A 115343-nucleotide genomic window follows, 5' to 3' on the forward strand; every position below is an offset into this window, starting at 1 on the left:
ATGGGCCACCAACAGTGAGGGGCCTGATGCGCGTCCAATCGGATGGCGTCCAACGATGCAGGCATCTGGTGGAACATGCTGAGGATCTGACTACCCGTCGTTTTCCCCTTCATCGATTGCGATGGGGAGGCACGCTGAAGCGGTCTGTCGGTCGCCTGCGCTCGCCGTGGCGGCCGGCGCAGACCGCGCCGGTGAAACGCTCAGGCGGACCATCGCCTTGCCCAGTTGCTTCGCATCGAGCAAGGCGGCATCGGCACGCTCCAATACCTGCCCCAGCGATTCCGCGGCATGAAGCTCGGCGACCCCCGCAGAGAACCGCAGCGGCAGGGCGCCACCGGGCACTGACAGGGGTGATCCGGCGAGTGCCTGCTGCAGGCGTTCCAGCAGCAGGCACACATCGTCGCCGCTGCAGTTCATCAGGATCAGGGCGAACTCGTCGCCGCCCAGCCGCGCGATGGTGTCGGCGGGACGCACATGCCGGCGCAGCGTTGCGGCGAAGTGAACCAGCGCGGCGTCGCCGACCGGATGGCCGTGCCGGTCGTTGATGGCCTTGAAGCCATCCAGGTCGATCATCACGCAGCAGGCCGCCATGGCCATCGGGCCGTTGCCCGCCCACCGGTCGCAGGCGCGTCGGAATCCGCGACGGTTCAGGAGTGGCGTGAGATCGTCCTGGTGGAGCAGGTGCTGCGCCTGTTCCAGCGCCCGCTCCAGACCCGCGATGCGCTGCATGACGGCCGAGCGCCGATGTCGCCGCTGGGAATTGGAATGCATGAAGGCCTGTGCGGGGTGAGGAAGAGGGCCTCAGCGTAGTGGTCGGCGGCAGGGGCGCCCAGCAGGAACGGCTGGTTTGGCGCCACCATTTCGAGATCAGGCGCGACCCCCGCGAGCCGATGGATCGAGGAGAATGCCATTCGACTTACATTGGCTCTGCCGTCCGTGTTTGCGCATCACTTCTGGCAGCAACGCCCGGAGGCTTGAAGAGTGGGGTTCGGATGAGATTCTGAACCCATGGACATGTCCCTCGGCATGCCTCCTTCAACCGTTCAGGAGCCCTCCGTATGAAATTCACGAAAGCCGAAATCGACGCCATCATCGAAGCGTCGCCCCGTACCTTCGTTCCCTTCAACAAGCTGGTCCTCTCGCAGAACTATCAGGCGCGCGCCGGTGGCAGCACCCCGAAAATGAGCATCACCGAACTCGCGGCCTCCATCAAGGAATGCGGCGTGTTGCAGAACCTGATCGTCGTCGAGGGCGCGCGCGGCCGCTACGAGGTCTGCGCGGGTGGTCGTCGGCTCGACGCGCTGGCCCTGTTGGCGGGCAACGGCGACCTCGCCGACAACTACCCCGTGCCCGTGCTGATCGTGCCGGCCGACCGGGCGCTGATCGCCAGCCTGTCGGAGAACTGCTTTCACATCCCGATGCATCCCGCCGACGAGTACATGGCCTTCGCCAAGCTGATCGGGCAAGGCAAGTCGGTCGAGGACGTGGCTGCCGCCTTCGGCGTCACGCCGCTGGTGGTCAAGCGCCGCATGAAGCTCGCCACCGTCTCGCCCAAGCTGATGGCCCTTTTTCGCGAAGACCAGATCGGCTTGGACTGCCTGATGGTGCTGGCCGCGGTGGACGATCACCAGAAGCAGGAGCAGACATGGGCCGCGCTGCCGTCGTGGAACCGCCGTCCCGACTACCTGCGCCAACTGCTGACTCAGGGCGAGATCGAGTCCGACCGCGATGCCGTCGCCAAGTACGTGACCCTCAAGGCCTATGAGCAGGCCGGCGGTGCCCTGCGGCGCGACCTGTTCAGCGACGACGACAAGAAGGTCTACCTGCTCGATGTGCCCCTGCTGGAAAAGTTGGCGACCGACAAACTGCAAAAGCGAGCCAAGCAGATCGCGGCCGAAGGCTGGAAATGGGTCGATGTCCGGGTCCGCTATGCCTTCGACGAGTACGTCAAGTACGGCGAACTGCGCAAGACGAAGCGTCAACCGGATGCCGAGGAGGCGGCTGCCCTGGAGGATCTGGATGGTCGCATCGCGGCGCTGCACGCGCAGATGAAAACGCTGGCCGACGAAGACGGCGACGAGGACACCTTCTATCAGCTCGAAAGCGAAACCGAAGGACTGGAGGAACAACGCAAGGCGCTCGACGAAACGCTCAGCGTGTGGCCGGCCGACCTGATCGCCCAGGCCGGCTGCGTGGTCCATGTCGGCCACAACGGCGCCGTCGCGGTGAAGTACGGCCTGATCCGCCCCGAGGATCGCAGCGACATGGTCCAGGCCGCCCGACAGGCCTCTGAAAACGGTACCAACGAGCCACTGGTGTCGCTGCCGTCGCCCAAGACCCGCCCGGTGCATTCCGAGAAGCTGGTGCGTTGCCTTACCGCCCACCGGGTCGCCGCCGTCCAGGCCGAATTGCTCGACCGCCCCGACGTGGCCCTGGCCGCGATCACTGCACATCTGGCGCAGAAGACTTTCCGGGGCAATGACCTCTACTATTGCCGCTCGGAGAACGTCTTCGCCATTAGCGCGACCGACAGCCAATCCGAACTGCGATCTGCCGCCGAGGACATGGAGGCCAGTGCCGCCTGGGCGAAGCTTCAGGCCGAGCGCACCGCCTGGGCCGAGCGGCTGCCGGAGAACCTGGAGGACGTCTTCCCGTGGCTGCTCGCCCAGGAGCAGGCGACGGTGCTGCGCCTGCTGACCTTCGTCGTCGCGGTCACGGTGACAGGTATCTACGGCACCGAGCCCGAGCGGCACAGCAACGAGGCGTTGGCGCGGGCCTTGGGGCTGGACATGACTCAATGGTGGACGGCCACCGGTCCCTCGTACTTCAACCACGTTTCCAAGGCACGCATCCTCGAGGTCGTTACCGAGGCGGTCGATGCCAATGCCGCCAGCCCGCTGGCCGCGCTCAAGAAGGATGCTGTGGTGACGGGGGCGGAACAGACGCTGGCGGGAACCGGCTGGTTGCCGGCGGTGTTGCGGGTTCAGGCTCTGCCGACAGCAGGCGAGTGCTCAGAATCCTTGCCAGGCGAAGAAGCAGAACCGGCAATGGCCGAGTAAGCCTCTGCAATGCAATGCCGTTGAACCGATGCGGGAAGACACGAGGCGCAGGCGCGTCGCGCGACCCTCGCCCGCCGCGGTGGGTGTCGGCAGGAGGGCATCCAGGCTTGAGAGGTAGGTGCAGAGGGCAGACATTCCCAAGGACGAGTCCAAAGTCCAGCCAGCCTGAGCTACCTGGATTTGTGCCAAAAGAGTGCATATAATGTGCGTAAGAGCTGCAGTGCAGTAAATGCTTGCCGGAGAGACGCCATGCCAATGACCGCTGCCTATGCCCCTGCCTTGACCCACGGCTTCGAAGGCTTCCTGGATTTCCTGCGTGACCAGGAAGCCGGACCGGCCGTGCTCTCGCCGAAGCGATTCAGCGACGTGTTGAGCATCGACCTCCAGACGCTGGCCGGGCAGGCCCATGTTCACCGCAACACCTTGAGCCGGGCGCCCGCCTCGGAGAGCGTGCAGCGCTTCATGCGCGAGGCCCTGCGCGTGCTGCGTGCCGCCAACGACCTGACCGGCGATGTCGGCCGGGCCATCTTCTGGTATCGCAACGAACCCCTGCCGCCGTTCAATTACAAGACGGCCGAGCAACTGGTGTCGGAAGGGCGGGCCGAGGATGTGCTGCGCTACGTGGAGTCCCTCGAAGCGGGCGCGGCGGGATGAAGCTGATCCGGCTGGCTGGCGTCACCGCCTATCGCCTGCATGTGCCGAAGTGGGCGGTTGCGCCGACGAGCGGCGCCGGGGCGGCCAAACACGGCGGGCGAGCCAACCGGCCGGGCGTCGAGGCGCTCTATCTGGCCCTCGACACCGAAACGGCGGTGCGGGAATACCAGCAGGTGTCGAGCCTGCTCCCGCCGGGAACCCTGACCAGTTATCAGCTGACGGTCGAGCCGGTGGCGGACTTCACCGCCGGCTACGATGCCTCGGTATGGCCACCGATCTGGGAGGACTTCTACTGCGACTGGCGAGCGTTGTGGTTCAACCAGCGTATCGAGCCGCCGAGTTGGATCGTCGGGGACACGGTGATCGCGGCGGGCGGCAAAGGGATTCTCTTTCCGTCGCAGGCGAGGGTGGGCGGTACCAATCTGGTCCTGTTCGTCAATGCGCTGACGGCGACTGATTCGCTCCAGGTCTACGATCCCGGCCGGTCCTTGCCGCAAAACCAGGACTCCTGGGCAAGGTGATCGTCAGCCATCGCTTTGCACGCCGGAGAACGCTTGTCCGACGTGGCGGTGCGACCGAATCCGCCCGCGGCAGGATGCGTCGGGGGGACCGGTGGCCACCGAGCGAGCCAATGCGGACTTGGGCCAGAAACGACACGGCCATGCAGGCGCCTTGACCGAGTGAAGAAACCCATGCAGGAATCCCCTCAGCAAGCGATAGAACGCTACCTTCGCAGCGGCGAGCACGATGCGCACTTCCGGCCATGGCCGGGGGACGACTACATTGCCCAGGCCCGGTACGGCAGTGTCGCGCTGCGCCACGCACTGATCTCGACGGTACGCCATCGAACGGCGCACGCCGAACTCCCTGCAGCCCTGCCCGAACTGGATGTCGTTGCCTTCACCCGCGGCAAAGTGGGCCCCATGGTGCGGGGATTGTTCCCGGTCCACGAACAGGACTCCGTCCTCGACGTGCTCGGACGCTCGGTCGTCTTTCTCACGCCGGCCACGATCGACGCGGTGCTCGAGCAGACGCCATGGCTCAGTACCGCCTGGGACCTGGCGAACCTCTATCTCGCCGGCGTCGGCACGGAACTCCTGGCTGACGACGCGCCCAACCTTCTCGGCCTCAGCGAAGGAACGACCTGCTACCTGTCGGCCGAATACTTCGGCGCCCCGGGCCGCTTCGACGACTTCCTGGTCCATGAGGCAGCACATATCTTTCACAACTGCAAGCGTCGCACGATCGGATTGCGCGAGACCCGGCGGCGTGAGTGGCTGCTGGAAATCGAGTTCGCCAAGCGCGAGACCTTCGCTTATGCCTGCGAGACCTACAGCCGTATTCACGATTTCGGCCAGGGACTGCGGGCTCGGCAGACACTGCTCGCGGAATACGCGCAGGGGCCGATGCCGGCGGACGACAGATTGGATGTGGACGAATACCTCGACATCCTGCGCGAAGCGGTTGCCGCCAGGAACGGCTGGAAACGCATCCTGGCACGGTGCTCGCCGTCCCAGGGTGGGTAGAGCCACCTTTCTTGATCTTCCCGCAATTCCGCAGGCGCTGCTTTCTCGCGAGAAGCTGCACGGTCCTGGCAGTTCGGAAATAGCGTCCCTCTTGGCCGCGACGGCGGTTAGCAGCGGTACCCGCCATCTCGGCTCCCAACCTCGCCGATTGCGGAAGCGGCGACGAGGCGGGAGATGTCGATGGTCACTTCGTGGCCTGGCCTGTCGAGCCCCACGTTGCTGATCGGCGGAATTGTTGATCCAAGACGAGCAACGCCTCCAAGTCGTCCGGCAGCTCTATACCGATTCGCTGACACATTCCGCGAAAGGCTGCGAGCTGCCTGGCCATCGGCACGTCATGGTTCTTGGCCTGGCATTCCCGAAAGAATGCCACCAAGGCATGGGTGCGTGTTCGCTGTAAGCCATCCGCGATATCGTCGAGCACGTCGATACGCCACAAGGGACTCTCGCGCATGAACTCTGCGGTTGGCACGAATGCCGATTCGCCGGTATCTCGGTCCACATAGAAACCGCGCAGCGTGCGGCGCGATAACAACAACAGGAATTCGTCGCGCGTCGGCACGTCGATGCCGGGGCTCAGCCAGTAAGGACTGCGTCGATTGATCTCGTTCATGTTGGCTCCTTCAAAATGATCCAAAGGGCGTCAGACGTTGACCGGCTGTCGTCAGGTCGCGGGCGAATCGTCGGTATCGGCGCCGTGCACGCGGGGTGGTGGGGTGCCGGGGGCTCCACTGCGACCACCAACCGACTTTCCGCAGTAGGCATCTGCCGCTCTTGCGCGCGCATGCCCCGCCAACTGCGATACCGCCAGCCGCGCCGCCCGATCCAGTTTCGGGGAGACCGGCCCGCCCCCTCGAACCGGCGACGGTACGCCAGCGACATCTTCATAGGCATCGTTAAGAACCTCATGGCGCAGGCCATGGCCTGTCGCGCCCCGCTTGCGCAGGGTGATGCCGAATTTCTCCAGGACGTAATCCAGCCGCCGCAGATTTCGCTTCAGGTCCCGACGCGGATCACCCATGTGGGCGTCGCGACTGTCGACCACGCCTTGGGCAAACTCCAGCGCTGCCAGATGGGCCGGACTGTCCAGGGGAATCCAGCGCACCCGGCCGCCCTTGCCCTTGACCCATGCATACCGATCCGCCTGCTGCTGGTTCTCTGGCAGCCCGGTCTCGCTGAACGGCATGACATGCTGGAATGGCCGGAACTGCACCGACTCCTTGCGCCGCAGCCCCAGGGCCGACATCAGCCGCAGCGACGCACCGACACGGATGTCGAACTTGCAAACTTCGGCGATCACCGCCTCGGCATCGATGTTTTGGGCGCTCCAGCTCTTGTCGCGCTGGGCCGACTCGTGGCGCTGGTACTCCTCGAGGCTCAGGCCGTAGTGGTTCGGCTTGCGCACGAAGCCGTGCTTGCCCATCCACATCGCCAGCCCCCGCAGGAAGCTCAGGTAGGTCTGGATCGTCGCCGGTGCCAGATGCGCCTGCTGCCAGACCTGCACCATGGCGTGGATGTGCTTCTGCCCGAGGTTGCGCGGGTCCGGCACCGTCTTGAAGCCCGCCTTCTGCTTCAGGTCGCGGAAGAAGCGCTGCAGAAACTGCGCGCGTTCCTGCCGCGTCTTGTGCGAGACGGTTTTCTCCAGCGCCGTATGCTGGGTGTTGAAGAGTTGGATCAGGATCTCCAGCACCTTGAGCGGCGGCGCCGTGCCCGGCTGGTAGCGGGCGAGGATTTCCTGGGGGGTCTTGCCCGCCCAACCCTGGGGGCGAGCGGGTTGCTGCTGGCTGGAACGCCCGGGGCTGGCGGGTTCCTGCTGCCGGCGGCGAGATATACGGCGAACAGTCTTGCTGGGGATTGCGTCCGACATGGCGATGGCTCCTAAGTCTGAGGCCCGCCGCCCGAACGGCAAGCCGATGTTGGCGTGGAATCCATAGAGGCCACCGGCAGGACGGATTCCGTTGCCCGCGCCGGTCAGTGGTCAAGAACTTCGGCACCGCGCGCGACCACGGCGTCGCGGCACCTACCCAAGGGTTCGTCGGCCAGCGCGTCCGCGCTCGCCAACTCGGTCGGTCTTAAAAACGAAACGGGTTGATCCGGCCCATCCGTGCATTTCTGCAGCCATGGGGGTGGTGATGCCGGCCGGCCTCTGGGGCGTGGCTTGGGCATCGGCGGCGAGGTCTAGCCTCGCGCCATCTGGTGGATCGGTTCTGGAGTCGTAGCGCCATCCACTCGCATGGGTCCGCCCCTGACCGAAAGTCCAGGGCAGTGTCGAGCTTGTGAGCGAAGGCGCGCGGGGAGCCCAAGGGGGCAAACACGACCGCGCGCTGCGGCGAACCGCGTGCTCAAAGGATGGCGGGAACAGGGGCACGGCATCGGGTGCCGGCCGGGTGCTCTGTTGGCCGTGGCGCGCTTCAGGGAGCGCCCAGCGATGAACGCTGGCCAAGCCACGGCGACTTGCACTACGAAAAATACCTCGGGACCGCCGCCTCAAGGGCGAGGGCATCGTCGGTTCGGGACCGGCGCTTCAAGGGCAGGTAACGACTGCGACGCCTTTTGCTCCGCGATGGAGCGGGGCCAGGATGGCCCTCGGGAAATCGTAGTTGACGCCACGCGGGTAGGGCGGTCAAGTGGGCGGCGCGAAAGCGCGGCGATTCTCGGGAGATTGCGGGTGGCACTTGCTCGCCCGGGAGAGTGCGGTAAGGCGCATTTATTGTCGCAAAGCTGCGGGCAACGAGTCGGCGGGCGGGCTTGACGGGGGAAATCTCTGCCTCTGGTCCTGAGCGGGGCAACTCAGGGCGATGCTCGCGCGGGGACCGCTCCGGCGGCAACTGCCGCGCATGGGGTTGATGCCCGCCATTTGAATGAGAGCGTAGTGACACACACGCCGCTCCGCCGAGGGATGACGCTTTCAAGTGTCAGCGAAATGTCCGTGCATCGCCGGTTCGCTGACAGCGGGCCGGGCCCGATGCCGAAATCGGCCTCATTGAGTGGGGATTTCGTGTGGCGGGATCAGATCGCCCTGTCGATGCTGATCGACCTCAACCCTACTTCGGAGTCTTGCGATGGAATTGATCGTCAGAGCGGTCGATGTCGGATCCGGCAACACCAAATTCGTCACGGCCGCGGCCGGTACCGACATCCGCTGCGCCAGCTTTCCGTCCGTTGCCTATCCGTCGAGCGACGACTCACCGTCGTGGCCGGCGAGTGAGCGCAAGAAAACGGTGTGCATCCCCATCGGCCCGCTGTTCTACGAGGTCGGGCCGGACGTGAGCCTCGCCGCTGATACCTTCCGCGCCAAACAACTGCATGATGAATACACCGAGACGCCCGAGTACATGGCGTTGCTCAGGGGAGCGCTCTCCATGATGAAGGTGAGCCACATCGACCTCCTCGTGGTGGGGCTGCCGGTGGCGCTCTTCGCGGTCAAGAAAGCGGCGCTGGAGAAGGCCATGACCGGCCGGCACGGCATCGGCGGCGGCAAGGTCGTGACGGTCGGCAAGGCCATGGCCGTCGCTCAGCCGCAAGGGGCGCTGGCGCACTTCGCCTCCGAGCACCAGAAAATGGCGATCATCGGCAACGAGCAGAGCCTGATCATCGATCCGGGTTCGCGTACCTTCGACTGGCTGGTGGCCCGAGGCATGCGCCTCGTGCAGAAGCAGAGTTACTCATTCAACCGCGGTATGTCGGACGTGCTGCGCTTGTTGGCGGCCGAGATCACCAAGGATATCGGCTCGCCGTACCGGGACTACGACGCCATCGACCTGGCGCTGCGCACCGGCAAGCAGCCGATGATCTTCCAGAAACCGTACGACATGAAGCGCCTGCTGCCCCTGGCCGAGACCGTCGCCGAGCAGGCCGTGTCGACGATGAAGGAGTGGATCGAGGCACCGCACAGCCTGCAGAACATCATCCTGGTCGGCGGTGGGGCGTTCCTGTTCCGCAAGGCGGTCAAGGCAGCGTTCCCGAAGCACCGCATCCACGAGGTGAAGGAACCGATGTTCGCCAATGTGCGGGGTTTTCAGCTGGCCGGGCAGAACTACGCGCGCAGTTCAATGGCAGCCACCGGGAAGGAGCGTGCCCAAGGCGTGTCGGGAGAGATTGAATGAGCACCGATCATGTGAAGGATCCCAAGCCCATTCGTCTCGTCTTCGAACTGGCGCGGGCCGACCATCCACGTCTGTATGACGAATTGATCCAGTTTCACAAGGGTACCAAGCGGGTCAATCGCCTGCGCGTGCTGGCTTACGATGGTTTGCTGGCGCAGAGCGGTGTCTTCGCCGAGATGGGACGTGGCTCGCCTCATCTGCCTTCCGCAAGTAGCGCGCAGGAGGGCAATGGCGACATCACCAACGACCTCTTCGCGCCAGCGATCGACGCGTGAGCCGGCCATGGGCAAGCGATCGCGCCGGCCGGTGAGCGGCCGGATGGTCAGTGCTTCGGACCTGGCACAGATGGGTCGCTGCGAACGGCTGGTGGTGTTCGAGCATCTCCATGGAACCCGTCGTACGGCCGGGCAGCAGCGAGCCCGGGCACGCGGGCTGGTCGAGCATGAGCACTTCTATAGGGAAGGTTTGGCGGCTTCCGCGCAGGCCGCCCGGAAGGGGCGCTGTTTCATCGCCACCTGCGTGTTCGGCGAGGCTTGGCAGACGGAGGTCCTGCGCCGGTTCAGGGACGAGGCACTGCGACCCAGCGCTTGGGGACGCCGGGTGATCCGCCTCTACTATCGGGGGGCACCCGGCATCTGCGTCGTCCTGCGCCGGTGGCCCCCGTTGCAAGTTCCGGTGCGCATGGTCTTGGGTGCGATAGCGACGGGGCTTCGGTGGTGGTCAGGCTTGCGTGGGGGCGGCAAGTGTCGGCGCTAGCGTGGGGTGTCGGTTGCGCCGTTGCCGTCGTAGGCTTCGCGCTCGTCATGGCGCGGTGGCGATCAATTGAGACCCACGCCGCACGGGCTGAGCGGGCCTCACGACCGGCAGCGCTGCGGGATGCCGAGTTGGTCTACATGGAAAGGCTGTTCCGGGTTTCCACGCCGGTCGGACTGGTGGCGAAGCTTGACCGGGCTTACCGGATGCCCTCCGGCGTGATCGTGTTGGTGGAGTTCAAGACTCGCTGGAGCAACCAGCCCTGCCTGTCGGGCGTGATCCAGTTGTCCGCACAAAGGATGGCGGTGATGGGGCAGACGGGGCAGTCGGTGGCGTCCTACGGGTATGTGTTGGTGAAGGCGCCGGCCCCGCGGGCCTTACCGACCGCGCATCGCGTCAAATTGATAACTGACGAACAGGTGGTGGCCTTGGTCAGGAGGCGGGAAGACGTTCTCGCAGGCCGCGTTCTGCCGCGCTGGTCATACTCTCAGAAGGCGTGCCTGACATGCGCGTTCCGAGCGCAATGCGACCGGATACCTCTTTGAGAAAAATCGGGATATCGCGGACATCGCCCAATCAGTTCCTCACGTTGGCGAAGCTAAGCAATCTGCCGAAGCGGGCCCGGCTTCCACGGCCGTCCGCTTTCGCACGCCGTGATGAAGCTTGCCCAGCGTTCCAGGGCTTCCCGACGTTCTGGAATCTCTTCACGGACATCGTAGATCGCTTCCATGCCCTTCAACGTGTGATTCAGGGCCAGTTCGGAAATCTCTCGGGATATGCCCATGTTGCGCATGTGTCCCTTTGCCGTGCTACGGGTGTCGTGAGGCGTGAATTTTCGGATCTGAATGTCACCGCGCTCGAATGCACGTGAAATAGCGGCCCATAAGGTGGTTTCACCGACGTGGGTATCTCCAAGCCGCCGACGCCGACGCTCGATCCTCGCTGGTAGTACCCATGGAGATTCCCCTGCGAGATCACGCAGGTCCTTGAACCAGTTTGCGACAGTCGGCGTGAGCGGAACCAGGAAGCCCTTCCGCGTCTTCACGGAATCGTCTGGAACCCACCAGGTTGCACCATCAAAGTCGATGTGCTCCCACCGGGCTTTCGCCAGTTCGACGGACCTCACGCAGGTGGCGAGCAGAATCCGGAAGGCCAAGGCGTTTTCCACGCCGATATCGTCTATGTCGGCCAATAGGGTCCGCAACTCCTCTTCGTTCAGCATCACGCGCTTGCGAATCGGTGGGCGTTCTCCCATGAGGGCAATCAGGTCGATTCCAGCGGCGGGGTTGGAGTCAATCAAGCGCTTTCCACACGCATGGGCAAAAAGCAGCTTGCACGAAGTCAGAATTCGCTTCGAAATCGTCCAGGAACGCTTTGCCGACTCAAGCACGTGAACGATCTTGGCCGGCGTGATGTGCCGAACTTCCAGCGACCCGAGCTTGGGCAGTATGACTTTTTCCAGATCCCACTTTCGGTAATAGATGGTCCCTTCAGCGAGGCTGGGCGTCACCAGTTTCTTCTGCTTGTAGTCGTCGATCAATGCGCGGACGGTCCAGGCCATCTTGGACTGCATCTTCTCGACTTTTTTCTTGGCGGCGGGGTCCTCTCCCTTGTCGATTGATACTCTGTGTTCTCTGGCCATCTGGCGGGCTTTGGCGAGCGACAAGTCGGGGTAATTGCCAAGGGTCAGTTCCTTGCGGCGGCCGGCTCCCATCCGGTAGCGGAGTATCCATGTAGCGGTTCCCGCCTCGGACAGGGTGAAAGTCAGGCCACCCCCATCGGAACGGGCAATTGGTGCGCCTTTGTTGACCCAGTGCTTTATCTGGATGTCGTCGAGTACGTTGATCTGGGTTCCCATGATGTCCGACTCCCGGTCAGGATCAATCGAGTCCTTCTTGCCGGCTCCCGGTCACCAGGGTCTGTTGTTGTGGCGACTTTTCCCTCGCATCGATAACCTTTGTCCCACGTTCGCCGCGCCGTTGCTAGCTTGGCTGATCTCGACGTGGTCGGCTGATGCATTGTGCGAAGTGGGTAGCTGCGAGTGATTCTAGCAGCGAGCTACCCATCTAGCTACCCACTTAGCTACCCGGTTTTGACGCGACGTCATGAGACAAAATGCGACGTTGTAGGATGTATGTAGCTGTTTATTAGTTGATTATGTGTTGCTCGTGGGATGTATTGAAACGTCGTTGGATGTGGATTGAACTCGCAGGTTGCGATTTTCATCGGTGATCCAACCCAACTGAAGGGTTTTCCGGAAAGTGGGCGTGTGGCCCACGCGAACTGCTGGCCGCCGTCAGAAATCCTGTACCGAAGGCCTGAATATTGCTGGCCCGGACTGACGCACAGCAAGCCACCACAGCCAAGTTCATGATTGCTTGAACAAGTATGTTATCTTACGATGGTCTGGACGAATCCGCGACGCGGAGGCAGCAAGGGCGGCACACTCTGATGACAACAAGACTTCCCCCTTGAACGAGAGGCTCTCCGCCGACGCAACGGGTGATCATCTTACGATGAGCACATCGCCGGAAGCAACGTTTGCCCGCAACTGACTGCACTTGCCACACCTGCAGTTCAAGGGGCTGCAACCGAAGACGATCGACACCATCCACCGCAACATGGCCGCCTGGCAGCCTGATTTCCGGAGTCAGCACACTTGAAAATCCTCGTGACCGGCGCCGCCGGCTTCATCGGCATGCACACGGTGCAGAGCCTGCTGCGTCGCGGCGACAGCGTCGTGGGCATCGACAATCTCAACGACTACTATGAGGTCAGCCTCAAGCACGCGCGCCTGGCGGTGCTCGCCGGGCAGGGCGATTTCCGGTTCATCGAGATGGACATCGCCGACCGCCAGGCGATGGCGACGCTGTTTGCCGACGAAGGTTTTGCGCGCGTGATCCACCTGGCGGCGCAGGCCGGGGTGCGCTACTCGCTGCTCAATCCCAATGCCTACGTCGACAGCAATCTGGTGGGCTTCGTGAATGTGCTTGAGGGCTGCCGACACAGCGGCGTGCAACACCTGGTCTACGCGTCGAGTTCGAGCGTCTATGGCGGCAACAGGCGGATGCCCTTCGCCGAACACGACAACGTCGATCACCCGGTCAGCCTGTACGCGGCGACGAAAAAAGCCAACGAGTTGATGGCGCATACCTATAGTCATCTCTACCGCTTGCCGACCACCGGCCTGCGCTTCTTCACCGTTTACGGCCCCTGGGGTCGGCCGGACATGGCGCCCTTCCTGTTTACCCGCGCGATCCTCGCCGGGCGCCCGATCGATGTTTTCAATCACGGCCAGATGCAGCGCGACTTCACCTACGTCGATGACATCGTCGAAGCGGTGCTGCGCGTCAACGATCGTGTGCCTGAGGCAGATCCCGCGTACACTGCCGAAAGTCCTGACCCGGCCACGAGCGACGCCCCGTACCGGGTATTCAACATCGGCAATCATCAGCCCGTGCCCTTGCTGAGCTTCATCGCCTGCATCGAGCAGCGGCTGGGGCGCGTAGCAGAGAAACGGATGCTGCCGATGCAGCCGGGCGACGTAGCGGCGACCTACGCCGACACGTCCGCGCTGGCGCAGTGGGTCGACTTTGCACCGAGTACGCCGCTGCCGGAAGGCATCGGGCGCTTCGTCGATTGGTATCGCCATTATTACAAGGTCTGAAAGGAAAGTACCGTCATATGAAAGTTACCGTCATCGGCACCGGCTACGTCGGACTGGTCACCGGCGCCTGTCTATCGGAAATGGGCAACCATGTGGTGTGCCTGGATGTGGATGAACGCAAGATCGAGATCCTCAACAGCGGCGGCATCCCGATCCATGAACCGGGGCTGGAGCAGATGGTGAGCCGCAACGCCGCGGCTGGACGCCTGCAGTTCACGACCGATGTGGTCGCCGCGGTGCATCACGGCACGCTGCAGTTCATCGGCGTCGGCACACCGCCCGACGAGGACGGTTCCGCCGATCTCCAGTATGTGCTGGCGGCGGCGCGCAGCATCGGACGCCACATGACCGATTACAAGGTCATCGTCGACAAGAGCACGGTGCCGGTGGGCACCGCCGACCGGGTGCGTGCCGCAGTGCACGAGGCGCTGACCGAACGCGGCCTGAGCATGGAATTTGCGGTGGTCAGCAATCCCGAATTCCTGAAGGAAGGTGCCGCGGTCGACGATTTCATGCGCCCCGACCGGATCATCGTCGGCGCCGACGATGAACGCGCGACGCTGTTGATGCGCGCGATCTATGCGCCATTTTCGCGCAACCGCGACAAGCTGCAACTGATGGATACGCGCAGTGCCGAGCTGACCAAGTATGCGGCCAACGCCATGCTGGCGACGCGCATCAGTTTCATGAACGAACTCGCTCACCTGGCTGAGCGCGTCGGGGCAGACATCGAACTGGTGCGCCACGGCATCGGCAGCGACCCGCGCATCGGCACGCACTTTCTCTACGCCGGCACCGGCTACGGTGGCTCGTGTTTCCCCAAGGATGTCAAAGCCCTGATTCGCGCCGGTCACGACACGGGTGTCAATCTCGGCGTGCTGGTGGCCGTGGAAGCCGCCAACGAGGCCCAGAAGCGGGTGTTGGTCGACAAGGTGGTCGCCCGTTTCGGGGAGGAACTGCAGGGACGCACGTTCGCACTCTGGGGACTGGCCTTCAAGCCCAACACCGACGACATGCGGGAGGCGCCGAGTCGGGTGATCGTCCACGAACTCCTGCGCCGCGGCGCGGCGATCCAGGCCTACGACCCCGTGGCCATGGACGAGGCGCGGCGGGTGTTCGGTGACCTCCCCGGTCTCAGTTTCGCCGGCAACCAGGCCGATGCCCTGCGCGACGCGGATGCCTTGCTGATTGCGACCGAATGGCGCGAGTTCAAGAGCCCGGATTTCGAGCAGATGCGCGTGCTGCTCAAGGAAGCCCTGATCTTCGATGGCCGCAACCTCTTCGACCCTGCTCTGGTACGCGGCCAGGGGATCGAGTACCACGCGATCGGACGGCCTGGAGGCGAGCAGCAGAGCCTTCCGGGCTGAGCACGACGCACGTCGGCCGCTGGCCGGGCTGGCATCGTCCAGCCCGGTGCCGGTTTATGGGGGGCACCAGCGGGGTCTCTGGCGACGACAGCGCTTCCGTAAGCACCTCGAAGTTCAGGAACACATGATGAATGACCTCTACGCCCGACCCGAACCCTCTCGGTCGGAGATCGACGCGATGCCGGGCAACCTGCTCATCGAGTTCGGGACACCCTGGTGTGGCCACTGTATCGCGGCGCAGCCCCTGCTTGCCAGCGTCCTGGCCGGCTACCCTGATCTGCGGCATATCAGGATCGAGGACGGCCCGGGGCGTGCCCTGGGCCGTTCATTTCGCGTCAAGCTGTGGCCGACGCTGGTGTTGATGGCGCACGGACAGGAAGTCGCGCGTCTGGTTCGCCCGGCGAGTTCGCAAGACATCCGCGCTGCCATCGGCAGGCTCATCTGCCCTGGCTGATCGATTCGCTGCAGTCCTGACACTGGCCAGCTTTGTCCTTCAAGGCCTCTCCTGGCTGCTCGCAGCGTCGCGAGTTACTCACCCCTTGTCGAGCCAGCCGAGCAGGGTCACGAAAAGCAGTTCAGGATCGACCGGCTTGCTGATGAAATCATTCATGCCTGCCGCCAGGCAGCGCGATCTCTCCTCGGCCAGGGCGTTGGCGGTCATGGCGATGATCGGCAGGCGTGCACGGTCGGGTATCTGCCGGATACGCTGCGTGGCCTCGATGCCATCCATTGCCGGCATCTGGATGTCCATCAACACCAGCGCGTAGTCATTGCTCCGGGCCAGTTCGACGGCCTGCACCCCATCACGAGCCAGATCGACCGAGAAACCGATCGTCTCGCCCAGCAATTCCTGCACCATGACCTGCGTCATCAGGTCGTCTTCGGCCAGCAACAGTCGGGTGCCGCGATAGGCGGTTTGCAGCCGCCGCTCCGCGTCGCTGGCGGAGGCCACCGTGCGCTCTGAAGGGACGCCGTTCCTGCTCGCCATCGGGAAACGCAGCGAGAAGGAGAAGGTACTGCCGGTGCCAGGGGTACTCACCACTTCGAGGGTGCCGCCCATCAGACGCACCAGCCGGTTACAGATCGTCAGACCGAGGCCGGTGCCGCCGAACTGCCGGGTCGTCGAGCCATCGGCCTGCTCGAAGGGGTCAAAGATTCGCCGCAGGGCCTCAGCTCCGATGCCGACTCCGGTATCCCGAACCGTGCAGCGGATATCCAGGTCCTGGTCGGTCTCGCGCGCGATCTGCACGCTCAGGGTGACGCTGCCGTGCGCGGTGAACTTGAGGGCATTGCCCGCCAGATTGAGCAGCACCTGTTGCAGGCGCAGAGGATCCCCGATCACCGCCAGCCTGGCGAGCCGCGGATCGATTTCGCGGATCCACCGCAGGCCCTTGGCCTCTGCCCGGTCGCAGAGCAGATTGTCGAGGACGGTGGCGATATTGCCGAAGGTGAACGCCGTCTGCTCAAGAGTCATACGATCGGCATCGATCTTGGAGAGGTCGAGCACGTCGTTGATCAGTTGCAGCAAGTGGTTTGCCGAACTGGTGATCTTGGCCAGCTTGTCGCGCTGACGGGGATCGGTGTTGTTGCGGGCGAGCAGGTGCGTCAGTCCAATGATCGCGTTCATCGGCGTTCGCAGCTCGTGGCTCATGTTCGCCAGGAAGGTGCTCTTGGCGCGGTTGGCGGACTCGGCCGCCTCCTTGGCGATGGACAAGGCGAGCGTACGTTCGCTGACGATCTCTTCGAGATGGTCGCGATGGCGCCGCAGCTCGGCGTTGGACGTGTCAAGTTCGGCGGATTTCTGGTGCAGCGCGGCCTCCACTTCCTGGCGGCGCGCAATCTCGTCGGAAAGCGCCCGGTTGCGTTGCTCCAGTTCGGCCTGGTGACGAGCCGAAGCGGCGTACTCAGCCTGCAATTGCACGGTGCGTTGTCGCATCCGCTGCAAGACGAATGTCGTCAACAACAGCGCCGTCGAGCAGGCGCCGAGGAAATAGAGGTAAGCTGGCGAGGCCATCTGGCCGTAGACGTCGGTTTCCGAACTGAGCGTGAGCATCGACAACGGCGCGCCGGCGATCGCCGTGCGCAGGGCAAGCAGATTGCCGAACTGATCGGCATCGGGGATATCCCGCACGGGAATCAGCCGGTTTTCCGGCAGCCGCGAAAATGCACGCGCGACGGTTCCCGACAATTCCGTCAACTGGCCGGCGGAGGGGATGCTGGTCCCCTCCTCGGTCAACAGAAACTCCTGATAGTTGTCGACAGCGTCGCCATTGCCGCGGCGACCGATGAGCAGCAGCGACAACAGACGCAGGTCGCTGACGGTCAGCACCGCGCCTTGGAAGACGCCCTTGTAGATGACCGGTGAACTGGCGACGATCAGTCCATTGCGCGCGTCCACCCGCAGGTAGGGCGCTGGCGCGGGCAGCGACGGCACCGCGTTGGCCGGCGCAGCCTTGCCTGCTGCGGCCAGGATCGATCCGTCTTCGCCAAGAAAGACGATCTGCCGGTAGATCGCCTGCTCGCGCAGCGTCTTCTGTTCGATCTGCCGTCGAAAGCGCTGCTCGATGGCATCGAGACTGGCGCCCAGGCCATATTGCAGGGACATTTCGAGTGCCCGATTGACCAGATACGCTTCCATCTCATGGCTGCCGGCCAGTTCGGCTGCCGCTTGCCGCCTCTCGCCCACAAAGTCCGCAACCGCAGCGGCGCGGCGTTCGCTGTCGGCGACCAGGCGTGCTTCGCTGGCGGCTCGCAGTTGCGTCTGCGACGAATGCAGGCTCCACAGGAGAATCGCCGTGCAGGCGGCAAGGCCGACGCCAACGATCAGCGGCCAGAGCAGTCGGAAGCGGTGATAAAGCGACATGCTCGGCAGTCAGTGGTGTTTGGAAAAGTGGCCGGGAAAGTCGCGGCGGAGCCGGGGGTAATACTTGTCCACCAGTCGGTCGAACTGCCGTTCACCCGGATCTGGCGAAGGTCGGCGTTTAAGGAGTCCAGACAGCTTCGCCCCCATGATCAGCAGACTTTTCATCGCCGTTCTCGTCTCCGGGTTTCCTGCCATACCATTTCCGGTCTGGCGATCCCAACAATACGCTGCGTGCAGCTTGATCCCGACGGCCTGCAATCAGCAGGCATCAAGGATTCTACGCCGCGGATGTCCCTTGCGCCAGACTGGATTTCTCTGGGGCACGGTGAAGCTTCTCGCCGCTCCACCTCACGCATGATATGCGTCCCGACGGTCGTGCGCGTGCGCTCGCCAGCGAGACTCCCGGTTTGTGTGGATTCGCTCACGGCAATTGTCGTGCTGCGCTGTTAGGCTACTTGCAGTTAAATCAAGGATGCCTCGATCGCGCAGGGCGGGCCTGGAAACCGTGCCGCGGGTTTGTCGGCGGCGATCGGAAGTGGCGTCCTCATCACCGGCTGGAAGGAGAAAATTTAGAGGAAAACCCTAACTTTTCCACCGGATATTCCCTATAATGATGCTGCACTGCAACAAAATCCCGCCAACGAGGTTCCATCCGGCTGGTTACAGTGCCTGGCGTCGCCAGCATCTCAGGAGCACTAGCATGAAAGCACCAAAAATATTGCCGTGGATTGCCCACAAGACCGGCATCAGCGAAGAACTTGCACTCAAGCTGTGGCGTCGCGCCGCCGGGGAAGCGCAGGTAATGACCGGTTGCTGCAACAGTTCGGCGTATTACCGTCTGGCTGTCGAGCGTTTTATCGATTTTGCCGAAGCCGAGGGTAGCCGCTGCGTGGTACGCCAGTCGGTCGGCAGCAGGAACTGTGTATCCTGGCTGTGGCGCCACCAGAACCGGATCTCGAAACTGAATCTGATCACCGCCGAAAATGTCGTGCGATTGTGGCAAACCAATTTGAGCAACCTCTTCGGCGTACAGCGGCACGCCGTCTGAAGACTCCCGCGGCGACCTCGCGCATCGACGGCACACTCAGTGGCGAACCACAACCGGCGAGGGGATCTGCAGCGACTGCGAAACCTGTTCCGCGAGTGCCGCCGCGTCGGGCCGGTTCATCAACTGGCTGAGACGGACCGCATACGCATATCCCCCGCCGGAAAGTGCCTGCGGCCTGATGCGCACGGGGTAGCCGGCGGCGCGCGCGCGGTCGTACAGAGACAGCGCCGCCGCTTCGCTATCCAGCGTCGCCAGTTCGATCGCCCATTTCCCGTCACGCATGACCGGGCTGCTGGCCCGTGCCGGCGCACTCTGCATTGCGGTCTGTTGTGTCCACCAGGACAGTTGCGCTGCCGTGACGGTTTCAATGGCAGTCGCTGCGCTTTCCTTCGCGGCTTGATAGCAGCTTGAAGCTTCGCTGATCTGCCGCGCTTCCTCATCAGGGTGGACCACCGTGATGCTGCCCTCCAGAAGACAGATGCGGTCCACTGCCGAGTCGGCTTTGCCCCACACGTCGGTGCCGCGAATGCCGGCGGTGATGGTCCCGACGCGCAGATTGACCGCACGCTGGTGATGCGACCGCGCGGAGGTGCTCGTGCTGAAGCGCACCGCACCCTGGGGGACATCGAAGGCGGCGGTAAACACGGCTTCGCGGATGCCGAGCGCGTTCAGGTCGAGGCGGGTTTCAGCCCCCAGGCGGAGCACGCTGCCATCGCCCAGGCGAATCCGCACGCGGCCATCGGGCCCGGTAAGCACGTGATCGCGATTCCGCAGCACGAGGCCCGGCTGCAGCGCCTCGCGATTACCCTGCCGCTCGACCCAGGCCGGCATCTGCAGCGCGTCGACGACTGCGTCGGCGCTCGCTGCGGCGGCTGCCTGCGCGAGTAGTAAAGCCCAGGCAAGCATACCGCCGCCCAAGAGAAGGTGCATGCGCTGCGGATACATGGCCAATCCCTAGCTACAGTGAGATCGGGCAATTGTAACATCGCACCAAGTGCGCCCGTTGCCGCAAGCCTTGTTCACTGTAAGCCGACTCGTGCAAACAATGACGATACCTTTCCGCGCCGCCCAGCCGGATCTCGAGCCCTGCGCAGCTTGTTGCCTTGCGGCCTACGCGCTCCGGGTGGTCCTGCCGCGGCGTGCTAGAATTGTCATCCCATGGAACTCCTGATCAACGGCGAGAGCCGCCAATTTCCCTCGCCGCTGACGGTCGCCGATCTGGTAATGGCGCTGAATCATGCCGGCAAGCGGATCGCTGTCGAGCGCAACGGGGAGATCGTCGCACGCGGTCGGCATGCTGAAACGATGCTGGCCGAGGGTGACCGGATCGAGATCGTCGTTGCCGTCGGTGGCGGCTGAGCCTCATTGACAAGCCGAAAAGCGAAAGACACATGCCATCTTCCCCACACCACCTGACCGTTGCCGGCAAGACCTATCGTTCCCGTCTGCTCGTCGGTACCGGCAAATACCCGGATTTCACGGCAACGCGGGCGGCAATCGACGCTTCCGGCGCAGAGATCGTCACCGTTGCCATTCGTCGCACCAACATCGGCCAGGACGCCGGTGAGCCGAACCTGCTCGACGCGTTGCCGCCGTCGCAATTCACCATCCTGCCGAACACTGCCGGCTGTTACACCGCAGCAGACGCGGTGCGGACCCTGCGTCTGGCGCGCGAACTGCTCGACGGGCACGCGCTGTGCAAGCTCGAAGTTCTGGGCGATCCGAACAACCTTTTTCCGAACATGCCGGAAACGCTCAAGGCGGCGGAAACGCTGGTCCGTGAAGGCTTCGAGGTGATGGTCTACTGCGCCGACGACCCGATCCAGGCCAGGATGCTGGAGGAGATCGGCTGCGTCGCGGTGATGCCGCTGGCTTCGCTGATCGGGTCCGGGATGGGCATCGTCAATCCCTGGAATCTGCGCCTGATCATCGATAACGCCAAGGTGCCGGTGTTGGTCGATGCCGGCGTCGGTACCGCGTCGGATGCGGCGATCGCCATGGAACTCGGGTGCGACGGCGTACTGATGAACACCGCGATTGCGCATGCCCGTTCCCCCTTGCTGATGGCCAGCGCGATGAAGAAGGCGGTCGAGGCGGGGCGCGAGGCCTTTCTCGCCGGGCGCATGCCGCGCAAGTTCTACTCCGCAGACCCCTCGTCGCCGACGACCGGCCTGATCGGTTCGTAGGCGTGGCCGGGCAGGAGACGGCGTACACGCCAGGGCGGGCGGCGCACATCCGCAGTTTCGTGCGTCGCCAGGGGCGTGTCTCGAATGCCCAGCAGCGTTATCACGAAGACATGATGGCGAAGATCGGCGTCGCGTACGTTGCGCAGTGTGTCGATTTTGCGACCCTGTTTGGGCGAGCCGCGCCGCGGATTCTGGAAATCGGCTTCGGCATGGGTGAGACCTCGGCGGCGATCGCGGCTCTCCATCCCGAGAGCGACTATCTCGGCATCGAAGTGCACACGCCCGGCGTCGGCAGCCTGTGCAAGCTGGTCGCCGAGCAGGGTTTGCACAATCTGCGCATTGTTCAACACGACGCGGTCGAAGTCGTCCGCGACATGATCACGCCCGCTTCGCTGGCCGGCGTGCACATCTTCTTTCCCGATCCCTGGCCGAAGAAGCGGCACCACAAGCGTCGCCTGTTGCAGCCGCCCTTTGTGGCGCTGCTGGCCAGCCGCCTGCAGCCGGATGGCTATATCCACTGCGCCACCGACTGGGAAGACTACGCACAACAGATGCTGGCCGTGCTTGCGGCAGAACCACGGCTGCAGAACACGGCGCCGGACTACGCGCCTCGCCCCGCGTATCGCCCCTTGACCAAGTTCGAGCAGCGTGGCCTGCGGCTGGGGCACGGGGTATGGGATCTGGTCTTTCGCAGACGCCAGGATTCACTCCAGCCGGAAGACGAAAGGCAGGATCAGTTCGCGTGAATGCGCCCAGTTAACCCTGGCCATCGCGTAAGCCGCTCTGACTGCTGCCTTGTCGAGAATCGGATGGCCGCTGCTGACGGCGATGCTGACCTCGCTGATGCTGCCGTCTTCGGCCAGCGTCAGCAGCAGGCTGCCTTCGCCTTCGATGCCGCGGGCGATGGCTTCGGGCGGATAGTACTGGTGCTGCGCCAGCTTGCGCTGTACTGCGTCGAGTTGCCGCCTGGTCGCTGCCTTGCCGGGCGCTGGCCCGGGGTGGGCCGCGGGTGGGGTAGCTGGCGGCGCCTTGACGGGAGCCTTCTCGGTGAGTAGCGTGTTTTTCAGCAGTGTCTCGTCGCGGTCAGGGTCTTGCGGGCCGTGCGACAGCCGCAGCGAAGCCGCCAGCACCGACCGCTGTGGCGGGGTGCGCGGGTGAAAGACGTACGGAAGCAGCAGGCCGGTGTGCAGGGCGAGCGAAAGCGCGAGGGCGAGGATCAGGCGAGACGGCATGGGCGTGACATTGTGAACCAAAACCGTGCACCAGGACACGGCGATGCGACTCGGCAGGCAGGGTCGGGTCTGGACGGAGGACGGAATGAGGCTATTGATGGGCAGATTTGGCGGCGTGATGTTGCTCCTGTGCTGTTTGCTGGTTGGTCCGGTGTTGGCAGACGCGCCGGCACCGGATCCGATCACCTTCGGTTATGCCGTCGAGCGAGGTGACCTGCGCACCGTCAAGCGCTGGCTCGACGACGGACTGAACCCCGAGTACCAGGCGGCACAGATCGGTACCGGGCTGATGGTCGCCGCCTGGTATGGCAACATCGAAATGATGGCGCTGTTCGTCGAACGCGGGGCCGATGTCCGGCGCAGCAACCGCAACGGCGAGCAGCCCTTGCAGCTGGCGGCCTGGGGTGGACATCTGGACGCCATCAAGTGGCTCCTGGAGCGTGGAGCGCCGCTGGAGCGTGAGGGCAAACAATGGGGCGCGCTGCACTACGCGGTGTTCAACGGGCACGAACAGGTGGTCAATGATCTGATGGCGCGGGGTGCCAACGTCAATGCGCGTTCTCCGAACGGCTCGACGCCGTTGATGCTGGCCGCGCGCGAGGGTCGCGACGGTCTGGCGCGGACCCTGCTTGAAGCGGGCGCCAACCCCAAGATGCAGAGCGACTGGGGCGATACGGCGCTGACGATGGCGATGCGCTACGACCACTTGCGGCTGGCAAAGATGATTTCGTCGCCGGAGGAATTCGCGATCGCGGTCAAGGCGCCGAAGGAGAATTTCGGCGACGCGATCCGCTCGGCGGCGGTGCCCAGCGCGATCGACGCGATCCTGAAGGAAATCCGCGCGGCCGAAGCCGAAGGCCGTCCGAGCGAGGACTTGCACAAGAAACTACTCGCCGCGGTCAATGAACTGCGACGCGGCACCTCGGGGCCGGTGGTGCAGCGCCCGATGCCGCGCCCTTATCAACCGCGATCGATGGTCATTACTGCTCGCCGTTCGCAGCCCGGTGCCGAGCGTGCGCAGTTGCTGGTCGATGGCAGTCCGGCCGGGCCGGTCGTCGCGTCACCGGTCGGCAGCGCTGCCGCAAAGACGCCGAGCCGAAACGCTGCTGCGCAAACGCGCAGCCTGGCTACCGCGCAGGCCGCGGAATTGCTGCGTCAGATTCGTCTCGCCGAGGCACAGGGACAGCCCGCCGACGGACTCCGGCAGCAGCTCTATCAGGCGGTCGAAGCGATGAAGCCGTAGCCGTATCGGCGGTTGCGCTGATTCCTGGTCACTCGCGGTCTGCGAGGAAGCGCTGCAGCAGCCGATTGAGAAAGCGGCGGCCACGATCGCTGGGCGCAATGCGCTGTCGGTCGCGATCGATCAGGCCGTCCGTCTGAGCCTGGCGCAGGATGTGCTCGATGCTGAGCAGCGGCAGCGAGGTGCGTGATTCGAACAATTGCGCGTCGAAACCCTGAATCAGGCGCAGGGCGTTGAGCATGAATTCAAAAGGAAGATCGGCGGTGGGGACGGCAAACTCTTCCTGTACCGGGGTTCCTGCGGCTGCCTGGGCAAGGTACTGCTCGGGGCCCTTCCAGCGCATCTGGCGTAGCAGGCGATCGTGCAGCGTCAGCTTGCCGTGCGCCCCCGCGCCGATCCCCAGATAATCGCCGAACTGCCAGTAGTTGAGGTTATGCTGGCATTGCCGGCCGACTTGCGCGAACGCCGAGGTTTCGTAATGCAGGTAGCCCGCGCTGGCCAGCCGCGCCTCGATGGCATCCTGCATGTCCGCGCACAGGTCAGGTGTGGGCAGTTCCGGAGGTCTGGCGGCAAAAGCGGTGTTAGGTTCGATGCCGAGTTGGTAACACGACAGGTGTGGTGGGGCGAACGAGAGCGCCGTCTGCAGGTCGTCGAGGGCTTCGGGTAGCGTCTGGCCGGGCAGTCCGTACATCAGGTCGAGGTTGAAATTGTCGAAGTGACGGGCGGCAATCTCGATTGCTCGCCGAGCCTGCTGGTCGTCGTGGATGCGCCCGAGTGCCTGGAGGTGACGCGGGTTGAAACTCTGAATACCCAACGACAGGCGATTGACACCGGCGGCTCGAAAGGCGACGAATTTTTCGGCCTCAACGGTTCCGGGATTGGCTTCCAGCGTGATCTCGGCGCTGGGCAGCACCTGCAGGCGGCTGCGCACGGCCGCCAGAAGGTCGTCCAGACCCTCGCCCGAGAGCAGGCTGGGCGTCCCGCCACCGAAAAAGACGCTGTCGATGCGGCGGCCCCAGACCAGAGGCAGTGCTGCTTCGAGGTCGGCGATCAGGGCGGCCACGTACTGGCCTTCCGGAATGGCTGCACCGCCTTCGACGGCGTTCGGGCCTGCTGCCAGCGCATGCGAGTTGAAATCGCAGTAGGGGCATTTCCGTACGCACCACGGAATGTGGACGTAGAGCGACAGCGGCGGCTGGGTCCTGAATTGCCCTGTGCTGCGTCCTGATCCTGACGGCTGTTGAGGACGCAAGGTGATGATTCGTCGGCCCTGGCTAGCAACCGGCATCAGTGTCGCGCTTGCAGGCGCTCGACGAGACGGGAGAGGGCCTGGCCACGATGCGAGCGACGATTCTTCTCCGCAGCGTCGAGTTCTGCCGCGCTCTTGTCGAGCTCGCGGATGTAGAAGAGAGGATCGTAGCCAAAGCCGTCGTCACCGCGCGCTACCGAGAGAATCTCGCCGTTCCATTCGCCCTCGGCAATGATCGGCTGTGGGTCGTCGGCGTGGCGAACGAAAACGATCACCGAAACGAAACGGGCCGTGCGCCTGTCGTTTTCACCCAGTTCGACGAGCAGCTTCTGGTTGTTGCGGGCATCGGATTTCGGCTCGCCCGCGTAGCGTGCGGATAACACGCCGGGGGCGCCGCCGAAGGCGTCGACACACAGACCCGAGTCGTCGGCGAGGGCCGGCAGGCCGCTCAGCCGCGACGCGTGCCGCGCCTTGGTCAGGGCATTCTCGACGAAGGTACAGTGCGGCTCCTCGGCCTCGGGAACGCCGAGCTGGCCCTGGGGAACAAGCTCCCAGCCCAGCGGCGCGAGAATCGCATCGAGTTCTTTCAGTTTCTTGGTGTTGTTGGAAGCGAGAACGAGTTTCATAGGGTCAGGGCCGTCTTCTGGTGGGCCAGCAGTTCACCGATGCCGGCTTCTGCCAGGTCCAGCAACTGGTTCATTTGCGTACGAGTAAAGGGTTCGCCTTCGGCGGTTCCCTGCAGTTCGACGATCCCCCGCCTGCCGGTCATTACCACATTCATGTCCGTATCGCAGTGGGCGTCTTCGGCGTAGTCGAGGTCAACCACAGCCAAGCCCTGATAGATTCCCACCGACACTGCGGCGACCTGATCGCGGACGGGGTTTGCAGGGAGCTTGCGTTTGCCGAGCAAGTGCTCGCAGGCGTCGTTGAGCGCCAGCCAGGCGCCGGTGATCGCGGCGCAGCGGGTGCCGCCGTCGGCTTGCAGGACATCGCAGTCGAGCGTGATCTGGCGTTCGCCCAATGCCTTGAGGTCGGTCACGGCACGCAGGGCGCGACCGATCAGGCGCTGGATTTCCTGGGTGCGGCCGGTCTGCTTGCCTTTGGCTGCCTCGCGCCCGGTGCGCGTGTGCGTCGAACGCGGCAGCATGCCGTATTCGGCCGTCACCCAGCCCTGTCCGCTGCCGCGCAGAAAGGCCGGAACGAATTCCTCGACGCTGGCCGTGCAGAGCACGCGTGTGTTGCCGATTTCGATCAGCACCGAGCCTTCGGCGTGGCACGTAAAACGGCGCGTCATCCGGACCTGACGCAACTGCGATGGTTCACGGTTGCTTGGACGCATGTGAATCCCTATTTGGAGTATTTCTGGATGGTCGAGCGGATTTCTTCGATCGCAAGCTCGATCTCCTGATCGGAGAGTTCGCTTTTACGCGTGGGGTGACGACCGAACTCGTCGAGTTTGGTCATCACCGTGTCGCGAGCCATGGTTTTCGTCGAGATCAGGCTGCTGGAACTGCTGCTTTCATCGAGATAGGTGTCTCCCCAGCGCACCGCGATCATCGACAGATTGTCCGCATGCGGGCCACCTCGTTCTTCCGCCTGATCAAGCAGTGCCGGAACCGCGCGCATCAGGTCGGCAGTCTTCAGCGAGCCAGCGATGCTGTCGCCGGGCAGAACGCTCCAGACGCCGTCGGTGCACAGCAGCAAGACGTCTCCCGTCTCCAGCGTCGTCTTGCGCGAATATTCGATCTGCGGCGCCTGCTGACCGCCCAGGCACCCGTAGATCTTGTTGCGGTCGGGATGACCGGTCACCTCAGCTTCACTGATCTTTCCCTGGTCGACCAACATCCGTACACGCGAGTGATCCCTGGTCTGGGCCAGGACTTTGCCATTGCGCAGGAGGTACAGGCGGGAATCACCGGCATGCGCCCAGTAAGCCACGCTGTTCTGCACGATGCAGGCGACGCAGGTGGTACGTGGTGAGTCCAGGAGATGGTGTTTGCCGGCAAAGTCGAGAATGCCACGGTGGGCGTTGAGCATGTTCTCCTGCAGAAACATGAAGGGGTCGAGTACCTTGCGCTTGAAGGCTTGCGGGAAAGCTTCGGTCAGCGTCTGCACGGCGATCTGGGCGGCGACTTCACCGTAGTAGTGACCGCCCATGCCGTCTGCGACGACCATCAGCAAGGCTTCGCGGGAATAGCAGTAGGCCAGCCGGTCTTCGTTGTTGGCGCGCTTGCCGGTCCGACTTTCCTGGTAGATGGTGAATTTCATGCGTCCCTGGTTTTCTTGAATTTGCTGACGACCTGGTCCAGCCAGGTTTCCTTTGGTTCTGGGGGGGAGGGTGTTGGCGGGACGACGGCTTCGGTCAGTGCCTTCTGCAGGGCAAAAACGCTCTGCGGCCGGTAGCGATGGTTCAGGCACAGGCACCAGTCGATCGTTTCGAGCAACTGGTCCGAGTATTGTCCTTCCCAGCGGACCATGGCGGGTACCAGCCGGTCCTTTTCGAGGCGGTTGTCGGCCGGTTGTGGCGTGTTGCCCGAAATGCAGGCATACATCGAGGCGCCGACGCTGTAGATGTCGCTCCAGGGGCCCAGCAACTCGCGCTGGTGATAGTGCTCGGGTGAGGCGAAGCCCGGGGTGTACATCGGCTTGAGCATCGGTGTGTCGCAAGCCAGCGTCTGGCGGGCCGCGCCGAAGTCGATCAGCACCGGCATGTGGTTGTTGCGCATGTAGATGTTCGACGGCTTGAGGTCGAGATGCAGCAGTCTGTGTGAATGCACTTCGCGCAGACCGTTGAGCATCTTGGTAAAGATGTTGCGAATGAAGTTTTCCGTTACCCCCGGCCTGTTTTTCTGGATCAGCTCCTGCAGGGTGCGGCCGTGTTCATACTCCATCACCATGTAAACAGTGTCGTTGGCACGGAAGAAATTCAGCACCCGAATCACATTGGGATGGGAAAGACCGGCCAGCGCCCGACCTTCCTCGAAAAAACACTTCATGCCGTAGCGAAAGGCGGGTAGATGATCTTCGGTGATGATCGGCGCGGTTTGCCCCTCGCTACGCAAGGCCAGCGTATTGGGCAGGTACTCCTTGATGGCCACACGCTGTCCATGGGCGTCGGTCGCGACGTAGACGATCGAAAACCCACCCAGCGAGAGCTGATGCTCAATGCAATATTCGTCGATCCGGAAACCGGCGGGGAGGGGGTGGTTCGCTTGTTGCGCCATCCGTGTCAGGGCTATCATTCAAGGTTTCAGGCATTGTCCGGTTTTTCGGGGTGGACTGTAAAGCCGGCAACTGATACACAATCGTTAATATGTCAGGATTTCGATGATTTACAGCATGACCGGTTATGCCGCCAGGACGCGCGCCGTCAAGGGCGGAGCCTTGCACGTCGAGTTGAAGAGCGTCAATTCGCGCTACCTCGATTGCCACTTTCGGGTGTGCGACGAATTGCGCATCGTCGAACCGCAACTGCGCGAATTGATTGGCGCGCGGCTTGGTCGAGGCAAGCTCGAATGCCGGGTCAGTTTCACACCCGCGACCGCGCAGGCGGAACAACTGAGTATAAACGCCGGCCTGCTCGAACGGCTCAGTGGCTTCGATGCGCAGATCCGGAACGTCCTGCCGCTCGCCGCTTCGCTGACGGTCAACGATGTGCTGCGCTGGCCGGGTATCTTCGGCGACGACAGCATCGATGTCGAGACTGCCGTGCCGGCATGTCTGGCGCTCGCCGGCGAATCCCTCGACGATTTCATGGCCAGCAGGGCGCGCGAGGGGGAGAAGCTCGCGGGCGTGATACTGGAGCGTGTGGCCCGCATGCGGGCGTTGGCGCGTGATGTCGAGCCGCGCATCCCGGCGGCGCAGGCGGCTTTCAACGAAAGACTGAGGCAACGCCTGCTCGACGCCGTGCAGGTGGTCGACGACGAACGCATCCGTCAGGAAGTGGCCGTATTCGCCGCGCGGATTGACGTTGCCGAAGAACTGGCGCGGTTGCTCACTCATCTCGATGAGGTCGAACGCGTCCTGCGGGCCGGGGGGGCGAGTGGCAAGCGCCTTGATTTCCTGATGCAGGAGCTCAATCGTGAAGCCAACACGCTCGGTTCCAAGTCGCTGGTCGCGGAGATTTCGCAGGCAGCCATAGAGTTCAAGCTCCTGATCGAGCAGATGCGGGAACAGGTGCAGAATCTGGAGTGAAGTTTCACGATTCAAGCCTCATTCGTATTCTCGCTGACCTGTGCCTCGTCGAGGCCGCCGAGTCGAAGCCTGTCTTTGCAGAGAGACTGGCGCAATGGCTCGATCTTTCTGACGCCATCACGCTCCATGCGGCGCACAACGCCAGCGCCGCGAGTTCGCCAGCAGTGCAGTCCGGGGTGCCATCTGTCGCCGGTATCGCCGTAGAAGAAGAATACGCTCGGGTGAAAACGGACCTGGTGGATTCGATCACGAAGAGTTGTTCGCCCAACATGGGCGAGGCACGCATAAGATGGTCCACGCCGAAGCCAGGTATGGGCATTGAAGTTACGGCCTACGAGCCGTATCGTCGATTCTATGTTGCCCATCAAGGTGCCATGGAACTGCGCGTTCGCCCATTGCGCACCCGTGTTCGACAAGCGCTTTCGAGGGCTTCGACGGCGCTTAAGCAGTTGGCAGCCCTGGATGAAGCTCTGGAGAGGATACTGTGTGTGCGTGAGCGCCAATTGCTCTCGACGGTGCCCTTGCTGCTCGAAAAACGTTTTGAGCAACTGCTCAAGGCGCATACACAGCTGCCCGTCGGCACTCCGCAGGCTGATGCCCCTGCCTTGAGGAGGCAGCCTGGGGAGGGTCTGGCGGACTTCTGCAAAGAATTGCAAGGGGTGTTGCTCGCCGAACTGGAACTACGGTTGCAGCCGACGGCAGGGCTCATTGAAGCATTGATGAACGAGGCAAACAAGCATAAATGAATAGAAGTGGTTGCGCACTGGCCTTCCTGTTGGGAGCCGCGACTGTGGGTTGGGTTGGCGTTGGGTTTGTCGGTTCGAATACGCTGGCGTTGGTCATGACGGTGATCATTGGCGCGGTCTATTTGTTCGGCGCGTTTGAAATACTCGAGTTTCGTCGCGCAACGTCAACGTTGGCCGTGGCGCTGGCGGCGATTCCCGAGCAACTGACGAACCTGGCCGATTGGCTCGACCGCCTGCACCCGTCGCTACAAAACGCCGTGCGTTTGCGCATAGAAGGTGAGCGTATCGGTCTGCCCGGCCCGGCACTGACCCCTTATCTGGTGGGACTGCTGGTGATGCTGGGGATGCTGGGCACGTTTCTGGGCATGGTCGTCACCCTCAATGGTGCCGCGTTCGCGCTGGAAGACACCACCGACCTGCCGGCAATCCGGTCTGCGCTGGCGGCACCGATCAAGGGATTGGGGCTGGCGTTTGGTACTTCGGTGGCGGGTGTTGCCGCCTCGGCAATGCTGGGCCTGATATCGGCCCTGAGCCGACGCGAAAGAATGCTGACCGCGCAACTGCTGGACACCAGAAGCGCGACCGTATTGCGCGACTTTTCGCTCTCCCAGCAGCGCCGGGAAACCTTCAGGGCACTCCAGATGCAAGCCCAGGCCTTGCCGGAACTGGTCGACAAATTGCAGGCAATGATGGAGCGGATGGAGCTTCGGGAACAGCGGTTGAATGCGCGATTGCTCGGCAATCAGGAAAGCTTTCACAGCGAGGTCAAAGTCGTTTATACCAATCTGGCAGGCTCGGTTGAAAAAACGCTGAAAGACAGCCTGATTGAAAGCGCGCATGCCGCTGGCGAGAATATCAAACCGGCGGTTGCAGCCGCGATGACGGGGATTGCTCGTGAAGCGAAGCTGATGCACGAAAGAATGATCGATTCGACGCAAATGCAACTGGACGGGCTTTCGGCGCGCTTTGGCGATATGGCCAACCGCGTTGCGGATACCGGGATGACGGTGCTGGCAAAACACCAAAGCACGAGCGAAGGTCTGGTCAGTGGCCTGGAGCGATCATTGGCCGCGTTCAACGCAACATTCGAGCAGGGCTCGGGATCCCTTCTGGCCTCTGTTGGCGAGGCGTTGTCCACATCGCTGGCGAATCAGGCATCCGGGGATCGACAGCGACTGGAGGAGTGGACGCGATCGCTGGAATCGATGACGTTGTCGCTTCAGAGCGAATGGCAACGAACCGGCGCGCAAACCCTTGCGCAGCAGCAGCGAATCTGTGCGACGCTGGACAAGACCGCGCGTGACATCACCGAACAGGCGCAGGCCAATGCCAGCAAGACCATTGACGGCACAGCACAACTCCTGAGCTGTGCCGAGGACCTGGTACGTTCCCGCATCGCTGCTGAATCGGACTGGACCACACAGCATGGCGAGCGCATGGAGCAAATGGCCAGCCTGTGGCGTACCGAACTGGGCGCCCTCCGGGATCAGGAGGCGCTGCGTGGCAACGCCGCCGTCGCACACCTGGCCGACCTGCAAGCGGCACTGACCAGTCATTTGACAACGCTGGGTGCCGCGCTGACTGATCCCATGACGCAGCTCATCGTATCGGCCTCGGAAGCCCCACGTGCCGCCGCCGAAGTGATAGGCCGATTGCGCGAGGAAATGACCAACAGCCTCGCAAGGGATAACCAACTGCTCGAAGAACGCAGTCGCATCATGGAATCACTCAATTCGCTGCTCGTTACGATCAATCATGCGTCTGCCGAGCAGCGGGAGAAGATCGATTCGCTGGTGACGTCTTCCACGGTGCTGCTCGGTAATGCCGGCAGCCAGTTTGCCGAGCAGGTCAGCGCAGAATCGGCCAGGATTTCCGACATTGCAGCGCAGCTTGCCGGCAGTGCCATCGAGGTATCGAGCCTGAGCGAAGCATTCGGTTTTGCCGTACAGTTATTCAGTGATGCCAACGAGAAACTGATCGAGAATCTGCAAGGCATTGAAGCCTCGATGGACAAATCGACCGCAAGAAGTGACGAGCAACTTGCCTATTACGTGGCGCAGGCTCGCGAAGTCATTGATCTGAGTATCCTTTCGCAGAAGGACGTCGTCGAGGCGCTGCGTCAACTTCTGGACAAGCAAGCGGCGACTGCTGCTCAGGTGAGCTAATGGATGACAGTGACGCCGGCATTGAGCAGACCGCGTCGGTATGGGCCGTCTTTGGCGATCTGATGTCGAGCTTGTTGGGCGCTTGCGTGCTGATTCTGGTTGGCGTCCTGGGCATCCAACTGGAGTTGGCGACCCATCTCGAAGCCGAAGTGCAAAAGCGGCAGATGGAAGAGCGGCGCCGCATGGCACTGGAAAAAGCCCTGGCCATTCCGCTGGCGACAGGGCGGGTCACCTTGAACAACGGGCGCATCGGTATCAGCGGCAGCGTATTGTTCTCGTTGAACTCAGCGCAACTGCAACCCGATGGTCGGCTGCTCCTGAAGAGTCTGGTAGCGCCGCTGCGCGTCTATCTTGGCGAGCGTGATGAATTGTTGATGGTCAGCGGGTTTACGGACGATGAACCGATTCAGTCAGGCAATAATCGCTTCGCCGACAATTGGGAATTATCTGCCCAACGGGCGTTGACGGTTACCCGTGCACTGATCGACGAGGGCATACCGTCATCTCTGGTTTTTGCCGCGGCTTTCGGTATGGAGCAGCCGGTGGCATCCAATGCCGACGATAGGGGACGTTCTCTGAATCGGCGAGTTGAAATGGCACCGGTACCGAAATCCGCGAATGCAAAATTGCCGGTCCATGATTGAGTCCCGTCGCAACGGACTCCCCCCGTCACCTGTGGATCAGGTCATGGATCATGGTCTGGAGATCGCTTCGTTGCGCCTGCGGGGTGCGGATCGCCTGGATCCCGTGCGCTTCCATTTCATTGAAGCGCTGGCCAGGCGAGTACGCGAGCAGCAGGGAGATGTCAGACGTATTCTCGAAGGCAAGCTGAAGGCAGCGCTGGCGGCGTATGGGGAACGCCTCGAACGGGCGCAGGACGCTGCCAGGGAGACGATCGCGCGTATGGCGGAGCAGCATCAGGATGTTGCCGACGATCTGCAGCGTCTTTTCGTCGCGGGTGATTTCAGCGGAGTCAACCGATTCGCCAACCACCTGGAGACAAATGACCGTCGTGTGTCTTTGGCGGACCTGGTACGCCATATCGCGCAGCATTCGCCGGAAGATGCCGATGGTGGTCTGGCGGAAGATATTGCACCTCGTGCCGAGCTCAAAACCATCCGCTATTTCAGAAACAACTGGTCGAAACTCAGCGTCCATAGGCATGTCAAGCAAGCCATCGAGCAAGTTCCAGATCATGCCGGTCCGCTCAATTCACATCTGCTGATGCTACGTTCGCTCGCCTTGATGCGCGATATCTCGCCAGATTATCTCAACCGGTTTGTCTCTTATATCGACACTTTGCTGTGGCTCGATCAAGCGGATAGAACAAGCAGGCCAACGGCAAAAAGAATCGCTCAGGATGAAACCGTCAAGAAAATGAAAGGCGCTCGCGCCCGATCCCGGTGACGCATTGTATTGACCAAGGAGAGAGCGACGATGCTTCTCTGGCTGAAGCACTATCGACCTGAGCTGCTGGCCGGCGACGTCTCTGCGGGCGTCATCGTTGCGCTGATGCTGCTTCCCCAGGGCATGGCTTATGCCATGCTCGCCGGCCTGCCGCCGGTGAACGGGCTGTATGCCAGTATCCTCCCAGCCATCGCCTATGCCTTGTTCGGCAGCAGCATGGTTCAATCCGTGGGGCCGATGGCCATCACCTCGCTGATGACGGGCACGGCGCTGGCAGCCCTGGCGCCACCCGGATCGGCCCTGAGTGTGGTGCTGGCCGGCCAGATGGCGCTGATTGCCGGCGTGGTGTTGTTTCTGTGCGGTATGCTCAGGCTCGGCTTTCTCGCCGGTTTCCTCAGTCGGCCGGTGATGAGCGGATTTATCACCGGGGCGTCCCTGTTGATCACCGGTGGTCAAATCGAACCGCTCCTCGGCGGCCCGCTGGCAGCCATCCATCTGCCCAGTGCGATCGTCGGCCTGAGTTCGCTGCTGGCCTTGTGGCTGGCGCAACGCTATCTGGTACGCGGGCTGGGTGCCCTGGGGCTGCCCAGGAGTGTGGCGGACATGGTTTCCAGACTGGCGCCGGTGGTGGTGTTGGTCGTGGCAACGGCTGCGGTGGGTGTGCTGGATCTGACGCGGCTCGGGGTGCAGGTGGTGGGCGAGATTCCATCGGGCATGCCCGCAATCCAACTGATGCTGTCGGCCGACCATTGGCGGTCCTTGCTGGTGCCGGCCTTGCTGGTCGCTTTCATGATCTTTCTGTCAAGTCAGTCAGCGGCGCAATCGCTGGCGCTCAAGCGCGGCGAAAGGATCCTGACCAACCACGAGTTGCTGGGGCTCGGCGCCGCCAATCTGGCCAGCGCCGTATCGGGCGGCTTTGCGGTGACGGGCAGCATTTCGCGGTCGGCGGTGAATTACTCGGCAGGCGCCAACACACCGTTGGCCAGCGTGATTTCGGCCGGCCTGATCTTGGTTGTGCTGTGGGTACCGACCACCTGGGTGTCGCTGCTGCCAATGCCGGCGCTGGCGGCGACGATCATTCTCCCGGTGCTCGGCATGATCGACCTGACGACGTTACGTGACGCCTGGCGCTACGATCGCAGCGATGCCGGCGCGCTGCTGGCCACCAGCACCGGCGTGGTGCTGCTTGGTGTCGAGGAGGGCGTGATTCTCGGTGTCGTGCTGTCGCTCGCCACGCTGATCTGGCGTTCCAGCCGGCCGCATATCGCCGTCATCGGCAGGATTCCCGGCAGCGAGCATTTCCGCAATGTCGAGCGGCATCAGGTGGACACCCTGCCCGAAGTGCTGATGCTGCGTATTGACGCCGACCTGTATTTCGGCAACGTCGGTGTCGTTTTCGACCACCTCGAGAGCCTGCTGAAGGCACGAGCGGCCGAGGGTCTGCGCACACGCCATGTGGTCCTGGTCATGTCGGCAGTGAGCCTCATCGACACTACCGGACTCTATGCCTTGATCGAGATCAACCGCAGCCTGCAGGTACAGCGGATCAAGCTGCATCTGAGCGAGGTCAAGGGGCCGGTGATGGACCGCCTGCAACAAAGCGACCTGCTCGGTCAACTCGGTGGGCAAGTGTTTCTCAGCACCGCACAAGCGTTTCGCCGCCTCGGCGAAGGCCCCGCGCAGACCCCCTGAAACGAAGCGGCCAGGGGGTCTGGAAAAGTCGTGTCTGCTGGCGCACAGATTTCCGCTCCGGACGGTCCCATCATGGCCGCAGATCAAGCTCCGGTCATGGCCAGATTGCCACCGCTGCCTTGCCTGAACGGTGATCCAAATTGGAGATGGCGTTCGCAATAGCCAGGACAGGCGTCCGGACGATCCGCAGCGCTACTGAACCAGCGAAGGTGCCGATCGAGCCGGATCGATCAGCCAAGACAAGACCATTGGGAGGACCCGGCTCGCGTCCAGGTTCCGTACCGGCAGGCAGGTCATGCTCTCCAGATCAACCCTGATCTGCTCAACCGAGCGCGATATCGACAACTAAATGTAGAACAAACAACCGCTTGGCTTGGTGTTTGGCGAGCTCTGGAGCTCCTGGTCGTGGATTTCGCCGTGGCGGTCAAGCGCCGGCGAGGGATCCACGGCCAAAACTGTGTAAGGATATGCACCTGACGGAGGCTCAAGGCCTGTCGACGGCGCCGCTGGATTTTCTGTCCTTCGCCGACTGCCGGGGCTTCAGGGAGCGGGATCCATGCCATGACACAATCCACCATTCGCCTGATTCTGAACGAGAGTTGGCAGGTGCTATCGGTCTGCGATGGCATTGTGGAATTGCTCGGTTTCCGTCCGGAGGATTTCCTGACCGGCGCGGTAACGCTCATGGAGCGCATTCATCCGCATGATCAGGACATTGCCGAGATTTGGTTTGGCTGTGCTCGGGAGGCGACGCGCGGGGCGTTGAATGTCCGCGTCCGGCAGGCGAATGGTCGCATTCGCTGTATCAAGGGCGAATACGACAAGTCTCTGACCGACTCTGGAGGGGTCGTTCTTGAGTTGCTGCTGACGGACGCAAAGAGCTTGCCACGCACGCTCGACGATGCGTCTGCAACGCTCAATTTCCGAGCCATGATGGAGAACTCGGATGACTACATCTACTTCAAGGATCGCAACCACGTCTTTACCGGGGCGAGCCAGACCCTGGTGGCCCTGTGTGATCCGGCCGAGCATTGGTCCGACCTGCTGGGTCAGACAGACTATGATGTCTTTCCCGAGGAGTTCGCAGACGAATATTACCGGCTGGAAAAGGAGGTCTTTGCCGGCGCACCCATAGCCAATGGCATCCAGGAAACCCGGAGCAAGGATGGCCGGCGTGGCTGGATCGACAATCGAAAGTATCCGATCACCAATGAAAAGGGTGAACTGGTCGGCCTTTACGGAATCGCTCGCGACATTACCGAGCGAGTACTGGCGGAGAGCGCGCTGCGGGAAAGCGAAGAAAGATATCGATCGCTGTATGACTCGATGACCGAAGGGGTCGCCCTGCACGAACTGATACGGGATCCCTCCGGAGTTCCCATAGACTACACAATTCTGGACGTTAACCCGGCCTTCGAGAGACACACCGGTTTGTCCAGGGCGGCGATCCTGGGGAAATCAGCAACGTCGGCCTACCAGACGCCAGTCGCCCCGTTTCTCGATATCTATTCGGTTGTCGCCACCACTCGGCAGGCAACGGCCTTTGAGCAGTACTTCGAACCCCTGCAGAAGTATTTCAGAATCACTGTTTTTTCGCCCAGACGACAGGAGTTCGTGACCGTCTTTCAGGACATCACCGAGAGCAAGCGTCTGGAACAGGGGCTGCGCGAAAGCGAGATGCGCTTTCGTTCGCTCTTCGAAAATACTCCCACGATCGCCGTGCAAGGGTATGACAGTTCCCGCCGCGTGATCTTCTGGAACCAGGCGAGCGAGCGGGTCTATGGCTTTTCGAGGGCAGAAGCCATCGGCCGCTGCCTCGAGGATCTGATCATTCCGGATGGCATGCGAGCGGAGGTGATCCGCGCTGTCGATGCCTGGGTCGTTGGTGGCCCTGCCATCCCTGCGGGCGAACTGCTGCTCCAGCGCAAGGATGGCTCGCCCGTCGCCGTGTATTCCAGTCACGCCATGCAGCGCGGCAGTGCCGGCCCGGAGATGTTTTGCCTGGATGTCGATCTGACCGAAATCAAGCGCATCGAAGGCGAACTCCGCGAAAAGGACCTGCAGTTTCGCCTGGCCATCGAAACCTCTCCGGATGGCTTCTGGACCCTGGACAGCAATGGGTATCTGCTGGATGTCAACGAAGCGTACTGCAGGCTCTCGGGATATGGCCGCGACGAGTTGCTGTCCAGCCCGGTATCGAAGCTGGATGTGAACGGCGATCACGATGCGGTCGCCAGGCATTTTCAGCGGGCGATCGCCTGTGGGTTCGCGCAGTTCGAGACCGTGCACCGTGCCAGGGATGGGCGTTGGTGGTCGGCGGAAATCGTGGCGACCTACGATGCGACGGCAGGTGGGAGGTTTTTCGTCTTCATCAAGGATATTACCGAGCGCAAGACGGTCGAGGCTGAACTCCAACGCCACCGTGCCCGACTCGAGGACCTGGTGCAGGAGCGCACGCGGGCACTGGCTCTGGCGATGGAGCAGGTCAAGAATAGCGAGCAACGCTACGAATTCGCACTGGAAGCCACCAACGACGGTATCTGGGACTGGAACCTCGGTACTCACAGCAGTTATTTCAATGCCGCCTACAGCCGGATGCTCGGGTACTCGCCCGGCGAACTCGGCGACGACAGCAAGGAGCAGTTCATCGATCTGTTGCACCCGGAGGATCGCGACCACGTTCTAGAGCAGGCGCGACACAAACTCGACCAGGCCGGCGGCTACGAAATTGAATTCCGTTTGCGATGCAAGGATGGCAGCTACAAGTGGATTCTCAGCCGCGGCAAGGTCGTCGAGCGGGATGGCGATGGGCGACCGTTGCGCGCGGTGGGCACGCATACCGACCTCACTGCCCGCAAGTCGATGGAAATGGAGTTGCGCAAGGCGAAAATCGCAGCCGAAGCGGCCAATCTGTCAAAGAGCACGTTCCTGGCGAGCATGAGCCACGAGATCCGCACGCCAATGAACGTGATCATCGGTTTGACGCATCTCCTGCAGCGCGCTGGCGCTACTCCGGAACAAGTCAAGCGCCTGAAGAATATCGAAGGCGCCAGCCGACACCTGCTGTCGATCATCAACGACATCCTTGACCTGTCCAAGATCGAAGCGGATCGGCTGCAACTCGACAGCACCGACTTTCACCTCCCCGCCATCTTCGACAATGTCGTGACGATCATTGGTGAAGCGGCGCGGAACAAGGGCCTGTCAATCGAGATCGACAGCGATGCCGTTCCTCCCTGGCTGCGCGGCGATCCGATGCGCTTGCGGCAAGCGCTGCTCAACTATGCCGGCAACGCCGTCAAGTTTACCGAGAAAGGCGTCATCGTGCTGCGGGCCAGAGTCCTGCAGCAGAGTGGCGACGACTTGCTGGTGCGTTTTGCGGTCGAGGACCAGGGCATCGGCATTGCGCCGGAGAAGGTCGGCCGGCTGTTCCGGGCGTTTGAACAGGCCGATGCCTCGACCACCCGCCAGTATGGCGGCACCGGTCTGGGGCTGGCGATCACCTTGCGTCTGGCGCATCTGATGGGCGGGGAGGTCGGTGTTGAAAGCACACCGGGGGTCGGCAGCACTTTCTAGTTTACCGCGCGTCTGCAGCACGGACACGGTACCCTGCCTGCGCTGTCGACTTCGACCGAGCAAGATGCCGAGACGCTGTTGCGTCTGAGTCACGGCGGCGCGCGGCTGCTCATGGCCGAAGACAACGCCATCAATCGCGAGGTGGCGCTGGAATTGCTGCAAGCGGTGGGGTTGGTCGTGGATACCGCCGCCGATGGTCGGGAAGCAGTGGACAAGGCGACCGCCATCGCCTACCAACTGATCCTGATGGATGTCCAGATGCCCCATATGGATGGCCTGGCGGCGGCCCGCGCAATCCGTTGTCTGCCCGGTCGGGAAGCGACACCGATCCTGGCGATGACCGCCAATGCCTTCAACGACGATCGACGTGCCTGCCAGGCGGCAGGCATGAATGATTTTGTCGCCAAACCTGTTGATCCCTTGACCCTCTACGCGACGCTGCTCAAATGGATGCCGGCGGCGTCCGATCTTCCGCCTGTCGAACCGGCAACACTGCCGGCGAAGGATCGACCGTCGGCGCCGATCGTCAAGAGAACGCCGGCCATCGACCCGGTGGCGTTGCAGTGGCGACTGGCGCGTATTCCCGGTCTGGACATCGAGCGCGGGCTGGTGCTGGTGCACGGGGATACCGCACGCTATGCCCGCATGCTGGCGCTGCTGGTGGACGGGCATGCTCGGGATGCCATGCGCCTCACCGAAGGCCTGGCGGCGAATGATCTGGAGACTGTGGAACGATTGGCGCACACGTTGAAAGGTTCCGCCGGCAATGTCGGAGCGCTGTGGGTAGCCCAGGCAGCGGCTACCCTGCAAACTGCAATCCGTTCGCAAGCCGTGCACGAGGAGGTCGACACCTGCTGCCATGCCCTGGTCGCTGAACTGGAACGCCTGATCGAAATGATCGAGGCTGCCCTGCGTGGACAATAGGAATGCTGGCGGAACTGGCCTGGCAAGAGAAGGCCCGGTCGCTGTCGATTCGGGCAGGCTTGTGAAGCGGCGGCTGGTGGCCATCGTTGCGTGGCGATCGCTGAAGACCCGAGTGACCCTGTTCACCCTGGCGATCTTCGTGATCAGTCTCTGGTCGCTGGCGTTTTACGCCAGCAGCATGTTGCGCGAAGACATGGAGCGGCAGTTGGGGGAACAGCAATTCTCGACGGTTTCGCTGCTTGCCGCTGCGATCAATGAACACCTCACTGATCGCCTGAAGGCCGTTGAGCAGGTCGCCAGCAGACTTACCCCTGCGGTCCTCGGTGACCACGCCGTGGTGCAGGTGTTCCTGGAAAACCGCCCCGTCTTTCGCAGCCTGTTCAGTGGCGGCATTTTTGTTACGCGGCGTGATGGCACGGCGATTGCAGAAGCGCCGCGGTCGACTGGGCGGGTTGGGCTCAATTTCATGGACCGGGACGCAGTGGCGGCGGCGCTGCAGGACGGCAAGTCCATGATCGGTCTGCCAGTCATGGGCAAGCAGCCGGTCGTGCCGGTATTCGGCATCGCGGCACCGATCCACGATGCACAGCGGAAGGTCATCGGCGCCGTGGTCGGCGTCATTGCCCTCGAGAGCGCCGGTTTTCTGGATCATCTGACCCAGAGCAGGTTCGGCAAGACCGGCGGCTACTTCCTGGTTGCCCGGAAGGAACGGCTGATCATCACCGCGACAAACCGCGCGCGCATCATGCAGCCGTTTTCGGCGCCCGGCATAGTGCCGGCCATTGACCGCTTCGTCGAGGGCTATGAAGGTTCGGCGGTCTACACCAATCAATTCGGCGTGGAAGTGATGAACTCGGTCAAGAGAATCGCGGTGGTGGATTGGGCCATTTCATCGTCCATTCCGACCGCAGAGGCCTTCGCGCCGATCCGTGACATGCAGCGCCGCATGCTGATGGCTACGATCATGCTCACTTTGCTGGCCGGCGTACTGACCTGGTGGATGCTCCGGCGTCAGCTTTCGCCGATGCTGGCAGCGGCGGTGACGCTGGCTCGCCTGTCGGTTTCGGAGCAGCCTCCGCAGCCCCTGCCGATCGCCAACCAGGACGAAATCGGTGAATTGATCAGCGGTCTCAATCGGCTGCTGGGCACCTTGTCGCAACGGGAGATGGCGCTGAAGGCCAGTGAAAGGAAGCTGTTCACCATTCTTGAAAGCGTCGATGCGTACATTTACCTCAAGGATACCGACGGACACTATCTGTTCGCCAACCGCCCGGTGCGCGAACTCTTCGGCGTGTCGATGGCGGAGATCGTCGGTCAGAGTGACGACAAATTTTTTGACGCCCAGAGCGCCGCGCGCTTGCGCGCCAACGATCGCCGGGTTCTGGAGCAAGGGCAGGCCATCAAGATCGAAGAGACCAACGTGAATCTGCGCGATGGGCGCACCTCGACCTACCTGAGCGTCAAGCTGTCGCTACGCGATGAGGCGGGCGCCGTCTATGCGCTCTGCGGAATTTCCACCGACATCACCGAACGCAAGTTGGCGGAGGAGGCGCTGGCCAGATCGGAAGCCAAGTACCGCATGCTATTCGATTCCACCAGCGATGCCGTGCTGATGTTGACCGAGAAAGGCTTCTGTGGGTGCAACAAGGAGTGTGCTGCATATTGCACCTCATGCGGTATGTGCGGGGAAACTTCCCTCGCGGGTGGTTGATTTGCCTGTGGTTTTGCCTTGATGTTGATGCTTGACCGGCGTGTCAGGACCAGGCGGTTCGAAGAGGTAGCCGCCCCTGTCGTCATACTTGTGGGCCTTGAGTAGGCCGGCGCGCCGCCAACGCTTGAGGCTGTCCGGACAGATGTTGAGACGCTGTGCCATTTCATGCAGGGTCAGCAAGCCACGCGCGCGCAGCCGATCGTGGCGACTGGGCAGCGCATAGTCGATCCGGATACGACGAACCATCGGGCGGTGGAAGGGCTTGCCGTCGCCGGAGATCAAGCCTTGGTCGTTGAGCCAGTCCGCGATTTCACTATCGGTGTGATCTTCGAGGAGTCGGTCAATCTCGGCGACCACGGTGCCTGGCGTCTGGCGCAGCATCCAGGCCGGCTTGGGCAGCGGGAGGTGCAGCGTGTGCGTCGCACCACCGCTGAAGCGTACTTGCGCCCTGATGTCGGCCTCTTTGAGCAAGGTGACATCCGCGATCAGCAACCGGGCCATCCGCTTGCGCTCCCGGTCAGCCGTATGGGGATCGTTCCACAGGCGTGGGAAGTCTTTCGCCAGTGCCAGGATGGCGGCGCGCTGCTGGTCATCGAGCCCGGTCTCGCTCTCGCGCTGTTTGTCGTAGTGCTCCTGGGCCACCGTCTGGTTGCGCAGCGCCTGGTTCCATTCCGCTTCCAGCGAATCGGCGACCAGACGGTTGTCGGGATCACAACGCATATAACGGCGGCGTGCCAGATCGGACTCGTAGCGCGCCCGCTCGACGGCTTGACGGCGCAAGCGATCACTGTCTTCGCTTCGGCTCTCCAGTTCTTTCTGCACCGCCAGCGCCACCCCCAGGGTGATCGGAGTCACGACCTCCACCAGCAAGCGGCCAATGGCCGCGTCGAGTTCGCCTCCGACAATCTGCTGGCAGATCGGCTGCGCATGCTCGACCCCCTCGCGCTGACAAACATAATCAGGCACGCGCCGTGTGCCGTTCACATGATAGCGAACGGACATGCGATCACCACATTTGGCGCAGAGAGCCAATCCTTGCAGCAACGCCGGGCCTTCACGCGGCGTGCCCCGATCACGCCCGGTGGCAGGTGCCTGCGCATTGTCGCGCAGGATCCGGAGGTTCTCTTCGTACTCGTCCCAAGTAATGTATCCAGCATGGGCATCACGAATCAGCGCGACCCATTCCTCGGATGGCAGCCGTTGATGGCGATGAGAACCATCGGGCTGCTTGCGCACGCGCGTCCGCCCAAAGCAAAAGGCACCGGTATAGCGCGGATGATGCAGAAGCCAGAGCGCGCGCGAGTGTTCGAGATCAGTCCACAACAGCTCGCCAGTTTGCGGTCCGCGGTAAATCCGGTGCGGGAAGCTCAGCCCTTCGGCACGAAAGGCCTTGACCGTCGCCGTTGCCGAACCGGTACGCCGGAAGGTGCGGAAGAACTGCCGCAGGCTCTCCTGAACGCGGACATCGGGATCCAGCCGTACGCGCCCGGCCGGATCGTAATCAAATCCGATCGGCAGCCGAATCTCGAGTTCGCCGCGGCGAGCCTTGTTGAGGATGCCACCGCGCAGCCGGGCCTGCAAAACGTGCAGTTCCGCCTCGCTCATCGTACCCTTCAGGCCGAGCAGCAAGCGATCATTGAAGTGCGCCGGGTCGTACACACCGTCTTCGTCGAGGATCAGCGTGTCCGCCAAAGCGCAGATCTCCAGCAGGCGGTGCCAGTCCGTCGAGTTGCGCGCCAGACGCGACACCTCCAGGCCCATGACGATCCCCGCCCGCCCCAGACCGACCTCGCTGACCAGTCGCTGGAAGCCTTCGCGATCCACCGCACTCGCCCCGGACTGGCCGAGATCGGAGTCAATGACGACGACTTGATCGAGACGCCAGCCCAGTGCCAGTGCCCGCTCGCGCAAATCGTACTGGCGCTTGGTACTCTCGCTGTTCTCGAGTACCTGGCGCAACGTCGACTGCCGCACGTAGAGATAGGCATTTCTCTTCAGGTGTCGCGCCTGTATTTTTGCGTGCTGCTCACCCATCATGGCCTACTCTCCCGTGCCGTCGCCAGCGCCATGCTGGCGACCAGATTGATCAGGTGCTGTTCCATCCCCGCCGGTAACCTCGACTCATTGCGCAGAGCGGCGGCGGCCGGACTCGGGGCCGTTTCGCTGACGCCACGCATCCAGGCCGCCATCCCTTTGAAACAGGAAGAGTGCACGCCCGGGCGAGCGGTGACGGCCGCCAGGCCTCTCGGCGGTCTCTTGCCGCAAGGACTCGTAACCCTCGGCCAAGGTCTGGCCATTGGTCATCACCGTCGGCTTCATCGGCGTTTTTTTTTGCTCCGTGCCAGCGCGCGGTCGACGGTGCGCCGATGGACGGCCAGTCCGAAGTGCTCTGCGATCCGCTCCACCAGCTCCTGTGCGTCCAGTCCTTCTTCCTGGGCACGTGCCGCCTCGATGAAGGCCATGACCTCGTCGGTGATCTTGTGCGGTCCGTGCGGCCCTCGCTTGACCGGCAACAGTCCGGCGAGACCCGCGCGTTCGAAATCTGCCTGGGCCTTGTAGAAGGTCGGCCGGGAGACGCCGAAGCTGCTGGCGGCATCGACAACGGTCTGACCTTCGGTGCGTACACGACGGAGCATCTCGTAACGCACCTGTACCAAGTCCCGCGGATCGAAGAACTCGCTGTCGAGAAAGGCGGCATCCTGAACGTCCTGCGCGTGCGGATTCACGGTTCCGCTCTCGGCGAGAGCGAGGAGTTTGGTGTCGGGCCTTCGAGGGCGGTGTCATTGTAAGCATAATTATGACACAACAAGGCCGATGCAAAGACCCGTTTTTGAGTTGGATCCGTAACGCACTGATTGGTCATGGTCTTCCCATTTCGGAAACGGAGTCATGGCATCGAGTCCTCCGGAAGTTCTCCCAGCGGGGCAGAATTCACTTAACACTGCCGGCATTATTCTCTTGACACTTTGCGCTGCCGGGAGCTTGCCCCGGCCGCCCCCTGTGCTGCGCTTTGGCGGACAATCAGCGCCACCAGGTGCAAGAGGTCGTCGACCCGGAAGTGCGAGCGGCCAGCCGACACGCTGGCGAACGGATCCGGCGCCACTGCACTGGTCCAGGCGGCTGTCAGGCGCCTCACCCGGCCGCTGTCATCGTGAAAGTAGACGCGCTCCTCGCCCCAGGCATTGCGCCGTTCGATCAGAACGAACTCGCGCCCGAAGAGGGGATGAAACGGGTGGGTGACCCGAAAAACTTGTTGCTGATCGAATGCATCATCTGCAGTTGGCTGCTCATGTGAAGGCTGGACTGGAAATGTTTGCTTGCGTGACGGAGGAGGAGTTCTGTGCCTACCACCCGGCCGACCTGTCGCCGCCGGTGCAGCCCTGCGGGACGGATTCGATGCAATTGGCCAATCAATACATCGCCAGGGCAATGGTCGAGGGGCACGTCGGTTTCGAGTGGACCCACAAGCGCGCCGACAACGGCGAGACCTTCGTCGCCGAAGTCTGGCTCAACGCGATGGTGTTCGACGGAAATACGGTACTGCAGGCCACCTGTCGCGACATCAGCAAGCGCAAGCGTATGGAAGAACAAGTGCGACAGTTCGCGTTTTTCGACGGACTGACGAATCTGCCAAACCGCCGTCTGCTCAATGACCGCCTGAGCCAGGCCATGGCTGTCAGCAAGCGCAGTGGCTGCCATGGGGCGCTGATGTTCCTTGACCTCGACAACTTCAAGCCGGTGAATGACCGCTATGGGCACGAAGCCGGCGATGCGCTGTTGATTGAGGCGGCCCTGCGACTGAAATGCTGTGTGCGCGAGACGGACACCGTGGCGCGCCTCGGCGGCGATGAGTTTGTGGTGATGCTGAGCCGGCTGCATACGGATGAAGCCGAATCAACTGCACAAGCCGATCTGGTTGCGGAAAAAATCCGTCTCACGCTGTCGGAACCCTACCTGCTGACCATCACCACCGAGGGAAACGCCACCCGCGCGGTTGAGCATCACTGCACAGTCAGCATCGGCGTGGCATTGTTTCTGGATCATGAAGGCCATCGGGACGACATCCTCAAGTGGGCGGATGCGGCCATGTATCAAGCCAAGGATGCCGGGCGAAATCAGATTCGCTTTCATGACGCGACAAGGCGAGGGGTTGCCCGCATGCGCTGATCGACAAGCGCCATCTGCGACACAGGACTTTCGAGAAACTGACGATTGCGAATCAGCACGAGCCGTTTGTCACCGCGTACCCGGCTACGGGCAACTGCCGATTCCGCCAGGTGAATGTCGGGCTCGGCCGGCAAAGCGGCATTGGTCCTGTCCAGGGGAGACCGGCCAACCGCCTGGTCAACGGCAGCAACCCCATGCGACGGACAGCTCCGAAAGCCGCGCCGCAGGCGCCGCTGATTTCCGGCCGTCGGGAAGCCGGCGTTGCCCACACCGCGTGACGAAATATCCGTCCTGCAGCCGCAGTCGCACGCTATCATGATCCGGGGTTGGCGCAGCCGGGCAGGGGTCCTGGTCTGATTGCCGCCTCCTTCGGGAGCGGCCAGCTGACGCTTCACCCACTGGTGATCGCTGGTCAGGCGGCTGCTTCTCCGGATCGGTGCTCGGATACTCGACTGATGGCCTCAGGAGCGGAAACCCGATGAACGAAGCCGACGTCACTTGCAGTTCGCTTCCTGGGCATGGCGTCTTTCGGCGGCGATCGCTGAAGACCCGGGTCACTCTGTTCACGTTGGCCATTTTCGTGATCAGCATCTGGTTGCTCGCTTTCTACGCCAGCCTGATGTTGCGCAAGGATATGGAACGTCTGCTGGGTGAGCAGCAGCTGTCGACCGTGACATATGTGGCGGCCAAGGTCGACGGCGAGTTGCAGGACCGGTTGCATGCGCTGGACCTTGTCGCCAGAGCCATTGCGTCGCCCTTGATCGACAACCCGGCTGCCTTGCAGACATTTCTCGAGCAGCACGTTGTTCTCGGCAGTCTGTTCAACGGCGGTATCATCGCTTATCGACGCGACGGCACGGTGATTGCCGATGTGCCGCTGTCTGGAGGGCGGAGTGGCGTCAATTTCATCGATCGTGATGCCGTCGTCGCCGCGCTGGACGAGGGCCGACCGGCGATCGGCAAGCCTCACCTGGCCAAGAGGAAAGGAAATCCCGAATTCGGTATGGTCGTGCCCATTCGCGATGCGCGGGGCAGGGTGATCGGTGCGCTGGGCGGGGAGATCAACCTCGGCCTCCCCAATTTTCTGGACAGGATTGGCGAAAGCCGCTACGGCAAGACGGGCTACTACCTGCTCGAAGACCCCACGCACCGGCTGGTGATCACCGGTTCCGACAAGAGCCGCATCATGCAGCCACTTCCCGCTCCTGGCGTCAGCCCGCTGATCGACCGCTACATTGCGGGCTACGAGGGTTCTGGGGTCGGGGTCAACCCAATGGGAGTGGAAGTGCTGGCTTCGGCCCGACGCATTCCTGTGGCAAACTGGCTGATCGTTTCTGCATTGCCTACCGAAGAAGCGTTCGCGCCGATTGGCGAGATGCAGCAGCGCATGCTGCTGGCAACCATCCTCCTGACCCTGCTGGCGGCTGGTCTGACCTGGTGGATGTTGAGGCGCCAGCTATCTCCGGTCATTGCCGCCATGGACCGGCTGACCGCGATGTCGAACGGCGGCCAGCCCCTGCAATACCTGCCAATCGCCAGCCAGGATGAAATCGGCCAGCTCGTCGGCGGCTTCAACCGCTTGCTGGCCACCCTGGGGCAGCGCGAAACGGCATTGCGAGAGATGGAGTGGAAGTTCCAGGCCCTTTTCGCGCAGGGTCCGATCGGCGTGGCGTACCATGAAATGCTCCATGACGCAGCGGGCAAGCCGGTTGATTATCGCTTCCTCGACGCCAATGCGGCCTACCTGGAGTTGACTGGCGTCGACCCGCGCGGCATGACCGTTAGGCAGGCCTTTCCGGGGATCGAAAACGACCCCTTTGACTGGATCGGAACCTTTGACCATGTCGCCCGGACCGGGGAACCTGTACGCTTCGAGCAGTATCTGCAGGCCAACGGGCGCTGGTACGATTGTGTGGCCTATCAGTACAGGCCGAATCAATTCGTCGTGGCGTTCCTGAACATCACCGAACGCAAACTCGCCGAGGAAGCGCTGCACCGAGCGGAGGAGGTACAGGGATTCCTGGCAAGAGCCAGTAGCGCGCCATCCGAGGAGCCGTTCTTTGCCGTCCTGGCGCGTTACATCGCCGAGCGCCTCGACATGTTCTACGTGTGCATCGATCGTCTCGAAGGCGACGGACTGAGCGCCCGGACATTGGCCATCTGGTGTGACGGACAGTTCGAGGACAACGTCACCTATACCTTGCAGGATACCCCCTGTGGTGATGTCGCCGGCAAGGAGGTTTGCTGTTTCCCTGCCAACGTCTGCAAGCTGTTCCCGCGTGACCGGGTGCTCCAGGACTTGTGCGCGGAAAGTTACATCGGCGTCACCTTGTGGAGCCATACCGGCAAGCCGATTGGACTGATTGCCGTGATCGGGCGTAGCCCGCTGGCGAACCGCCATCTGGCAGAGTCCACTCTGAAACAGGTCAGCGTACGAGCGGCAGGAGAGCTGGAACGACTGCATGTCGAGGAGGCGCTTCGCGATCACCGCGACCATCTCGAGGAATTGGTGACCTCGCGCACCACCGAACTGGCGACAGCCAAAGCCGCCGCAGAAGCCGCCAACCTGGCGAAAAGCAGTTTCCTGGCCAACATGAGCCACGAAATCCGCACGCCGATGAATGCCATCGTCGGTCTCACGCATCTGCTGCGCCGGAGCGAGCCAAGGCCCGATCAGGCCGAACGACTGGGCAAGATCGACAGTGCGGCCAATCACCTCCTGTCGGTGATCAACGACATCCTCGACATCTCCAAGATCGAGGCCGGCAAACTCGAACTGGAACAGACCAACTTCCCTCTGGGGGCGGTGATCGACAACGTTTGCTCGATGATCGGCGATCAAGCCCGTGCCAAGGGCCTGGCCGTCGAAGTCGACCCGGGCGGCGTCCCACTTAGGCTGTGCGGCGACCCGACCAGGCTGCGGCAGGCCCTGTTCAACTACACCAGCAACGCCGTCAAGTTCACCGAGCGTGGTGCCATCACTTTGCGTGCCGGCCTGCTCGAGGAGCGCGGCGAAGAGGTTCTGATGCGCTTCGAGGTGGTGGATACGGGCATTGGCATCAGCCCGGACAAGATCCCCAGCCTGTTCGCTGCCTTTGAGCAGGCCGACGCCTCGACCACCCGCAAGTATGGTGGTACCGGCCTTGGGCTGGCCATCACCCGACGACTGGTAGAAATGATGGGCGGGGAAACCGGTGTGCAAAGCGAACCGGGCGTGGGCAGCACTTTCTGGTTCACCGTCCGCCTGCAACGTGGCCACCCGAGCCGGTCTCCCAACACCGACGACAGCGTCGAGAATATCGAGACCGAGCTGCGCCGGCAGCATGGAGGTGCCCTGTTGCTCATCGCCGAAGACAACGCAATCAACCGGGAAGTCGCACTCGAACTCCTGCATGCGGTGGGGCTGGCTGCCGACAGTGCTGTCGATGGCCTTGCCGCGGTAGACATGGCACGCGCGACCGACTATCAGTTGATCCTGATGGACATGCAGATGCCCAACATGGACGGTCTGGAAGCGAGCCGCGCCATCCGCCGTTTGCCCGGGCGGGAGTCGACGCCGATTCTGGCGATGACCGCCAACGCCTTCAACGAAAATCGGCGTGCCTGCCAGCAGGCGGGCATGAATGACTTCATTGTCAAACCGGTCGATCCAGGCGCACTGTACGCGGCGCTGCTCAATTGGCTACCGGGATCTTCCCCGGTACCGCCGGCTGATCCGATGCAGAAGCCATTGCAGGATCCGATCCCGGAGCCGGGACTCGCTCCAGCCATGAACGCCGTTGCCTGGCGGAAGCGACTGGCGCACATACCGGGTCTGGACGCTGAGCGCGGTCTGGCACTGGTGCGCGGCAATCCCGCAAGGCATGCGCGGATGCTGGGCCTGTTTGTTGACGGTCACGCCGAGGATGTCTCGCGCCTCGCCGAAGGGCTGGCGTGCAATGACCTCGGCACGGTCGAACGATTGGCCCACACCCTGAAAGGTTCTGCCGGCAATGTCGGGGCGGTCGCGGTGGCCGGGGCGGCGGCCACCCTGCTGGCGGCGACACGCGCGGGTATGGTGTCAGGCGAAGTCGAAACCTGCTGTTATGCCCTGATCGCCGAGCTGGCGCGTCTGGTCGAAAGCATTCAGGGAGTCCTGGACGAATGATTGCTGCCCGGCTTCCCCGATGGCGCGCCTGCCAGTGGCAACCCTACCTGGTGGCGCTGCTGATCATTGGTGCTGCGAGTGCCCTCCGCGCCTGGGTTTTCGCCGATCTGGGGAGAGCCACGGCCTATCTGACTTATTATCCCGCGGTGGTTCTCGCAGCCCTTTATGGTGGCCTCTACGTGGGCCTGGCGACGACCGGCGCTGCGGCTTTTCTGTGCTTCTACTGGATACAGCAGGGCTACATGACCCATGTCGAAACCCTGGCGATGGGCGCGTTCTTGCTGAGTTGCACGATGATCTCCGGGATTGCCGAGGCCATGATCCGTGCCAAGGCGCGGGCGAAACTGGAAAAGGAGCGTGCCGAGGCCGCGAATCTGGCGAAGAGCGCATTTCTGGCCAGAATGAGCCATGAGCTGCGCACGCCGATGAATGCCATTCTGGGCTTTGCCGAAATCTTGCGTCGCGATGCGGGCATGTCCGGAGAGCAGCGAAAAAACCTGGAGATCATCAATCGCAGCGGCGAACACCTGCTGGCGCTGATCAACGATGTGCTGGACATGGCCAAGATCGATGCCGGCCGGATGGTCGTGGAGAACACCACCTTCAACCTGAGCGAGATGGTGCACGAGGTTGCTGACCTGTTGCGCTTGCGGGCGGAGGCCAGGAACCTGGAACTGGTGCTGGATCAGTCTTCGGATCTGCCGCGTTTTGTTCATGCCGACGTCACCAAGTTGCGCCAGGCGATCATCAACCTGGTCGGCAACGCCATCAAGTTTACCGAGCAGGGTGGCGTCACCTTGCGCTTGCGCGCGCTGCCTGGCGATTCCGCCCGTCGCCTGCGGCTGATCATCGAAGTCGAAGATAGCGGTGTCGGCATTGCTGCGGCTGATCAGCAGCGCGTGTTCGATCCCTTTACCCAGGTGGGCCATTCGACGCTCCAGAAGGGGACCGGGCTGGGCCTGGCCATCACCCGCAGGTTCGTCGATCTGATGGGGGGGCAGATCGGTGTGCAGAGTACACCAGGCAAGGGTTCGACCTTCCGCGTCGAACTCCCCGTCGATCCGGCCGATCCTCCCGCGCCTGGGTTGCCTGTCCCGGCGGGACGGATTGTCGGACTGGCGCCCGGTCAGCCCGAGTACCGCGTGCTGATCGTCGAGGATCAGGTGGAAAACTGGGAGTTGCTGCGGCAACTGCTCGAGCCGATCGGATTTCAGGTGCGCGTTGCCGAAAACGGCAGGGCCGGCATCGAAATGTTCGAGAACTGGCGACCGCAGTTCATCTGGATGGACATCCGCATGCCGGTGATGGACGGCCTGGAGGCGACACGGCGCATCCGAACGCTGGACGGTGGGCAGTCTGTCAAGATCGTCGCGATCACCGCCTCCGTCTTTGCCGAGGAGATCGACAATGTCAGGACGGCCGGCATGAACGACCTGATCCGCAAGCCCTTCCGCCGCGAGGAGATCTACGATTGCTTGCGTCGCTACCTGGGGGTGATTTTCATCCGGGAGGAAGCGTCGGTGCAGGGGGGGCCGGAAGAAGCGTCCGCAATCCTGCGACCCGAAGCCGTGGCGAGCCTGCCCGAGGCCTTGCGTGCAGACCTTCGTGAGGCGATACTCTCCCTTGAATCCGAGCGGATTGCCGCGGTCATCGAGCGTGTTGCCGTCGGGAGCCCGCAATTGGGAGGGTTGCTTTTCCGGCTTGCCGGCCAGTTCAACTACTCGGCGATCCTGCAGGCGCTGAATGCGGCAGCGACCCCGGATACCGGAATGGAGAGCGAAGCGTGAACCAAGGCACCGTCCTCGTCGTCGAGGATACGCTGGCGTCGCTGAAGTTGCTGACCGATACCCTGAGTGCGGCCGGCTATCAGGTGTTGCCGGCGAACAGCGGGGAACTGGCGCTTGCTGCGGTGGCGCTGAAGGGGCCGCAACTCATCCTGCTCGACCTGCGCATGCCGGGGATGGACGGTTTTGAAGTCTTGCGGCGGCTCAAGGCGCGGGACGAGAGCCGCGATATCCCGGTGATGATTCTCAGCGCGGTCAGCGAGAGGGAGCAGCGTATCGAGGGGCTCAAGCTCGGCGCTGTAGACTTCCTGAACAAGCCATTCGAGCAGGAAGAATTGCTGGTGCGGGTAAGTACCCAGATGAATCTGAGCCTGGCGCGTGCGCGGCTGGAAAGGCAGGCCGCCGACCTCCGGCTGGCCAATGCGCAATTGCAGCGCGAGATGCTCTTGCGTCAGGGCGTGGAGGACGCCCTGCGGCAGGCCAAGGAGGCGGCCGAGGAAGGGCTGGAGCAGGAGCGGCGCTTGTTGGCATTGGTCGTCTCCTCTTCGGAAGATGCGATCATCAGCAAGCGCCTGGACGGCATCATCACCAGTTGGAACCATGGCGCGGAAAAGCTCTTCGGCTATACGGCAGCCGAGATCCTCGGGCAACCGATCCTGACGGTGATTCCCCCGGAGCGTCACGACGAGGAAGAGAGGCTGCTTTCCGCGATCCGACGTGGCGAATCGATCAAGCACTATGAAACCACGCGGATTGCCAAGGATGGTCACGTGCTTGAAGTTTCGGTCACGTTGTCGCCGATCCGGGACCACGAAGGTCGAATCATCGGCGCCTCGAAGATCGCCCGCGACATTTCCGAGCGCCGGCGGACTGAACAGGCGCTGGCCAGGCATCGTGACGAGCTGGAAGAACGGGTGCTGTCGCGTACCGCCGAACTGGCGCAAGCCCGCGACGCCGCCGAAGCCGCGAACCGGGCCAAGAGCGCCTTCCTGGCCAACATGAGCCACGAACTGCGAACCCCGCTGAACGGCATCATGGGCATGACCGATCTGGCGCTGCGTCGCGCCACGGATCCCAAGCTGCTCGATTGGCTCCAGAAAGGCAAGGGCGCGGCACTGCATCTGCTCGCGGTGATCAACGACATCCTCGAAATCTCGCGGATCGAAGCGGGCAGAGTGGTGCTCGAAGAGCAGGACTTCAGCCTCGCGCAAGCCCTCGACGAAATGCTCGGCAGGCAGGAGACGGCAGCCCGCGAGAAAGGCTTGGTCCTGTCCTGTACGCTGGCGCCGACGCTGCCCGATCTGCTGCGCGGCGACGTCTTCCGCTTGCAGCAGATGCTGCTCAACCTGGTCGGAAACGCCATCAAGTTCTCGGAGCGCGGACAGGTCCGCGTGACTGCCGACGCGCTGGAGGAGGACAGCCACAGCGTGTTGCTGCGCGTGCAGGTCAGTGATCAGGGCATCGGCCTGAGCGCCGATGAGCAGGCACGGCTGTTCCACGCCTTCAGCCAGGGCGACGACTCGATGACCCGCAAATACGGCGGCACAGGCCTGGGACTGATCATCTGCAAGCGCCTGGCCAGGTTGATGGGTGGCGATGTCGGGGTGGCCAGCGAAGCGGGTGTCGGCAGTACCTTCTGGATCACGGCGCGTTTGCGGCGGGCCGCCGATTGCCGGCCGGCAGGCACCAAATCCGCAGCCGAACCGCCGAGCGGGACACCGGCTGCCGCAGCCGAGCCGTCACGCGCGCACTGAACAGCGGATTCAGCGACGTGCAGGAAGCGCATATCTTTCAGTGGCGGTCGCTCAAGACCAGGGTGACGATCTTCACCCTGGCGATCTTTCTGGTGAGCCTGTGGTCGCTGGCGTTCTACGCCGGCCGGATGCTCCGGCAGGACATGCAACGATTGCTGGGTGAGCAGCAGTTCTCGACGGTGACGTTTGTCGCGGCGACGCTGGAAGACGAGTTGAAGGACCGTCTGCAGGCGCTCGAACAGGGCGCCGGCAGTGTTGACGCCCGGTTGCTCGATCGGCCCGCTGCCTTGCAGCAATTTCTTGAACAGCGCCCGATCCTGCAGGTCCTGTTCAACGCCGGGGTCGTTGCGCTGACGCCCGCGGGCAGGGTGCTTGCCGCGGTCCCCGTTTCCTCGGCCACCCCTGGTGCTGATTATCTGACCAGGGAGGTGATCGCCGCGACGTTAAAGGAGGGCCGGTCGATGATCAGCGAGCCGGTCACCGGCGGGCGACTCAAGCAACCCGCTTTCGCCATGCTGGCACCGATTCGCGACCAGCATGGCCAGGTGATCGCTGTCCTGCTCGGGCGGATCAACCTCGGGAGCCCCAATTTTCTGGACCGAATCACGGCTAGCCGCTACGGCAAGAGCGGCGGCTATCTGCTCATCGATCCGCAGCGCCGCCTGATCGTCACCGCGACCGACAAGAGCCGCCGCATGGAAGTGCTTCCCGCACCCGGCATCAATCCGGTCATCGACCGTTTTATCGAGGGTTTTGAGGGGTCCGCGGTGATGGTCAATCCGCCTGGCGTCGAGGCCCTGGTTTCGGACAAGCGGGTTGCCGTGGCCGGCTGGATCATGGCCGCCACCCTGCCGACTGACGAGGCTTTTGCCCCGATCCGCGCCATGCAGCAGCACATGCTGCTGGCCACGCTCATGCTGACGCTGCTGGTGGCTGGTCTGACCTGGTGGATGTTGCGGCGCGAGTTGTCGCCGCTGCTTGCCGCCGCCAGGGCGCTGCTGACCCTGCCGGCTGAAGGCGAGCCGCCGCAGCCTTTGCCCGTCGCCCGCGATGACGAGATCGGCCAACTGATCGGCGGCTTCAACCACCTGCTGGAGACCCTGACGCAACGGGAAAGGGCGTTGAAGGAAAGCGAGGCCTTCAAGAACGTCATCCTGAACTCCGTGCCTTCGGAAATCGCAGTGCTCGATCGCAATGGGGTGATCGTGACGGTCAACGAACCCTGGACGCGTTTTGCCACGGAGCACGGCACGGTGCCCGGCGAGCCCGCGTCACGAACCGGCATTGGCGTGAACTACCTGTCGGTTTGCCAGGCAGGCATGGTTTCCCAGGCGAACGGGGGAGAATTGAACGCCCTTGAAGGCATCCGGGCCGTGCTCAACGGCAAACTGGCCAGTTTCACTCTCGAGTATCCCTGCAATACTCCGGAGCAACGCTACTGGTTCAACCTGATGGTCACTCCCCTCGGCCAGGACGGTGACGGCGCCGTGGTCTGCCATTCCAACATCACCGCGCGCAAACTGGCCGAACAGACGCTTGCCGAAAGCGAAAGGCGTTTTGCCCAATTCATGGATGCCTTGCCGGCAGCCGCGTTCATCAAGGACCAGGACGGCAACACGCTCTATGTCAATCGCTACCTGGCGGAGGTCATCGGCGCCAGCGCGTGGCTGGGGAAATCCACGCGCGAACTCTTCCCTCCCGATGTGGCGGAAAAGATGATCGCCGACGATCGGCAGGCGCTCGAAGCCGGTTTTCTGGACACCGAGGAGCCGTTGCCAGGCGCCGATGGCACCTTGCGGCTCTACCAGACCCACAAGTTCCGTATCACCCGGCAGGCCGGACCGCCCTTGCTCGGTGGCATCGCGCTGGACATCACCGAACGCAAGCAGGCCGAGGCGGCGTTGCACAAGAGCGAAGAGCGCCTCTCGCTGGTGTTGCGCGGTACGCAGGACGGTTTCTGGGACTGGGATCTTCTGCGCAACGAACGCTATTATTCGCCGCGCTGGTGGAACATGCTCGGCTACGAGGACGGCGAGCTGGCCGTCGATTCGGAATTGTGGCGACGGTTGCTGCACCCCGACGATCTGGAACGAGTCAGGCAGGTCTACGCCACGGCCCTGACCGACGGCACCGACGCCTACGAGGTCGAGTTCCGTTTGCGGCACAAGCGCGGCCACTATCTCGACATCATTGCGCGTGCGTTTGTCCTGCGCGATGAACTCGGCAGGGCAATTCGGGTTTCCGGCGCCAACCGCGACATCACCCGACGCAAGCAGATGGAAGACGCCTTGCGCGAGCAGGAAGAGTTCTTCCGCCTGATTGCCGAAAACCTCGAAGGCTTCGTTGCGGTGCTCGATGTCGAAGGACGGCGGGTCTACAACAGCCCTTCCTATACGCGCCTGCTCGGCGAGCGCAACCTTTCCGGAACCTCTTCATTCGTGGACATTCATCCCGCCGACCGGGAACGGGTCACCAGGGCGTTCCGCGACGCCGTGACCACGGGGGTCGGGCAGCATCTCGAATTTCGCTTCCTGCGCGCCGACGGCGGAATCCTGTTCATGGAATCGCGCAGCGGTGTGATCAGGGACAACACCGGAAAAACCAAATGCATCGTCGTCGTCTCGCATGACGTCACGGCGCGCAACGAAGCCGAGGGAAGAATCCACCACCTGGCCTTCTATGACGCACTCACACAACTTCCCAACCGCCTGACGCTGAAGGATCGTCTCAGCCAGTGCATGGCGGCCAGCAAGCGCAACGGCTGCTATGGCGCCCTGATGTTCCTCGATCTGGACAATTTCAAGCCGGTCAATGACACGCATGGGCATGAAGTGGGCGACTTGCTGTTGATCGAGGCGGCCGATCGGCTACGGAAATGCATCCGCGAGATCGACACCGTGGCACGCTTCGGCGGCGATGAGTTCGTGGTGTTGCTTGGCGGTCTGCATGCGGACAAGGCCGAATCGGCTGCCCAGGCGGAGAACGTCGCGGAAAAGATACGCCTCACCTTGTCGGAGCCGTATCTGCTCACCGGCATGCACGAGGGGGAGCCCGCGGAGACCATCGAGCATCACTGTACGGCAAGCATCGGTGTGGCCTTGTTTCTCAATCACGAAGGCAGCCGCGACGACATACTCAAGTGGGCGGATGCGGCGATGTATCAGGCCAAGGAGGCTGGGCGAAACCGGATTCGCTTTCATGGATCGCCTGAGCGGGTGGAGCGAGGCTGATCAGAACGGTGCGCTCAGGGTGACGTTGATCGCCGAACTGCGCGCTCCGGGCTGAGCGATCGTGGTCGATGCGCCAAGGCCAAGGCGCAGGGACTTGCCGAGTTCGGCATTGACGCCGGCCAGCAGCGTGCCGTAGCCGCCGTTCTGGTTGCTGATCGGCATGTCCATGGCGGTCGGACCGCCGACGAAGCCGGCACGGTAGCTGTGCTGGTCGTCGTCGTGTTCGTAGTCGTAAGTGAGTTGGGCGTAGGGGCGCAGGCGCGTGCCGGACCAGTCGGTCTCGGCCGCCACCTGCCAGCCCAGCCGGGAGCGCAGCGACGTGCGGGTCTGGCCGCTGAAGGTCATGGCCGTGGCGCTGTTCGACTGCTCGCTGAAGCCGTCCACCCGGACGCGCTCCCAGGCCAGCGCGGCGAGGGGGCCGTGCACGAGGTTGCCGCTGAAGAAGTTGTAGCCGATCTGCCCCTTGACGCCAAACTGGCCGCCGCGGGTGTTGCCGCGTTCGCTGCTGCTGAACGGACCGAGGACGACGTTGCGCTTGCTCTCGAAATCGAGCCAGGACCAGGTGGCCAGAGCGCTGGCGTAAAAGGCGCCGAACTTGTGCGCCGCGAAGGCCGACAATGCCCACTCGTCGTACTTCACCGTGCCCTGGTCATTGCCGAGATCGAAGGGCGCATTCCCGTAACCGAGGGTCACGCCGCCAAACAGTTGCTCGCTGAAGGCCTTTTCGTAGCCGATGACGAAACTGCCGCCGGAGCCATGCGCCGAAGGCAGGCCGTCGTGGGCGTCTTGCCTGGACGAGGCCTGGTCGCCGGTGACAAAGAAGCCCTGGCCCTGGTAGCCGAAGTTCTCGAACTGCTGCAGTCGGTCATCGATCGAGCGCCATTGCGCGCCCGATCGCCCGATCGGTACCAGCGACAGCAGACCCACGCGGCTCGCTCCTTCGAGCGAGGCATACACCCAGTCGGACACCACCCGGTGCAGACTGGAGGTCCAATGCACGGCGTCAGCGAACAGGTGTCCATCGGGGGCCGCCACGCAGGCGAGGGCGTCTGGCGGAGACCCCGGGCACACCGGGGTCGTGGTGTTGGTGAAACCGTAAGCCCCGGGGTCGGCGAAGATGGCGTTGAACAATCTGTTGCCATCGAAAAAGAGCAGGTTCCTGCCGGCCAACCCCGCCACCAGGGCCGCGTCATAGGTGGCCGTCAGGCTGGTGAGCAGAGCCGCACCGGCCGGCGGCAGGCTTCCGGCAGCGGGGGTCCGGCCGATATCGGGTACGCCGATGACAATCAGGTGACGGACGCCGGCCGACTGGAGACGGGCCACCTGCGTGGTCATCGCATTCGCCGCGGTCAGTACGGCCGCCTGGGCGACCTCGGGAGAGCCGCCGCCGCTTACCCGAGTCGCCTGGACAAAGATGTCGTTCGACCCACCCAGGAGCGCGTAGAGTGCTTTTGCATCGACGGGTCCGCGGGCCAGAAAATCGCTGACCTGGGCGCTCACCGGCGGGATGAACGGCCGCAGAAGCGGAAAGTCGTTGAGACTGCCGGGCTGCAGATCGACGCGTGCGCCACCGACCGCAAAATTGTTGCCGCCGGCGATCGGGGTGAATCCCGCCGTTGCCCCGGCCTGCCAGGCGGCATAGGCGGCGCTGACCGGCTGGCCGTAACTGGCGCCGAGGTTCTCGCTCCAGACGGTGCCGGGGTTGGTGGTGAAACGGGCGTTCGGCCCGACCAGCGCCTGGTAGGCACCCGAATCGGTCAGGCTGTCGCCGAAGATTCGGACGTTCGAATAATCGCCGGCCTGTGCTACGGCAACCACGCCAAGCAACAAGGCCGTCAGGACGGCTCCGCGTTTCGTGATCAAGCCAGGCTGCCCATGCACTTCACACTCCTTGCCAAGTTCTGCATTTTAGCAGACCGTCGCAGTCCTACTGCCCCGGGAGCGCCGATACGCCGCGTTTCTTCAGGAATTTCCCGAGTTTCTTGTCGCTGGAATGGATGTGCTGCATCAGCCAGGCGTGCAGCGACATCGCCAACTGTTGCAGGTTGATCTTGGGGTTGGCCTTGAGTTGCAGGTCATAGCTCGCCAGCGCGTCGGCCAGTTGCAGGTGCTGCGCCTGGTGCTCACCGATGTCCGGATAAGCGTGTTCGAGCATCAGTTTTTCCTCGAAGGAAAAGTGGCTGCGCACGTATTCGATCAGCGCCTTCATCACCTTTCTCGATTCGCTCTTCTTGTCGCCTGAACGCGTGCTGGCGTCAAATCGGCTGAGGATGCGGATCAGTTCCTGGTGCTGGGCATCGATCCAGGCATGCCCCGTCTCGTAGGTGAATGACCACGCCAGCAAGGGGTTGCTGGCCTCCGCGAGTTGTTTCTTGATGCGTGGCTTCGATGCGACTTCGTAAGGCGGGTTTTCTGCAAAGTCGCTCAGGGCCGCCAGCGGTAGCGGACGCGAGAAATGGTAACCCTGGATGACATCACAACCGCTGGCTTCGAGGAAGGCCATCTGTTCCGGCGTTTCCACACCCTCGGCGACGGTCATGATGTCGAGCTTGTTGGCCATCTCGATGATCGCCAGCACGATGGGCGCGTTGTTTTCTTCCCGGATGAACGACTGGTCGATCTTCAGATAATCGAAAGGCAACTGGTACAGGTAGGAAAGGGACGAGTAGCCGGTGCCGAAATCGTCCAGGGCGAGATTGACGCCGATCTTCTTCAGGGCCATGAGCGTGGCCTTGGTCGCGGCAAAGTCGTTGATGAAGGCGCTTTCCGTGATTTCCAGGGTCAGGCGGTAACCGGCCATGCCGTCAAGCGCTTCGACGACCTTCGCCACGATGTCGCTCTGGGTGAGTTGCAGCGGCGACAGGTTGACGGACATGTTGATGCCGGTGCTGCGCATGACCCGACAGGCTTCCTGCAATACCCACTCGCCGAGCTTGCAGATCAGTCCAGCCTCCTCGGCGATGGGAATGAAGCGCGCCGGACTGATGATTCCCAGTTCCGGGTGCGCCCAGCGCACCAGCGCCTCGGCGCCGTGTACGCTGCGGCTGACCAGGCAGAGCTGCGGCTGATAATGCAGCAACAGGTCAGCGGGGATGGCCTGGCGCAGTGCGTTTTCGACCATCATTTTTTCCAGTGCCTGCGCGTTGATGCGTTCCGTGAAGAACTGGAAATTGTTCCGTCCCTGATTCTTGGCATGATACATGGCGACATCGGCGTGCTTGAGCAAATCGGCGACGAACTCGCCGTCGGTCGGGTAGATGGCGATGCCTATCGAGGAAGTGGTGGTGACGGTATGGTTGTCGATCCGGCAGGGCTTGCCGATCGCGGCCAGCAACTTCTGGGCGGCGTGCGTGATGTCAGCCTCGTCGTTGAAATCCTCGAGCAGCAGCACGAACTCGTCGCCGCCCTGCCGCGAGACGGTGTCCGTGGCGCGCAGGCATTCCTGGATGCGACGCGCCACTTCCTGCAGCAGCAGGTCCCCCACCTCGTGGCCGAGGGTGTCGTTGACCACCTTGAACTTGTCGAGGTCGATGAACATCACCGCCAGCCTGGAGCGGTTCCGCTCCGCGCGCCCCAACGCCTGTCTGATCCGGTCTTCCACCAGGCTGCGGTTGGGCAACCCGGTCAGGAAGTCGTGATGCGCCATATGCTCGATTCTGGCCATCGTCCGGCTGGCTTCGGTGATGTCGTTCATCAGGCCGATGTAGTTGGTCACCGATTCGCCCGTCCGGACAACACTGATGTTGGCGTGCACCAGATACTCCTCGCCGGTCTTCTTCCGGTTCCATATGTCGCCCTGCCAGTGGCCGATCTCGTGCAGGGTTTGCCACATCTTGCGGAAGAAGCTGCGCGGATGGCGCCGGGAGGCAAACAGCCGGGGATTCCTGCCGAGCATTTCATCGGTGCGAAAGCCTGGCAGCCCTTCCAGGGCCCGGTTGGCCGAGATGATGTGGTTGTCCTGACTGGTGATCACGATGCCTTCCGAGGCGTTCTCGAAGACGCTGGCGGACAGTTTCAGTTGCTCCTCGGCCTCCTTGTGACGGGTGATGTCCTGGAGCACCTCGATCGCCCCAATGATCCTGTCGCCATCGAACAGCGGTTTTGCCTCGAAGCTCAGGTAACGTCGCTTGCCCTTGAGGTCGTCGAACCAGCCCTCTGCCTTGTAGCCATCACTGGCAAATTCCGTTTTCTCATGCTGACTGTAGAAGCGCGAAGCATCCGCCAGCAGGTTGTCCAGTACCAGGTCGGCCAGGCAGGGCCTGGGCTCATCGTAGAAGCCCTTCCAGTGATCCTGCGTGCCCAGGACATCGCCAGCGGCGATGCCGGTCAACAACTCGCACGGGCCATTCCAGGCCACCACCACATGCCGGGTGTCGACCATGAACGCGGGCAGGCTCAGGGCATTCAGTATGCTGCTAGTCATTGTCATGTTCTCTCAATGCGGGGGACACGCTGCCCGCAGCTTGCGGGTTTGCCGTGCCTTCGTCGCGGGTGATGACCGAGGCCTGTGCAGAGGATTCCTGCATCCACGACCCACCATTCTAGCCAGTGCGGGGGGAACATGGGCAGGACCAATGTCACATTCACTGGGTGGGCGCTCCCGGCCGGTGCGCATGCCTGGCGAAGAATGTGCGGCGGCGTACAGAACCCGCGGGTCGCGCAGGTGAGAATGCTTCCTGCGCGCGGAAAATCTGAAAAGGATAAAGACCTCACCTGCACCAGACGCGGCCTGTCAGCTCCGGCTTTTCCGGGGCCCGAGTGGCAAAGGTCGCCGACCTGGCCGAGCGCCACCCCGAGGAGTAGCGAATGAAAGCCATTGCGCCGAAGGTCGTATCGTCGAAGCGACCGCCCCTTGCCGAAACCAGCACCCTGCACCGGCGTGCCCGTCAGCCCGCCGGGATGAACGCGATGGTGTTCGCCGACACGGCGGACAGCGAGAATGTCATCGCGACCCTCAATGAAGCGCTGGCCACCGAGCTGGTCTGCATGCTGCGCTACAAGCGCCACCAGTTCATGGCCGCGAGCGTCGGCGCCGCACCAGTCGACGCCGCGTCAGTCGCCGCCGCGTCAGTCGCCGCCGAATTCATGGCGCATGCGCTTGACGAAATGGCGCACGCCGACCTGCTCGCCGGGCGCATCGTCGAACTCGACGGCGAGCCGAATTTTTCGCCGGACGGGCTGGCCGCACGCAGCCATGCGGAATACGTCGAGGGCGATTCGCTGGCCAGCATGATCATGGAAAACCTGATCGCCGAACGGATTGCGATCGAGAGCTATCACGAGGCCATCTTCTGCCTCGGCGACCAGGACCCGACGACGCGTCGCGTGCTGGAGGAAATACTCGCCCGCGCAGCGCAGCACGCGGAAAACCTCGTGACGCTCATCAAGGTGATCAAGGATTGCCGGGGATCGATATCCCAACTGCGCGCAGCTGTCTGTACTCCAGCGCACAGACCAGCCGCGGAGCAATCGATATCGTGCGCTGGCGCCCCGTAGCGGCGCTTTCCGGTTCAGATGGTGCGGGGCCGTGCGCCTGCCCTTCCAGCCGATATCGTCGTCCGAAGGATTTGTGCAGGCCCCACAAGAGAAGTCGGTCATGCCCGAAGAAGAACATCATTTCATGCCTGCCGGCGGATTCACCATCCGGAGGGCGACCCGCAGGATCCCCTTGACGCTGCTGCTGGTGCTGGGGGTGGCGCTGGCGTACTGGTCCTTCATCCAGGTCGTCGAAACAGCCGAGGCGCGCGAGCACGCCTATGTGGTCATGAAAAACGCCGACGACCTGCTGGCAACGGCCGCGGACCCCGTGCTGCGTGCCGAAATGAGTGGCTTCATCCAGGCCGAGCACGCGTCTCTGGTCAGCCACGAAGCGGAGTTCCAGGCGAGCTTGTGGCGTCTATTCATCCTCGTCGGCAGCGTCGGCGTGCTGGCGTTGTTGCTGGCCCTTCGGTCCGCCTGGCTGGCCTATCGACCGCAGCGGCACAGAAACTCGGCGAGCCTCGAAACGCGACAGTTGCTGGCCACCCAGGAAGCCGTCAACCGGCAACTGCAGCAGGCCAACGCGACCCTGCGCGACAGCGAGGAAAAGCTGGCGGTGACACTCAATTCGATCGGCGACGCGGTGATCGCCACCGATGGCCAGGCGCGTGTCACGCGCCTGAATCCCGTGGCCGAGAAACTCACCGGCTGGACACAGTCGGCCGCCGCCGGCCGTCCGGTGGGCGAGGTCTTTCGCGTCGTCAACAAGGAAACCCGCCTACCGGGCACCATCCCGGTGATCGAAACCCTGGCGCACGGGACGATCCAGGGCCTGGCCAACCACACCGTATTGATTGCCGCCGACGGCAGCGAACGCGATATCGCCGACAGTTGCGCCCCGATTCGCGACCGCGACGGCCGGGTGGTCGGCGCGGTGCTGGTGTTCCGCGACGTCAGCGAAGACTACGCGGCGCAGCAGGCCTTGCGCGACAGCGCCGCGCTGGTGGCCGCGATTCTCAATACCGTGGTCGACGGCATCATCACGCTGCATTCCCATGGCGGCATCGTCGAGACCGTCAACCCGGCCGCCGAGCAGATGTTCGGCTACAGCGCAGCCGACCTCATCGGGCAGGACTTCGGCATGCTGATACCCGAGCTGGCCCGAGGTCAGCAGCAGGCATCCCTGGAAGATTACCTGGCGAGCGATGCCGCGCGCGCCATCGGGCGGGGACGCGAGGTGATCGGCCGGCGCAAGGATGGCAGCCTCTTTCCGCTGGAGATTGCGGCCAGCGAAATGTGGCTGGGTGGTCAGCGTTACTTCACCGGCATCCTGCGCGACATTACCGCGCGCCAGCAGGCCGAAGCGGCCCTGCTGAAGGCCGGCGCCCTGCAGAGCGCGATTTCGAACAGCGCCAATTTCTCGAGCATCGCCACCGACGCCCGCGGCGTCATCCAGATCTTCAACGTCGGCGCCGAACGCATGCTGGGCTACACGGCCGCCGACGTGATCGACCAGATCACGCCGGCCGACATTTCCGATCCGCAGGAGCTGATCGCCCGTGCCGGGATCCTCAGCGTCGAGTTCGCGACGCCGATCGCACCGGGTTTCGAGGCCCTGGTGTTCAAGGCCTCGCGCGGCATCGGCGACGTCTACGAGCTGACCTATATCCGCAAGGACGGCAGCCGCCTGCCGGCGGAAGTGTCGGTGACCTCGCTGCGCGACCCGCAGGGCGCGACCATCGGCTACCTGCTGATCGGCACCGACAACACCGAACGCAAACGCGTCGAAGCCGAGCGCGCGCTGCTCGATCAGGTCCTGCAGGACAAGAACGCCGAACTGGAGAGCGCCCGTTGCGTGGCCGAGAGAGCCAACCTCGCGAAATCGGAGTTCCTGTCGAGCATGAGCCATGAGTTGCGCACACCGCTGAGTGCGATCCTCGGGTTTGCACAGCTCATCGAATCCGGGACTCCGCAGCCGACAATCCTGCAGAAGCGCAGCATCGACCAGATTCTCAAGGCGGGCTGGTACCTGCTGGAGTTGATCAACGAGATTCTCGACCTGGCGCTGATCGAGTCCGGCAAGCTGTCGCTGTCGGTGGAGCCGGTGTCGCTGAGCGAAGTGATGTACGAATGCGAGGCGATGGTCGAAGCGCAGGCGCTGAGGCGAGGCATCGGCGTGGCCTTTTCCAGCCTGGAGATGCCCTGTTTTGTCAACGCCGACCGGACGCGCGTCAAGCAGGTGCTGATCAACCTGCTTTCCAATGCCATCAAGTACAATCGCGTTGGCGGAACGGTCACCGTCGAGTGTACCCCGCACCTCCCGGATTCGATTCGCATCAGCGTCCGCGACACCGGTGCGGGACTGACGCCGAGCCAGTTGGCGCAGCTCTTCCAGCCCTTCAATCGTCTCGGGCAAAAGGCGAATGACGAGGAAGGCACGGGCATCGGCCTGGTGGTGTGCAAGCGGCTGGTCGAATTGATGGGGGGCGTCATCGGGGTGGAAAGCACCGTCGGCAAGGGTTGTGTGTTCTGGATCGAACTCGATCTGTCCAGCGCCGCGCAGACCGTCGCGCAGGTGCTCGAACTCGCGCCGCTGGTCCAGGCAAAGGTTGGTGGCGATGCGGCCCTGCACACCGTGCTCTACGTCGAGGACAACCCGGCAAACCTGATGCTGGTCGAGGATCTGGTGGCGCGCCGGACCGATATCCGCTTGCTGAGTGCCAGGGATGGCAAGCGCGGCATCGAGATCGCGCGCGCTTCGCTGCCGGACGTCATCCTGATGGACATCAACCTGCCGGGTATCAGCGGTGTCCGGGCGCTCAGAATCCTCGCCGAAGATCCGGCAACCGCGCATATCCCGGTGGTCGCGCTGAGCGCCAATGCCATCCCCCGCGATATCGAGAAGGGTCTGGAAGCCGGATTCTTTCGCTATCTCACCAAACCGATCAAGGTCAATGAGTTCATGGAGACGCTCGACGTGGCGCTCAGGTTCGCCCATGCGGAGTTGGCCCGCGCAGCCCGAGAGGAACAGGCATGATCATCAGCAGTGGCGAGATTCTCGACGCCAGCATTCTGATCGTCGACGATCAGCAAGCGAATGTGGCTTTGCTCGGGCAATTGCTGAGCGAGGCCGGCTACCGTCGCGTCGCGTCGACGATGGACCCGCGCGAGGTCTGCGCGCTGCACCGCAAGAACCACTACGACCTGATCCTGCTCGACCTGCAGATGCCCGGCATGGATGGATTCCAGGTGATGGAAGGCCTCAAGACCAACGCGGTCGATGCCTACCTGCCGGTGCTGGTGATTACCGCCCAGCCGGGCCACAAGCTGCGCGCCCTGCAGTCCGGCGCCAAGGATTTCATCAGCAAGCCGTTCGATCTGATCGAAGTCCGCACCCGTATCCACAACATGCTGGAAGTGCGCCTGTTGTACCGGAAACTCGAGGACTACAACAAGGTGCTCGAACAGACGGTGCTGGAGCGTACCGCCGAACTGCGCGAAAGCGAGGCGCGCTATCGCAGCCTGACCGAGCTGGCTTCGGACTGGTACTGGGAGCAGGACGAGAAGATGAACTTCACCAAGGTCTCCGGGCCGGTCCTCGAGATGCTCGGGATCAGCGTCGGGCCGCTGCTTGGCGAGACCGCCGAAGTGCCGCCCGCCGGCTGGAACGAGGCCGAACGGGCGGTGTTGCAGGCGACCATTGCCGCCCGCCAGCCCTTTCTCGATTTTCTCTTCCACCGCGTCAATGCCGATGGCACGCAACAGCAGTTCCGGGTGAGCGGCGAGCCGATGTTCAACCGCTCGTGCCGCTTCATCGGTTACCGGGGAATCGGCGTCGAAGTCACCCCTGGGAACTAGCATCCGCATCGGGAAGCCAGCCGTGTCCACCCTCCCTGGTCCGAATCAGAACCATCTGCTCGCGGCGCTGCCGACAGCCGAGTTCGAACGTCTGGCGGCGCACCTGGAACTCGTGCCGATGCCGCTCGGCGACATGCTCTACGAACCCGGCGTGCAGTTGTCCTACGCCTATTTCCCGACCACGGCGATCGTCTCGCTGCACTACGTCATGGAATCGGGGGCGTCGGCCGAATCGGCCGGGGTCGGCAACGAAGGGGTGGTCGGCGTGTCGCTGTTCATGGGCGGCAACACCACGCCGAGTTCGGCAGTAGTGCAGACCGCCGGCCACGCGTACCGACTGGGCCGCCGCCTGTTGCAGGAGGAATTCAACCGCGGCGAACTGCTGCAGCGCCTGTTGCTCCGCTACACCCAGGCGCTGATGACCGAGATGGCCCAGACCGCGGCGTGCAACCGGCACCACTCGGCCGAGCAGCAACTCTGCCGCTGGCTGCTGCTGACGCTCGACCGCCTGACGACCGAGGAACTGGTGATGACGCATGAACTGGTCGCCAGCATGCTCGGCGTGCGCCGCGAAACCATCACCGATGTCGCCGGAGAACTGCAGCGCGCTGGCTGCATCCGCTACCGGCGCGGCCACATTGCCGTGCTTGACCGGCATGGACTCGAAACGCGCGCCTGCGAGTGCTACGCCGTGGTCAGGAAGGAACTGCACCGCCTGTTGTCGGATGTGCAGTATCGCCAGGGGACGGGCTGACGCTGTCCGGCAGGCGCCCGGCATTCGCCCGCGCGGTCTGCCCGACCGCCTGTCCCTGCACGGTCGGGCGGCGCCGCGCCAGGCGCCGGCGCGCTAAATCTTGCCCAACACCAGCAGGACGATCAGGATCAGCACCACCAGTCCAAGGCCGCCGCTGGGACCATAGCCCCAGCCGCGGCTGTGCGGCCAACTCGGAATCGCGCCGATCAGCAGCAGCACCAGAACGATCAGCAGAATGGTTCCCAATGACATTTCATCTCTCCCAACAATAAGTATTCCGCGCGCCTCGTGCGAATAAGCTCGCGCAAGCCGCCAGGGCCGCCTGCCACGCTGGGCCGACGGCGGTATGCGGCCCGGCCGGATCGGGACCCTCGCAGATCCTGGCGACCGTCACCCGCCCCTCCATGCTGCTCAACAGGAGGTCAAAGATCTGTACGCCGGCGCACGCTGCGGCTGGATTCTGTCGGGCCGGTGGGAAGCCGGCGGCGAGTGTGCGCTGGCGTACGGACCCGCGGCGGCCGGGGGAGCACGCTGTACCTCAGGGAACGGACTGCGCGCACCTTCCGGCCATCAGTCAGCAAGGACGGAAATGCCGGGGCAAGCGCTACCAGGCCGCTCTCGATATTGGTAGGCCGTGCCGGTGATGCCGGCCGCTACCACCGTTTCGTTCACTCACTCGCAGCAGGAGACATGATGACCACCGAAATGACCGCCAGGCCTGGAAGCATCGAAGGCACCAAGAACAAGCTCGTGACGGACTTGCGGGGCGTCGTAGACGATGCCGACCACCTCCTCAAGGAAGTGGCCAACTCGACCGCCGCGGAGTTCGCCGCGGCGCGCTCGAGCATCGGCGCCAGGTTGACCGACGCCAGATATCGGATCGACGGTGCCCGCGCCGCGCTGACCGACAGGGCCAGGTTCGTGGCCGACGTCACACAGGAGTACGTGCAGGAAAACCCGTGGCGAGTGCTGGGAGTCACGGCGGCAGTGGCCGTGCTGGTCGGTGTCCTGATCAGCCGCCGCTGAGCCGGGAGGGCGTGGCCGGCGCAGCGATCGCCGCCGCCGGCAGCAGCCGGTCGTACTCGTTTCTGACCACGGCGTAGCACTCGCAGGCGCGTACCTCCAGGCCAGCCCGGTCGAGGACCGTGATATGCCCACGCCGGTAAGTGATCAAGCCGGCCTGCTGCAGGCTGGTGGCCGCCTGCGAGACGCCTTCGCGGCGCACCCCGAGCATGTTGGCGATCAGTTCCTGCGTCATGACCAGTTCGTTGGACGTCAGGCGGTCCAGGCTCAGCAACAACCAGCGGCAGAGTTGCTGATCCAGCGAATGATGCCGGTTGCACACCGCCGTCTGCGCCATCTGCGTCAGCAGCGCCTGCGTGTAGCGCAGCAATTGCCGTTGCATCGCGCCGGCCTGATGGAAGCTGCGTTTCAGAATGTTTCCCTGCAGCCGGTAGGCTTCGCCGGCGCTTTGCACGACGGCCCGGCTGGGCGTCGTTTCGCCGCCCATGAACAGCGAGATCCCGACAATACCCTCGTTGCCGACCACCGCGATCTCGGCCGAGGCCCCGTCCTCCATGACGTAGAGCAGCGAGACGATGGCGCTGGTCGGGAAATAGACGTGGCGCATCTGCACGCCCGACTCGTACAGGACCTCGCCGAGCGGCATCGGCACGAGTTCCAGGTGCGGCAGCAGTTGGGCGAAATCCTCAGGCGGCAGCGCGGCCAGAAGGTGGTTCCGGTGGGTGGCACTTCTGGCCGGCATGACTGATCCCCTGCCATCATCAGCCCTGTTGCGGGCCGTTCATCAAACTGGTGGCCTGCGCTGTGCAGGCGCATCCCCCAGGCACCGGATTATCTGCGCCAGCATGCGGCATTGGCAAGGCTGGCGGCGAAGATTGCCCGCGCGCCAGACGCGCGGACAGCAACGGCGGGAAACGCCGCGCGCCGAATAACACCGCGTTCTATGTGTGGTCTCGTACAGACGCCAACTGGTGATGCGTCCAGGCTGCAAGCGTCATCTGGAGTTTTCATGGAGTTGAAAGTGAACGCGTGGCCGCAGGATCATTGTCGGTGGGTGCTGGTCGTCGCCGCGAGCGGTGGCGGCACGGCTGCAGATCCGTCCGCACGCGGCAAGGAGAGCGGTTTGCCCGCCACAACGAGGTGGGTGTACCTGTGCGGCCGCGATCCGACGGGTCGTCTATTTGCGTGTTACCGGCGACCTCGTCGCGCTGGGAGCAGCCACAACGTCGCCCTGGCGGCGGCTGCGCCTGCCGCGCCGCCGCGCCGCGCCTGCCCCTGCTGCAACGGTTGGGTGTATCGCGTGCCACGCCGCTTCATCGATGGCCTCACCAACGTTGATGCGCCGGTTCACCGCTATCGCTGCCGCTCGCTGGGCTGTGGCTGGGAGGGCAACCTGCCCGCGCAGCAAGCTTCCCTGCCGCGCCTGGGCGGCAGCGACGCGCATGACTAACCCGACCGATCCGTTTGATCCCCGGTGACGGCAACAGGCGCCGGGTGCATGCCGTGCTGCGTGCGTCAGCGTACGGACACCCCCCGCGCCGGCACTTAGAGTCGAGTCTGACATCAACTTCAGGAGGGCTTCACCGATGAACGGTTATCGAAGCTTGCTTCCACCAGCCGCTCGTATCGCCGCCGCCGCGGCCGCCGTGGCCGCCTCGCTCAAGCTGGTGCGCGGCAGCCGGCAACCGGAAGCGCCGGACAAGGCGGAACTGTACGAGTGGGAAGACGAATGTGGCCGCCCGGCCGCGAGCGACCAATCGTCCATTCCGTCGTGACCACCGGGCGCGGCGACCCGCCGCCGCGCGACGCCGGCGCTTCCCCGCCAGAAAACCGGCAATCCCCCGCAATTCCCGCAATTCCCGCAATCGTCAGGAGAAAGCAATGTCCAGCATCGGCTACCACGAACCTGTAGAAGAACTGTCCACGGCAACGCGCGACATGCACCGCGCCATAGTGTCCCTGATGGAAGAGCTGGAGGCCGTCGATTGGTATAACCAGCGGGCCGAAGCCTGCGCCGACGCCGAACTGCAGGCGATCATCGAGCACAACCGCGACGAGGAAAAGGAGCACGCCGCGATGCTCCTCGAGTGGATCCGCCGCCACGACGCCAGGTTGTCGAAGGAACTCACGGAATACCTGTTCACCGAGAAGCCGATTGCCGATCAGTGAGGCGATCCCGTCACCGGTGGTCGCAGAAGTTCTGCGGCCGCCGCTGAAATGAACCGCCACTTGCCCAGCGAGCCATGATGATCAACGATGTGTCGACCCGGGTGCTGCTCGTCGAGAGCGATGCCAACGATGCCGCACTGATCCAGGCGTCGCTGGCCGCAACCGGCGAGCGTTCGTTCCGTGTGCAGTGGGTGAAGAGCCTGGCCAGCGCGCTCGCGTGCCTGGGCAACGAGCGCTTCGACGTCATCCTGCTCGACCTGACGCTACCGGACAGCCAGGGCATCGGGGCCTTCGAGCAGGTCTTCGCGGTGGCGCCGCAGGCCCTGATCGTCGTGCTCAGCCTGGCGAGCGACGAGCAGACCGCGCGCCAGGCGGTGCAACGCGGCGCCGGCGACTACCTGGTGAAGGGGCATGTCGACGGCCACTGGCTACCGCGCGCGCTGCGCTACCTGCTCGAGCGCCAGGCTACCCGTGACGAATTGCGGGGCAGCGAGGCGCGTTTCCGGGCGATGAGCGATGCTTCGCCGCTGGGCATCTTCGTCTCCGACGCGCAGGGGGGGTGCATCTACACCAACGCGGCGTATCACAAGATATCCGGGCTGAGCTTCGACGAGACGCTCGGTACCCGCTGGAGCCGCGCCATTCACCCGGACGACCGGCCGCGCGTGCTCGCCGAGTGGGGCGAAGCCGTGCGCGGCCTGGCACCGTTCCAGACCGAGTTCCGCTTCCTGCAGCCCGACCTGAGCATCGTCTGGACGCGCGTCAATAGTGGTGCGATGAGCGACGGGATGGCGCCGCACGGTCGGGTCGAGACGGTCGAGGACATCACCGAGCGCAAGACCGCCGAGTTCGTGTTGCAGGCGGCGGAAGACCGGCTGTTCGAGGAGCGGGAGCGTGCGCAGGTGACGCTCAACTCGATCGGCGACGCGGTGCTGTGTACCAATCTCGCGGGCAACGTCAGTTATCTGAATCTGGTCGCCGAGGCGATGACCGGCTGGTCGTGCGCGGAAGCCCTCGGCCGGCCGCTGGCGGAGGTGTTCCGGATCATCGACGGCCGTACGCGCGAGCCGGCGGCCAGTCCCGCCGAACGTGCGATCGGGCAGAACCGGACCGTCGGGCTGGCGGCGGATTGCCTGCTCGTCCGCCGCGACGGCTTCGAGTCGGCGATCGAGGATTCCGCCGCTCCGATCCACAACCGTGACGGCCGCGTCGCCGGCGCGGTGCTGGTCTTCCACGACGTCAGCGAATCGCGGGCAATGGCGCTGAAGATGGCGCATCTGGCGCAGCACGACTTTCTCACCGGCCTGCCGAATCGGGTGTTGCTGACCGAACGCCTGGCGCAGGCGATCGGGCTGGCGCAGCGGCGGCACAAGCAGGTGGCGCTGGTCTTTCTCGACCTGGACTATTTCAAGAACATCAACGACTCGCTGGGGCACGCCATCGGCGACCAGGTCCTGCAGTCGGCGGCCGCGCGGCTGACCGCGGCGGTACGCGCCACCGACACGGTCTGCCGGCAGGGCGGCGACGAATTCGTGATCCTGCTGGCTGAAATCGAGCAGCCGCTGGACGCGGCGCTGGTCGCCGAAAAGCTCATCGAGGCGTTCGCCGTGCCGCATCTGATCGGCAAACACGAACTGCACGTCACCCTGAGCATCGGCATCAGCGTCTACCCTGACGACGGCAGCAACGTCGACAGCGTGCTGCAGAACGCCGACACCGCGATGTACCACGCCAAGGCCTGCGGTCGCAACAACTATCAGTTTTTCCGACCGGACATGAACACGCGCGCCGTGCGTCGGCAGTTCCTCGAAAGCGGTCTGCGACGAGCCCTCAGGCAGGGCGAGTTTCGCGTGCATTACCAGCCACAGATCGATCTCGCTTCGGGGGCGATGAACGGCGCCGAGGCGCTGGTGCGCTGGCTGGATCCGGAGCTCGGCATCATCTGCCCGGAGCAGTTCGTGCCGGTCGCCGAAGAGTGCGGGCTGATTGTGCCGATCGGCCGCTGGGTGTTGCGCGAGGCCTGCCGACAGACCCGCTGCTGGCTCGATGCGGGTCTGCACGTCGTGCCGGTGGCGGTCAACATCTCGGCCGTGGAATTCAGGCAGAAGGGTTTTCTCCAGGGGGTGGCGACGATTCTCGAAGAGACCGGTCTGGAACCCCGCTATCTCGAACTGGAACTGACCGAAAGCATTCTCATGCAGGACGCCGAGTGCTCGACGTCGGTGCTCGAAGGACTCAAGGCGATGGGCGTGCAACTGGCGATCGACGACTTCGGTACCGGCTTTTCGAGCCTGAGCTATCTCAAGCGCTTCCCGATCGACACCCTGAAAATCGACCGCTCGTTCGTACGCGACATCGCCACCGACGCCGATGACGCGACCATCGTCAGTGCGGTGATCGGCATGGGGAGAAACCTCAACCAACGGGTGATTGCCGAGGGCGTCGAAACCCGCGAGCAGCTGGCTTTCCTGCGCACCCGGCAATGCCACGAGGGGCAGGGCTTCCTGTTCAGCCACCCGTTGTCGGCGGAGGACTTCGCAGGCTTTCTGGCCGGCGGCGATGTCGCCGCTATGTGCGCCAGCTAACAGAGTCTGCGCGTGTTCGCGTGCAAACTGTCGGCTGGCCTTCCAATTGCGGGCGCCGCTGAACGGGTGTTCAGTGTCGTCGATCCGCAACGACGAATCCCTGCGTTCATTCCCCAAAGGAGCAACACCATGCTTGCAGCCAGTCCCGACCTGATCAACTCGATCGAGATCAACGCCAAGGCCTTCATGACCCTGTCGAAAATCGCCTTTTCGAGTGTCGAGCGCCTTGCCACCCTGAACCTCAACGCCACGCGCGTTGCCCTGGGGGACGGTGTTCCTGCCTTCGGCTCGCTGTTGAAGATCACCGACGGCCAGCAGCCGGGCCTGCCCGGCACCGCCAACGCCACCAACAACGCGGCCGCCTACCTCAAGGGCGTGCAGGAGATCGCCGCCGAAACCCAGCGGGAAGTGACCGAGTTGCTTGGTTCCTACTTCCCCACGCAGGGGCTGGGCGCCAACCCCAGTGCCGGCTGGCTCAAGGGTTTCGAACAGTTCAAGAGCTTTGCGCAGCAGGTCACCGACATGACGACCGCCAACAGCAAGGTGGTTGGCGAAGCGACGGCGCGCATCGCCGATTCGGCGGCGTCTCTGGCGCAGAAGCGTTCCTGAACGCCGCCATCGTCGCGCTGAGCCCCGCCGGTCGGGGCTTTTTTATTGCAAACCCATGGCGTTCACTATACTAATACGATGCTACAGTCTCATCTGGCGAGGAAGAGAAAGAAGCGATGACCGACCGGGATCAACCCGCCGACGATGGCACCGACCTGTCGAGCGGAACCGGGGCGAGCGACTGCGCCGCCCTGCGCTCACGTGCGGAGGAAAGCCTGCGCCGCCAGTCCAGTCTCCGCGTGGCCAGAGCCGAAGCTGTGCTCCCCGAATCGGCGCAGCGCACGCTGCACGAACTGCGCGTGTATCAGGTCGAACTCGAAATGCAGAACGAGGAGTTGCGCAGTGCGCAGGTGGCGCTCGAGGAAGCGCGGGCGCGCAATGTCGAGCTCTACGACCTGGCGCCGGTCGGCTACTGCACCGTCAGCCGGCAGGGCCTGATCCTCGAAGCCAACCTGACCGCCGCGACCCTGCTCGACATACGGCGGACGACGCTGATCGGGCAGCCGCTGAGTCGTTACATCACCAGCGACGATGCCGAACGCTTTCATCTGCAGCGCCGGCAGATCCTCGACACCGGCGAGCCGCTGGCCGGCGAACTGCGGATGTCGACCGCCGCGGGCAAGCCGTTCTGGGCACAGCTTGCGGCGAGCGCCGCAGCGGCCGCCGATGGTACGCCGGCGCTGTATGTCGTGTTCAGCGATGTGACTGCCAGGAAACAGGCCGAGCTCGAACTTGCGCGCCATCGCGATCATCTCGAAGACCTGGTGCAGGAGCGTACCGCCGCGCTGGCGGTTGCCAGGGACCTCGCCGAAGCCGCCAGCCGCGCCAAGAGCACTTTCCTGTCGACCATGAGTCACGAACTGCGCACGCCGATGGCCGGCGTCATGGGCATGCTCGAACTCGCCGCGCGCCGGACCACCGACAGCAAGACCCGTGAATACCTTGGCAAGGCGCTGGGTGCCGCGCAAAGCCTGCTGGCGATCATCAACGACATTCTCGACCTGTCGCGCATCGAAGCCGATCGCCTGCGGCTCGACTGTCGCCGTTTTACGCTCGGCTCGCTGCTGGCGCAGTTGCGGAGCCTGGCGGAGCCGCTGGCCAACGCCAAGGGCATCGCCCTGCGGGTGCACGTCCCGGCCGCGCTGGCCGAATACGCGGTTCTCGGCGACGATCTGCGGCTCGGCCAGATTCTGCTCAACCTCACCGGCAACGCCATCAAGTTCACGCCCGCCGGGTCGGTGTCGGTGCGCGTCACGCTCAGCGAAGAGCCCGGCGACGCACTGTGCCTGCGCTGTGAAATCGTGGATACCGGCATCGGCATTGCGGCAGCCGACCAGGTTCTCGTGTTCGAACCCTTCGAGCAGGCCGACCGCTTGCTGACGCGACAGTACGGCGGCAGCGGGCTGGGCCTGGCGATCAGCCGTCGGCTGGCGCACCTGATGGACGGCGAGATCGGCCTGAGCAGCGAAGTGGGCGTCGGCAGCGTCTTCTGGTGTACGGTTCGCCTGCGCAAGGCGGCGGACGCGGCTGCGCCCGTCGCTGCTCCCGCCGCCGACGAGCGGGCGGCGAACCGCCATCGCGGCAAGCGCATCCTGCTGGTCGAGGACGACGCCGTGTCGCGCGAGATCGTGCGGGAGCTGCTGGAGCATGCCGGATTCGTCGTCGATACGGCCGAGGACGGCTGGCAGGCGGTCGCCCTGGCGACGACCAACAGCTACCACCTGGTCCTGATGGACCTCGCGATGCCGAACATGGACGGTTTCGCAGCCACACGACTCATCCGCGCCCTGCCGAATCGCGCGGACCTGCCGATCGTCGCGTTGACCGCCTATGCCTGCGACGATGACCGGGCGCGCTGCCTCGCGGCGGGAATGAACGATCACCTGGCCAAACCGGTGATCCCCGGCGCGCTCTTCGGGATGGTCTTCTCCTGGCTGGATCGCTAATGCCGGTCATGGCGCCGCAGTCGGCGTCATGCGAGGCGAAAGCGTTGTGTCGCGCCCTTCAATTGTTCGGCAACCGCTTCGAGGCGGCTCGCGGCGGCGGCCGTCTCCTTGACTGCGGCGCCGTTTTCCTCGCTCGACTGAGCGATTTGCTCGACACGGGCGGCAACGTCCGAACTGGCGATCGACTGTTCCTTGAGCGCTCTGGTGATGTCCTCGACAACGGTGACCACTTGCTGCGAATGTGCATCGATGGTGTCTATCGCGCCTCCCGCCTCGCGCGACAATTGCTCGAAGCCACCGATCTGCGTCGCGACTTCGCCCATGCCGGTGACGGCTTCGCGGCTGACTGACTAGACCTGCCCGATCATGGCGCCGATTTCCCGGGTCGAGTTGCCGGTACGTTCGGCGAGCTTGCGCACTTCGTCGGCAACGACCGCAAAACCTCGACCCTGCTCGCCGGCCCGCGCAGCCTCGATGGCCGCGTTCAGGGCCAGCAGGTTGGTTTGTTCGGCTACCTCACGAATCACCCGGATGATCGATGAGATCTGCTCGGAATACTTGCCAAGCTGCTCGATTTGCCCGGCAACCTGGTCAACCGCGGCGCTGGTCGAGCGACCGCTGTCGATCATCCGGCCGATGATGGCGCGGCCTGCGTTTCCCGAGCGCGTTGCCGAGTTGCGAAGGTCGGCCGCCTGATCGGAAATCAGCGAAATGCTGACCGACATCTGCTCGACGGAGGCGGCCATCGACGCTGCGGCATCGGCCTGGGTCCCGGAGGAAGTCGACAGCTGGCTGGTGGTTGCGGACAACTGCTGGCTCATCGCGGCGACGGTTTCCGCATTGCCCTGGATGGCAGCGATGATCTGGCACAGGCCTTTCTGCATGTCGTTGCAGGACGCCAGCACTTCGGCAAGTTCGGTGGGGCCGGCGACCTCGATCGACCGGCTGAGGTCGCCGGCGGCGACCTGCCGGGTGGCTGCCTGGACGCCGGCCAGAGGTTGCACGATCGAGCGGATGATCAGCAGGGCAACACCGAGCAGCACAAGTGCGGCGACAACGGCGATGATGCCGATCCTGCGCAGCGTCGACGAACTCGCCGCATCGAACTCCCGGTCGGCGGCTACGGCTTCCGCCGACATCGAATTCGCCACCTTGTCCAGATGGACGCGAATCTCACGGACTTCCCGGTCGGCCAGTTCGTCGATCTGGCCGATTCCCTGTTCCACCCGATTCCGGTCGTCGAGTGCAGGGAGCAACTTCTTCTCGAAGATTTCTGCGAGCCGGTCGACCGACTGGCGGGCACTGGCTACCGCCTGCTTTTCTTCCGGGGTATCTGCTTCCTGGCCCAGACGGTCGAGGTCACTGTCCGCTTGCGCGCGCAGGCGGACAAAATCGTTGCGCGACTCATCGAGGTGTCGGTTGATGATCGCGTCGGCAAAGATCTGGTAGAACTGGGCGCCCAGCCAGCCGGCTTGCTGTGCCCGGACCGCACTCTGACTTCTGGCAAACCCGGTATCCTGAAGCGTGCCGAGACGACTGATCATCAGCAGGACCACGACGATCATCAGCGCGAGGGACGCCAAAGCGAGAGAAGCGAACGCCATGAGGCGGCTTTTGACACTCATCACCACGTCCTGTATCTCCTTATCGCTACAAGGGAATTCAACCGTGGCGATTGTCCCACTGCATTTCCGCAAGCGTCAATAGCGGCGATTGCCCGGTGCGCATCGAGGAAGCGAGCCGGTCGTCCCTTTTGGGCGTAGGATGTTGTATGCCGGACGCGGGCAATGGATCGGAGAGAGAGCATGAACGCCGCAAGAACGACCAAGAATAACTCGCCGCAATCGGTGGCGCCGCCTGGCGCTACAGAGGTGACCGAGGTCAGCTTTCCGATCGTCGGCATCGGTGCCTCGGCCGGTGGTTTGTCGGCGTTCGAGGCCTTTTTCTCGGGCATGCCTGCCGACATCGACCCGGGGATGGCCTTCGTGCTGGTCCAGCATCTGGCGCCGGACCACAAGAGCATTCTCGCCGAACTGATCCGGCGCTATACCCGCATGCAGGTCTTCGAGGTCGAGGACGGCATGCCGGTCAGGGTCAATTGCGCCTACATCATCCCGCCCAATCACGACATGGCGTTTCTGAACGGTACGCTGCAATTGCTCGAACCGTCCGAGCCGCGCGGCCGCCGGCTGCCGATCGACTTCTTCTTCCGTTCGCTGGCGCAGGACCAGCATCAACTGGCGATCGGCATCGTCCTTTCGGGAACCGGCAGCGACGGCACGCTCGGCGTGCGGGCGATCAAGGGCGAGGCCGGCATGGTCATGGTCCAGAGCCCGGAATCCACCGAGTTCGACGGCATGCCGCGCAGCGCCATCGCCACCGGCCTGGTCGATTGGGAACTGCCGCCGGCGGCGATGCCCGCGCAGTTGATCGCCTACGTCGCGCACGCCTTCGGCGAGCATTCCGCGCTGATCGCCGAGCAGACACCGAGCAACGAGAACGCGCTGAAGAAGATCTTCATCCTGCTGCGCGCGCAGACCGGGCACGATCTTTCCCAGTACAAGACGAACACCATCAACCGCCGCATCGTGCGCCGCATGGCGCTGCACCAGATCGAATCGATCGAAGACTACGTCCGGTATCTGCAGAAGTCGCCACCCGAGGTGGACGCCCTGTTTCGCGACCTGTTGATCGGGGTGACCAGTTTCTTCCGCGATCCGCAGGCCTTCCAGGCGCTCGAAGAGCAGGTGATCCCGCAGATCTTCGACAACACTCCGCCGGGCAGCGTGATTCGCGTCTGGTCGACCGGCTGTTCGACGGGCGAGGAAGCGTACTCGATCGCCATCCTGCTGCAGGAGCGGATGGAGGCGCTCAAGCAGGGATGGACGCTGCAGGTCTTTGCTTCCGACATCGACCGGCACGCGATTGCCGCCGCGCGCGCCGCGGTGTACCCGGCCAGCGTCGCCGCCGACATCTCGCCGCAGCGGCTGGCGCGCTTCTTCACCGCCGAGGCCGACGGCAGCGCCTACCGCATCAACAAGAGCATCCGCGACCTGCTGGTCTTCTCCGAGCATGACCTGCTCAGAGACCCGCCCTTTTCCCGACTCGACCTGATCAGTTGCCGCAACCTCCTGATCTATCTGGGCGCGGAGTTGCAGAAGAGCATCATTCCGCTGTTCCACTACGCGCTCAACCCATCCGGCATGTTGTTCCTGGGGACCTCGGAAAGCGTCGGCGGCTACTTCAACCTCTTTTCCGTGCTCGACCGCAAAGCGAAGATCTACCAGCGACAGGAAGATTTTGCCGGCAAGCAGTATGCGGCGCTGCGGCGCTTTCTGCCGACCAGGACGGTGCTTTCCCGGAGCAGCGCGAAGGGCGACTCCCCGGTCAGGCTGCCGCTACGCGAAGTCGCCGAACAATCGCTGCTCGAACAGATCGGCGTGGCCGGGGCGCTGATCAACGGGCAGGGCGACATCTTCTATCTGCACGGTCGCACCGGCGCCTACCTCGAGCCGGCGCCGGGCGAAGCGGGCATCAACAACATCCTCCGAATGGCCCGCGAAGGGCTGCGGCTCGAGCTCGGCATGGCCCTGGCCAAAGCCGCGAGCAGCCAGCACGTGGTGCGGGTGTCCGGGCTGCACGTCAAGACCAACGGCCACTTCAGCTGGGTTCGGCTGAGCGTCGGGCCGGTGACCCGCGGCACCGGCGTGACCCCGGAGTCGCCGCTGTACCTGGTGACGCTCGAAGAATCGCCGATTCTCGATCCCGCGGCGGCAGCCCTGCCGGCCGCCGGGGCAGCGGACACCGAGGTGGACGCGGATGCGCGCATGGCCGCGCTCACCGAGGAACTGCGGGCCAAGGACGAATATCTACAGAGTACGCGCGAGGAACTGGAAACCGCCAACGAGGAACTCAAGTCGTCGAACGAGGAGATGCAGTCGGTCAACGAGGAACTGCAATCGACCAACGAGGAACTCGAAACCTCCAAGGAGGAACTGCAATCGGTGAACGAAGAACTGGCCACGGTCAACGCCGAGCTGAACACCAAGGTGCTCGACCTGTCGCGCGCCAACAACGACATGAACAACCTGCTCGCCGGTACCGGCATCGCCACGGTCTTTGTCGACCATTGCCTGCGCATCCTGCGCTTCACCCCGAGCGCGTCGCAGATCATCAACCTGATTCCCGGTGACGTCGGTCGCGCCGTCGGCCACATCGTCTCCAACCTGGTCGGTTACGACCGCCTGGTGGCCGACGTGCAGGGCGTGCTCGACACCCTCGCCCCCAAGGAGGCGCAAGTCCGCAGTACCGCCGGCCGGTGGTACACCATGAGTATCCGGCCCTATCGCACGCTCGACAACGTCATCGAGGGGGCGGTGATCACCTTTGTCGACATCACCGAAATGCGGCGGATCGAAGACGCCCTGGCGAAAGAACAACCGTCGTTGCGCCTGGCGGTGGTCGTCCGCGATGCCTTCGACGCCATTACCGTGCACGACCTGGACGGCCGCATCATCGCCTGGAATCCGGCCGCGGAACGGATCTACGGCTGGAGCGAGGCCGAGGCGCTGCTGCTGAACGTCCGCGACCGCATCCCGCCGCTGCTGCGCGACGACGCTCTGGTCACGCTGCGGGAATTTGACCGGGACAGTATTCCGGAACCCTATCACACGCAACGGCTGACCAGGAGCGGGGCGGTCCTGGAGGTGTCGGTGACCGCCACCGCGCTGCTCGATGCAAGCGGGCAGATCTATGCGATGGCGACCACCGAGCGGGTGCGCGACGCGCCGGCGCATGCCCCTGGCGAGGCGTGACATGACTCACCGCAACCGGCGCCTCGCGGATCCCCCGACCATGGCCGACTACACCAGCGCCGATTGGGCGCGGCGCCAGCAGGCCGAAGCGCGCTTCCTGGCGAAGGCGGCGCCGCCGTCGGAGCGTCGGCAAGCGCTGTCGCTGGACGACACGGGTCTGATGCTGCACGAACTGCGCGTGCATCAGATCGAGCTGGAGATGCAGAACGAGGAATTGCGACAGGCCCAACTGGCGCTGGACATCGAGCGGGCGCGCTATTTCGATCTCTATGACCTGGCACCCGTAGGCTACTGCACGCTGAGCGACGCGGGCCTGATCCGGCAAGCCAACCTGACGGCGGCGAGCCTGCTGGGCGACAGCCGGAGCAGGCTCGCCGGCCAGCCGATCAGCCGCTTCATCGCCAGGGCGGATCAGGACATCTATTACCTGCACCACAAGCGGGCTCTCGAAAACGGCGAGCCGCAGGCCTGCGAATTGCGGATGGTGAAGGCCGACGGTACGTCATTCTGGGCTCACCTGGCGTCCACCGCCGCGCCGGAGGTCGATGGTGGGGTTCTCCGCCTGGTGCTCAGCGACATCAGCGAGCGCAAGCACGCCGAAGCCGAGCGGGCCAGGTTCGAGCAGGTGCTGCAGGAACAGAACGCCGAACTGGAGCGCGCCAGGCGGGTGGCGGAAAAAGCCAACCGGGCAAAATCCGAGTTCCTGTCGAACATGAGCCATGATCTGCGCACACCGCTCACCGCGATCCTGGGTTTTGCCCAACTGATGGAATCCGGCTCGCCGCCGCCGACGCCGTCGCAGGCGCGCAGCATCGCCCAGATCCTCAAGGCGGGCTGGTACCTGCTGGGGCTGATCAACGAAGTGCTCGATCTCTCGCTGATCGAGTCCGGCAGGCTGCTGCTGGCGATGGAATCGGTATCGCTACCCGAACTGATGGCCGAATGCCAGGGTCTGGTCGAACCGCAGGCGATCGAGCACGGCGTCAGCGTGTCCTTCCCCCGCTTCGACCGGCCGTGCCTGGTCCAGGCCGACCGCAGGCGACTGCTGCAGGTGCTCACCAACCTGCTGAGCAACGCCATCAAGTACAACCACGCCGACGGCACGGTGGCCGTGACCTGCCGTCCGCGCCTCCCGGAGATCTGGCGCATCAGCGTCCGCGACAGCGGCCCGGGCCTGTCGCCGACGCAACTGGCGCAGCTTTTTGAGCCGTTCAATCGTCTCGGACAGGAGGTGGGTGGCGAGGAGGGCACCGGCATTGGCCTGGTCGTCTGCAAGCGATTGGTCGAACTGATGCACGGTGTCATCGGCGTCGACAGCCGCGTCGGCGGAGGCAGCACCTTCTGGATCGAACTGCCTGTGGCGGCGGCAGCGCAGGCGGCGGCCGCAGCCGCAGCGACCAGCGTCCCCCAGTGCCCGCCTGATGAAGGGTCATCGCCGCGTACGCTGCTCTATGTCGAGGACAATCCGGCCAATCTGATGCTCGTCGAGGAGATCGTCGCGCGCCGTTCCGATCTTCGTCTGCTGAGCGCGCGCGATGGCCGGGGCGGCGTCGACACGGCCCGCGCCTGCCGGCCCGAGGTCATCGTGATGGACATCAGCCTGCCGGACATCAGCGGTATCGAAGCGTTGAAAATGCTCGCCGGCGATCCGGCAACGGCGCACATCCCGGTGATCGCACTGAGTGCCAACGCCATGCCGTGCGACATCGAGAACGGTTTGCGGGCGGGCTTCTTCCGCTACCTCACGAAGCCGATCCGGATCGACGAATTCAGCGCTGCGCTGGAGTTCGCGCTGGAATTTGCCCGTTGCACGCACCCGGATGGGTGCAGCAGTCGCGACGGGGAACTGGGCCACCGGTGAGCCAGGGCGAGCAGGATCCGGCAGAAGGCGCCGCGGCCGCGGAACCGGCGACCAACGAAACTGCGGGCAGCGCGCCGACGCTGCGGCAGCGCGCCGAAGCACGCCTGCATGGACTCGGTGTCGAGGCGGCGGACGGACTCGAAGACTGGCTGCCGGCCGTGGGTCGGCAGGCCCTGCACGAACTGCGCGTACACCAGATCGAGCTCGAGATGCAGAACGAGGAACTGCGGCAGGCGCAGCTGGCCCTCGACGCCTTGCGGGCGCGCTACTTCGAACTCTACGAACTGGCGCCGGCGGGCTATTGCAGCGTCAGCGCAGAGGGCCTGATCGTCGAGGCCAACCTCGGCGCCGCGACGCTGCTCGGCGTCACCCGCGGACGCTTGATCGGACAGCCGTTCAGCCGCTTCATGGCGCAGGACGACGCGGACAGCTTTTATCTGCGGCGCAGGGAGATCCTGGCGACCGCTCAGCCGCAGACCTTCGAACTGCGCCTGCGCAGACCGGAGGGCCAGTGTCTCTGGGTACATGTTTCGGCCACCGCCGCGTCTGAAGAGCAGGGCGGCGCGTTCCTCTACCTGGTGCTGGTCGATATCAGCGAACGCAAACTGGCCGAAGAAGTCGGGCGCGAGCAGCAGGAGTCCTTCCGCCTGATCGCCGAGAACCTCGACGGTTTCGTCGCCGTTCTCGACCGCGAAGGGCGGCGGGTGTACAACAGTCCGTCCTATACCCGCCTGGTCGGCGAACGCGATATTCGCGGCAGTTCATCGTTCGAGGAAGTCCATCCGGACGACCGCGCGCGCGTCATCAAAGCCTTTCGCGAGACCGTCGCCAGCGGTGTCGGCCAGCCTCTCGAATATCGCTTTCTGCGCGCCGACGGGGGCGTCTGCCTGCTGGAGTCACGCAGCGGCGTGATCCGGGACGCCGCAGGCCGCTGCAAACAGGTGGTCGTCGTCGCGCAGGACATCACCGAGCGGCGGCTGGCCGAGGCCAGAATCCACCATCTGGCCTTTCATGACCCCTTGACGCAACTGGCCAACCGCCTGACGCTGATGGACCGCCTGCAGCAGGGCATGGCGGCCAGCAAGCGCAGTGGCTGTCATGGCGCGCTGCTGTTCCTGGACCTGGACAATTTCAAGCCGGTGAACGACCGGCACGGCCATGCGGCGGGGGATCTGTTGCTGATCGAGGCGGCGACCCGGTTGAGCGGCTGCGTGCGCGCGGTGGATACCGTCGCGCGCTTCGGTGGCGACGAGTTCGTGGTGCTGCTGAGCGACCTGCCGGCGGCGGCCACCGAAGCCTGCGCGCAGGCCCGGCAGGTGGCCGAGAAAATCCGCCACGCCCTGGCACAACCCTATCGCCTGACGATCCGGCAGGCGGGCCAGGCCGACACCGGGATCGAGCACCAGTGCACCGCCAGCATCGGCGTGGCGCTGTTCATGGACCATGCGGCGAGTGCCGACGACCTGCTCAAGTGGGCCGATGCGGCGATGTACCAGGCCAAGGAGGCCGGGCGCAATCGGATCGCTTTCCATGCCGCCTTGCGCCCCGGCCGCAACTCGCGGCAGGTCAGCGGGCGTCGCCGGGTGAACGGCGAGTTCGACCCGCCGGACAACCGCTGGTGGCGGGAGCAGGCCACCAGCACGGTCGTCGACGCCCTGTATGCTCGCTATCCGAGTCTGGCGCGACGCTTCGGGCCGGGTGGCCGGCAGGCCTGCGCCGCGGACATCCAGGGTCACCTCGACGCTCTCGATGCGTCGGTGGTGACCGGACAGCCAGGCCTGTTCGCCGAGTACGCCGTGTGGTTGAAGGACGTCCTGGCGAGTCGCGGCGCGCCGGGAAGTTATCTGGCCGAATCCTTCGAACTGCTCGCCGGATTCCTCGGCGAGCATCTGCCGGCGGAAGACGGCGAACGCGTTTGCCCGCTGCTGCGCGCCACCAGCGACGCGCTGCGGCAAAAGGGACTGCCGGCCCGGTCGCTCGACGCCCGCGTATCGCCCCTGGCGGATGCCTCCCGCTACCGGAAGGCGGCGCTGGGCGGTCGCCAGAAGCTGGCGCAGAAACTGATGCGCGAGCTTCTGCAGGAAGGCCTGACGCTGACCGAAGCTTCGGTGCGCCTGATCCAGCCGGCCATGGTCGAGGTCGGCGAGCTGTGGCAGGGGAACCGCATCAGTGTCGCGCAGGAACACCTGGCGACGGCGATCAGCGAAAACGTCATCGCGCGCGCCTACCTGCAGGCGACTTTCGCCGCGCCGGTCGGGCGCACGGTACTCCTCGCCGGCGTCACCGGCAACCTGCACACCCTTGGCCTGCGGATGGTTTCCGACGCTTTCGAGACGATCGGCTGGGACGTGCTGTACCTCGGGGGGGATGTGCCGATCATCGACCTGATCCGGCAGATCGACGCCAGCCCCGTCGACGTGCTCGGCCTGTCGCTGTCGCTGCCCGCCCATCTGGTGGTCGCCCGCGAGACCGCCCAGCGCCTGCGGGCCGAACTCGGTAACCGCTGCCCGACAATCCTGATGGGTGGCCTCGCGACGCACTTCGGCGAGCGCATCTGGCGGTCGCTGGCGGCCGACGGCTGGGCCGCCGATGCCCTGCAGATCGTCGAGCAGGGCGGGTCGTGAAGCGGCGGCGCGGGCGCGCGTAAGGCGATTTCCACGAGAGAAGATCCCCAGAGTTCTATGACTTTGCGTATTGCCAAAGCAACTCCTCCCCCTTCAAGGGGGAGGTTGGGAGGGGGATGGGGAAAAGAGCCGTCCTTTCCATGCATGATCACCCCATCCCCACCCCAGCCCTTCCAATCGCAAACGTCGCTGTCGCGACCTTCCCCTTGAAGGGGAGGGAGTGCGCCCATGGTCGATATGCGCATTGCTGGAAACCGCCTAAAGTCGCCGACCGGCTTGGGGTGGCCGGCGCAGGTTTGCGAGTCTCTGTGCGGCACCGTACAGATGCTCCCGGTGGTTCTGCCTACAGTGTTGCTTTACCTCAGGAGAACCGACCATGAACCCCATCGCCAAGTATCTTTCCGCAACCTTTCTCGCCGTGACGCTGCTCACCTCGGTTGCGTGCTCATCGACACCGAAGCAGGAGGGAACCGGCGAGTATGTCGACGACAGCGTCATCACCACCAAGGTCAAGGCGGCCGTGTTCAATGAGCCGATGCTCAAGTCCGCCGAAATCAACGTTGAAACCTTCAAGGGCGTGGTGCAACTGAGCGGTTTCGTGAGCTCGCAATCGGCGGCGAACAAGGCGGTCGAAGTCGTGCGCAGCGTCGGTGGCGTGAAATCCGTGAAGAACGACATGCGGATCAAGTGAGCGCCGGCTGATTGCCGCTGCCAGCGGGCGACGCGTTCGCCGGCAGCGGCGCAGCGGTGATTCGTTCGTCACCGGCGCGCAGACCCTGGGGGAGGAAACGTGTGGCAAACCCGGCCAACCACCCGCAGCGTCTTGCGCTCTACCGCGAACTGCACGCCCGCCTGCCGGCAACACTCAAACGTCTGAAGGGCCTGCTGCTCGCGTCGCTGAGCGCGTGGATCGATCACCGCGCAGCGAGCAAGGGCGCCGCGCTGGCCTTTTATACCCTGTTCTCGATGACGCCGATCCTGGTGCTGGCGATCGCGGTCGCCGGTTATTTCTTTGGTACCGAGGCGGCCCAGGGCGAGATCGTCGGCCAGGTCCAGGGCCTGACCGGACCGAACGGTGCGCAGGCGATTCAGGCCTTGCTGGCCGCCGCCCGCGATCCCGCTTCCGGCTTGCTCGCGACGCTGCTCGCCGGCGGCCTCCTGGTACTCGGGGCGACCAGCGTGTTTGCCGAGCTGAAGGGCAGCCTGGACGAGATCTGGGGTGTCACCAGGAGCACGCGGTCGGCTTTCATGGTGCTCCTGCGAACCCGCCTGGTGTCCTTTGGCCTGGTGCTTGGCCTGGCGTTCCTGCTGCTCGTCTCGCTGGTCGTCAGTGCCGCGCTGGCGATGCTCGAACGCTATGCGGGCGGCGCGTGGGGCAGTTCGGGCGTGTTTTTGTCCACCATCGCCCTGCTTATTTCTTACGCCATCATCGCCTGCATGTTTGCCGTGATCTACAAGACCCTGCCGGATGCGCTGCTGTCCTGGCGCGATGTCTGGATCGGCGCCGCGTTTACGGCCGGCCTGTTCGTCTTTGGAAAGTTTGCGATCGGCCTGTATCTGGGCAACAGCGGCGTGGCTTCGAGCTTCGGTGCCGCCGGATCGCTGATTGCCCTGCTGCTCTGGGTGTATTACTCGGCACAGATCTTCTTTCTGGGTGCCGAATTTACCCGCCAGTACGCCCTCGGGTTCGGCAGCCTGCGGGCCAGGCAGCCCTGCGACGAGGAGCGGGGTTGCCGCGATGCCTCCCGCGAAGTCGATTGAGAGCTCGCCAATCCTGGAAGGGAACCTGAATTGAACGTCGGCAGCAAGCTCAGCGAATATCTGCATCGGTTGGCGACACATCGCGATGACGGCGGCTGGCCACGTCCTGCGGACGACGGCGAGGCACCGTTGCGATCGGAGTTGTTCAGCGCCGATCAGATGGAGCAGCACGGCAGGATTCTCGCCGCGGCACACGCGCTTGCCGAGAGCTGCGCCGCGGATCAGTTGCTGGCGCGCCTGGCGGCCAACGAAAGCGCCCTGGTCGGGGTGTGCAGGCGGCTGACCGCGGCGGTCACCGAGAACCGCCGCATCACCCCGGCCGCGGAATGGCTGCTCGATAATTTCTACCTCATCGAAGAGCAGATCAGCACTGCCAAGCGGCACCTGCCCAAGGGCTACAGCCGGGAGCTGCCGCGCCTGGCGCGCGGGCCGTCGGCCGGTTGTCCGCGGGTCTATGATATTGCCCTGGAAATCATCGCGCACGGCGACGGGCGTGTGGATACCGATAGCCTCGGTCGCTTCGTCGCCTCCTACCAGACCGTCACCGCGCTCAAGCTTGGCGAGTTGTGGGCCATTCCGATCATGCTGCGGTTGGCGCTGATCGAAAATCTCCGGCGCGTCGGGGTGCGCATCGCGACGGGTTGGGACGAACGAAATCTGGCCGATTCCTGGGCAGACCGGATGACCGAGATTGCCGAGCAGGATCCGAAAAGCCTGATCCTGGTGATCGCCGACATGGCGCGTTCCAGTCCGCCGATGGTCGGCGCCTTCGTCGCCGAGCTGGCGCGGCGCCTGCAGGGGCGGGGCCCGGCTCTGGCCTTGCCGCTGACCTGGATCGAGCAGCGCCTCTCCGAATCGGGCCTGACGATCGAACAACTGGTGCAGTCCGAGAATCAGCGCCAGGCCGCCGATCAGGTCTCGATCAGCAACAGCATCGGCAGCCTGCGGGTGCTTGGGGCGATGGACTGGCGGGACTTTGTCGAGACCACCAGCGTCGTCGAGCGTACCTTGCGCGAGGATCCGGCCGGCGTCTATGAGCGGATGGATTTTGCCACCCGCGATCGCTATCGCCACGCCACCGAGGCGATCGCCAGGAAGAGCCACCTGGCCGAGGGTGAGGTCGCCCGTCGGGCGGTCGAGCTGGCGCGTGCCGCTGCCGGCGATGCTGCCGACGGTTGTAGCGAACGCGCGCGGCATGTCGGCTTCTACCTGATCGACCAGGGCTTGCCGGATCTGGAGCGGGCGGCCGCAGTCCGCCATTCCGGCGCCGCCGCGCTGTGTCGATCAGCTGGTCGCTTCCCCCTCCCGCTGTATCTGGGCGGCATCGTGCTGCTCAGCGCAATCTGCAGCGCCGGCCTGCTCGCCCAGGCCCTGGCTTTCGGCATGCCGGCCTGGTGGCTGCCGCCGCTCGGCCTGCTGGCGTTGCTGGCGGTGAGCCACCTGGCCGTGGCGCTGGTCAACTGGCTGGCGACGCTGCTGGTGACGCCGCATGCGCTGCCGCGGATGGACTTCTCGCTGGGGATACCGGCCAGCGCGCGTACGCTGGTGGTGGTGCCGACGCTGCTCGGCAGCGCCGGGAACGCCGAAGAGCTGATCGAGGCGCTGGAGGTCCGCTTCCTGGCGAATCGCGACGAGCGCCTGCATTTCGGTCTATTGACCGATTTTCGCGACGCCCGGCAGGAATCGCTGGCCGCCGACGGACCCCTGCTGGAACTGGTCAGGCGCCGCATCGACGAGCTCAACGAGAAGTACGGCGACGGCCGGGGCGGCGACATCTTCTTCCTTTTCCATCGCCCGCGGCTATGGAATCCGCACGACCGCGTCTGGATGGCTTACGAGCGCAAGCGCGGCAAGCTGGCAGCGTTGAACGCGCTGTTGCGTACGGGTACCCAGGACGGTTTCTCGCTCGTCGTCGGTGACCCTGCGGTGCTGGCCGACGTCCGGTACGTGATCACTCTGGACACCGATACGCAATTGCCGCGCGACGCGGCGCGGCAATTCGTCGGCACCATGGCGCACCCGCTCAACCGTCCCTTCTACGACCCGGTGAAGCGGCGGGTCACCGCCGGCTACGGCATTCTGCAGCCGCGCGTGGCGGTCAGTCTGCCGGGGACGAACCGCTCGCGCTATGCGCGACTGTATGGCGGCGAGCCGGGCATCGACCCGTACACGCGGGTAGCCTCGGATGTCTATCAGGACGTGTTCGGCGAAGGCTCGTTCATCGGCAAGGGGATCTACGACGTCGATGCCTTCGAGCAGGCGCTTGGCGCGCGCTTTCCGGAGAATCGCATCCTCAGTCACGATCTTCTCGAGGGATGCTACGCCCGCGCCGGGTTGCTGAGCGACGTGCAGTTGTATGAGGATTACCCGGCGCATTACAGCGCCGACGTGAGTCGCCGCCATCGCTGGATTCGCGGCGACTGGCAGCTCGCCGGATGGTTGCTGCGGCGTGTGCCCGGACGACGCGCGGGTGAGGACGGCGGGGCGGGTCCCTGCCGGCAGGCCAATCCGCTGTCGCAACTGTCGCAATGGAAACTGATCGACAATCTGCGCCGCAGTCTCGTCCCCGCGGCGCTCACCCTGCTGTTGCTGCTGGGCTGGACACGGCTGGCGTCGGCCTGGTCATGGACCCTGTCGGTGGTCGGGATCGTGCTGCTGGCCCCCTGCCTGGCGGTGATCCTCGAACTGTTTCGCAAGCCGGGCGAGGTGCTGCTGCGGCAGCACCTGGCGGCAGTGGCGGGCTCGGCGACACGGCACCTCCGGCAGGTCGTCTTCGAGTTCGCGTGTCTCCCGTACGAGGCGTTCTACAGTCTGGATGCGATCGTGCGTACGCACTGGCGGATGCTGGTCACGCATCGGCGCCTGCTCGAATGGAATCCTTCGATCGATGCCGAACGCGCTGCCGCCAGGCAGGGCCGCAGCGAATTCGCCGCCGCCTTGCGGGCGATGTGGGTAGCGCCCACCCTGGCTTCGGCAGCGGCGTTGCATCTGGCCCTGTCGACGCCGGCGATGCTGCTGGTGGCGGCTCCGGTCCTGCTCCTGTGGTTCGCCTCACCGCTGTTCGCCTGGTGGATCAGCCGCCCGCTGGCGCGCCGCGAGGCGGTCCTGAGCGGCGCGCAGATCCTGTTCCTGCGCGCGCTGTCGCGTCGTACCTGGGCATTCTTCGACACCTTCGTCGGCCCGGAAGACCATTGGCTGCCGCCGGACAACTATCAGAAGTATCGCGTCGCCGCGGTCGCTCATCGGACCTCGCCGACCAACATCGGCATGGCGCTGCTGGCGAATCTTTCGGCCTACGACTTCGGCTATCTGTCGACCGGCCAACTGGTCGAGCGCACGGCCAATACCCTGCGCACCCTGCACACGCTGCAGCGACATCGCGGCCACTTCTACAACTGGTACGACACACTGACGCTGCAGCCGCTGCCTCCCTTGTACATCTCGACGGTGGACAGCGGCAACCTGGCCGGCCACCTGTTGACCCTGCGTGCGGGTCTGCTGGCGCTGGCCGACGACCGGATACTGATGACGCGGCTGTTCGACGGTCTCGGCGACACCCTCAGGATTCTGACGATGGCGGCGGAGGCAGGCGCGACGGCGCCGATGGCGGCGTTCCGGGAGGAACTGGAGACGGCGTCGGCGGCCCCTCCGGCGACGCTGACGGCTGCCCGGTCACAGCTTGCGAGGCTGGCCAGCGCTGCCGACGCGATCGCCTCCCGGATTGCGGCCAGCCTGGCGGACCTGCCGGTGACTGCGCCGGCGGACGAAACACTGGGCTGGGCACAGGCGCTGGCCGGGCAATGTCAGGCCGCCGTCGAGGAACTGAACGTGCTGGTGCCGTGGCTGGCGCTGCTGCCGCCGCCGCCCGCACTGGCAGCGCAGTTGGCCCAGGTCGTCGAGCTCACCGCCCTCGATGCCGTCCCGACCCTGCGCGAGCTGGCGCGTCTGGATGCCGCGCTGCTGCCTTGCCTCGCCGCGCTGTTCGATAATCAGACGACGCCCAGCCACCGCGACTGGCTCAGCGCGCTGCAACGGCAGGTCGCCGCCGCCAGCGCGCATGCCGGCGAACGTCTGGCGAGCATTGACCGTCTGGCGCGCGAATCCGGAGATTTCGCGTGCCTGGAATATGACTTTCTGTTCGACAGCACGCGGCATCTGCTGAGCATCGGTTACAACGTCACCGAGCAGCGAGCGGACGCGAGTTTCTACGACCTGCTGGCTTCGGAGGCGCGCCTGGCGTGCTTCGTCGCCATCGCGCAGGGGCAGGTGCCGCAGGAGAGCTGGTTCGCCCTGGGGCGTCTGCTGACCAGTACCAGCGGCGAGCCGGTGCTGCTGTCCTGGAGCGGTTCGATGTTCGAGTACCTGATGCCGCTGCTGGTGATGCCGACCTACGACAACACGCTGCTCGACCAGACCTGCAAGGCGGCGGTCGCCAGGCAGATCGAGTATGGCGGCCATCGCGGCGTGCCCTGGGGTATCTCGGAGTCGGGCTACAACACGGTCGACGTGCATCTGAACTACCAGTATCGCGCCTTCGGGGTGCCCGGACTGGGACTCAAGCGCGGGCTGGCGCAGGATCTGGTCATCGCCCCCTATGCCTCGGTGCTGGCGCTGATGGTGGCTCCCGAGCAGGCCTGCCATAATTTGCAGCGACTCGCAGCCGAGGGCTTCATCGGCAACTTCGGTTTCTTCGAAGCCATCGATTACACGCCGGCCCGCCAGCGACGTGGGCAAGCGCGCGTGCTGGTGCGCTCCTACATGGCGCATCACCAGGGCATGAGCCTGCTGGCGCTGGCCTACCTGCTGCTGGATCGCCCGATGCAGCGGCGGTTCGAGTCGGACCGGCTGTTCCAGGCGGTCATGCTGCTGCTCCAGGAGCGGATCCCGAAAGCCAGCGAGCTGTTTTCGCACACCGCCAACCTCTCCGATGCGCGCGCGCTGTCGATCGCCGCGGCGGTGCCGATTCGCGTCTTCAGCAGTCCGGATACGCCGACACCCGAAGTGCAGTTGCTGTCGAACGGCCGCTACCACGTGATGGTCAGCAACGCCGGCGGTGGCTACAGTCGCTGGAAGGACCTCGCCGTGACGCGCTGGCGCGAAGACGGGACCTGCGATCACTGGGGGAGCTTCTGTTACGTCCGCGAGCTGGCGGGCGGGGTGAGTGGCGAGTGCTGGTCGACCGGCCATCAACCGACGCGCAAACGGCCCGAGACGTACGAAGCGATCTTCTCCGAGGGGCGCGCCGAGTTTCGCCGCCGCGATGCCGTTCGCAGCGGTTCCGGGGCGATCGAAACGTATACCGAGATCGTCGTCTCGCCGGAGGATGACATCGAAGTCCGCCGGGTCCGGGTGACCAATCGATCGCGGCAACGCCGGGAAATCGAGGTCACCAGTTACGCTGAAGTGGTGCTCGCACCGCCGGCGGCGGACGCGCTGCATCCCGCCTTCAGCAACCTCTTCGTGCATACCGAGATCCTGCGCGAGCGGCGCGCGATCCTGTGCACGCGTCGGCCGCGCTCGCGCGACGAACAGTCCCCGTGGATGCTGCACCTCGTCGCCGTGCACGGTGTCGAGCCCGGCGAGGCGAGTTACGAAACCGATCGCCTGCGTTTTCTCGGTCGCACGCGCAGCACCGCCGCGCCGCTGGCCATGCGCGAGTGCGCGCCGCTGGCGGGCAGCGAGGGGTCGGTGCTCGACCCGATCGTCGCCATTCGCCATCTGGTGGCGCTCGATCCGGAGCAGGTGGTGACCATCGATATCGTCTCGGGCGTCGCCGAGACGCGCGACCTGGCGGTCAGCCTGGTTGAAAAATACCAGGATCGGCATCTCGCCGACCGTGTCTTCGATCTCGCCTGGACGCACAGCCAGGTGGTCCTGCAGCAACTCAACGCCACCGAAGCCGAGTCGCAACTGTACGTGCGGCTGGCCAGCCCGGTGATCTACGCCAATGCCTCGCTGCGCGCCAGCGCCGACGTCCTGATCAAGAATCGTCGGGGGCAGTCCGGGCTGTGGGGTTACGCCATCTCCGGCGATCTGCCGATCGTGCTGCTGCAGATTGCCGACGGCGCCAACATCGATCTCGTTCGCCAACTGGTCCAGGCGCATGCCTACTGGCGGCTGAAAGGACTGGCGGTGGACCTGGTGATCTGGAACGAGGATCATGCCGGCTACCGGCAGCAACTGCAGGACCAGATCATGGGATTGATCGCCTCGGGCATTGGGGCGAGTCTGATCGATCGGCCGGGCGGAATCTTCGTGCGCCAGGCGGAACAGATCTCCAGCGAGGACCACATCCTGTTCCAGTCGGTCGCCCGGGCGGTGATCACCGACAGCCGGGGAACGCTGGCCGAGCAACTCGACCAGCGCAGTCCAATGGAACCACGACCGCCGCTGTTGCGGCCAAGACGAACGCATCGCCCCGAGCTTGCCGCCGCTGCGCCGCCGCGTCCGGAACTGATCCTGGGCAATGGCCTGGGAGGATTCACCCCGGATGGTCGCGAGTACGTCACCACGCTCACGCCGGAGCAGGTGACGCCGGCGCCGTGGGTCAACGTCCTGGCGAATCCGCATTTCGGCAGCGTCATTTCGGAAAGCGGCGTCGCCTATACCTGGAGCGAGAACGCGCACGAATTCCGTCTGACCCCGTGGCACAACGACCCGGTGACCGATTCGGGTGGCGAAGCGCTCTACCTGCGCGACGAAATGAGCGGTCAGTTCTGGTCGCCGACCCCACTGCCCGTGCGCGCCGCGGCGCCCTGCGTGATCCGGCACGGGTTTGGCTACAGCGTGTTCTCGATCTGCTCGGACGGTATCTGCTCGGAACTGTGGGTGTACGTGGCCATCGACGCGGCGGTCAAGTTCTCGGTGCTGAAAGTACGCAATGCATCGGGCCGGCCGCGCCGACTCTCGGCCACAGGCTATGTCGAATGGGTGTTGGGCGATCTGCGCGCCAAATCGGCGATGCATGTCAGTACCGAAATCGACCCCAGAAGCGGCACGCTCTACGCGCGCAACCCGTACAGCCCCGAGTTCGCCGATCGGGTGGCCTTCTTCGACGTCGATGAGCCGCTGCGCAAGCTCAGCGGCGACCGCGCGGAATTCATCGGGCGCAACGGCTCGCTGCGCGATCCAGCCGCACTGCATCGCTGGGGCCTTTCCGGCAAGGTGGGGGCTGGACTGGATCCCTGCGGCGCGATTCAGGTCGCATTCGACCTGGCCGACGGGCAGGAGCGGGAAATCGTTTTCCGCCTCGGTGTCGGACGCAACGCCTACGAAGCCAACAAGCTGATGCGGCGCTTCCGCGGCGGGCTGGCGGCACACGGCGCGCTCGAAGCCGTCCGGCAGTACTGGCAGCACACGCTCGGAGCCGTGCAGGTGAGCACCCCCGATCCAGCGGTCGATGTGCTGGCCAATGGCTGGCTGGTCTACCAGACGCTGGCCTGCCGTCTCTGGGCGCGCAGCGGCTACTACCAGTCGGGCGGCGCCTTCGGGTTCCGCGACCAGTTGCAGGACGTGATGGCGCTGATCCACGCCGAGCCCGGGCTGGTGCGGGAGCATCTGCTGCTGTGCGCCAGCCGGCAGTTCCTGGAGGGCGACGTCCAGCACTGGTGGCATCCCCCGTCGGGACGGGGGGTGCGCACGCACTGTTCGGACGACTATCTCTGGCTGCCGCTGGCCATTTGCCGCTACGTCGGCGCCAGCGGCGATACCGGCGTGCTCGATGAGCCCGTGCCTTTCCTGGAAGGGCGCCCGGTCAATCCGGAGGATGATTCCTACTATGATCTTCCCGGCCGGTCGACCACGGTAGCCAGCCTCTACGAGCACGGTGTGTGCGCGATCCGGCACAGCCTGCGCTTTGGCAGACATGGTTTGCCGTTGATGGGTTCCGGCGACTGGAACGACGGCATGAATCTGGTCGGGATGCAGGGCCAGGGCGAGAGCGTCTGGCTGGGCTTTTTCCTGTGCGAAGTGCTCTGCCAGTTCGCCAGGCTCGCCGACGCCTATGGCGACCTGGTCTTCGCCGAACTCTGCCGGGACGAGGGGCATCTTCTGCGCCGGAACATCGAGCAGCATGCCTGGGATGGTGGCTGGTACCGTCGCGCCTGGTTCGACGATGGCACGGCGCTCGGTTCGGCAGTCAATGAGGAATGCCAGATCGACTCGATCTCGCAGAGCTGGTCAGTGCTGTCCGGAGCAGCCGCAGGGACGGGCGACCGCGCGCGTTCGCGGCAGGCGATGCAGGCGGTCGACGAGCGGCTGGTGCGTCGCGAGTACGCGCTCGTCCAGCTTCTCGACCCGCCCTTCGACAAGTCGAACGTCGATCCCGGCTACATCCGGGGCTACGTGCCGGGGGTACGGGAGAACGGCGGGCAGTACACCCACGGAGCAGTCTGGGCGGCGATGGCCTTTGCCGAACTCGGCGAGGGCGAGCGCGCCTGGGAGTTGCTGACCATGATCAACCCGGTGAGTCACTCCCTCTCAGCGGCGGGGGCTGCGACCTACAAGGTCGAGCCCTACGTCGTCGCCGCCGACGTCTATGCGCTCAGCCCGCACATCGGCCGTGGCGGATGGAGCTGGTACACCGGCTCGGCGGGCTGGATGTACCGGCTGATCGTCGAATCGCTGCTCGGGCTGCGGCGCAACGGCGAGCAATTGCGTCTTGCTCCCTGTCTGCCCAGGGATTGGCCAGGGTTCAGTATCCGCTATCGCTATCGCGAGACGACCTACCACATCACGGTGACGCAAACGCGCGCCGACGCGGCCCTGCAGAGCGGCGTGACCCGCGTGACGGTGGATGGCGTCGAACACGACGATCAGGCGATCGCCTTGCTCGATGATCATCGCGAGCACCGGGTCGAGGTCAGCGTACGCGCGCAATGAGCGCCGGCCAAGGCGCTCACGACGCCCTCAGGAACGCTGCCGGCGCGCGCGGCAGAGGGCACCCAGGCCGCCGGCGAACAGTACCCAGACGGGCGGCTCGGGTACAGCCGCGGTCGGTCCAAGGGAGACGCTGGAGAGGATCCCCGATCCATCGACGTGCAGCGGATCGCTGAAATCCCAGTTCATGAGCTCCACGAAGCGTGCGCCGACGCCCTCGATGGCGAGTTCATAGCTCAGAGTCATCGATCCTCCCGCCGGAATGTCGCCGATGTCGAAGGTCTGGAAGGAAAGCGGGATGCGCACCCTGCCGGGTCCAAGCAGGCTTGCGCCAAGCGATTCCCCGGTGGTGTGGAACTCGGTGCCGGTGGCTGTTTCGGCAAGCCCGATGGTCGCTTCCCAGGTGTTGGAAGATAAGATGTGGCCAAGGCTGTCGAGGATACGGGCCTGCAGTTCAAGAGAAAAATCAAGCGTCGATCCGTTTCCGGCAATCATCCACAGGCTGCCGCCGTCGACCACGAAACGGGACTGGGCGTGGCGTGCCGAGGCAAACGGATTGACGAACTCGTCGCTGTAGATACTGACCAGCGAAGTCAGTTTGCCGAGGCCATGCAGGTAGGCCTGCACGCCAAGATCGCCAAAGGTGCCGACACTGCCGACGGCGCTGCCGAACCCCCCGGCGATATTGGCGTGTATCGTGTGCAGGGCGGACTCCGGCGGGACGCTGACCGTGTCGGCAGCGTGCGTGGTGGCCCCAGCCGGGCCGCTGTAGTCAAGCTGGACGCGTTGCTGGACGTATGCCGAGGCATTGCCCGCCAGCAGGAATGCGCCGCTGAACATGACGAGCAAGCGGGCAGGGGTGATGCTGTGCATGGGGTTCTCCTTTGATGGGGGGGCTGTCGAAAAGTCATGGCGGGCAGTTCGTGCGGAGGGTCAGCACGCCGTGCCGCGACAGTCTAGGAGAACGGGAAGGATGATTCCTGGCGCTCGGTGCACAGCCGCAGGGCGCTCAGCGCACGCCATCGGGTCGTTCCCGAAAACGACCTTGCCCGATTCGCATCGCCGGACAAGTCCTGCGCCGGCGCCTGCCTGGCGCGGAACGCTTTACCCAGTTATGCCGCGCGTGGCGTGGCTGAGATAGAGGAGTCGGATCATGTGGCGTTCCCTCGGCAGCAAGGCAGGGCAGGGTGGCTATCGCTCAAGGCACGAGCGGCGTCAGCCGGGCCGGCTGAAGTCATTCCCGATCCAGGCGTTGGCGCTGGCCGTGTTGAGTCTGAAGCCCGCATCGACGCGTACTTCGGCCAGTTTGACGCCGTCGCTGTCCTGCGCGCCCAACAGGGCATGCGGGTCGTCTTCATCGGCGACGATGTCGAGCGTGATGCTGATCGGTCCGGACGGCGTGGCCAGCGTGAGTTTCTTGTGGTGCTGCGCATACCACTGTTGCTCGTGGCGGCGCAGGACCTCGGCAGCAGTCTTGACCAGGGTGTTGAACGCCGGCGCGTCAAGCGGCTTGGGATTCTTCTTGTCGCGTCCCATCGTCCATGGGCCGACCAGCGCCGGCTCGGATTCGCCGTCCTTGATCATCTCGACGGCCCAGCCGTCATCGTCCGGGTTCTTGATGACGCGCGCGGTCCAGCCCTTGTGGATCCACAGGCGCGGTTCGTTGACCACGGTGTGCGGATCGCTGTCGACGTTCTGGTTGCTCGTTTCCGATGTCATGCCGAATTCTACCCCCGTGTCCAGGCGCTGCGTTGCGACAATCGAGGCGCGTGGATGGCGGTCAAGAACGGCGCACGCCTAGGGTTCACGTGCCTGGCAGATTTCCGGGTGCCCGCCGCAGCAATTGTCGGTGAGGAAACCCACCAGGGCGTCGATTCTGTCCATCGCCGCATGACAGCGCACGAAACGCCCTTCCTGAGCCGTGCGGATCAGGCCGGCGTGCGTCAGGGTCTTCAGGTGGAACGACAGGGTCGGTGCCGGCAGTTCGAGCTGTTCGGCAATCAGACCGACGGTCAGGCCCGCAGGGGTGTTGTTTACCAGCAATCGGAAGATGGCGAGGCGGCTGTCCTGCGCCAGAGCAGCCAGGGCAGTGACGGCGTCGGTGTTGGTCATCGTTCCAACGATACCGAAATATTGCCGATCTGGCAAAGCGTTTGAATCAAACCTGACGATGCTCGCTCCCTTTCAATGGCGCCTGATCCGGAAGTGAGTCCGGGCGCGCGCGGGAGGAGTGCGGCTGAAAAGCGGCAAGGGCATCGCCGTGGCGATGCCCTTGCCGCGTGTTGCGTAGAGTTGCCTAGAAGCCGGCGCCCTTGATCGACTTCAGGCCCTTGTAGACGGCCTTGCTGCCGAGTTGCTCCTCGATGCGCAGCAACTGGTTGTACTTGCAGATGCGATCGGTGCGCGAGAGCGAACCGGTCTTGATCTGCCCGGCACCCGTGCCGACGGCCAGGTCGGCGATGAAGGAGTCTTCGGTCTCGCCCGAGCGATGCGACGAGATGACGCCGTAGCCTGCCTTCTGTGCCATCTTGATGGCGTCGAGAGTTTCGGTGACGGTGCCGATCTGGTTGACCTTGATCAGGATCGCGTTGGCCGCCTGCATGTCGATGCCCTGCTTGAGGCGAGCCGGGTTGGTGACGAAGAAGTCGTCACCAACGATCTGTACCTTGTCGCCGAGTGCCTTGGTCAGCTTGACGTAGCCTTCCCAGTCGCTCTGGTCGAGGCCGTCCTCGATCGACACGATGGGGTATTTGCCGCACCATTCGGTGTACTTGGCGATCATGTCGTCGTCGGTGAACAGTTTGTCCGGATTTGACTTCCAGAACTTGTAGCCTGCGCGGCCGCCTTCGTCAAACAGTTCGGACGATGCGCAGTCGAGGGCGATGCTGATCTGCTTGCCGGGCTTGTAGCCGGCGGCCGTAATGGCCTGCATGATCACTTCGAGGGATTCGTCGTTGGTCAGGTTGGGTGCAAAGCCGCCTTCGTCGCCGACGGCGGTCACATGCCCGCCTTTCTTCAGAATGCCTTTCAGCGCGTGGAAGACTTCGGTGATCCAGCGCAGGCCTTCGGAGAAGGAGGGCGCACCGACCGGCATGATCATGAATTCCTGGAAGTCGATCAGGTTGTCGGCGTGCTTGCCCCCGTTGATGATATTGGCCATCGGTGTCGGCAAGGCGAAATCACGGTTCTTGTGGATCTTGCCGATGTACTTCCAGAGCGGCAACTTGCTGACGTTGGCGCCGGCCAGGGTGATCGCCATCGATGCGCCGAGAATGGCATTGGCGCCCAGGTTCGACTTGTTGGGCGTGCCATCGAGGGCGATCATCGCCTCGTCCAGTTCGCGCTGGTTGAGCGGATTCCTGCCTTTCAGCAGTTTGGCGATCTTGCCGTTCACGGCTTCAACCGCTTTCAGAACGCCCTTGCCGAGGTAAACTTTCTTGTTGCCGTCGCGTAGCTCGCAGGCTTCGAATTCACCGGTCGACGCACCAGACGGTACGGCGGCACGGGCCAGGAAGCCATTGTCGAGCGTAATGTCGACTTCGACGGTCGGGTTGCCGCGTGAGTCGAGGATTTGCCTGCCGACAACCTTGGTGATCTTGACAAATTCAGGGGTTTCCACAGGCGCAACAGGCGCAGCTTCCGCTTGTTCCGCTTGTTCGACTACTGCGCCCTCCTGGGCTTTTTCTGCTTTCTTGACTTTTTTGGCTTTTGCCATGGTGGAACTCCATAGGAGTGGTTCGGGGAAAAGTTCGGGGAAAAGTTCGGGGGAAATTGCGTGCGAAATACCTCTCCCTGATCATACCGAAATCAGATCACAAGGCGCAATGCTTGGCGACAAGGAAATCCCTGGAAGCTGCCGGCTTGGCGGTCAATGTGCAGTTTGCCGGCGCGCGCTGCGTGACCACGGGGCGATTCAGACGTTCGACAAGTTCAAGGCGCTTCCAGGAAAAGGCGCGGCATCGCGGGAGCGCCTGGCTCAGGATCGGAAGCCGGGATCAAGGCGATCGAGCTTGCGCAGCAGGGCAGGCCAGGCCAGGCCGCCGCCCGCCCCCTTGGTCACCTGTTGCCATTGCGTCGCGGCCCCTTCGACGATGTGCGGCCCGACATGAATGAGTTCGCCGCCGGCCTGCGCACGTACCTGAATCATGCAGGTGGTTTCGAAGAAGTACATCGACACGAATGCGTCGGCGATCGAGTCGCCGACGGTGAGCAGACCGTGATTGCGCAGCATCAGGAAGCGTTTGTCCCCGAGGTCACGTACCAGCCGCGGCTTCTCGTCGTCGTTGAGTGCCACTCCCTCGTAGTCGTGATAGGCGAGCGACGACAGCACGAAGATCGAGTGTTGCGAGATCGGCAAGACGCCGCCCGCCTGTGCCGAGACGGCGACGCCATTGACGCTGTGCAGATGCAGGACGCACCCGGCATCCGCGCGCGCTGCGTGGATGGCACTGTGGATCGTGAACCCGGCGGGATTGATCGGGCTGGGACTGTCCATGACCTTGTTGCCTTCAAGATCCACCTTGACCAGGTGCGAGGCGGTGATCTCGTCGAACATCATCCCGTAGGGATTGATCAGGAAGTGATGTTCCGATCCGGGAACGCGCGCCGAAATGTGCGTAAAGATCAGGTCATCCCAGCCGAAGAGTGCCACCAGCCGGTAACAGGCGGCGAGATTGACACGCTGTTCCCACTCGGCCTTGCTGACACCGGCTCGAATGGCAGAAGTGAAATCGGAATCACTCATCGCGGATCTCCTTTCGCTAGTGGCAGGTTTCGACCATGACCTTCGGCGGACTTCCGGAGATCATATGGCGTCGACTCACCGAAGTGGTTGAGGTTCCAAGCGTGTTGCCGGGTCAGTCGCGCCCGCTAGACCACGAGCGCAGCGCGCGTGTCCGGACTTCGGCGAACGCCTTGGTGCTGCTGGCGTCGCATGCACAGGAACTTGCCGGGAGCGAGCCAAACCCGGGCAGGGCTGCCGACTGGGCTGATCTTTCCGCCAGCTTCGGCAAAGGGTTTATCCTATGCCGGTGGTTGCGACGGCGTTGGGCCGGCTGAATGGCGCCACCAGACTTTCAGGCGATTTGACGGTCTTCGCCATGGCCCGAATAGGGAGGCGATGGTCATTTTCCACCTGCCCTGACACGTTTGCCGTCGCCTGGAGATTCGCCAGTCGCCAACGCCACCTGTACATTGACAGAATACTCAAGGCCAGGATTCGCCACTTGCCACGCCGGCATCCGATAAACTCATGCACAAGCTCCTTGTCATCGCCACCCTGCTGCTCGCCGTCCCGGCTTCCGCCACGGTGCCCCGGATCGTGGCGCCGCAGGAGGTGCGCGAACTGCTGAGTGATTACCTGGAACTCGGCGAGGTCACCGACGCTCCGGCGCGGGCGGCTTTCGAGCGCCGGATGCAGCGTGAGGTCGCCAGGCTGCTGGCTACCGAGGGGTACTTCTCGCCCGTTGTCGTGCTTCACCAGCGCGGCGAGGAACTGCTGCTGGAGGTCGATCCCGGGGCACGCTCGCGGATCGGCAGCGTGCATATCGAGATCACGGGTCCGCTCGATCCGGAGCGTCGCCAGGCGCTGACAAGTGCCTGGAAACTCAAAGCCGGGCAGCCCTTCCGGCAAGCCGATTGGGATGAGGCCAAGCAATCGTTTCTTGCCGACCTGCTGGCGGTGGACTACGCCGCCGCGCACCTGCAGGAGACCCTCGCCGAAGTCGATCCTGAAGTCCGGCGCGTCGACCTGCGGGTCGTCGCCGTGAGCGGGCCGCGCTACCGCTTCGGCGAAGTACGCATCAGCGGCCTGCAGCGCTATTCTCCGGAACTCGTCGAACGCTTCAACCGCAGCGTCAAGCCGGGCGAGGACTATCGCGAGGAACGGTTGCTGGCCTTGCAGGCCGCCTTGCAGAGTACGCCGTACTTTTCTTCGGTAAACGTCTCTCTGGAACGCAGCGAGGCCGCTGACCTGCCGTCGAGTGTAGAGGATGAGCGGGTGACCGCGCCGGTGCGCGTGCTGCTGCGCGAGCGCGCGCCGTATCAGGTGTCGTTGGGTGCCGGTTACAGCACCAATACTGGCGCGCGAGTCGAAGCAGAATACCGCAGCAGTGATCTCTTCGGCCGCGCCTGGGAACTGCAGACCGGCCTGCGCTTCGAGCAGGTTCGTCAGACGGCTTATGCCGACGTTTTTTTTCCTCCGGACGCGGCGCAAGGCCGCGACGGTGTCGGTACCGCGGTCGAACATTCCGATATCGAGCGCCTGGAGATCAGGCGCTTTGCGGTCGGTGCGACACGTGTGCAGCGGCGTGGCAGCATCGAGGAGCGCCTGGGGCTGAACTGGCAGGAGGAAGAGCGGTCCCCGCAGGGGGCGCCGTCGAGCACGGCGCGTGCGCTGACCGCGCAGGTCGGCTGGACCTGGCGGCGGGCCAGGGATCTGCTGGATCCGGCCGAAGGCGTGTCGCTGCAGTTGCAGTTGGGAGGCGGCAGCAAGCAACTGCTCTCCGACCAGAACTTTCTGCGCACCTACCTGCGCTACAGTCAGGGAATCCCGCTCAGCGCCAGCGACGCGCTGCTTTTTCGTGGTGAACTGGGGGCGACCCTGGCGCCTTCGTCGCAGGGCATTCCGCAGGATTTCCTTTTTCGCGCCGGCGGCAGCAACTCGGTGCGTGGCTACGCGTACCAGAGCCTCGGGGTCAAGGAAGGCGCGGCAATCGTCGGCGGCCGTTACCTGGCGACGATGAGTGCCGAATACACGCACTGGGTCAATGCCACCTGGGGTGCGGCGGCATTTGTCGACGCCGGTAACGCCGTCGATGATCGTCAGGCGCTGGATCTTGCCGTGGGCTACGGCCTGGGCGCACGCTGGAAAAGCCCGGCCGGGCCGCTGGGTATCGACCTCGCTTACGGCCAGCGCGAGGGCAAGGTGCGGCTGGATTTTTCCCTGGCGATCCCCTTTTGAACGACCTCAGCGAGGAGATCCGGCGATGAGCGAGGAGACGACTGCGCCCGCGAACCCAGCTTCGCCGCCGCTTCCCCGGCGCTGGCGATGGCTGGCGCCCCTGGGCTGCGTGCTGGCCCTGTGCGGTGGCGTCACGTGGTTGCTGGCCAGCGAGGGTGGCTTGCGCGTGGTGTGTCGGGTCATCGAACGGCTTGCTGCCGAGCAACTCAGGATCGAGGTACCGGCCGGCGCCCTGAATGGTGCCTTTTCGCTGCAGGCGGTGCATTGGCGCAGTGCGACGCTGGATCTGCAGTTGCAGGAAGTGCGGCTGATCTGGCGGCCGGTCGATTTGTTGCACGGTCGACTGGCCATCAGCAGCGTCAGCGTCGAGCGCCTGCGCGTTTCGCATGTCGCCAACAGCGAGCCGTTGCAACTGCCCGACAACCTGCGCCTGGGGTTCGGCGTGGCGATCGATCAACTCGTCGTCGCCCGCATCGAAGTCGGCGAGCATGCCTTCCCGGACGGCAAGGCGACAGCGATTGCCGAGTCGGTCGAGGGACAACTGGCGAGTGACGGCTCGCTGCATCGGCTGTCCGGCTTGCGCGCGCGTGTCGCCGGCCTGGGCGTTGTCGGCGAGGCTTCCCTGGCGGCCACGCGGCCGTTCGCGCTGACGGCGAAAGCCGGCGTCGAGGGCGAAGCGGCGGGACGCGCGCTGGTTTTCGATGCCGCCGCCGAAGGCCGGCTGGAGGAATTCACGGTGATCGGCAACGCCAGGCCGCGCAAGCCGGGCACGGGTGAAGCCTTTGGCGGCCAACTGCGGGCGCGGATGACGCCGTTCTCGTCACAGCCGGTCGGGGAGGCGCTGGTCACACTTTCGGCGATCGACCCGGCGGCCTGGATCGAAGGCGCTCCGCAGGCCATCTTCGATGTGCAGGTCGAGCTGCAGCCGCGGGGTGGTTCGCCGACCGGCCTGGGTGGGCGGTTGACGATGCTCAATCGGCGTCCCGGGCCCCTCGACCGACACGGCCTGCCGCTCGAATCGCTGCGGGCCGGCCTGAGTCTGGGCGACGACGAGTTGCGCCTGGCTGATCTCGATGTGCGTCTGTTGGGCGGCGGACGCCTGCAAGGCAGCGGTATCCTGCGCGATGCCGAACTGGCGTTGCATCTGGCGGTGAGGTCGCTCGACGCGAGTGCGCTGCATGGCAGCCTGCGTCGCACGCTGCTTGCCGGCCCGCTGCGCGCCACGATCGGGTTGAACCGGCAGGTACTGGAAACCGAGTTGCGCGACCCGCAGTTCACGATCCAGGGCCGGCTGGCGATCGACCCGGCCACGGTGCTCGTCGAGAAGTTGCGCCTGGTCGCCGGCGACGCGCAGCTGGTCGCCAGTGGCCAGGTGGCGCAGGCGGGGAGCGGGAAGTTCGCCTTGCGGGGAGCGCTGCAGAATTTTGACCCCAGTCGTTTTGCGAAGCTGCCGCCGGCGCGCCTCAATGCCGACTTCGACGCGCAGGGGAGCAGCCGGCCGCAGCTTGCTCTGGGCCTGCGTTTTGGCCTGCGCAACAGCCACCTAGGTACGGAAGCCCTGTCCGGCAGCGGTGAAATCGATCTTGCCGGGCAGCGCCTGCGCAAGGCCGACGTCGCACTGATTGCGGGCAACAATCGCCTGACGGCCAAGGGTGCCTTTGGCGCCGTCGGCGATCGGCTGACCGTGTCGATTAGCGCACCGAAGCTCGATCCACTCGGGATAGCGGGCGACATCAATGGTCAACTCGTTCTCGGTGGCAGTGCCAGCGCGCCTGAACTGAGCGCGGATCTGAAGTCGACGCGCCTGGCGTTTGCCGGCGTCGGGCAGATTCGCGGACTCAATCTCGTCGCGCAACTCGGTGACGGCAATCAGGGGGTGGTGTCGGGCAAGCTGCATCTGGCCGGTGCCGATCTGGCATCTGGAAGCACGGTCCTGCGCGAACTGGATCTCGACGCCGATGGCGTACGCAGCCGGCACCGTTTGCGTGGCCAGGTTGGCCTGTCGGGCAAACGCGAGCTGCAGTTGCTGCTGGAGGGCGGTCTGGCCGCGCCGGCTGCCGGCCTCAACTGGTCAGGGACGCTCCGGGAGTTCACGCTGTCCTCGGGCATCGACCGGAGTCAGCCCTTCCTGCGTCTGGCTGCGGCGGCGCCGCTGCAGGTCGGGACGGCGGCCTTGAATGCCGGCCCGGCCGACTTCCTCGGCGCCGGCTGGTCCCTGCACCTGGAGCGCGTGCGTTACCAGCAGCAGCGCTGGCAGAGCGTTGGCAGCCTGCACGCCTTGCCGGTGGTCGATACCCTCCGCGAATTCCCGGAATGGTTCGAGTCGTTTTCCGGCGCGGTGAAAGGCAATGGCGATTCGCTGCGTCTCAACGGCGAGTGGGATATCGGCAGTGCCCCGGCCATCGCTACCTTGCCGCAGCGGAGTCTCGCGACGGGCCGCCTGCGTCTGTGGCGTGCGAGCGGCGATCTCTCGATCGGCGCGTTGCCTTTGGGCCTGGAAGAGGGCACCTTCAACCTGCTGGCCGCGGATGGACGCCTCGCCGGCCAGTTCAAGTTGCGCGGCAAACGGCTCGGCGAACTGGCCGGCGAGCTTGACGCCGCCAGCTCTGCCGCTGCCGTGCTCGACCGAGCGGCTCCCTGGCATGGCCAGATCCGGGTGAGTGCCCCGGATCTGGCCTGGGCCGGCCCGCTGCTCGGCGAGGGTTGGCAACTCGGCGGGCGTCTGGCCGGTGCGATGCGGATCGAAGGGACCCCGGCCCAGCCACGCCTCAGTGGGGAATGGCGTGGCGACGATCTGGCGCTGCGTGTCCTGGACCAGGCGATGCGTCTCGAAAAAGGAAAGCTGCTCGTTGAATTGAGTGGTGAAGCCGACGGTGACGTTCGCCTGGTCCTGAAGCAGTTGACCTTCGACAGTGTGCTGCAGCCGTTGCCGCGCGCGCTGTTGCTTGACCCAGGCATCGATGCCGGCACCCTGACCGGCAAACCGGGGCGGGTCGAGGCGACCGGCGAACTGCGTGCCGGACATTCGGAGGGCGTGCTGACCTTGCGCGCTGAACGTCTGGGCGTGATGCAACGGCCGGATCAGTGGGTTCTGGTTTCCGGTGATGCGCAGTTCAAGCTGGGTGAGCGGGTGCTCGATGTGTTGGGGCGCTTCCGGCTGGACGCGGGGTACTGGGAACTGGCCAGAAGCGGTACGCCGCAGCTCTCGGAGGACGTGCTGATCAAGCGCCAGAGCACCGCACCGGCGAAGGTTCCGGCGCCGGTGCGGCTGTTGTCGCTTGACCTCGACGCGGAACTCGGCCGCCATTTCCACTTTCGCGGGGCAGGCGTCGAGAGTCGTCTGGTGGGGGCGGTGAACATTCGCTCCGCAGGCAGCGGATTGCCGCGGGCGACCGGTACGATCCGTACGCAGGATGGTCGTTTCGATGCCTATGGCCAGAAGCTCGAAATCGAGCGCGGCATTCTCAACTTCCAGGGGCTGATCGACAATCCCGGCCTCAATATCCGTGCCGTGCGCGGCAACCTGCCGGTCGAGGCTGGCGTCGAGGTTACCGGCACCGCCCGGCGGCCGGTCGTACGGCTGGTTTCCGACCCCGAAGTGCCGGACGCCGAGAAGCTGTCCTGGCTGGTGCTCGGGCACGCGCCGGATCAGCAGCGCGGGCAGGATTCCGCGGTGCTGCTGGCCGCCGCGCAGACGATCCTCGGCGGGCAGGACGGTGGGCCCCTGAAGGCAGTGCAGCGTGGCCTGGGTATCGACGAGTTCGGCATCAGCAGTGGCCGGCTCGATGGATCCGGCCAGCGACAGACCAGTCGCATCGCCAGTACCACCGGTTTCGGCCCCAGTGACACGACGACCGGCCAGATCGTCAGCGTTGGCAAGCGGCTGTCGTCGAACATGCTGATCAGCTACGATCAGTCGCTGACCACGGCCGGGAGCGTCGTCAAGCTGACCGTCAACCTCAGCCGTAATCTCTCTCTGGTGGGTCGCGCCGGCTCGGATACCGGGCTCGACCTGCTCTGGAATTACCGCTTCGGGCGCTAGCCCGGCGCTCCATCGGATGGCCGCGGTAGCACGCCGGAAAGGGTTGGCAGGGGGTTGGGCGGTGCCGCGGCGGGTTACCTTGGGGTGGCGGCTTCGCCGTTTCGACCGGCACCGGCTGCCGCTCGCCGCAGCCGGTCGGCGACGGCCGCCCAGGCTGGCGTGGCCGGAATTTCCTCGACCAGGATCAGATCCGTGGCGGCGCGGTCGAGGTCGCGAAGCGCCGCATAGAGCGTGCGCGCGTAGCCGCGGGGATCGCTCGGCAAGCGGCGCACGGCCAGTGCCGCGCCGTCGTCCGGAAGTTCGCTGTGACAGAGAACGGCACAGCGTCGCCGGCTGCAGCGCAGGCGCTCGATGGATTCGGCAAGTCGCTCCGGGGTCACCAGCAGCAATGGCGTCGTCGGCGCATAGTGGGCCGCCAGCGAGCCGGAGACGCGCGGCGTGCCGTCGTCGCCCTGGTGACCGACGATCTCCGGCAATACGCCGATGACCATCCGGATCTGTTCGGGGGTGACGCGGCCGGGGCGCAGCAGACGCGGCGGCAGGCCTGCGGCGGGTGTCAGGTCGAGAATCGTCGACTCGATGCCCACCGGGCAGCGCCCGCCATCGAGGATCAAGCCGACGGCGTCGCCGAGTTCGTCGTGCACATGCGCGGCTTCGGTCGGGCTGATCCGGCCGAAGCGATTCGCCGATGGGGCGGCGATGCCGGACATGCCGTCGACCCCGCCACCGGCCCGTGCATAGGCTCGCAGCAAGGCCAGTGCCAGCGGGTGTGCGGGAACGCGCAGTCCGACGCTGTCCTGCCCGCCGGTGATGGCCGACGATACGGCCGGCGCGCGTTTGAGAATCAGGGTCAGCGGGCCGGGCCAGAATGCCTCGGCCAGTTCCCAGGCCACTGCCGGGATCTCGCGAGCCCAGCGGTCGAGATAGCCATCAGCCGGCAGATGCACGATCAGCGGATGATCGGCGGGCCGCCCCTTGGCGGCGAAGATTCGGCCGACGGCTGTCGGGTTGGCCGCGTCAGCCCCGAGGCCATAGACTGTCTCGGTCGGAAAGGCGACCAGTTCGCCGGCTTGCAGCAGCGCGACGGCGCGATCGATCTCGTGGACATCAGACGGCATCGACGATTCCGATCATGGCGCGCGCCGCCATCGCCAGTTCGCGGGCCTGTTCCGGATCGTCATCGAGCACCGTGAAGTGCCCCATCTTGCGGCCCGGCCGGGCGTGATGCTTGCCGTAGAGATGCAGCTTGAGCGTCGGAAAGGCGTACAGCCTGGACCAGTCCGGCTCGCGGTAGCGCTGCCCGGCGGGGCCGGTTTCGTACCACAGGTCGCCGAGCAGGTTGACCATCGCCGCGGCCGAATGCGCGCCGGCTTCGCCGAGCGGCAGGCCGCACAAGGCCCGGACCTGCTGTTCGTACTGGCTGGTGACGCAGGCGTCGAGGGTGTAATGGCCGCTGTTGTGCGGGCGTGGCGCCATTTCGTTGATCATCAATTGGCCGTGCACGACGAAGAACTCGACGGCCAGCGTGCCGACGTAGTCGAGGCGCTCGGCGATCGTTCCGGCGAGTCCGGCGGCCCTGGCGCGCAGTGCGTCGGCCGCACGCGCCGGGACCACCGAGACGTCGAGAATGCCCCTGCGGTGACTGTTCTCGGCAACCGGGAAGGTGCTGATGACGCCCGCCTCGTCGCGTGCCAGCACCACCGAAATCTCGCATTCGAGGTCAAGCTTCTGTTCGAGAACGCAGCTCTCGCCCTTGAAGTGCTGGAAAGCGGCAAGCGCTTCGTCACGGTTGCCCACCACCGCCTGGCCCTTGCCGTCGTAGCCAAAGCGGGCGACCTTCAGGATGCCGGGGAAAAGCCCGGGCCCGGCCTGGCGCAGGTCCTGCTCGTCGTGCGCGACGGTGAAGGCGGCATGCGGCAGGGCGTTGTCGCGCAGGAAGGTCTTTTCGGCGATGCGATTCTGGCAGACGCTGACCGCCGCCGCCGACGGGCGCACGACAACGAACTTGTCGAGATAGTCGAGCGTGCCGGCGGGGACGTTCTCGAACTCGGTGCTGATCGCCGCGCAGCCCTGCGCCAGTTCGTCCAGCGCCGCATAATCGTCATAGGCGGCCAGCAAATGGCGGTCGGCGATCAGGGCTGCCGGGCTGTGCGGATCCGGGTCCAGTACCCAGACCGCGTAACCCATTTCGTGCGCAGCGGCGACGAAGAAGCGGCCCAGCTGGCCGCCGCCGAGCATGCCGAGAGTTGCCGGCGGAAGAATCATCTGGCCGACCCGCGAGTGTCGCGTCGGCGACTCCTCCAGGCCGCTCACACCTCCGGCAGCTTCATGGCCATCACCTTTTCGGCCTGTGCCCGACGGAAGTCGCCGAGGCGCTGCGCCAGTTCCGGATCGCCGGTGGCCAGCATGGCGACAGCAAACAGGGCGGCGTTCGCGGCGCCGGCTTCACCGATGGCGAAAGTGGCGACCGGGATCCCTTTCGGCATCTGCACGATCGACAGCAGCGAATCCTGACCGGACAGCGCCTTCGATTGCACCGGCACGCCGAGCACCGGCAGCGTGGTCTTGGCGGCCAGCATTCCCGGCAGATGTGCGGCGCCGCCGGCGCCGGCGATGATCGCTTTCAGGCCGCGCTCGCCAGCCGCTGCGGCGTACTCGAAAAGCAGATCCGGCGTGCGATGCGCCGATACGACGCGCGCTTCGAACGGTATCCCGAACTCCTTGAGCATCACCGCGGCCGCCTGCATCGTCGGCCAGTCGGAGTCGGAACCCATGACCACGCCAACCAGCGGATCACCTTGCGACATCAGCGGGCCTCTCTTTCGGCGGCTTCGAGCGTGTTGGCGAGCAGCATGGTGATGGTCATCGGGCCGACACCGCCGGGAACCGGCGTGATTGCCGAGGCGATTTCGCTGACCGGCCCGAAATCGACGTCGCCACACAGTTTTCCGTCCGGCAGCCGGTTGATGCCGACGTCGATGACGACCGCGCCCGGTTTGACCATGTCGGCGGTGACGAACCGCGCCTTGCCGAGCGCTGCCACCAGGACGTCGGCACGCCGCGTGTGGAAGGCCAGGTCGCGCGTCTGCGAGTGGCAGACCGTCACCGTCGCGCTGGCCTGCATCAGCAGCATCGCCATCGGTTTGCCGACGATGTTCGAGCGTCCGAGGACGACGGCTTCCTTGCCTTTCAAATCGATTCCGGCGTCGGCAAGGAACTGCATGATCCCGTAAGGGGTGCACGGAATGAAGCGCGGGTGGCCCTGCATCAGCGCCCCGACGTTCTCGGCGTGAAAACCGTCGACGTCCTTCTCGGGGGAAATGGCCTTGAGCACCGCGTCGACGTCGAAGTGCTTCGGCAGCGGCAACTGCACCAGAATGCCGTGGATGCGTGGATCGGCATTGAGCTCGGCGATTTTCGCGAGTACCACGCGCGCTTCGACATCCGGCGCGTAGGTCAGCTTCTCGGAGTGGAAACCGGCCTGCACACAGGCATTGACCTTGTTGCGCACATAGACCTGCGAAGCGGCGTCTTCGCCGACCAGGATCACCGCCAGTCCGGGGCGGTTGCCGCGCGTCGCCAGCGCGTCGGCGCGCTTCTTGAAGTCGGCGCGCAGCGTCTGCGCCAGCGCGTTGCCGTCGAGGATTCTTGCCGTCATTTTGCGTTTCCCTGGGGTGGCCGGAAGCGGAAGGGTGCCATGCCCAGGTTCGGTGCACCGTCCGAATCGCGCATGGATCGATCAAGGGCGCGATTCTAGCGCAAATCGGCGCGTCCCGGCGGCGGCCCTCGCCGCGGGTCTGGCGACCACCCGCCGCCGGCTCCTGATGCGAGCGCCGAGTGGATTACGGCAGGACCAGCGGCCCCCGGTCCCTGCCAGACGCGTTAGCGAAGCCCCAGGAACGACAGGAGTGCGATGACGATGACGACTGCGCCGACCAGATAGACGATATTGTTCATGAGATTTCCCCTTTCGTGGGGTTAAGGGAGTGAAGGGATCGCGTGCTGTGTCCGCAGCGACTCACGACACACGAGCTTTTGTTGTACTCTACAGAGTTCGCACGCTCGGTGCGCCAGCGCGCATTGCGGGCGCCAGTCCCGAGTGTGGAAGAGCATCAGGACCCCCGCTGCCGGAAGCGGACTCCACATCGGGTCGGCGTTTCCACCAAGACGCTTCCCCCGGCGGTTACCCAGGAGAGGCTTCAGCCCGGCGTCATCGTGAATCCACCTTGTCGAAACCAGGACATCACGTAGCGCCCGTCACCAAGGACTGCCATGTCGAATTTGTCGAAACCCGGCGCCGCGGTGCCGGCGGGAACGGGCTTCTGGGTCGCCGTAAAGAAGGCCGCCGGCCGGCTGCAGGACTGGTTCGTGATCCAGACGGTGGCCGTCAAGCTGACGGTGCTGGTCATGACCATTCTGATCCCGGTGACCAGCATCTATTCGTTCTCTCTCGTTCAGAAGCAGGCTGCCCTGGCAGAGCAGGTCAGGAGCATGGCCGTTGCCGGGAACGCGGGCGACGGGGTGTGGAAACTCAAGGACAACCTGCCGGTGGTCCTTGGCAGCGGCTCGTTGCTGAGCTTCCTGGCCGCGAACACGGCCGACAGCGTCACGGTGATCTACAAGCCACTGATGTGGAATGTCTCCGAGCGCATCGTTCTGGTCGAAGCACAGGGCACGCAGCATGCGTATTACCCCAGTGACATGGAGACCAAGATCTTCGCCGACAAGGCGGTCAGCGCGCCTTGGGGCAGCAAACTGCTCTTCATTCCACGTAGCGAGCTCAGCGCCGGCAGCCTCGAATTGCTCGATCGTCTGGATGAGCGCTTCGCTGGTGCCCGCCCGCAGTCCGAGAAGGATGGCTGGAAGGCCGGCGTCAGCGGCGTGCTGTCGGCCACGCTCGCGCTCGGCCTGCTGGCTTTCCTTTTCGTCCAGTTCAAGGGCCAGTTCAAGTCGCTCAAGTTCATCGAGCCGGCGCAGGTCCAAGGCTCCATCGACGACCTGGTGGGCATGGACGATATCAAGGCCGAGGTGGCACAGATCAAGGATCAGTATCAGCGCCGAGCGGAGTATGCCGAGTACGGCATCATCAAGCCCTTCAATGTGATGTTCAGTGGTCCGGCCGGGTCCGGCAAGACCAAGCTGGCAAGCTATCTGGCGAAGGAACTGCGGCTGCCGATCCTGTTCCATTCGGCAGCCAACCTGGAAACGGGCTTCGTCGCCGGCGGCTCAAATACGCTCAGTCGCATTCTGGCCATGGCCAAGCGGCGCAGGCGCTGCATCGTCTTCCTGGACGAGGCGCAGGATCTGTTCATGAAACGGGGGGGTCGCCGCAAGTTCGACGACGACACGGCGAACACCCTCTTGTCGGTGCTGGATGGCGTGCGCAGCCGGAGCGAGGCCGAGATCATCTGGATCGTGGCCAGCAACTTCAACAGCGAAACCTTGCCGATGGACGAGGCCATGCTGCGCCGCTTCCAGATGAAGGTGGACTTTCGCCTGCCCAACCGCGAGGAGCGGCTGGCGATCATCGGCCACTACCTGAACCAGCGCGCCAACAAGGTTCTGCCCGACCTGGATCTGCACGATGTCGTCGAAGTGACCGAGGGTCGCAGTCCGGCCGACCTGGAGACCATTGTCAGCCAGGCTGGCATCACCGCCGTGCAGGCCGGCGAGATGATCGGCGCCGAGACGCTGATGCAGGCGGCCGAGCGCGTGCTGGTGGGTAACGTCAACACCCATACTACCGAGGAGCGCGAACGTGACCGCCGTATCATCGCTGTGCACGAATGGGGCCACTTTCTGGTTGACCTCGATCGCGAACGCCATCTGGCCAATGGCGACTGGGAGCAGATCCTGGCCGATATGAAGACCATCAAGATTTCCCTGAAGGCCAATCCACGAACCAATGCATTAGGCTACGTTTTTCACAAGCAGGCGGCCAACCTGCTCAAGACCAGAGGCGACATCGAGCACGAGGTGCGTGTGCTGCTGGGCGGTATGGCCAACGAGGAATTGTTTTTTGGCGAGGAAGGTACCACCAACGGGGCGCACAACGACATTACCCGCGTCACCCAGATGTTGTACCACGCGGTGGGCGAAATGGGCATGTACCGCAAGACCCGCCTCAACTTCGGTGCACTGGACCCTGACCGCGACCGCGGACGCCGCGAAGTGGACGAGGAGACGCGCGGCATCATGGAAGCCCAGAGCGAGCGCCTGTACGGTGAAACCAAGGCCGTGCTTGCCCAGAGCAAGGCGCTGACCGAATATCTGGTCGGCAAACTGCTGGATGCCGGCGAGATGAGCCTGCACGAGGCGCTCCTGGAGATCCGTCGCTTCGAGGCAGCCTGATGCCGTTTCGCTTGAGTAACGGGCTCTGGGTACGGGCGGATTCAGTCTCCGACGACAGCTACGTCTGCCAGTCGTCGAATTTTGCCGTTGCCAGGACAGTTGTCGTGCGTATCACGCCGCTTCGGCGGCGGTCTTAGCGGCCTCCTGGGCCGCCATCCGACCGGCGGCGAAGGCTTGCCGGTTGAGTTCGACGATTTCCGCCTTCTTGCGCGCAAAACGCTTGAGGATGCAGTTTTCGAGGACTTCGGCGGGGAAGGGCAGGTGGTCGGCGATCGCCCCGAGCATCACCGTATTGCCCAGCCGGAGGTCGCCGAGTTCGCTGGCAATCGCCGACGCATCGAACGAGAACACACGCGTCCCGGCGGCGCGCATCGCGGCAACCGGATCGTCGGGATAATCGTAGAGACCCAGTTCGACGACCGGTGGCACGAGGCGGCCGGTATTCATCAAGACCAGCCCGTCGGGACGCAGCATGTGCCGCCAGCGCATCGCTTCGGCGGCCTCGAAACCGAGCAGTACATCGGCGGAACCCGGCGTGATCTGCGGCGATAGTACTTTCGTGCCAAAGCGCAGGTGCGACGAGACGACGCCACCGCGCTGCGCCATGCCGGCGACCTCGGTCTTCTTGACGTCATGGCCGAGCGCGATCGCCGCCTCGGCGAGGATCTCGGTGGCGGTCATTACCCCCTGGCCACCGGTGCCGACGACGAGAATGTTGGTGGTGTCGAACTTGTTTGTCTCAGGCATCGCTACGGAACCTTTCCCTGCTTGTTACGGGGTCTGCGCAAGCGCTGCACTTTTCCGGACCACCTTGATGGGCATCGCCAGCGTGTCGACAGGCACGATCGCGTCGGGCGCGCAGGGTTTCAGGCACAGACCGCAGCCGGTACAGGCGGTGCTCTCGATGCGCACGAAAGCCAGGTCAACTTCCTTGCCGCTCGCCTTCTTCACTCGGTCGCGGCGCGTCACGTGGATCGCCGGGCAGCCGACATCGATGCAGTTGCCGCAGCCGGTGCACTTGCTCTCGACCACCGTGAACGGCTTGAGCGCGTGGTAGTCCTTGATCAGCACACACGGCTGGCTGGTGATGATCACCGACGGCTCCGGGATCCTGGTCTCGTCGCGCAGCGTGCGCAACAGTACCGGCAACTCGTAGGCGTTGACCACGTGCACCCGTTCCTCGCGCACGCCGAGCGCCTTGACCAGCCTGGCAAAATCAATGCGCGGCGCATCGCTGCCGTGGATGTCGCGGCCGCTGCCGGGATTGTCCTGGCCGCCGGTCATGCCGACGGCACGGTTGTCGAGCAGCAGGACGGTGACGTTGCCACGGTTGTAGACAATGTCGAGCAGGCCCTGCATGCCCATGTGCAGGAAGGTCGAATCGCCGATCACGGCGACGATCTTCCTGTCTTTCTCTGCGTCGCTGCGCCCCTTGTCAAGGCCCAGCGCCATGCCCATCGAAGCGCCCATCGAGATGCAGGCGTCGAGGGCGTTCCATGGTTGGCCGAAGCCCAGCGTGTAGCAGCCGATGTCACCCGAGATGGTGACGTTGCGCAACTGCGACAGCGTGTAATACACCCCCAGATGCGGACAGGCGACGCACATCGTCGGTGGGCGCGGAAAGACCGGCATCGGCGCCGTTCCTGCGAGTTCGGGTAGCGCCTCGCCAAGCAGACGGGCGACCGCCGGTTTGAGGACCTGCGGCGACAACTCGCCGGATAGCGGCAGGATGTCCTTGCCGCTGACGTGCATGCCCTGCGCTTTCAGTTCGGTCTCGATCAGTGGCTCGACCTCTTCGACGACGACCAGGCGATCGCACTGGCTGGCGAACCGGCGCAGGCTGTCGAAGGGCAGCGGAAAGGAAAAACCGAGCTTGAACACCGGCGCGTTCGGGAAGCTCTCGCGAACGTGCATGTACGCCGGCCCGGAGGCGACGAAGCCGACCCGGCGATCGCTGCCCGGCTCGACGATGTTGAGTTCGGAAATCTCGGCTTCGGCGCGCAGACGGCGTTCGCGGTCGAACATCAGCGGCAGGCGTCGACCGGCGGCGCTCGGCACCATCACCCAGCGGCCGACATCCTTGGTGAAACCGGCAACCGGGCGCTCGCTGCGCTCGCCAACGCTGACCAGGCCCTTGACGTGACAGATCCGCGTCGTCAGGCGCAGGATCACCGGCGTCTCGAAGCGCTCCGAAAGGGCAAAAGCGGCGAGCGTGAAGTCGTGTGCCTCCTGCGAATCGGCCGGTTCGAGCACGGGCACATGCGCGAAACGACCCCAAAATCTCGAATCCTGCTCGTTCTGCGACGACGACAGGCCGACGTCATCGGCGATGGCGATCACCAGACCGCCGGCGACGCCGGTCAGGGTCATGGTCATCAGGGCATCGGAAGCGACGTTCATGCCCACGTGCTTCATCGCGCAGAAACTGCGCGACCCGGCCATCGCGGCGCCGAAGGCGACTTCGAGCGAAACCTTCTCGTTGACCGACCATTCGGCGTAGATTTCGCGATAACCCGCCACGCATTCCAGCATCTCGGTTGCCGGGGTGCCGGGATAGGCCGCCGCCACCCGTACGCCGGCCTCCCATACGGCACGCGCCACCGCCTCGTTGCCGGACATCAGAAGCCGGCTGGGCGCTGTCGTGGGCGGGGCGGACATCACTGCTGCTGCCGTCATGGCATCTCCTCGGGCGAAAAGGCGTTTCTCGGACAAAGGCGAGACACTAGCGTGACCAGCGCGCGCCAGTGTTGACACAGATCAAACTCCATACCGGATGACCCGGCTGGTAGCCACCCGGCGCAGCTTACACCAAAGCCGGTCTGCGTATGCCTCGAATCAGCCGCGGGGCGGGGGCTTCGCGGCGCCTTAGCCGGCGCCCAGGGCCAAAGCCACTCGGTAGGTGACGAACGAAGCGGCATAGGCGAGTGCGAAAAGGTAGCCCGCCATCAGCAGGGGCATCGTCCAGCCACCGGTCTCGCGTTTGACCGTTGCCAGCGTCGATAGGCATTGTGGCGCGAAGACATACCAGGCCAACAGCGATAGCGCGGTGGCCAGACTCCAGTTTGCAGCGATCAGCGGCGCCAGCGCCTGCGCGGTGTCCTCGCCTGCCGTCGCGAGCGCGTATACCGTGCCCAGGGCGCTGACCGCGACTTCGCGCGCTGCCAGGCCAGGGACCAGTGCGAT

The 115343-nt window shown here is 64.2% G+C and carries 84 protein-coding genes (1 of these 84 running past the window's edge); 50 read left to right on the plus strand and 34 right to left on the minus strand.

Annotation, left to right across the window (positions count from 1 at the left end; all coding sequences use genetic code 11):
• Window positions 1–90 precede the first annotated feature (90 nt).
• The gene (locus tag AC15MQ_RS16155) at window positions 91–729 is read right to left on the minus strand and encodes a GGDEF domain-containing protein (protein WP_483080665.1); all 639 of its coding nucleotides are present in this window, start codon (window positions 727–729) and stop codon (window positions 91–93) included.
• A 329-nt stretch (window positions 730–1058) separates the two neighbouring features.
• Between AC15MQ_RS16155 and AC15MQ_RS16160 the strand changes: the two genes are divergently transcribed.
• The 4 genes from AC15MQ_RS16160 to AC15MQ_RS16175 all read left to right on the plus strand — a co-directional run bounded on the left by AC15MQ_RS16160 (window position 1059) and on the right by AC15MQ_RS16175 (window position 5239).
• A complete protein-coding gene (locus AC15MQ_RS16160) occupies window positions 1059–3059 on the plus strand; it encodes a ParB/RepB/Spo0J family partition protein (protein ID WP_483080666.1) in 2001 nt (666 codons plus the stop codon).
• A 249-nt stretch (window positions 3060–3308) separates the two neighbouring features.
• Window positions 3309–3713: an antitoxin Xre/MbcA/ParS toxin-binding domain-containing protein gene (locus AC15MQ_RS16165; protein ID WP_150430405.1), complete on the plus strand. Its 405-nt coding sequence runs from the start codon at window positions 3309–3311 to the stop codon at window positions 3711–3713.
• Complete coding sequence (locus AC15MQ_RS16170) at window positions 3710–4234, plus strand: RES family NAD+ phosphorylase (protein WP_483080667.1); 525 nt, start codon at window positions 3710–3712, stop codon at window positions 4232–4234. The genes AC15MQ_RS16165 and AC15MQ_RS16170 overlap by 4 nt, the downstream gene beginning before the upstream one ends.
• A 171-nt stretch (window positions 4235–4405) precedes the next feature.
• Entirely contained in the window at window positions 4406–5239 is an 834-nt protein-coding gene (locus AC15MQ_RS16175) for a hypothetical protein (protein WP_324594641.1), read from the plus strand.
• A 184-nt stretch (window positions 5240–5423) separates the two neighbouring features.
• Here the strand turns inward: AC15MQ_RS16175 and AC15MQ_RS16180 are convergent, their stop codons facing one another.
• Window positions 5424–5852 carry a hypothetical protein gene (locus AC15MQ_RS16180; RefSeq protein WP_042330558.1) on the minus strand — a complete coding sequence of 143 codons (429 nt, stop codon included), beginning with the start codon at window positions 5850–5852 and terminating at the stop codon, window positions 5424–5426.
• Window positions 5853–5903: 51 nt separating this feature from the next.
• On the minus strand, window positions 5904–7106 hold the full coding sequence (locus AC15MQ_RS16185) for a phage integrase N-terminal domain-containing protein (protein ID WP_042330559.1): 1203 nt from the start codon (window positions 7104–7106) through the stop codon (window positions 5904–5906).
• Window positions 7107–8301: 1195 nt separating this feature from the next.
• Between AC15MQ_RS16185 and AC15MQ_RS16190 the strand changes: the two genes are divergently transcribed.
• The 4 genes from AC15MQ_RS16190 to AC15MQ_RS16205 are packed head-to-tail and all read left to right on the plus strand — an operon-like array spanning window position 8302 to window position 10643.
• On the plus strand, window positions 8302–9345 hold the full coding sequence (locus AC15MQ_RS16190; protein WP_042330560.1) for a PRTRC system protein D: 1044 nt from the start codon (window positions 8302–8304) through the stop codon (window positions 9343–9345).
• Window positions 9342–9620, plus strand: coding sequence for a hypothetical protein (locus AC15MQ_RS16195; protein ID WP_042330561.1), 279 nt, complete (start codon window positions 9342–9344; stop codon window positions 9618–9620). The genes AC15MQ_RS16190 and AC15MQ_RS16195 overlap by 4 nt, the downstream gene beginning before the upstream one ends.
• 7 nt (window positions 9621–9627) lie before the next feature.
• A complete protein-coding gene (locus AC15MQ_RS16200) occupies window positions 9628–10101 on the plus strand; it encodes a CFI-box-CTERM domain-containing protein (RefSeq protein ID WP_483080668.1) in 474 nt (157 codons plus the stop codon).
• A 47-nt stretch (window positions 10102–10148) separates the two neighbouring features.
• Window positions 10149–10643: a PD-(D/E)XK nuclease family protein gene (locus AC15MQ_RS16205; RefSeq protein WP_483080827.1), complete on the plus strand. Its 495-nt coding sequence runs from the start codon at window positions 10149–10151 to the stop codon at window positions 10641–10643.
• Between the two features lie 53 nt (window positions 10644–10696).
• Here AC15MQ_RS16205 and AC15MQ_RS16210 read toward each other — a convergent pair whose 3' ends face one another.
• Window positions 10697–11956 (minus strand): tyrosine-type recombinase/integrase, encoded by a 1260-nt coding sequence (locus AC15MQ_RS16210; RefSeq protein ID WP_483080669.1) that lies wholly within the window; start codon window positions 11954–11956, stop codon window positions 10697–10699.
• 801 nt (window positions 11957–12757) lie between these two features.
• Here AC15MQ_RS16210 and AC15MQ_RS16215 point away from each other — a divergent pair.
• The 3 genes from AC15MQ_RS16215 to AC15MQ_RS16225 all read left to right on the plus strand — a co-directional run bounded on the left by AC15MQ_RS16215 (window position 12758) and on the right by AC15MQ_RS16225 (window position 15586).
• Window positions 12758–13765 (plus strand): NAD-dependent epimerase, encoded by a 1008-nt coding sequence (locus tag AC15MQ_RS16215; protein WP_287668389.1) that lies wholly within the window; start codon window positions 12758–12760, stop codon window positions 13763–13765.
• Window positions 13766–13782: 17 nt separating this feature from the next.
• Window positions 13783–15132 (plus strand): UDP-glucose dehydrogenase family protein, encoded by a 1350-nt coding sequence (locus AC15MQ_RS16220; RefSeq protein WP_287668387.1) that lies wholly within the window; start codon window positions 13783–13785, stop codon window positions 15130–15132.
• A gap of 127 nt (window positions 15133–15259) precedes the next feature.
• Window positions 15260–15586, plus strand: coding sequence for a thioredoxin family protein (locus AC15MQ_RS16225; RefSeq protein ID WP_483080670.1), 327 nt, complete (start codon window positions 15260–15262; stop codon window positions 15584–15586).
• Window positions 15587–15664: 78 nt separating this feature from the next.
• Here the strand turns inward: AC15MQ_RS16225 and AC15MQ_RS16230 are convergent, their stop codons facing one another.
• Both AC15MQ_RS16230 and AC15MQ_RS16235 read right to left on the minus strand, forming a co-directional pair.
• Window positions 15665–17995, minus strand: a complete 2331-nt coding sequence (locus AC15MQ_RS16230) for a hybrid sensor histidine kinase/response regulator (RefSeq protein ID WP_287652401.1) — start codon at window positions 17993–17995, stop codon at window positions 15665–15667.
• 9 nt (window positions 17996–18004) lie between these two features.
• On the minus strand, window positions 18005–18160 hold the full coding sequence (locus AC15MQ_RS16235; RefSeq protein WP_287668380.1) for a hypothetical protein: 156 nt from the start codon (window positions 18158–18160) through the stop codon (window positions 18005–18007).
• Between the two features lie 535 nt (window positions 18161–18695).
• Between AC15MQ_RS16235 and AC15MQ_RS16240 the strand changes: the two genes are divergently transcribed.
• Complete coding sequence (locus AC15MQ_RS16240; RefSeq protein WP_287652399.1) at window positions 18696–19043, plus strand: hypothetical protein; 348 nt, start codon at window positions 18696–18698, stop codon at window positions 19041–19043.
• Window positions 19044–19079: 36 nt separating this feature from the next.
• On the opposite strand, the gene AC15MQ_RS16245 is transcribed toward AC15MQ_RS16240, so the two are convergent.
• Entirely contained in the window at window positions 19080–19988 is a 909-nt protein-coding gene (locus tag AC15MQ_RS16245; RefSeq protein ID WP_483080671.1) for a FecR domain-containing protein, read from the minus strand.
• A gap of 213 nt (window positions 19989–20201) precedes the next feature.
• On the opposite strand from AC15MQ_RS16245, the gene thiS reads away from it, so the two are divergent.
• From thiS to trmB, 3 genes are read left to right on the plus strand one after another with little or no spacing between them, the layout of a single operon-like run.
• Window positions 20202–20402 carry a sulfur carrier protein ThiS gene (gene thiS, locus AC15MQ_RS16250; RefSeq protein WP_483080672.1) on the plus strand — a complete coding sequence of 67 codons (201 nt, stop codon included), beginning with the start codon at window positions 20202–20204 and terminating at the stop codon, window positions 20400–20402.
• A 32-nt stretch (window positions 20403–20434) separates the two neighbouring features.
• Window positions 20435–21229 carry a thiazole synthase gene (locus AC15MQ_RS16255; RefSeq protein WP_287652396.1) on the plus strand — a complete coding sequence of 265 codons (795 nt, stop codon included), beginning with the start codon at window positions 20435–20437 and terminating at the stop codon, window positions 21227–21229.
• Between the two features lie 2 nt (window positions 21230–21231).
• Entirely contained in the window at window positions 21232–21975 is a 744-nt protein-coding gene (gene trmB / locus AC15MQ_RS16260; protein WP_483080673.1) for a tRNA (guanosine(46)-N7)-methyltransferase TrmB, read from the plus strand.
• Here the strand turns inward: trmB and AC15MQ_RS16265 are convergent.
• On the minus strand, window positions 21934–22461 hold the full coding sequence (locus tag AC15MQ_RS16265; protein ID WP_483080674.1) for a TonB family protein: 528 nt from the start codon (window positions 22459–22461) through the stop codon (window positions 21934–21936). The two genes, trmB and AC15MQ_RS16265, sit on opposite strands and share 42 nt — an antisense overlap.
• Before the next feature lie 85 nt (window positions 22462–22546).
• Here AC15MQ_RS16265 and AC15MQ_RS16270 point away from each other — a divergent pair, with 85 nt between their 5' ends.
• Window positions 22547–23704 (plus strand): ankyrin repeat domain-containing protein, encoded by a 1158-nt coding sequence (locus tag AC15MQ_RS16270; RefSeq protein WP_483080675.1) that lies wholly within the window; start codon window positions 22547–22549, stop codon window positions 23702–23704.
• 28 nt (window positions 23705–23732) lie between these two features.
• On the opposite strand, the gene hemW is transcribed toward AC15MQ_RS16270, so the two are convergent.
• Genes hemW through AC15MQ_RS16295 form a run of 5 tightly spaced genes read right to left on the minus strand, consistent with a single transcriptional unit; the run spans window position 23733 to window position 28174 of the window.
• Window positions 23733–24989, minus strand: coding sequence for a radical SAM family heme chaperone HemW (gene hemW / locus AC15MQ_RS16275; protein WP_483080676.1), 1257 nt, complete (start codon window positions 24987–24989; stop codon window positions 23733–23735).
• The gene (gene rdgB, locus AC15MQ_RS16280) at window positions 24989–25576 is read right to left on the minus strand and encodes an RdgB/HAM1 family non-canonical purine NTP pyrophosphatase (RefSeq protein WP_287652391.1); all 588 of its coding nucleotides are present in this window, start codon (window positions 25574–25576) and stop codon (window positions 24989–24991) included. The genes hemW and rdgB overlap by 1 nt, the downstream gene beginning before the upstream one ends.
• Window positions 25573–26289 carry a ribonuclease PH gene (gene rph / locus AC15MQ_RS16285; protein WP_483080677.1) on the minus strand — a complete coding sequence of 239 codons (717 nt, stop codon included), beginning with the start codon at window positions 26287–26289 and terminating at the stop codon, window positions 25573–25575. Before rph ends, rdgB begins: the two co-directional genes overlap by 4 nt.
• A gap of 8 nt (window positions 26290–26297) precedes the next feature.
• Entirely contained in the window at window positions 26298–27218 is a 921-nt protein-coding gene (locus tag AC15MQ_RS16290) for a PP2C family protein-serine/threonine phosphatase (RefSeq protein ID WP_287652389.1), read from the minus strand.
• Entirely contained in the window at window positions 27215–28174 is a 960-nt protein-coding gene (locus AC15MQ_RS16295; RefSeq protein ID WP_287652467.1) for a serine/threonine protein kinase, read from the minus strand. The genes AC15MQ_RS16290 and AC15MQ_RS16295 overlap by 4 nt, the downstream gene beginning before the upstream one ends.
• Window positions 28175–28277: 103 nt before the next feature.
• Between AC15MQ_RS16295 and AC15MQ_RS16300 the strand changes: the two genes are divergently transcribed.
• From AC15MQ_RS16300 to AC15MQ_RS16340, 9 genes are all read left to right on the plus strand, one after another.
• Window positions 28278–29144, plus strand: a complete 867-nt coding sequence (locus AC15MQ_RS16300) for a YicC/YloC family endoribonuclease (RefSeq protein WP_483080678.1) — start codon at window positions 28278–28280, stop codon at window positions 29142–29144.
• Complete coding sequence (locus AC15MQ_RS16305; RefSeq protein WP_483080679.1) at window positions 29141–29890, plus strand: DUF3348 domain-containing protein; 750 nt, start codon at window positions 29141–29143, stop codon at window positions 29888–29890. The genes AC15MQ_RS16300 and AC15MQ_RS16305 overlap by 4 nt, the downstream gene beginning before the upstream one ends.
• Window positions 29887–32055 (plus strand): DUF802 domain-containing protein, encoded by a 2169-nt coding sequence (locus AC15MQ_RS16310; protein WP_483080680.1) that lies wholly within the window; start codon window positions 29887–29889, stop codon window positions 32053–32055. The genes AC15MQ_RS16305 and AC15MQ_RS16310 overlap by 4 nt, the downstream gene beginning before the upstream one ends.
• Window positions 32055–32699 carry an OmpA family protein gene (locus tag AC15MQ_RS16315; RefSeq protein WP_483080681.1) on the plus strand — a complete coding sequence of 215 codons (645 nt, stop codon included), beginning with the start codon at window positions 32055–32057 and terminating at the stop codon, window positions 32697–32699. Before AC15MQ_RS16310 ends, AC15MQ_RS16315 begins: the two co-directional genes overlap by 1 nt.
• A 43-nt stretch (window positions 32700–32742) precedes the next feature.
• The gene (locus AC15MQ_RS16320) at window positions 32743–33462 is read left to right on the plus strand and encodes a DUF2894 domain-containing protein (RefSeq protein ID WP_483080682.1); all 720 of its coding nucleotides are present in this window, start codon (window positions 32743–32745) and stop codon (window positions 33460–33462) included.
• 30 nt (window positions 33463–33492) lie between these two features.
• Window positions 33493–35154, plus strand: coding sequence for a SulP family inorganic anion transporter (locus tag AC15MQ_RS16325; RefSeq protein WP_483080683.1), 1662 nt, complete (start codon window positions 33493–33495; stop codon window positions 35152–35154).
• A gap of 561 nt (window positions 35155–35715) precedes the next feature.
• Window positions 35716–38730, plus strand: coding sequence for a PAS domain S-box protein (locus AC15MQ_RS16330; protein WP_483080684.1), 3015 nt, complete (start codon window positions 35716–35718; stop codon window positions 38728–38730).
• A 78-nt stretch (window positions 38731–38808) separates the two neighbouring features.
• Window positions 38809–39654 (plus strand): response regulator, encoded by an 846-nt coding sequence (locus AC15MQ_RS16335; RefSeq protein ID WP_483080685.1) that lies wholly within the window; start codon window positions 38809–38811, stop codon window positions 39652–39654.
• Between the two features lie 112 nt (window positions 39655–39766).
• Window positions 39767–41365 carry a PAS domain-containing protein gene (locus tag AC15MQ_RS16340; protein ID WP_483080686.1) on the plus strand — a complete coding sequence of 533 codons (1599 nt, stop codon included), beginning with the start codon at window positions 39767–39769 and terminating at the stop codon, window positions 41363–41365.
• Here AC15MQ_RS16340 and AC15MQ_RS16345 read toward each other — a convergent pair.
• The 3 genes from AC15MQ_RS16345 to AC15MQ_RS16355 form a co-directional block, all read right to left on the minus strand.
• A complete protein-coding gene (locus AC15MQ_RS16345) occupies window positions 41324–43402 on the minus strand; it encodes a recombinase family protein (protein ID WP_483080687.1) in 2079 nt (692 codons plus the stop codon). The two genes, AC15MQ_RS16340 and AC15MQ_RS16345, sit on opposite strands and share 42 nt — an antisense overlap.
• Before the next feature lie 278 nt (window positions 43403–43680).
• The gene (locus tag AC15MQ_RS16350; RefSeq protein WP_483080688.1) at window positions 43681–44091 is read right to left on the minus strand and encodes a helix-turn-helix domain-containing protein; all 411 of its coding nucleotides are present in this window, start codon (window positions 44089–44091) and stop codon (window positions 43681–43683) included.
• Between the two features lie 224 nt (window positions 44092–44315).
• The gene (locus tag AC15MQ_RS16355; RefSeq protein WP_483080828.1) at window positions 44316–44780 is read right to left on the minus strand and encodes a DUF5372 family protein; all 465 of its coding nucleotides are present in this window, start codon (window positions 44778–44780) and stop codon (window positions 44316–44318) included.
• Here AC15MQ_RS16355 and AC15MQ_RS16360 point away from each other — a divergent pair.
• The 5 genes from AC15MQ_RS16360 to AC15MQ_RS16380 all read left to right on the plus strand — a co-directional run bounded on the left by AC15MQ_RS16360 (window position 44675) and on the right by AC15MQ_RS16380 (window position 56447).
• Window positions 44675–45532, plus strand: coding sequence for a diguanylate cyclase domain-containing protein (locus tag AC15MQ_RS16360; protein ID WP_483080689.1), 858 nt, complete (start codon window positions 44675–44677; stop codon window positions 45530–45532). The genes AC15MQ_RS16355 and AC15MQ_RS16360 overlap by 106 nt on opposite strands.
• 478 nt (window positions 45533–46010) lie before the next feature.
• Window positions 46011–49679, plus strand: coding sequence for an ATP-binding protein (locus AC15MQ_RS16365; RefSeq protein WP_483080690.1), 3669 nt, complete (start codon window positions 46011–46013; stop codon window positions 49677–49679).
• Window positions 49676–51466, plus strand: a complete 1791-nt coding sequence (locus AC15MQ_RS16370) for an ATP-binding protein (RefSeq protein ID WP_483080691.1) — start codon at window positions 49676–49678, stop codon at window positions 51464–51466. The genes AC15MQ_RS16365 and AC15MQ_RS16370 overlap by 4 nt, the downstream gene beginning before the upstream one ends.
• The gene (locus AC15MQ_RS16375; protein ID WP_287668349.1) at window positions 51463–53217 is read left to right on the plus strand and encodes a PAS domain S-box protein; all 1755 of its coding nucleotides are present in this window, start codon (window positions 51463–51465) and stop codon (window positions 53215–53217) included. The genes AC15MQ_RS16370 and AC15MQ_RS16375 overlap by 4 nt, the downstream gene beginning before the upstream one ends.
• Window positions 53218–53234: 17 nt before the next feature.
• Entirely contained in the window at window positions 53235–56447 is a 3213-nt protein-coding gene (locus AC15MQ_RS16380) for a PAS domain S-box protein (protein ID WP_483080692.1), read from the plus strand.
• On the opposite strand, the gene AC15MQ_RS16385 is transcribed toward AC15MQ_RS16380, so the two are convergent.
• On the minus strand, window positions 56448–58310 hold the full coding sequence (locus AC15MQ_RS16385) for an autotransporter domain-containing protein (RefSeq protein ID WP_483080693.1): 1863 nt from the start codon (window positions 58308–58310) through the stop codon (window positions 56448–56450).
• A 64-nt stretch (window positions 58311–58374) separates the two neighbouring features.
• On the minus strand, window positions 58375–60870 hold the full coding sequence (locus tag AC15MQ_RS16390; protein ID WP_483080694.1) for a bacteriohemerythrin: 2496 nt from the start codon (window positions 60868–60870) through the stop codon (window positions 58375–58377).
• Between the two features lie 383 nt (window positions 60871–61253).
• Between AC15MQ_RS16390 and AC15MQ_RS16395 the strand changes: the two genes are divergently transcribed.
• The 4 genes from AC15MQ_RS16395 (at window position 61254) to AC15MQ_RS16410 (ending at window position 66537) form a co-directional block, all read left to right on the plus strand.
• Entirely contained in the window at window positions 61254–61943 is a 690-nt protein-coding gene (locus AC15MQ_RS16395; RefSeq protein WP_483080695.1) for a ferritin-like domain-containing protein, read from the plus strand.
• A gap of 100 nt (window positions 61944–62043) precedes the next feature.
• On the plus strand, window positions 62044–64962 hold the full coding sequence (locus tag AC15MQ_RS16400) for a PAS domain S-box protein (RefSeq protein WP_483080696.1): 2919 nt from the start codon (window positions 62044–62046) through the stop codon (window positions 64960–64962).
• Window positions 64959–65783 carry a response regulator gene (locus AC15MQ_RS16405; RefSeq protein WP_287652371.1) on the plus strand — a complete coding sequence of 275 codons (825 nt, stop codon included), beginning with the start codon at window positions 64959–64961 and terminating at the stop codon, window positions 65781–65783. The genes AC15MQ_RS16400 and AC15MQ_RS16405 overlap by 4 nt, the downstream gene beginning before the upstream one ends.
• Window positions 65784–65805: 22 nt before the next feature.
• Complete coding sequence (locus AC15MQ_RS16410; protein ID WP_287668335.1) at window positions 65806–66537, plus strand: Crp/Fnr family transcriptional regulator; 732 nt, start codon at window positions 65806–65808, stop codon at window positions 66535–66537.
• Window positions 66538–66630: 93 nt separating this feature from the next.
• On the opposite strand, the gene AC15MQ_RS16415 is transcribed toward AC15MQ_RS16410, so the two are convergent.
• Window positions 66631–66789, minus strand: a complete 159-nt coding sequence (locus tag AC15MQ_RS16415) for a DUF3309 family protein (protein WP_483080697.1) — start codon at window positions 66787–66789, stop codon at window positions 66631–66633.
• Window positions 66790–67230: 441 nt separating this feature from the next.
• On the opposite strand from AC15MQ_RS16415, the gene AC15MQ_RS16420 reads away from it, so the two are divergent.
• The gene (locus tag AC15MQ_RS16420; protein ID WP_483080698.1) at window positions 67231–67563 is read left to right on the plus strand and encodes an ElaB/YgaM/YqjD family protein; all 333 of its coding nucleotides are present in this window, start codon (window positions 67231–67233) and stop codon (window positions 67561–67563) included.
• Here AC15MQ_RS16420 and AC15MQ_RS16425 read toward each other — a convergent pair.
• Complete coding sequence (locus AC15MQ_RS16425; protein WP_483080699.1) at window positions 67550–68302, minus strand: Crp/Fnr family transcriptional regulator; 753 nt, start codon at window positions 68300–68302, stop codon at window positions 67550–67552. The genes AC15MQ_RS16420 and AC15MQ_RS16425 overlap by 14 nt on opposite strands.
• A gap of 279 nt (window positions 68303–68581) precedes the next feature.
• On the opposite strand from AC15MQ_RS16425, the gene AC15MQ_RS16430 reads away from it, so the two are divergent.
• The 6 genes from AC15MQ_RS16430 (at window position 68582) to AC15MQ_RS16455 (ending at window position 74869) form a co-directional block, all read left to right on the plus strand.
• Window positions 68582–69010: a hypothetical protein gene (locus tag AC15MQ_RS16430; protein ID WP_483080700.1), complete on the plus strand. Its 429-nt coding sequence runs from the start codon at window positions 68582–68584 to the stop codon at window positions 69008–69010.
• A gap of 136 nt (window positions 69011–69146) precedes the next feature.
• Entirely contained in the window at window positions 69147–69335 is a 189-nt protein-coding gene (locus AC15MQ_RS16435) for a hypothetical protein (protein ID WP_350495994.1), read from the plus strand.
• Between the two features lie 106 nt (window positions 69336–69441).
• Entirely contained in the window at window positions 69442–69729 is a 288-nt protein-coding gene (locus AC15MQ_RS16440; protein ID WP_483080701.1) for an encapsulin-associated ferritin-like protein, read from the plus strand.
• 74 nt (window positions 69730–69803) lie between these two features.
• Window positions 69804–72314, plus strand: a complete 2511-nt coding sequence (locus tag AC15MQ_RS16445) for a sensor domain-containing protein (RefSeq protein WP_483080702.1) — start codon at window positions 69804–69806, stop codon at window positions 72312–72314.
• A 129-nt stretch (window positions 72315–72443) separates the two neighbouring features.
• Complete coding sequence (locus tag AC15MQ_RS16450; protein ID WP_332336857.1) at window positions 72444–72923, plus strand: phasin family protein; 480 nt, start codon at window positions 72444–72446, stop codon at window positions 72921–72923.
• Window positions 72924–73039: 116 nt separating this feature from the next.
• Entirely contained in the window at window positions 73040–74869 is a 1830-nt protein-coding gene (locus AC15MQ_RS16455; RefSeq protein WP_483080703.1) for a PAS domain-containing hybrid sensor histidine kinase/response regulator, read from the plus strand.
• Between the two features lie 26 nt (window positions 74870–74895).
• Here the strand turns inward: AC15MQ_RS16455 and AC15MQ_RS16460 are convergent, their stop codons facing one another.
• On the minus strand, window positions 74896–75192 hold the full coding sequence (locus AC15MQ_RS16460; RefSeq protein WP_483080704.1) for a hypothetical protein: 297 nt from the start codon (window positions 75190–75192) through the stop codon (window positions 74896–74898).
• A gap of 27 nt (window positions 75193–75219) precedes the next feature.
• Window positions 75220–76494 (minus strand): methyl-accepting chemotaxis protein, encoded by a 1275-nt coding sequence (locus AC15MQ_RS16465; protein ID WP_483080705.1) that lies wholly within the window; start codon window positions 76492–76494, stop codon window positions 75220–75222.
• A 180-nt stretch (window positions 76495–76674) separates the two neighbouring features.
• Between AC15MQ_RS16465 and AC15MQ_RS16470 the strand changes: the two genes are divergently transcribed.
• The 6 genes from AC15MQ_RS16470 to AC15MQ_RS16495 all read left to right on the plus strand — a co-directional run bounded on the left by AC15MQ_RS16470 (window position 76675) and on the right by AC15MQ_RS16495 (window position 94809).
• The gene (locus tag AC15MQ_RS16470; protein WP_483080706.1) at window positions 76675–79683 is read left to right on the plus strand and encodes a CheR family methyltransferase; all 3009 of its coding nucleotides are present in this window, start codon (window positions 76675–76677) and stop codon (window positions 79681–79683) included.
• 1 nt (window position 79684) lies between these two features.
• Window positions 79685–81544 (plus strand): PAS domain-containing hybrid sensor histidine kinase/response regulator, encoded by a 1860-nt coding sequence (locus tag AC15MQ_RS16475; protein WP_483080707.1) that lies wholly within the window; start codon window positions 79685–79687, stop codon window positions 81542–81544.
• The gene (locus AC15MQ_RS16480) at window positions 81490–84168 is read left to right on the plus strand and encodes a diguanylate cyclase domain-containing protein (RefSeq protein WP_483080708.1); all 2679 of its coding nucleotides are present in this window, start codon (window positions 81490–81492) and stop codon (window positions 84166–84168) included. The genes AC15MQ_RS16475 and AC15MQ_RS16480 overlap by 55 nt, the downstream gene beginning before the upstream one ends.
• 376 nt (window positions 84169–84544) lie before the next feature.
• Window positions 84545–84859, plus strand: coding sequence for a BON domain-containing protein (locus AC15MQ_RS16485; RefSeq protein ID WP_287652355.1), 315 nt, complete (start codon window positions 84545–84547; stop codon window positions 84857–84859).
• A gap of 149 nt (window positions 84860–85008) precedes the next feature.
• Window positions 85009–85929 (plus strand): YihY/virulence factor BrkB family protein, encoded by a 921-nt coding sequence (locus tag AC15MQ_RS16490; protein WP_287652466.1) that lies wholly within the window; start codon window positions 85009–85011, stop codon window positions 85927–85929.
• Window positions 85930–85959: 30 nt separating this feature from the next.
• A complete protein-coding gene (locus AC15MQ_RS16495; RefSeq protein ID WP_483080709.1) occupies window positions 85960–94809 on the plus strand; it encodes a GH36-type glycosyl hydrolase domain-containing protein in 8850 nt (2949 codons plus the stop codon).
• Window positions 94810–94836: 27 nt separating this feature from the next.
• Here the strand turns inward: AC15MQ_RS16495 and AC15MQ_RS16500 are convergent, their stop codons facing one another.
• From AC15MQ_RS16500 to AC15MQ_RS16520, 5 genes are all read right to left on the minus strand, one after another.
• Entirely contained in the window at window positions 94837–95679 is an 843-nt protein-coding gene (locus AC15MQ_RS16500; RefSeq protein ID WP_287652354.1) for a hypothetical protein, read from the minus strand.
• A gap of 342 nt (window positions 95680–96021) precedes the next feature.
• Window positions 96022–96525, minus strand: a complete 504-nt coding sequence (locus tag AC15MQ_RS16505; RefSeq protein WP_287652352.1) for a hypothetical protein — start codon at window positions 96523–96525, stop codon at window positions 96022–96024.
• Between the two features lie 78 nt (window positions 96526–96603).
• Window positions 96604–96918 (minus strand): ArsR/SmtB family transcription factor, encoded by a 315-nt coding sequence (locus AC15MQ_RS16510; RefSeq protein ID WP_287652351.1) that lies wholly within the window; start codon window positions 96916–96918, stop codon window positions 96604–96606.
• A gap of 184 nt (window positions 96919–97102) precedes the next feature.
• Entirely contained in the window at window positions 97103–98521 is a 1419-nt protein-coding gene (gene eno, locus AC15MQ_RS16515; RefSeq protein ID WP_332336850.1) for a phosphopyruvate hydratase, read from the minus strand.
• 261 nt (window positions 98522–98782) lie between these two features.
• Window positions 98783–99550 (minus strand): class II aldolase/adducin family protein, encoded by a 768-nt coding sequence (locus AC15MQ_RS16520; protein WP_287668309.1) that lies wholly within the window; start codon window positions 99548–99550, stop codon window positions 98783–98785.
• 507 nt (window positions 99551–100057) lie between these two features.
• On the opposite strand from AC15MQ_RS16520, the gene AC15MQ_RS16525 reads away from it, so the two are divergent.
• Together AC15MQ_RS16525 and AC15MQ_RS16530 are read left to right on the plus strand one after the other, a co-directional pair.
• Window positions 100058–101767 (plus strand): autotransporter assembly complex protein TamA, encoded by a 1710-nt coding sequence (locus AC15MQ_RS16525; RefSeq protein ID WP_483080710.1) that lies wholly within the window; start codon window positions 100058–100060, stop codon window positions 101765–101767.
• Window positions 101768–101792: 25 nt separating this feature from the next.
• Window positions 101793–105809, plus strand: coding sequence for a translocation/assembly module TamB domain-containing protein (locus tag AC15MQ_RS16530; protein WP_483080711.1), 4017 nt, complete (start codon window positions 101793–101795; stop codon window positions 105807–105809).
• Window positions 105810–105883: 74 nt separating this feature from the next.
• Here the strand turns inward: AC15MQ_RS16530 and AC15MQ_RS16535 are convergent, their stop codons facing one another.
• From AC15MQ_RS16535 to folD, 4 genes are read right to left on the minus strand one after another with little or no spacing between them, the layout of a single operon-like run.
• Complete coding sequence (locus tag AC15MQ_RS16535; RefSeq protein ID WP_483080712.1) at window positions 105884–106927, minus strand: L-threonylcarbamoyladenylate synthase; 1044 nt, start codon at window positions 106925–106927, stop codon at window positions 105884–105886.
• Entirely contained in the window at window positions 106917–108074 is a 1158-nt protein-coding gene (locus AC15MQ_RS16540) for a 5-(carboxyamino)imidazole ribonucleotide synthase (RefSeq protein ID WP_483080829.1), read from the minus strand. Before AC15MQ_RS16540 ends, AC15MQ_RS16535 begins: the two co-directional genes overlap by 11 nt.
• A gap of 44 nt (window positions 108075–108118) precedes the next feature.
• The gene (gene purE, locus AC15MQ_RS16545) at window positions 108119–108616 is read right to left on the minus strand and encodes a 5-(carboxyamino)imidazole ribonucleotide mutase (protein WP_332336846.1); all 498 of its coding nucleotides are present in this window, start codon (window positions 108614–108616) and stop codon (window positions 108119–108121) included.
• Window positions 108616–109467 (minus strand): bifunctional methylenetetrahydrofolate dehydrogenase/methenyltetrahydrofolate cyclohydrolase FolD, encoded by an 852-nt coding sequence (gene folD, locus AC15MQ_RS16550; RefSeq protein ID WP_332336845.1) that lies wholly within the window; start codon window positions 109465–109467, stop codon window positions 108616–108618. The genes purE and folD overlap by 1 nt, the downstream gene beginning before the upstream one ends.
• Window positions 109468–110081: 614 nt before the next feature.
• Here folD and AC15MQ_RS16555 point away from each other — a divergent pair.
• A complete protein-coding gene (locus AC15MQ_RS16555) occupies window positions 110082–112160 on the plus strand; it encodes an AAA family ATPase (RefSeq protein ID WP_483080713.1) in 2079 nt (692 codons plus the stop codon).
• 111 nt (window positions 112161–112271) lie between these two features.
• Here AC15MQ_RS16555 and AC15MQ_RS16560 read toward each other — a convergent pair whose 3' ends face one another.
• From AC15MQ_RS16560 to feoB, 3 genes are all read right to left on the minus strand, one after another.
• A complete protein-coding gene (locus AC15MQ_RS16560) occupies window positions 112272–112907 on the minus strand; it encodes an indolepyruvate oxidoreductase subunit beta (protein ID WP_483080714.1) in 636 nt (211 codons plus the stop codon).
• A 24-nt stretch (window positions 112908–112931) separates the two neighbouring features.
• Window positions 112932–114836, minus strand: a complete 1905-nt coding sequence (locus AC15MQ_RS16565; protein ID WP_483080715.1) for a thiamine pyrophosphate-dependent enzyme — start codon at window positions 114834–114836, stop codon at window positions 112932–112934.
• A 189-nt stretch (window positions 114837–115025) separates the two neighbouring features.
• On the minus strand, window positions 115026–115343 hold the end of the coding sequence (feoB, locus tag AC15MQ_RS16570) for a ferrous iron transporter B (RefSeq protein ID WP_483080716.1). It continues 1590 nt past the right edge of the window; the window shows 318 of its 1908 coding nt (coding positions 1591–1908); its start codon lies off the right edge, out of view; its stop codon occupies window positions 115026–115028.

The sequence above is a fragment of the Candidatus Accumulibacter propinquus genome (assembly GCF_056856495.1).

Excerpts from the sequence above, each read along its gene's own strand:
- AC15MQ_RS16400 (WP_483080696.1), top strand. The coding sequence starts at position 62,044 with ATGCCCGAAGAAGAACATCATTTCATGCCTGCCGGCGGATTCACCATC.
- AC15MQ_RS16420 (WP_483080698.1), top strand. The coding sequence starts at position 67,231 with ATGACCACCGAAATGACCGCCAGGCCTGGAAGCATCGAAGGCACCAAG.
- AC15MQ_RS16565 (WP_483080715.1), bottom strand. The coding sequence starts at position 114,836 with ATGACGGCAGCAGCAGTGATGTCCGCCCCGCCCACGACAGCGCCCAGC.
- AC15MQ_RS16475 (WP_483080707.1), top strand. The coding sequence starts at position 79,685 with ATGACTCACCGCAACCGGCGCCTCGCGGATCCCCCGACCATGGCCGAC.
- AC15MQ_RS16220 (WP_287668387.1), top strand. The coding sequence starts at position 13,783 with ATGAAAGTTACCGTCATCGGCACCGGCTACGTCGGACTGGTCACCGGC.
- AC15MQ_RS16530 (WP_483080711.1), top strand. The coding sequence starts at position 101,793 with ATGAGCGAGGAGACGACTGCGCCCGCGAACCCAGCTTCGCCGCCGCTT.
- eno (WP_332336850.1), bottom strand. The coding sequence starts at position 98,521 with ATGGCAAAAGCCAAAAAAGTCAAGAAAGCAGAAAAAGCCCAGGAGGGC.
- AC15MQ_RS16535 (WP_483080712.1), bottom strand. The coding sequence starts at position 106,927 with ATGCCGTCTGATGTCCACGAGATCGATCGCGCCGTCGCGCTGCTGCAA.
- AC15MQ_RS16395 (WP_483080695.1), top strand. The coding sequence starts at position 61,254 with ATGAAAGCCATTGCGCCGAAGGTCGTATCGTCGAAGCGACCGCCCCTT.
- AC15MQ_RS16525 (WP_483080710.1), top strand. The coding sequence starts at position 100,058 with ATGCACAAGCTCCTTGTCATCGCCACCCTGCTGCTCGCCGTCCCGGCT.
- AC15MQ_RS16195 (WP_042330561.1), top strand. The coding sequence starts at position 9,342 with ATGAGCACCGATCATGTGAAGGATCCCAAGCCCATTCGTCTCGTCTTC.
- AC15MQ_RS16435 (WP_350495994.1), top strand. The coding sequence starts at position 69,147 with ATGAACGGTTATCGAAGCTTGCTTCCACCAGCCGCTCGTATCGCCGCC.
- AC15MQ_RS16160 (WP_483080666.1), top strand. The coding sequence starts at position 1,059 with ATGAAATTCACGAAAGCCGAAATCGACGCCATCATCGAAGCGTCGCCC.
- thiS (WP_483080672.1), top strand. The coding sequence starts at position 20,202 with ATGGAACTCCTGATCAACGGCGAGAGCCGCCAATTTCCCTCGCCGCTG.
- AC15MQ_RS16370 (WP_483080691.1), top strand. The coding sequence starts at position 49,676 with ATGATTGCTGCCCGGCTTCCCCGATGGCGCGCCTGCCAGTGGCAACCC.
- AC15MQ_RS16425 (WP_483080699.1), bottom strand. The coding sequence starts at position 68,302 with ATGCCGGCCAGAAGTGCCACCCACCGGAACCACCTTCTGGCCGCGCTG.
- AC15MQ_RS16295 (WP_287652467.1), bottom strand. The coding sequence starts at position 28,174 with ATGGCGCAACAAGCGAACCACCCCCTCCCCGCCGGTTTCCGGATCGAC.
- AC15MQ_RS16505 (WP_287652352.1), bottom strand. The coding sequence starts at position 96,525 with ATGACATCGGAAACGAGCAACCAGAACGTCGACAGCGATCCGCACACC.
- AC15MQ_RS16235 (WP_287668380.1), bottom strand. The coding sequence starts at position 18,160 with ATGAAAAGTCTGCTGATCATGGGGGCGAAGCTGTCTGGACTCCTTAAA.
- rph (WP_483080677.1), bottom strand. The coding sequence starts at position 26,289 with ATGCGTCCAAGCAACCGTGAACCATCGCAGTTGCGTCAGGTCCGGATG.
- AC15MQ_RS16365 (WP_483080690.1), top strand. The coding sequence starts at position 46,011 with ATGAACGAAGCCGACGTCACTTGCAGTTCGCTTCCTGGGCATGGCGTC.
- AC15MQ_RS16500 (WP_287652354.1), bottom strand. The coding sequence starts at position 95,679 with ATGCACAGCATCACCCCTGCCCGCTTGCTCGTCATGTTCAGCGGCGCA.
- AC15MQ_RS16330 (WP_483080684.1), top strand. The coding sequence starts at position 35,716 with ATGACACAATCCACCATTCGCCTGATTCTGAACGAGAGTTGGCAGGTG.
- AC15MQ_RS16200 (WP_483080668.1), top strand. The coding sequence starts at position 9,628 with ATGGGCAAGCGATCGCGCCGGCCGGTGAGCGGCCGGATGGTCAGTGCT.
- AC15MQ_RS16520 (WP_287668309.1), bottom strand. The coding sequence starts at position 99,550 with ATGAGTGATTCCGATTTCACTTCTGCCATTCGAGCCGGTGTCAGCAAG.
- AC15MQ_RS16180 (WP_042330558.1), bottom strand. The coding sequence starts at position 5,852 with ATGAACGAGATCAATCGACGCAGTCCTTACTGGCTGAGCCCCGGCATC.
- AC15MQ_RS16190 (WP_042330560.1), top strand. The coding sequence starts at position 8,302 with ATGGAATTGATCGTCAGAGCGGTCGATGTCGGATCCGGCAACACCAAA.
- AC15MQ_RS16460 (WP_483080704.1), bottom strand. The coding sequence starts at position 75,192 with ATGGGCGAAGTCGCGACGCAGATCGGTGGCTTCGAGCAATTGTCGCGC.
- AC15MQ_RS16405 (WP_287652371.1), top strand. The coding sequence starts at position 64,959 with ATGATCATCAGCAGTGGCGAGATTCTCGACGCCAGCATTCTGATCGTC.
- AC15MQ_RS16540 (WP_483080829.1), bottom strand. The coding sequence starts at position 108,074 with ATGATTCTTCCGCCGGCAACTCTCGGCATGCTCGGCGGCGGCCAGCTG.
- AC15MQ_RS16170 (WP_483080667.1), top strand. The coding sequence starts at position 3,710 with ATGAAGCTGATCCGGCTGGCTGGCGTCACCGCCTATCGCCTGCATGTG.
- AC15MQ_RS16290 (WP_287652389.1), bottom strand. The coding sequence starts at position 27,218 with ATGAAATTCACCATCTACCAGGAAAGTCGGACCGGCAAGCGCGCCAAC.
- AC15MQ_RS16360 (WP_483080689.1), top strand. The coding sequence starts at position 44,675 with ATGTTTGCTTGCGTGACGGAGGAGGAGTTCTGTGCCTACCACCCGGCC.
- AC15MQ_RS16465 (WP_483080705.1), bottom strand. The coding sequence starts at position 76,494 with ATGAGTGTCAAAAGCCGCCTCATGGCGTTCGCTTCTCTCGCTTTGGCG.
- AC15MQ_RS16165 (WP_150430405.1), top strand. The coding sequence starts at position 3,309 with ATGCCAATGACCGCTGCCTATGCCCCTGCCTTGACCCACGGCTTCGAA.
- AC15MQ_RS16320 (WP_483080682.1), top strand. The coding sequence starts at position 32,743 with ATGGATCATGGTCTGGAGATCGCTTCGTTGCGCCTGCGGGGTGCGGAT.
- AC15MQ_RS16315 (WP_483080681.1), top strand. The coding sequence starts at position 32,055 with ATGGATGACAGTGACGCCGGCATTGAGCAGACCGCGTCGGTATGGGCC.
- AC15MQ_RS16510 (WP_287652351.1), bottom strand. The coding sequence starts at position 96,918 with ATGACCAACACCGACGCCGTCACTGCCCTGGCTGCTCTGGCGCAGGAC.
- AC15MQ_RS16450 (WP_332336857.1), top strand. The coding sequence starts at position 72,444 with ATGCTTGCAGCCAGTCCCGACCTGATCAACTCGATCGAGATCAACGCC.
- AC15MQ_RS16265 (WP_483080674.1), bottom strand. The coding sequence starts at position 22,461 with ATGCCGTCTCGCCTGATCCTCGCCCTCGCGCTTTCGCTCGCCCTGCAC.
- AC15MQ_RS16270 (WP_483080675.1), top strand. The coding sequence starts at position 22,547 with ATGAGGCTATTGATGGGCAGATTTGGCGGCGTGATGTTGCTCCTGTGC.
- AC15MQ_RS16390 (WP_483080694.1), bottom strand. The coding sequence starts at position 60,870 with ATGACTAGCAGCATACTGAATGCCCTGAGCCTGCCCGCGTTCATGGTC.
- folD (WP_332336845.1), bottom strand. The coding sequence starts at position 109,467 with ATGACGGCAAGAATCCTCGACGGCAACGCGCTGGCGCAGACGCTGCGC.
- AC15MQ_RS16210 (WP_483080669.1), bottom strand. The coding sequence starts at position 11,956 with ATGGGAACCCAGATCAACGTACTCGACGACATCCAGATAAAGCACTGG.
- rdgB (WP_287652391.1), bottom strand. The coding sequence starts at position 25,576 with ATGAAACTCGTTCTCGCTTCCAACAACACCAAGAAACTGAAAGAACTC.
- AC15MQ_RS16310 (WP_483080680.1), top strand. The coding sequence starts at position 29,887 with ATGAATAGAAGTGGTTGCGCACTGGCCTTCCTGTTGGGAGCCGCGACT.
- AC15MQ_RS16455 (WP_483080703.1), top strand. The coding sequence starts at position 73,040 with ATGACCGACCGGGATCAACCCGCCGACGATGGCACCGACCTGTCGAGC.
- AC15MQ_RS16185 (WP_042330559.1), bottom strand. The coding sequence starts at position 7,106 with ATGTCGGACGCAATCCCCAGCAAGACTGTTCGCCGTATATCTCGCCGC.
- AC15MQ_RS16205 (WP_483080827.1), top strand. The coding sequence starts at position 10,149 with ATGGCGCGGTGGCGATCAATTGAGACCCACGCCGCACGGGCTGAGCGG.
- AC15MQ_RS16470 (WP_483080706.1), top strand. The coding sequence starts at position 76,675 with ATGAACGCCGCAAGAACGACCAAGAATAACTCGCCGCAATCGGTGGCG.
- AC15MQ_RS16230 (WP_287652401.1), bottom strand. The coding sequence starts at position 17,995 with ATGTCGCTTTATCACCGCTTCCGACTGCTCTGGCCGCTGATCGTTGGC.
- AC15MQ_RS16345 (WP_483080687.1), bottom strand. The coding sequence starts at position 43,402 with ATGATGGGTGAGCAGCACGCAAAAATACAGGCGCGACACCTGAAGAGA.
- AC15MQ_RS16415 (WP_483080697.1), bottom strand. The coding sequence starts at position 66,789 with ATGTCATTGGGAACCATTCTGCTGATCGTTCTGGTGCTGCTGCTGATC.
- purE (WP_332336846.1), bottom strand. The coding sequence starts at position 108,616 with ATGTCGCAAGGTGATCCGCTGGTTGGCGTGGTCATGGGTTCCGACTCC.
- AC15MQ_RS16225 (WP_483080670.1), top strand. The coding sequence starts at position 15,260 with ATGAATGACCTCTACGCCCGACCCGAACCCTCTCGGTCGGAGATCGAC.
- hemW (WP_483080676.1), bottom strand. The coding sequence starts at position 24,989 with ATGCCGGTTGCTAGCCAGGGCCGACGAATCATCACCTTGCGTCCTCAA.
- AC15MQ_RS16325 (WP_483080683.1), top strand. The coding sequence starts at position 33,493 with ATGCTTCTCTGGCTGAAGCACTATCGACCTGAGCTGCTGGCCGGCGAC.
- AC15MQ_RS16255 (WP_287652396.1), top strand. The coding sequence starts at position 20,435 with ATGCCATCTTCCCCACACCACCTGACCGTTGCCGGCAAGACCTATCGT.
- AC15MQ_RS16555 (WP_483080713.1), top strand. The coding sequence starts at position 110,082 with ATGTCGAATTTGTCGAAACCCGGCGCCGCGGTGCCGGCGGGAACGGGC.
- AC15MQ_RS16440 (WP_483080701.1), top strand. The coding sequence starts at position 69,442 with ATGTCCAGCATCGGCTACCACGAACCTGTAGAAGAACTGTCCACGGCA.
- AC15MQ_RS16560 (WP_483080714.1), bottom strand. The coding sequence starts at position 112,907 with ATGCCTGAGACAAACAAGTTCGACACCACCAACATTCTCGTCGTCGGC.
- AC15MQ_RS16175 (WP_324594641.1), top strand. The coding sequence starts at position 4,406 with ATGCAGGAATCCCCTCAGCAAGCGATAGAACGCTACCTTCGCAGCGGC.
- AC15MQ_RS16155 (WP_483080665.1), bottom strand. The coding sequence starts at position 729 with ATGCAGCGCATCGCGGGTCTGGAGCGGGCGCTGGAACAGGCGCAGCAC.
- AC15MQ_RS16445 (WP_483080702.1), top strand. The coding sequence starts at position 69,804 with ATGATGATCAACGATGTGTCGACCCGGGTGCTGCTCGTCGAGAGCGAT.
- AC15MQ_RS16300 (WP_483080678.1), top strand. The coding sequence starts at position 28,278 with ATGATTTACAGCATGACCGGTTATGCCGCCAGGACGCGCGCCGTCAAG.
- AC15MQ_RS16485 (WP_287652355.1), top strand. The coding sequence starts at position 84,545 with ATGAACCCCATCGCCAAGTATCTTTCCGCAACCTTTCTCGCCGTGACG.
- AC15MQ_RS16240 (WP_287652399.1), top strand. The coding sequence starts at position 18,696 with ATGAAAGCACCAAAAATATTGCCGTGGATTGCCCACAAGACCGGCATC.
- AC15MQ_RS16245 (WP_483080671.1), bottom strand. The coding sequence starts at position 19,988 with ATGTATCCGCAGCGCATGCACCTTCTCTTGGGCGGCGGTATGCTTGCC.